Origin of the sequence: Pantoea sp. Tr-811, from assembly GCF_011752535.1 — a bacterium.
In the GTDB taxonomy this organism is placed as follows: Bacteria; Pseudomonadota; Gammaproteobacteria; order Pseudomonadales; family Pseudomonadaceae; genus Aquipseudomonas.
In genome coordinates this window covers 169,629-279,980 of sequence record NZ_VWXJ01000006.1, presented here as the reverse complement: position 1 = coordinate 279,980, position 110,352 = coordinate 169,629, and the positions used below count along the sequence as shown (strand labels likewise).

Below are 110,352 nucleotides of genomic sequence, written 5' to 3'. Positions count from 1 at the left end.
GGCCTTTGCGTTTGCCGCCACGGTCTTCGAACAGCACCTGCATGCCAAAGGCCCGCGCCAGGTGCGCCAGGCGCAGGGCGATCGGGCCGCCGCCGATGATCGCCAGTTGCTTGTCGCGCACATCGCGGATGCGGTGATTGAAGTAGATGTTCTGATGCGGCTTGTCGCCGGCATGCACCTGGCGCATCAGCCGGGTGAACGCGGCCGGGCGGCGGAACAGTTCGAGGATCATCGCCAGGCTGTGTTCGGCCACGGTATTGGCGGCGTAGCCCGGCACGCTCGCCACTTCGATGCCGTGGGCTTGGCAGTAGTCGACGTCGACAATGTCGCGGCCGGTGAGGGCCAGCGAGATCATCTTCAGCTTGGGCAACTGGCGCAGGTGCTCTTCGCGCAGTGGCACGCTGCAGGTCAGCGCCACGGTGGCGTCCTGCAGGTGCTCCAGCACTTGGTCGGGGTGGGTGTAGGCGAACTGCTGCCAGGTGTGCGCGCAGTCCGGGCGCTTGAGACGGGTCGAGGGCGCCAGGCCCTCGTCGTCGAGAAAGACGATACGTGCGCTCATGCTCGATCCTTATTTCTTCTGTGCCGGCACATAACCGGCCGGGGCCATGCCGACCAGCTGGCGGGTGATGAAGCCTGCATCCTGGTCGTGGTCTTCCAGCGACTCCTTGCGCACCAGGGCATCGCGCACCAGGTGCGCGCCAAAGAAGCGCAGAGGCTCTGGCGGCAGCAGCTTCATCTTCTGGTTGACCAGGCCACAATTGGCCCATTCGTCGTTGGCGTGGGTGGCCAGCGACTTGATGATGCGGCTGGCGAATACCGTGGTGGCCACACCATTGCCGGAGAAGCCGATGCCGTAGCTGACCGTCTGGTGCTGGTCGAGGTAGCCGAAGTTGGGCAGGCCTTTCATGGCCCGGTCGATCGGCCCGGTCCAGCTGCTGACCACCGGTACGTCCTGCAGTTGCGGGTACAGGCGGCGCAGTTCGGCGGCCACCTTGTCGGCAGCCGGCGAGGGTTTTTCATACAGGTTGCCGATGCGCCCGGCGTAGGCGAACTGGCCCAGCGGCTTGCCGAATACCACGCGCCCGTCCGGGGTGTTGCGCCAGTAGTTGAGCACGGTGCGTGAGTCGGTCATGCATTCGCCGCCGCTAAAGCCGATGGCGTCGAGCTTGGCCTTGGCCGGTGCGGTGGCGACCATGTCGCTGGACATGATGGCGATCATCCGGCGCAGCTCGGGAAACTGCGCGCCCCAGGCGTTCAGCGCCAGTACCACGTGGTTGGCCTTCACATGGCCCTTGGCGGTGTGTACGACCGGGTGTTTGCCGCGCTCCAGGTGGGTGAACGGCGACTTCTCGAAGATCTGCACACCCAGTTTCAGCGCTACCCGGCGCAGGCCGCGGGCGAGCATGGCAGGCTGCACGGTGGCGGCGTTGGGGTCGAAGATGCCGCCCAGCACCAGCGGTGAGCCGACGCGGCCGCGGATGGTCTGGCGGTCCAGTTCCTGGAACGGGTTGACGTCGAGCTTCTGCAGGCCGTCGGTGAGCACGCGCCAGGAGTTCATCTGCCGCTGGTTGGTGGCAGTCCACAGCCAGCCGTCCTTGCGGTACTGCGCGTCGATGCCGTGTTCCTGGCAGAAACTGCCGATCTCGTCGATGGCCGACTCGGCCGCCTCGCAGATGCGCCGTGCCTCGACGTCACCACAGATGGTGCGCACCGACAGGTACTTGCCCCACCAGTTGGTGGCCACGCCGCCGTTACGGCCGCTGGCGCCCGAGCCGCAGCGGTCGCGCTCGACGACGACGATGGTTTTTTCCGGGTGCGCCTGTTTCAGGCGGATGGCCGACCACAGGCCAAGGAAGCCACCGCCGACGATGCACACGTCGGCTTGAATCGAGTCCTGCAGGGCAGGGGCCAGGTCGCTGTCCAGGTCCAGCGCCTGGGCATACCAGAATCCACGGTACATGAGGGGTGCCTCTGAGCATGTTGATCTTGTGCATACATGATGCTCAGCGCAGCCAGGGGCACGATATTACAGCCATGACAATTGATAGAACGGCACCGCCTTTTGTCACGGGCTTACTATTTGTGGGGATGCATATGATATGACGGACGCCGGGCGCGGCTTAAAATGGCGCCATTACGGATGTCACGAGGCCAGCGTCCATGTTTGCCGAACAACAAGAAGAACCGGTACAAGCCGCCGTCATCACTGCGCAGGTCAAGCCTGAGTTGCGCGTCGGTTTCGTGCTGATGAACCACTTCACCCTGGTGCCAGTGGCAGGTTTGGTGGACTCGTTGCGCTTTGCGGCGGACAAGTCATTTCGCAGCCAGCAGGTGTTCTGCCAGTGGGACTGGATGACGCTGGATGACCAGCCGATTACAGCCAGTTGTGGCATGCCGATTTCGCCGACCAAGCCGTTGAACCTGTTCGCCCAGTACGACTACATCGTGCTGGCCGGTGGCCTGCTGGACGAAACCCGCCACCCCCCGGACTGGCTGCTGGATGCACTGCGTGAGGTGCATGCGGCAAGTATTCCGATCATCGCCTTGTGTTCAGGGTCATTCGTGCTGGGCAAAGCCGGGCTGCTCGATGGCAGGCGCTGTGCACTGCATTTCACCTTGCGTGATGAATTCAAGGCGCGCTTTCCACTGGCCACGGCGGTGATCGACAAGAGCTACGTGGACGACCGCGGCATCATCACCTGCCCGGGTGGTACGGCCATTGACCTGGCAGCCAACCTGATCCGCCAGCATTGCGGCGCGGTACGGGCGCAAAAGGGGCTGGAGTACCTGCTGGTGGATGAACGCACTGATGAGCAGCAGGACAAGGCCGCCACGCAGAGCGTGTACCTGAACGACCGCGTGCAGCGAGCGATCAGCTTCATGCGCGCCAACCTCGACGCATCGATGACCCTCAAGGCGGTGGCTGAAGCGGTGGGCACCCACCCCCGGCAGTTGCACCGCGAGTTCGTCGCCAATACCCAGGAACCACCGGCCAACTACTGGCGCAAGCTGCGCCTGGACCATGCCCGACGGTTGCTGGTGAATACCAGCCAGAACATCACCACCATTGCCTTGGCCTGCGGTTTTTCCGATGCCTCGCACTTTATCTTGTGGTTCCGCAAACAGTATGGCGAGACGCCTTACAACTTCCGCAAGCGCCGGCATGAAGTGGAGCGGTTTGACTGGCATGGCGACAAGGTGGGGCTGGACCCGGACCTGTAGGCGCGGCCTTGTGTCGCGATGGGCCGCACCTACAGGGACCATGTGGCGCTTAGAGCTGGCCGAAGGCCTGGATCTCGATGCGGTATTCAGAGGCTGCCAGTGTAGCCCCGACGCAGGCTCGCACCGGCGGCTGATCACCGACCCAGGCGTCATACACCTCGTTCATCGGCGCAAACTCACCCATGTCGGCCAGCCAGATCTGCATGCGGGTGAGGTTGCCCTTGCCCGCGCCGACCTGTGCCAGCCACTGCTCCAACTGCGCCAATACGCAGCGGGTTTGCGCAGCGATGTCGCCCGGTTGCAGGGCAACGATGCCAGAGGTTTCGATGCGCCCGTCCACCAGCACCATCTGGCTGGCCCGTTTGCCTGGGTTGATACGTTCGATCATCAACAGGGTCCTTAGAACAGCACGTAGGTTTTGCGCAGGGTTTCGCGGATATCCCACACCCCCTCGCAGTTTTCCGGGAACAGCACCGCATCGCCGGCGCGCAGTTCTACCGGCTCGCCGCCGTCGGGGGTGAAGGTGCACCAGCCGCTGACGATATGGCTGAACTCACGGTTTTTCAGGTGGCGGCGGAACACGCCCGGGCTGCTTTCCCAGACTCCGATGCTGGCGCCGATGGCCTCGTCGGTCTGGTCCTGGGCAGTGGCGGCCAGGGCGATGGGTTCGCCGAGAGGCAGGCGGGCCGGGACGGGAGTGCCCAGCGGCGCGGCGGGGGCATTGCGGACAACGGTAAGGACTTGGCTCATGAAATGGCACCTTCAGGCTTTGCGAGCGACAGGGTTGGAACTGGCGGCGCTGGCACCGGCCGCTCTACCCAGGGCAGCAGCCTGCTGCAGGTCGAGCTTGCCGGTCTCGGGCGCCAGCCACCAGGAAATCAGGGCGCCGAACAGCGAAACCAGTGCGGCGGCGAACATGGTGTTGGCGACACCGTAGGAGGCCAGGGAGATCGGTACCAAGTAAGTACCTATGGCCGCGCCGATGCGGGACAGCGATGTGGCCAGGCCAACGGCAGACGCACGAATTTCGGTGGGGAACAGCTCGTTGGGGTACACGTATTCCAGAACCTGGGCACCCCCGATCAGCACCGCGTACGCACCGAACAGCACCAGTACGGTAGTGGGCGAGGCGTCTGGGAATACCCCCAGCATCACCAGGGACAGGCCCGACCAGAGGAAGCTGTGGATCAACATCTTGCGCCGGCCCAAGCGGTTGATCAGCTTGGTCGCAAGCAGGCAGCCGAGGGTGAACAGCAGGGTGATGGCGATCGAGCCGTAGGCTGCCCAATCCCCGGTCAGTTGCAGCGCTTGCAAGACTTTGGGAGCAAACGAGTAGATCGCGAACAGTGGCAAAATGGCGCAGGTCCAGAACAGCGTGACGAAGGCCATGCGCTTGCCATAGCCGGAGTGGAACAGCGACCACACCGACACCGGTTTGTCGGCTGTTTGCTCTGGCAGGTCGGCAACGGAGTATTCAGGGCCATAGACTTTCTTGATCACCGCGTCGGCCTCGGCGCTGCGGCCTTTGCTCAGCAGCCAGCGTGGCGATTCCGGCGTGCCACTGCGGGCGACCAGGAACAGCGCACCCGGTATCAGGGCGCTGGCCAATACATAGCGCCAACCGTCTTCACCGCCCACGCGCAGCAGCAGTTCGCCAACCATGTAGGCCACGGCGGCACCGGCAAACCACATCAGTACCATGGCTGCCAACAACGGCCCACGTTGCTTGCGTGGCAGGAATTCGGCCAGCAGCGAAGTGGCAATCGGGTAGTCGGCACCGACCGCGATACCGATCAGCAACCGCCAGGCGAACAGTGCCCAGGCCGACTCGACCCAGAACTGTGCTACCGAGAAGCCGACGATAGCGATCAGGTCGACCAGGTATAAAACCTTGCGCCCGTACTTGTCGGTGAACCAGCCACCGAGAAAACCACCGAGGAATACCCCGATCAAAGCAGAGGCGGCAATCAACCCTTCCCAGAACGCGGACAGTTGCAAGGCGTTGGTGATCTGCAGCATGGCGACGCCAATGATGCTCAGCACATAGCCATCGAGGAATGGCCCGCCAGCGGAGTAAACGGTCAACTTACGGTGGAAGGCGTTAAGCGGGGCATCTTCGACAGAGCGTTTGGAAGTGGTCATTCACGTTACCTCTTGTTGTTATTGACGCATCAGCGCCGCGGCACTATCGCACCGCGGATGTGGGGCTCCATATAACGGCTGGGACGAGTCATGGGATGAGCTGGCAGGCTGTGCCGAGGCCTTACGCAAGTTGTCCGCAATGTTCTAGAGGGGAGGGTGCGGCTTTTCTATTGTGGCCTGGCATGAAGACCTCCCAGAACAATCACAAGAACCCGGAATCCGTTTATGACCCGTCCCTCCTTGCAATCTCTCGACGGCGACCACTTTGACGTGGTGGTCATCGGCGCAGGCGCAGTCGGTTGCGCCGCCGCCCGGCAACTGGCGGCGCGCAACTTCCGCACCCTTCTGGTCGACCGTGGCGACATCGGTGCCGGCACCTCCTCGCGCTCCAGCCGCATGCTCTATTCGGGGCTTGGCTACCTGGCTGCGCGCTACCCGTTGTGGCAAATCCCGTTCCGGCCTTTCGATATGTGGCAGCGCCTGCGCTACACCCGCCAGGTGATGCGCTGTCGCGCCGAACTGGTCAGGGACATGCCCGGCCACTTGACCAAGCACCGCTTCCACTATCCGTTTCGCAAGGGGGACCGTTATCCGCCATGGCTGGTAGACATGGGTTTTCGCCTGGTCGAGGCACTGGGTGGCTGGAAGGTGCCCCTGGCCTACCGGCGGCAAAGCGCGAAGCAGGCCGCGAGCGACAGCGCGATGGCCGCAGGCTTGGGTGGGCCCCTGCGCGGCGTGGGTGTATTCGAGGAATATATGTACGCCTGGCCCGAGCGCATTTGCGTCGACACCGCCCTGGATGCGCAATGGCGGGGTGCAACGGTGCGCACCTATACCCGCGTCAGCCAGCTGCAGCGCAGTGACGGCCAGTGGCGGCTAACCCTGGACGAGCAGGCGCCGGAAGCGCTGGGCCAGGTACAGGTGACCGCCAAGGTGGTGATCAATGCCGCCGGCCCCTGGGTCGACCGCGTGGCGGGTGCCGCTGACCGCGATCCGCGGGTATTGGGTATCAAGGGCGTCAATGTCATGGTGCGCTTACCCGAGGCCTATCGCGGCCAGGGGCTGGAGGCGTTCTCCAGCAAGGGCGAGCCGTACTACGTCTTCCCCTGGCGCGAATTTCACTTCATCGGCCCGACCGAGTCGCACTTTACTGATGATCCCGACACCGTACGTGTCGAGGATAGCGAGATCGACTATATCCTCGCCGAGGCCAACCTCCTGTTTCCCGACCTGCAACTGTCCCGCGCCGATGTGAAGCACTGCTGGTGTGGCGTGCGCCCGACCTCGACCTTGGATGGCCGCAGCACCTACCTGCCGGTGCGCCTGAGCGAGGCGGCCGGCAAGCCGGGCCTGCTGACCTTGACCGGCTCGACCATCATGCTCCATCGCCATGCGGCGCGGCTGATCGCCCGAGGCGTGGAGGCGCGGCTAGGCAAGCGAGGAAAGGCGCCCACGGGCATGATCGAGCGTGAGCGGATCGACCCGCAGGATATCGCCCGCATCGTTGCCCGCGAACACGTGGTGAGGCTGGTCGACCTGATGCGCCGGCGCGTCTCCTATGGGCTGGACCCGGACCTGGGGCGTGAGCGGGTGGAGCAGTACTCGCATCGAGCCGCAGCGGCGCTGGGCTGGTCGGAAGCAAGGCGGCAGGATGAGCTGAAGCATTTCGAGGAAGATACAGCGCGGGTCTATCGCCAGCTATAGCGATCTTTCGCAGGGGCGGGCCACTTCGCGGTTGACCTGCGAAGTGGCCGCAGCAGGGGCAGCCTATCGGCCAGCCAAGTCGGCGCGCGTTAACAGCGCATCCAGCACCACTTCGCACGCAGCCCCCCACGTGGCACTCACCGGCTGATGCATCAGTACCGCCAACCCGTCTGCAGTAAAGGTGCCCGGGGTAGCGATAGCCTGCCCCAGGGCCTTGAGCGTGTAGCCCGGCTGCTGTTCGGCACTGGTCACGCAGTCCTGCAGGTTGCCCAGCACCAGTGCGCGTGCCTCGGCGGCTGGCAGGCCTTTGTCCATCAGCCATTGCTGCAGATCGTGCAGCAGGAAGTAGAACCAGCCATTCATGCAGGCTGCCACCGTGGCCAGTTCGAACTCGGGCTCGCTTTGCAGTACCACCAGTTTGCCCAACGGCCCCAGCCTCTGGGTGGTGAGCGCATCCGGCGGGCACACCACCACTGTGGACTGGTTGTACTGGGCGGCATACGACAGCATCGCACGGATACAGAGGGCGCCGGGGAAAGCCGCGGCCAGCTGGGCAAGGCTGACCCCGGCGGCCAGCGACACCAGGCGCTGGCCCGGACGCAGGCGCACTTCATTGGCCAGTTCGCCCAGCGAGTGCGGGCGTACGCCGAGGATCACCAGCTCGGAGCGGTCGATCACCGCTTGGTTGCTGCCCAGTACCTGGCAGCCGTGCTCATGGGCCAGCAAGGCAGCCCGTTGCGCATTGCGCGGTGACAGCAGGATGGGGCCATCGAAACCGCTGCAGCGCAGGCCGATGACCACCTTTTCGCTCAGCTCGCCCACCCCGAGAATACCCAGGCTTTGCATGATGCCTCCTTGTCAGCTTTCCAGGCCGGCGCGGCGCTGGCCCCAGTGCAGGTTGAGGTTGACGCCGATGCTCAGCAGTGGCTCTGGCGGGTTGCGGTTGGGGCCGGCGGAGCCCAGCAGGAAGTCGATCAACTCGTCGCGCTCGCCCCTCAGCCAGTCGGCCAGCAAGGTGCCGGTGGCAGTGCCGCGGGTAATGCCCAGGCCGTTGCAGCACAGCGCTGCATGCACGTTGGGCGCGAGGCTGCCGAAGTGCGACAGGTGGTTGCGCGACAGGCACATCGAACCGCCCCAGGTGTAGTCGAACGGCAGGCCCGAGAGCATTGGAAAGCGCCGCTCGAAGGCGTCACGGTGCTGGCGCCCGGCGCGGGCAATGTGGCGTGGGTGGGCGCGGCCGTTGGCGTTGAAGCTGAAGCTGTTGCGCACCAGCAGGCGTTGGTCCGGGGTGCGGCGCAGGGTGCTGCCGAACGGGTCGGCGGGGATGATGCCCCAACTGGCCTTGCCGCCCAGCCGGGCCTGTTCTTCCTCGGTCAGCGGGCGGGTCATGCTGGCGTAGGTGAAGATGGGCAGCAGGCGGCCGGGCAGGAAGCCGAAGTGCGAGGCGAAGGCGTTGTTGGTCAGCAGCAACTGGTCGCCGATGATCTCGCCGTTGGCGTGCTTGAGGGTGATGCGCCGGCCCTGCTCGATATGGGTAATGGTAGTGCGTTCATGCAGTGTGACGTTGGCCGGCAGGCTTTCAGCGAGGCCCTTGGCCAGGGCGGCCGGTTGCAGCAGTTGCGTGCCTGGTGTGTACAGCGCCTTGCGGTAGAACGCGGTGCCGACGTGCTCGGGCAGGTCGCGGGCGTCGATCATCTGGTAGGGTTGGCCGAGCTTTTCCAGGCCGCTGCGGTAGGCTTCGAGCACGGCCAGCCCTTTGTCCTCGACGGCTGCTTGGTACTTGCCGTCCGAACGGATCTGGCAGTCGATGCCGTGCTGGTTGATCAGGCCACGCAAAATCGACTGCGCACGCAGGTTGAGCTTGAGGTTCATGCGTGCGGTGGGCAGGTCGCCGATGTAGTCGGCGGCACCGATGTCGTGGGGCAGGTCGATGGCAAAGCCGGAGTTGCGCCCCGAGGCGCCGAAGCCGACCTCTTGGGCCTCGACCAGGATCACTTCGTCGTCAGGGTGGTGCAGCGCCAGCTGCCGCGCGGCAGCCAGGCCGGTGAAGCCTGCGCCGAGCACCACCCAGCGCGCCTCGCTCCGCCCCCGGTGCGCGGCGCGTGGCTGGCGCTTAGGGCTGAGGTGGAACCAGCCGCAACCGTTGTCGTCCGCGGGGGTAGAGGTGTTTCTGTACATGGGATTTTATCCGTGTTGTTTTCTCCACTATGGCATTGGCGGTGGCGCGGGGACTATGACGGAAGGGACGGGGAATGGAAGGTTCCGGCGTGCGATGTGCGCCGAAGGCGGTGATAATGGGGGCAATGAACAGGGCCCTCTCATGCTGACCATCTCCAGTAACCTGCATCTGCCGGATGCCGATATCGAACTGACACACATCCGTGCGCAAGGCGCGGGTGGGCAGAATGTCAACAAGGTGTCCAGCGCCGTGCACCTGCGCTTCGACATCCCAGGCTCATCGTTGCCTGAGTTCTACAAGCAGCGGCTGCTGGCGCTGCGTGACAGCCGCATCACGGGTGATGGCGTGCTGATCATCAAGGGCCAGCAGTACCGCACCCAGGAACAGAACCGTGCCGATGTGCTGGCGCGGCTTGCCGAGTTGATCCTGGCGGCTGGCAAAACCGAGAAGAAACGCCGCCCTACCAAGCCGACCCTTGGCTCGAAAACCCGCCGTCTGGAAGGCAAGGCCAGGCGCAGTACTGTCAAGGCGGGGCGGGGCAAGGTTGAGTTCTAGTGTGGGTGGAGTTGGGATGTGTTCGCCTTGGGTCAATCAGCGCCTATGAGATCGAGCGCCGCCCGCGCGGCGCATCGCGAGCTGCGCTCGCTCCTACGTCTGTTTCGGGCCAATGTTCATGTGGTCATCGCGCGCGGCCCCTTGGTGCATACCGCTAGATGAGCGAGCGCAGCTCGCGATGCGCCGCGCGGGCGGCGCTCGATCTCAAAGCCACTAATTCTCCACCTTCTCAACCCGTCCCCCACACGCCTTGTACTTCTCGTCAAACCCCGACCGGCAATAGTTGGGCACCGTAGTAGGGCTGGGTGCTGGCGGGCAGGCATTGGGCATGTTGAGCGTATTGAAGTGCTCGCATTGCTGCGTGGAGCGCGCCTGGGTTTCGTGCAGCGAGTCGAAGTTATCCTGCTGCGCCTTGACCTTGGCTTCGCACGCACTCACTGTCTCATGGAGCTTGTGCAGGCATTCCAGGCCTTCCGGTGTGTCTGGATCAACGTAGCGGTAGTGGGTGCAGGCGGTCAGCAATACCGCCAGTGATAGGGTGGTCAATCTGATCGACAATGTCGGGGCTCCGTCCTGTTGAGCGTGACGGCTTCGACTTCGTGAGGGGGCGTCGGTTCAGTGGCTGGGGCTATTTTTAGCTTCGCGGCCTATTGCGGCGCGCTCTGGCAGAATACCCAACAGCCCATTCGTGTTTAAAGGAGTAAACCTATGCTCGTAGCTTTGGAGCTGAGGTCGTTGGCCCTGCGCGCGCACCTGAATCTGCAATCCTGGTCGCACTTCGTGGCTCAGGCTGAGTTCGCTTGGCAAAACCCTGCTGTGTTAGCCGATGCTGCCGAGTGGCAGAAGGTTTGGTTCGAGATGGAAATCATCAATGCCCTTGCATTGGCGCAGTGGGAAGAGCAAGGGTTTCCCCGTGGCGGGCTGCAATCGTGGTGTGACGAGTATCAACAGGATGCGCTGAGCCTGGTTGCCGAGCTGCTTGGCCTGATCGTCATGCCGGATGACCCAAGCTGACGCCTGGCTCTGCGTGGGCGTAATCATCTTGATACATTGTGTGATTTCTCATGCCGAACTTTCGTCAAGGAAGCGACCCCGAGCCGTCGTCTGGGGACTGATGAACAGAGCTTCCCATGCAAACACTGTTGAACGATATCCTCGAAGAAGTGCGGCCCTTGATTGGCAAGGGCAAAGTGGCTGACTACATCCCTGCGCTGGCCGATGTGCCGGCGCAGCAGTTGGGCATCGCCGTTTATGGCAACGACGGCAGCTATTACTGCGCAGGCGATGCGTTGGTACCGTTTTCGGTGCAGAGTATTTCCAAAGTGTTCAGCCTGGTTCAGGCCATCGGCCATTCCGGTGAAGCCATCTGGGAGCGGCTTGGCCATGAGCCCTCCGGCCAGCCGTTCAACTCCCTGGTGCAATTGGAGTTCGAACGCGGGCGCCCGCGTAACCCTTTTATCAATGCCGGGGCGCTGGTGATCTGTGATATCAACCAGTCGCGTTTTGCCGCGCCCACCTTGTCGATGCGTGATTTCGTGCGGCGCTTGTCGGGCAATGCCAACGTGTCGATGGATACCCGTGTCGCTGACTCGGAATACCAGTTCCGCGCACGCAATGCTGCCATGGCGTACCTGATGCAGGCGTTTGGTAACTTCCATAACGAGGTTGAAACGGTGCTGCGCAGTTATTTCAGTTATTGCGCGTTGCAAATGAACTGCTTGGACCTGGCCCGAGCCTTTGGTTTTCTGGCCAACGATGGGTTCTGCAAGCACAGTGGCGAGCAGATACTGACCCGGCGCCAGACTCAGCAGGTTAACTCGATCATGGCCACCAGCGGGCTGTATGACGAGGCGGGGAACTTTGCCTATCGGGTGGGGCTGCCTGGTAAAAGCGGGGTAGGGGGCGGGATCGTGGCCATCGTGCCGGGGCAGTTCACCGTTTGCGTGTGGTCGCCGGAGTTGAATGCGGCGGGGAACTCGTACGCGGGAATGGCGGCGCTTGAGATGTTGAGTTCGCGGATTGGGTGGTCGGTGTTCTGATGTGGGCCTTGGGGTAGGGCGCCGCTGCGCGGCGCATCGCGAGCTTTGCTCGCTCCTACGGAGCATCTGATTTAACTGGGAAACCTGTAGGAGCGGGCTTGCCCCGCGAAGCAGGCAACGCGGTGCGTGGCACCGGCTTCGCCGGTGTTCGCGGGGCAAGCCCGCTCCTACAGGGGATCACGGCGTGCCTGCTGGCACTGTTCCCTGCGCGACAGCGCAGCCTGCAGGGCTGGGTTATCTCCCATGGAACAAATCGTAACTATCTAATTTAACAGAGGCACTGTGGGAGCGGGCTTGCCCGCGAACACCGGCAAAGCCGGTGCCATCCACCGCGTTGCCTGCTTCGCGGGCAAGCCCGCTCCCACAAAGGCACTGTTCCCTGCACTACACCCTCAACGCATCATGCCCAACTCAGCATCATCCATCAGCGCCTTGGCCAAACCGCTGAGGTAATGCGAGGCCCAGATCAATTCGGGCTTTTCATCCACCAGGCCACTGATGGTCATGTCCCGCACATATCCCATCAGCTCCGAGGCCTGCTCCCGAGCATGCTGGCAGGAAATGCCGGGCTCGATGCAGAACAGCGGATGAGTCTGTTTTTCGCCCTGGTAGAACTTGGTTTTGCCAACGGTGGTTTTTACGTTCGATTCGTCGTCCATCACGCTTGCAACTCCTCGTCTGCCATTTGTATGAGTTTGAATACAAGCGTTGGGAAAGCATGGGGTGGATCGGGGACAAGTTTCAGCATTGTTCAATTCCTTGTTGGTGCCGCGACCCTAAGCCGTCAAGCAGAGGGTGGCAGCTGCACGTGGGTTGACGGACCGGCGGAATTGATAAGCTCCGGCGCACGCAAGCGTGCCCGCACGTACAGCCACCATAAAGGTATGCCGATACTCAAAACCGTCGCGGCCCGTCAAAGCCGTGTCACTGATCAATCAGCGACAGGCCGAGACTAGAGCCTTGGCAGAGCACCCGCAACGGAAAACAAGCGGCAACAGTATCTTTGGGAAATGGACTACAACAAAGGGAAGAGTTCTGATTTTTCGACACAAATATTAACAGGTTAGCCGCCTAGAACACCAAGGCGCCGCGCGCCTATGGCGCAGGAATAACTGGCCCGAAACAGATGTAGGAGCAGGCTTGCCCCGCGAAGCAGGCAACGCGGTCCGTGGCACCGGCTTCGCCGGTGTTCGCGGGGCAAGCCCGCTCCTACAGGGGATCACGGCGTGCCTGCTGGCACTGTTCCCTGCACTACACCCTCAGCGCATCATGCCCAACTCAGCATCATCCATCAGCGCCTTGGCCAAACCGCTGCGGTAATGCGAGACCCAGATCAATTCGGGCTTTTCATCCATCAGGCCACTGATGGTCATGTCCCGCACATACCCCATCAGCTCCGAGGCCTGCTCCCGAGCATGCTGGCAGGAAATGCCGGGCTCGATGCAGAACAGCGGATGAGTCTGTTTTTCGCCCTGGTAGAACTTGGTTTTGCCAACGGTGGTTTTTACGTTCGATTTGTCGTCCATCACGAATCCAATTCCTCGGTTGTGCTGCGCCCCTTTGCTGTCAAACGAAAGGGTGGCAGCTGTACATGGGTTGACAGACCGGTGGAATTGGCAAGCTCCGGCGCACGCAAGCGTGCCCACACGTACAGCCGCCATATAGACGTGCCGTAAGCCAAATACCGTCGCGGCCTGTCAAAGCCGTATCGCTGATTTGCAGCGACAGGCCGAGACTAGAGCCTCAGCAGAGCACCCGCAACGGAAAACAAGCGGCAACAGTATCTTTGGGAAATGGACTACAACAAAGGGAAAAATTCTGATTTTTCGACACAAATTACAACCGGTGCGCCAAGGGCGCCGCGCGCCCTGGGTGTCAGACGTTAAGCCTGACGCGACCGCTGATACCGGCTAACCTCGATCTGAACAACGAACGCAACCACGCAAACCAGGCCGAACTTCACGTTCGTACTCAGCCCGAAGTGTTCGCACACTTTGCCCACAACGATCACACTCACAAAGATGGCGACAGGTAACAACAGCTTCTGCATCCAGCACTCCCGGGCTTTTGGCTCGATATTCATCACCATTGCACCATGGTAACGCCAAGGCGCCGTGAACACACTCAATGTGCAGGGAACAATCGCCGGGCCACGCTTTTGGCGGCAAACAGGCGGGCCTCATCGTGGCCGACCTGGCTCACCTGAAATTGCCGATGGTGAACGGCAATGCGCCACTGCTTTGCCAAAAAGGCTTCATAGCGCAGGTAACCCAGCTGTCGCTCCACCCGGTTGGCGCCCTGCAAGGCCGCGCCGCAGCTTCGGTCCATTACCCGGCTTTCGGGATTATTGTCGCGGGCGCCGACCATGTAGGTGACCTCACGCGCCGCATAGCGCTTGAACAGCTGCTTGGCGTCGAGGTTCTGCTGAACGAAGTAAGGCGGCGCCTGTTCCAGGCCATAGCGGTACTGGTTGTAGCCTGGGCACTGGCCCGCAGGCACCGGTTTGAAGGCACCGTTCTGCCAACGATTGCCGTCGACATACAGGTAGGACGAGGGGCTGGAGATCACATAGCGCAGCGCAATACCACGCCCAACCGAGCCCACGCCCAGCAGGGCGTAGCGCTGCAGCAGCTGGCCCCCGGCCGAATGGCCGATCAACACGATTTCCTTGAGCGCCGGAAAGTGCTCGCGGTTGCCAAGGTAGGCCAGCAGGTCATCGAGCACGGTAAAACCGGCGATCCCCACCCGGCCGTCCTGCGAGGCGGTGCCGTGCATCCACTTGTCCTTGGCCCACAGCGGCATGTCGTCGCCGGCGCGGCGATCCCGGGGCGTGAGAAAGTTCGGCGCCAGCAGCAAGGTGTCGTCAGCGCTCAACCCGGCGTTCTGCAGCAGCTGCTGGCCGCTGGCGAAGTAGTCGTCAGCGTTGCGCTGCACGCCGTGCAACAGCACCACCGCGCGCTGTACGGGCAGGCTGGCCTGTTGCAGGTCATGGTTGGCGAAGGCCAGGAAGTGGTAATGCGTGGCTTGCCCCAGGCGTAGCGTTTGCGGCGCGGCCAAGGCTGGCAGGGCCAGCAGGCTGGCGAGCAGCAGAAGCAGGGTACGGGCCAGCGAGCGCAAAGCGTGGTGCGGCATGAAATCCCCTCGTGAACGTGCGATAGCCAATCCTTGAAAACACAGCGTCGTTGCGGTTGCCCGTAAACTATGCCCAATGGTAGCGCCCCCAGTCTGCCAGCGCAGGCACCGGTTGCGAATAACGGCTAAGGTTCCAAGGCTACCGGCGAAACGTTGGTGGGGCAGTGTGGGCTGCTGGTTGCCCTGTCGCCATGTGATGGAGTTCCTATGCAACAACTACCACCGGACGAAACCATCCGGGCTGCGATGAAAAAGTCCCACGCCCGGCTGCACCGCCAGCATGAGCTGGTGGTCGAGTTTGGCGTGATGTCGCTCAAGGTCGATGACCTCGATGCACTGCTTTCGCAGGCATGCAGGGTGGTGGCCGAGGGCATGCAGACCCGTTTCTCCAAAGTGCTGCAGCCACTGGCAGACAGCGAAGCCTATGTGCTGACGCACGGTGTGGGCTGGGACGCCTCGGACATCGGCCATGCCACCGTGGGCGGTGACATTGCCAGCCCGGCGGGGTACGCGCTGTCCACCTTTCGCCCGGTGTTATCCAACCATTTGGGGATGGAAGAGCGCTTTCGCACCCCGGATCTGCTGAAAAAATACGGTATCGAGCGGGCCATCAACGTGCCTATTCGTGGCGCGCTTGGCCCCTTTGGCGTGCTGGAGGCCGACAGCAGTGACGGTGAGGATTTCGTCGAAAGCGACCTGGTGTTCCTGGAGGGCATCGCCAACGTCATCTCCCTGGCACTGGAACGCATTGCCGCCGGCAACGAGACGCCTCGCCCCGACCCGTATTCCGAAAGCATGCTGAACGCCAGCCCCGATTGCGTGAAAATCCTCGCGCTCAGCGGCGAAATCGAATTCATGAACGAAAAGGGGCTTGAGCTGATGCACCTGCCGGCCCTGGCCGAAGTCAAGGGCCAACGCTGGCCCGAACTCTGGCCGGATGAGTCCCGCTCGCTGGTGGCCCAGGCCATGGGCAAGGTAACCGGCGGTGAAACCGCCAGGTTCGAAGCGTACTTCCCCACAGCGCCCGATGAACCCAGGTGGTGGGATGTGACCGTCGCGCCGATTCTGGGCGCCAACGGCCAGATCGAACGGGTGATCGCAGTGTCCAGGGACATTACCGAGCGCCATCAATACGAAGCCCAGTTGCTGTCGCTGATCGAGGCGCAGAACTCCCGGCAAAGTGCCAGCGACCTGCACCTGGAAGAGATCCATCACCGGGTCAAGAACAGCCTGCACCTGGTCAATACCCTGTTGTTGCTGCAAGCGAACCTCAGCCCGGACGCGGCGGTGAAGTTGCAACTGGAAACGGCCGCGGGGCGCGTGGTCACCATCGCCAGCGTGCATGAGCGGCTGTATCACATTGCCGAGCACGACACGGTGTCGGCTGCGGACTATCTGAATGCCTTGCTGGGCGACCTCGGCAAGGCCCTGGCTGACCGCAAAATCCTGCTCGAAACCGACGACTTCGTGCTGCCGCCCGAGCGCATGGCACCCTTGGGGTTGGTGATCTCCGAGCTCATCACCAACGCGTTGAAGTACGGCAAGGGCACCGTGGAGGTGGCAGTCAAGCATGCACTGGACCATGTGCTGCTGACGGTGAAGGACGAGGGCGATGGGTTTCCCGACAGCTACCCCAAGCCCACCGGCACCGGCCTGGGCATGCGCCTGGTGAACAGCTATTCAGGTTATGGCAGCGCCGCGGTGACCATCGACCGGCTGGAGGGCAAAAGCTGCATTCACGTGCGCTTCAGGCTCTAGCCCGCCCGCATCGAAGCCAACTGCTCTTGCAGGTCGGCCATCAGGCGCCGGCCCGAGGCCTCCAGCAGGTCGCCATACAGGGCGATGGCGTTACACGTCCGGCAGGTAAGGATGGACTTGCGGTGCAGCCGCACGGGCTTGACCAGGTCCTGCCCGTCGCATTTCAGGCATCTCAAGGTAACGCTCATCACTTCCTGCTCCATGGAAGGTTCGCGGGATTCATTTCCCTCACCTGGGGCCTGGCTCGGCCCAGGTGCGGTACATGGAGTGCCTGACGCCCGAAACGTTCACTTCTACCCTGTGCGCAGCCCCGCAAGGCGTCACGGCGCACGGTGCAGCAGCACATAGTCGTCGTTGTCAAACCGCCCACCCAGGCGTGGCTCCAGCGCGCCCGGCGCCGAGCCCTGCAACGCCTGGAAGTCCTGCCGCGCCATGATGACCCAGGCCGGCCCCTGCAAGGCCTGCAACTGCCCGGGCGTTTCAGTGAACAGCGGTTGCAGGTCGTGGTCGACATTGACCATGAACTTGATGGCCTTGGCGTCCTGCCCCAGCCGGTGCAGCACCAGCGGCGCCGGCTGCTGGGCAACTTGCGCCATCACCGCCTGGGTGAATGCGCGCGTATCATACAACCGCCGCTGCACCGGCTCGAACACCGCCACGTACACCAGCCACACCGCCAGCACCGCGCAGCCGGCCAGCACCTCGGCCCGCCTGCGTGGCCACCACAGCCGGGACACGGCCAGCAACTGCAAGGCCGCCAGCACCGCGACCGGCACGCTGATCGAACCCAGTTGCTCGGCGTAACGGCGATGGGCAACCAGCAGGGCGATCATCAGCACGCCTGGCAACACCAGCCACAGTGCCTGAATCAGCCCGCGCAGCCAGGCGAACAACCGCCCCTGGGCCACCTGGAACGGGTAGGCTGCAACGATTGCCGCCATCGGCAGCATCGGCAGCACATAGCGCGCCTTCTTGGCCAACGGAATCGACAGCCCGAGCATCACCAGCAACCCCGCCGCCGCGCAGTACACCACCAGCCGCAACGCCGGCCCCTGCAGCCTTGCCTGGGCAAGCCCGGCGGCGATCAGCACCAGCAACGCCAGCGGGTAGGCAAGGGCATAGTTGCCCAGCGAACTGCTGAAGTAGAACAGCGCACTGCTGGCCCCCTCGCTGCCGTCCATGCGCCCCATGAACTGCATGCGAATTACATCGTCCAGAAACGCCTGCCCACCACTGGCCTTGGCCAGCCACAGCAACAGCCCTACACACAGCGCCAGCAGCACGCTGGCCAGCACCCCAAACACCAGCATGCGCCGCCATTGCCCGGCCAGCAGGTAGTAGCTGCACAGCATGCCCGTCGGCACCACCAGCCCGATCGGCCCGCGAATGCCAAAGCCCAGCAGCAGCAACGCGAACAGCAACGGCCAGCGCCGCCCGGCGCCGTGGTGGTCGTGGGCATAACCCAGGTAGAACACGGCGAACGCCACGGCCGCCAGCATCAGGTCCTGGGACACCGCCCGCACCTCGCTGACAAACGTGGCGGTCAGCACCAGCATCACGATACTGGCCCAAGCCCAGCGCAGCGAGAAGGGCGCCAGCAGCCGGTACATCAAGGTGACGATCACGGCGCCAGCGAAGGCGCTGGGCAGCCAGGCGCCAAGGCTGTCGACGGCGCCCATGGGCAGCGACAGCAGCCAGATGAACAGGGTCGAGAGCGCCGTGTAGTCGGCATACGGCTGCCCGTAGGTGGTAGGGAACACCGTTGGCCCATGGCGCAGCATCTCCTGGGCGAACAGCACGAAGCGCGAGTCGAAACCGATGGGCGCAAGCCCCTGGGCGCCGGCGCAGAACAGCAGCAGCGCCAGCAGCCCTGCAACCAGGGACTGCCGGCGCACGGTGAGGGGCAAGGGCATCAGGCTGCTTTAGACCGGCGGCGCGGCAGGTGCGGTGCCACTGGCAGCTGGCAAGAGTCGCCGCGGCCAATCGGGAAGTATTTGAAGCCTTTTCGCGCCAGGCGCTCGGCATCGTACAGGTTGCGCCCGTCGAAGATCACCGGGGCCTTCAGACGCTGCTGGATCAGCTCGAAGTCCGGGGCCTTGAACTGCTGCCACTCGGTGCAGATGATCAGCGCATCGGCACCGGACAGCACCGATTCTGGCGTGCCCATCAGCATCAGCTTTTCTTCGTTGGGGTACAGGTGCTGGGTTTCCTGCATGGCCTCCGGGTCGAACGCGCGCACGCTGGCGCCGGCAGCCCAGAGCGATTCGAGCAGCACGCGGCTTGGGGCATCGCGCATGTCGTCGGTGTTGGGCTTGAACGCCAGGCCCCAGACGGCGAAGGTCTTGCCGCGCAGGCTGCCTTTGTAGAACGCCTTGATCCGTTCGAACAGCTTGTGCTTCTGCCGCTCGTTGATGGCCTCGACCGCCTGCAGCAGGTCGCTGGAGCAATGGGCCTGCTCGGCGCTGTGGATCAGTGCACGCATGTCTTTGGGGAAGCACGAGCCGCCGTAGCCGCAGCCTGGGTAGATGAAGTGGTAGCCGATGCGAGTGTCGGCCCCGATGCCCTGGCGTACCGACTCGATATCGGCGCCCAGGTGTTCGGCAAGTTCGGCGATCTGGTTGATGAAGCTGATCTTGGTGGCAAGCATGCAGTTGGCGGCGTACTTGGTCAGCTCGGCGCTGCGCAGATCCATGAACATGATGCGGTCGTGGTTGCGGTTGAACGGCGCGTAAAGGTCGCGCATCACGTCGCGCACGTCTTCGCCGTCGCAGCCGATGACGATACGGTCGGGGCGGCGGCAGTCGGCCACGGCCGAGCCTTCCTTGAGAAATTCAGGGTTGGACACGATATCGATGCGCAGCGCGCGGCCTGCCAGGGCCGTATCGATGTGGGCGCGCAGCTTGTCGCCGGTGCCCACTGGCACGGTGGATTTTTCCACCAGGATCAGCGGTTGCTGGCGATGGCGGGCCACCGCATCGCCCACCGACATCACATACTTGAGGTCGGCCGAGCCATCCTCGCAGGACGGCGTGCCGACGGCGATGAAGGCCACCCGGCCGTGTTCCACGGCCAGCTGTTCATCGGTGGTGAAGTGCAGGCGGCCGCCATCCAGGCCTTCGCGCACCAGGCTCGACAGGCCCGGTTCGAAGATGCTGACATGGCCTTCGCGCAGCAAATCGACCTTCTTCTGGTCAACATCCATGCAGACGACATCGTGGCCGACCTCGGCCAATACCGCAGCTTGCACCAGGCCGACATATCCGCTGCCAAACACTGTGATTTTCATGGAGCACTCCTGAACGCGGGCGCACGGGCCGGACGGGAATTGATGGTGATGACGCCGAGCATGACCAAGGCCACACCGGCTGTTTTGCCAAGGCTGAAATGTTCGTCGAACAGCGGCAGGCTGGCCGCCAGCAGATAGACCAGGGCGTAGCTCAGGCTCAGCAGCGAATAGGCCCGGCCCAACGGCAGGTCACGCAGGGCCAGCAGCCAGCAGAGCATCGACAGGCCATAGGCGCCGATCGCCGCCAGCACCACCGCCAGCGGCAGGGCATCGACGCCGTTGCCCATCAGCGCTGAAAGCCACGCGGAAGGTTGCGGCAAGCGGGTCATGCTCCAGCGCATGGCCAGCTGCGCGCTGCTTACCAGCAGCACGCTGCCCAGGGCGTAGGTGATGCCCAGGCGCGGGTTCATGCCTGTTGCCCCAGCAAGGCCACGCCGGCAATCACCAGCGCCACGCCCAGCCAGTGGCGGCGGTCCACCGGCTCATGGAAGGCGAAGCGGGCAATCAGGGTGACCAGCACGAAATTCAGGCTGAGCATCGGGTAGGCGATGCCGACCTCCATGCGCTGCAGCACCAGCAGCCACACCAGCAGGCCGCTGCCAAGCGCGGCGAGGGCCAGCCACAGCCATGGCGAGCGCAGTTTGCCGGCCCAGCCGCTGGGCTGGGCGCGCCAGCTTTCCACGGCGAATTTCTGCGCCACCTGGCCCAGGCAAGTCAGCAGGCAGGCACTGAGCAGCAACAGCCAACTCATGGCGCAGCTCCTGGAAGTATCACGATCACCAAGTTGCCTTGCTGATAGCGCGTGCCATCGTCTGGCAGCAAGTCGAGATCATGGCGATCATCTTTGTCCTTCACACGCATGAGCACTGCGACCAAACCGCTTCGGCGGGCATCGGCCACCCATTGCCGCAGCTGTTCGCTGGCGACGTGGCGTGCGGCTGCCTCAGGATAGGCCAGGCCATATTTCAGTTCGCCGATGGTGTTGATCAGCGTCACGTCGTTGCGCTTGAGGCGCCAGGCCAGTGCCGACGCCGCGCCCAGGTCGTTGCTCATCAGGTAGGTGGCGCCGGCCAGCTCGCCCTGGTGTTGCAGCACGAACTGGTCGGGGGTTTTGCTGGCCTCCACCGCCTTGGGCAGTGCCGCCGGCAGCAGGCCGACCAAAAGCAGGCTGCCCAGCGCCGGCGCGGCCCAGCAGCGCAGCGGCGACAGCGCCTGGGCCAGGCTGCTGACCAGCCAGCCGGCCAGGCCCACGCACAGCCACAACAGGCTGGGCAGTTCGTGCTCGTACACCGGTTTTTTCAGCTGCAGCCAGGCCAGGGCGACCAGGGCAACCGCCCCCAGCGCGACATTGAGCCAACCGTTGAGGCCCAAGGCACGGCCTTGCTGCGCGTGCAAACGCTCGCCCAGGGCGTGGCCCAGCAGCAGGGCCAGGGGCAGCAGGCAGGGCAGGATGTAGGTCGGCAGCTTGCCTTTGCTCAGGCTGAAGAACAGCAGCGGCATCAGCAGCCACAGCAGCAGGAAGCCGATGCTGGCCTGGGCGCGGCTGTGCCAGGCCTGTTTCAGCGCCGTGGGCAGTAGCCCGGCCCAGGGCAGGCTGAATGCCACCAGCAGTGGCAAGTAGAACCACCAAGGCGCAGCATGCTGGGCATCTTCCCCGGCAAAGCGGCGGATGTGCTCATGCCAGAAGAAGAACCGCCAGTAGTCCGGTTCCTGGGCGTGCACGGCCAGCACCCAGGGCAGGCTGACCAGCACCGCCACGGCGATGGCCAGCGGGCCGTATACCAGCAGCTCGCGCCAGCGTTTCTGCCACAGCATCCACGGCAGGGCGATCAGCACCGGCAAGGCCCAGGCGAGAAAACCCTTGGTCATGAAGCCCATGCCACAGGCCAGCCCCAGCACGGCCCAGGCGGCCAGGCGCTGGCCGCCGCCGTGGCTGGTCAGGGCGAACCACAGGGCCACCAGGCTGAGGTTGACCCACAAGGTGAACTGCGGGTCGAGGTTGGCGTAGCCGGCTTGGCCTGCAACCATCACGAAGCTCATGTACAGCAGGGCGCTGGCCAGGCTCTTGCGTGGGTCGTTCCACAGCCGCCGTGCCACCACGTAGCACAGCAGCACGCTCAAGCCTGTGGCCAGCGCCGAGGCGAAGCGCGCACCGAACAGGTTCTGGCCGAACACGCCTTGGCCAAGGGCAATCATCCAGTAGCCGGCGATGGGTTTTTCGAAGTAGCGCAGGCCCATGAAGTGCGGCGAGATCCAGTCGCCGGTCAGCAGCATTTCCTGGCTGATTTGCGCATAGCGGGTTTCATCGGGAATCCACAAGCCATGGCTGCCCAACGGCAGCAGGTAGGCAAGCACGAACAGGCCCAGCAGCAACGGTAGCGTCCAGCGTTTGCTCATGCCCCTTGCACTCCCAGCCAGCCTTCACGGCCGCCGAGGGTGCCGCGTTGCACGCAGGCAACGGGCAAGCTGTCGAGCGAGGCGGGCAACAGCTCGCCCAGCGGTTTGAACGTGATGCCTTGCTGGCGTGCAGTGGCCAGCAACTGGCGAAAATCCTCGGCCATCAGAATCCCTTCTACCTCTGCGTGAATGGTGTAGACGTTGAGTGCCTGGGGCAGGAACTGCCTCAGGATGAAGGCGTTGAAGTCGGCGGCGGCCACCTGCGGGCCTACCACCTCATCGAAGGTGGGCAAGTCCACCGGTATTTGCGGCGCCCCCGGCGAGCCGTCGGCCAGGCGCGGGCGGAACAGGCTGGCGCCGCGGCAGTCGCTGTTGTAGCGAAAACCGAACGCCTGCTTGGCCTCGATCACCCGCTCGTCGGCACGCCAGCCGGCGGCGGCCGAGCAGTCCACCTTGGCCCCCAGGATGTCGCTGAGGGTGTCGACCCCACGGCGGATCTGCTCGCCCAGCTGCGCCGCCGTCCAGCGCCCGGCATTGGCCTGCCAGCCGTGGTGGTCCCAGGCGTGCAGGCCCACCTCGTGGCCGGCCTCGCGGGCGTGGCGCATCAGGTGGCCGAGGTCGCGGCCAATCGGCTTGCCGGGCCAGGCGGTGCCGGCCAGCAGAATGTCCCAGCCGTACAGCCCGGCCGCATTGGAGCGCAGCATCTTCCACAGGAACTGTGGCCGCACCAAGCGCCACAGGTGGCGGCCCATGTTGTCCGGGCCGACACTGAAGAAGAACGTTGCCTTCACCTGCGCTTCGTCCAGCAGCTCCAGCAAGCGCGGCACACCTTCACGGGTGCCGCGGTAGGTGTCGACATCGATGCGTAGCCCGGCCTGCATCAGCGTGCATCTTCTGCCGGGCGGGCTTCGACCTCGCGCAGGGCTTCGCGCAGGAAGAAGTCCAGCGTGTTGCCGATGGTTTCACGCATCTCTACGGTCGGTTCCCAGTTCAGCAGGCGCTTGGCATTGGCAATGCTTGGCTTGCGGTGGGACACGTCCTGGTAGCCGCCGCCGTAGAACGCCTTGCTCTCGACGTCGCGGAAGCCTGCGAACGGCGGGAAGTGGCTGCGCAGCGGGTGGGCTTCGAACTGGCGCAGCAGTTCTTCGCCCAGCTGGCGAATGCTGGCTTCGTTGTCCGGGTTGCCGATGTTGATGATCTGGCCGTTGCAGGCATCGCCGTCGTTGTCGATGATCCGTGCCAGGGCCTCGACGCCATCGGCGATGTCGGTGAAGCAGCGCTTCTGCGCGCCGCCGTCGAACAGGCGGATCGGCGTGCCTTCCACCAGGTTGAGGATCAACTGGGTGATGGCCCGGGAGCTGCCGATGCGCGCCGAGTCCAGGCGGTCCAGGCGCGGGCCCATCCAGTTGAAGGGGCGGAACAGGGTGAAGTTCAGGCCCTTCTGGCCATAGGCCCAGATCACCCGGTCGAGCAGCTGCTTGGACACCGAGTAGATCCAGCGCTGCTTGTTGATCGGCCCGACCACCAGGTTGGAGGTGTCTTCATCGAAGTTCGGGTCCTGGCACATGCCATAGACTTCCGAGGTGGACGGGAAGATCACGCGCTTGTTGTACTTCACGCAGTAGCGCACCAGGCGCAGGTTTTCCTCGAAGTCCAGCTCGAACACGCGCAGCGGGTTGCGGGTGTATTCGATGGGCGTGGCGATGGCCACCAGCGGCAGCACCACGTCGCACTTCTTGATGTGGTATTCGATCCACTCGGAATGGATGCTGATATCGCCTTCGACGAAGTGGAAGCGCGGGTGATTGCGCAGGCGTTCGATGGCGTCGCAGCCGATGTCCAGGCCGTACACCTCATAGCGCTCGTCGCTGAGCAGGCGTTCGGACAGGTGGTTGCCGATAAAGCCGTTCACGCCCAGGATCAGCACCCGGGTGCGGCGAACGGCGCGGCGTGAGTCGGCGGCGCGCAGCAGCGAGCCCTCGACCAGGCCCAATTCACCGGCCAGTTGCGGGCCGCTCAGGTACAGGCCGTTGTCGTTGCGCTGGCCGGCGTGGATCACCAGCGAATCCTCGCCACAGGCAACGCGCAGCGGGTCGGTGCTGATTACCCGGCCAGGGGCCAGGCCCTCGTTGCCCTTGGCGACATCCGCCTGCCACACGATCAGTTTGTGCTCGCCCACCGGGCAGAACGCGCCGGGGTAGGGCTGGGTGACGGCGCGCACCAGGTTGAACAGGGTTTCGGCAGGTTGGTGCCAGTCCAGGCGGCCATCGGCGGCGGTACGGCGGCCGAACACGGTGGCCTTGGCCTCGTCCTGCGGGGTTTCGCTGAGCTTGCCCTGGCGCAGCGCTGGCAAGGTGTCGCGCAGCAGGTCGGCGGCGGCGGCGCGCAGCTTGCCGTGCAGGCTCAGCGCCGTGTCGCTGCGCTCGATGGCCACCGGCAGCTGGGCGACGATGGCGCCGGCATCGGCACGCTTGACCATGCGGTGCAGGGTAACGCCGGTTTCGCTTTCGCCGTTGACCAGCACCCAATTGGCCGGCGCCCGGCCACGGTAGCGCGGCAGCAGTGAGCCATGCAGGTTGAATGCGCCCTTGCGCCCGGCGGCCAGCAAGGGTTCGCCCAGCAGGTTGCGGTAGTAGAAGGAGAACAGGTAGTCCGGCGCGAGGGTGTTGATGCGCTCCACCCACAGCGGGTGGTTGACGTCCTCGGGGGCGTGCACCGCAATGCCCTTGCGGGCGCACAACTGGGCTACCGAGCCGTAGAAGGTGTTTTCCTTGGGGTCGTCGGCATGAGTGAACACCGCTGCAATGTCATAGCCGCAGGCAAGCAGGGCTTCAATGCCGGCGCAGCCGATATCGTGGTAGGCGAAGACAACTGTTTTTGCACTCATGAATGAACCTGACCAGAAGTGGAGGAAGTGAAACCGTCAACGGTGACTGGGGTTGCAGGGGTGGGCGCAGGGCCGCTGCGCAGCACTTTTTCGATGAAGAACCGTGGGCGGGCGCGCACATCGCTGTACATGCGCCCCAGGTACTCGCCCAGCAGGCCCATGCCGATGAACTGGCCACCGGTGAACACGAACAACACGGCGAACAGCACGAACAGGCCGTTGCCCGCCCAGCCCGGGCCGAAGGCCAGGCGCAGCACGATCAGCGCCACGGCGAACAGCACGCCGAGCGCGGCCATGCTGAAACCGACGATGCTCAGCAGGCGCAGGGGCGTGGTGGTCATGCAGGTGATCAGGTCGAACATCAGGCTGATCAGGCGCATGGGGCTGTACTTGGAGTCGCCGTGTTCGCGCTCGGCGTGGTGCACGGTGATTTCGGTGGTGTGGCGGGCGAAACTGTTGGCCAGGATGGGGATGAACGTGCTGCGCTCGCGGCAGGCGAGCATGGCGTCGATCACCGTGCGCCGGTAGGCCCGCAGCATGCAGCCGTAGTCGCTCATGGCAACGCCGGTGGAGCGCTTGACCGCGTAGTTGATGACCTTCGACGGCCAGCGGCGCAGGGCCGAGTCCTGGCGGTTGCTGCGCACCGTGCCGACCACGTCGAAACCGCGCTCGGCCTCGGCGACCAGCCGCGGGATCTCCTCCGGCGGGTTCTGCAGGTCGGCGTCGAGGGTAATCACCACATCGCCCTGGCACTGCTCGAAGCCGGCCATGATTGCCGCGTGCTGGCCGTAGTTGCGGTTGAGGATCACCGCCACGAACGGGCTGTTCTCGGCCTTGGCGGCGTCTTCCAGGATGCTGGCGGATTCGTCGCGGCTGCCGTCGTCGACCAGCACGATTTCATAGGGGTGATGCAGTTGCTGGCAGGCGGCTGCGGTGCGGCGCAGCAGCTCCGGCAGGCTCTGTTCCTCGTTGTACACCGGGATGACGATGGACACGCGGTGGATCGGGTAAGGTCTCACGGGCGATTTCCCACAAGCTGTTCAATGGCGGTGACGACCCGGTCGAGGTCGTGGTCGGTCATGTCCGGGAACAATGGAATCGAGCACAGCCGCGCCGAGTTCCATTCGGTGTTGGGCAGCGACAGCTGCGGGTCGCGCTGGCGGTACCAGGTGTGCAGGTGGGTGGCGATGAAATGAATGCCGCTGCCGATGCCACGTTCCTGCAGGCCTTTCATGAAGGCTTCGCGGTCCAGGCCACAGCGTTCGCTGTCGATGCGCAGGATATACAGGTGCCAGGCGTGCTGCTGCGGGTAGGCCGGCAGCGCCAGCGGTTGCACCGGCAGGCCTTCAAGGCGCTGCTGGTAGCGCGCGGCCAGCTCGCTGCGGCGGGCGTTGATCGCATCCAGGCGCTTGAGCTGCACCAGGGCGATGGCGGCATTGATGTCGGCCAGGTTGTACTTGAAGCCAGGCTCGATGACCTGGGCCTGGGGCTTGCGGCCGTGGGTCAGGCGGTCGTAGGCATCAACGCCCAGGCCATGGAACTTGAGCATGCGCACGCGGCTGGCCAGGGCTTCGTCGTCGCTGACGAACATCGCGCCTTCGGCGCAGGTCATGTTCTTGATCGCGTGGAACGAGAAGATCGCCGTGCCACGGGCACCGACATGGCGGCCTTTGTAGCGGGTGCCGGCGGCATGGGCGGCGTCTTCGATCACGGCGATACCGTGCTTGTCGGCCAGGGCGTACAGCGGGTCGAGGTCGAATGCGGCGCCGGCGTAGTGCACCGGGATGATGGCCTTGGTCCGTGGGGTGATGGCCGCTTCGATACGGGCGGCGTCGGTCATCAGGGTGTCGCGGTCGATGTCGACGAACACCGGCGTGGCGCCGATCAGCGAAATCATGTTGGCGGTCGAAACCCAGGTTTGCGACGGGGTGATGACTTCGTCCCCTGGGCCGATGCCCAGGGCCAGCAGGGCGATGTGCATGCCGCCGGTGGCCGAGGACAGGGCCACGGCATGGCGACAACCGACGTATTGGGCAAACTGTTCTTCCAATGCCTGGTTCTGTGGCCCGGTGGTGATCCAGCCCGAGCGCAGAACGTTGCCGACAGCTGCAATTTCTTCTTCGCCCATGCTAGGGCGAGAGAAGGGGAGAAACGCCTCACTCATGAACACCTCGGTCATGCAATAAATAACAGAACCCATTGATTTCATTGAATCCATTCCCAGCGTAGACGCAATAAACGCTTTTGCATCAAGGGCACTGGCAAAATGATTAATGCCTTGCGCGAAGTCAGTCTTTCGGTGTTTGCCGCCGCGCCTAATACCGGGGCTTATCCAATAAAGGTTATGCCTGAATTTGTGAAAGAAACATCAAAAAACAGTCGCGCCAGCGTGACATCTTGCAGTTGGACAGCTCAGGTTCAGGTTGCCATTCAAATGGATGGATAACGAATAGTTAGAATCGCCGTAATGCATTGTTTTATTAAATATTTATTAATGTTCGGCGTTGGCGGCACGGTGCGCTTAGTTGCACGTTCGGGCGTTAAACATCACGCCTTGGGTATATAAGCCACGCTGTGCTCAGCGCTCGAGTGCAACAGCCGTTCCCCTCGGCTTGGCTGGGTGGTGATGACCTGGTGATCGTGGCTCAGGTAGTCGAGCGGTGGCGGTTGGCCGGGCCGGTAATGGGCCACGATGATGGTGCGCTGCGGGTCCCAGTGCTGGCCGCTGTCGCGCTCCAGCCAGGCCATTAGCGTGGCGGTGTCGCCGCTGCGCGGGTAGTCCTCGGTGTCGGCGACATAGCGGAAGGGGGCGCCACCGGTTTGCAGGTACATCGGCACTTTGTTGTCTACCTCGACCATCACCAGGTGCCACTGCGCCAGCGGTGCCTGTGCGCTGGCCAGCTCGCGTACGGCCTTGCCAAAGCCGATCACGCCGCCGCCACCGTTGCTCCATGGCACCAGGATGCCCAGCACCGCCACCAGCAGGGCCGCCGTTGCCGCAAAGCCCAGGTGCAAGCCGCGGCCTTGGCTGTTGCGTACGGCCAGCCAGCGGGTGACCCACCAGGCCCCGAGCAGTTGGGCGAACGGCACCAGTGGCAATACGTAATAGCTGCGCCGGCTGCCGCTGGCGGTGAAGAACAGCATCAGCAGGGCGAGCCCCTGGACCAGCCAGCGGGTGTTCGGCTCGATGTGCCGCCATTGGCGCAGGGCAACCCACAGGGCGATCACCCAGCAAGGGGCCCAGGGCAGGGTGTATACCGGCAGGTACAGCAGGTAGGTGTAGAGCGGGCCGAGGTTGTCGAAGGGCTGGAAGAACCGCACCAGGTTTTCCCGCACCACCAGGCCAAGGCCACTCTCGGCATAGTTCGCCGCGCCATACAGGTGCGACAGCAGGAACGGCGTGATGTACAGCGCCCCGCCCAGCAGCAGCGCCGCTGCCAGCCTGAGGTTCAGGTGGCGCTTCCAGCGGCCTTGGCCCAGCAGGTGGGGCAACAGCAGCAACCCTGGCAGGATGAAGCCGATCAGGCCCTTGCACAGTGAAGTCAGTGCCAGCAGCCCGAAGAACACGCTGTAGCGCCAGAACCCTGTGTCGTCCGGCCCGCGCCAGTACCACCAGAGCGCCGCCAGCACACCGCATACGGTGAGGATGTCGGCGGTGGCCACCCGTGCCCAGAACACGAAATAGAAGGTGGTGGCCAGCATCCAGCCGGCGATCAGGCCAGTGCCCCGTTGCAGCAGGCGCTCGCCCAACAGGTACACCAGCCACACGCTCAACCACGCCGCCAGCACCGAAGACAGCCGCAGCGACCAGGCGCCCAGGCTACCGGTCAGCCAGGCGCTGGCGGTGATCAGCCAGTACGACAGCAGCGGCTTGTCATAGTAGGCGCCGCCCTTGAGGTAGGGGTCGAAGTAGTCGCCGCTCTGCAGCATTTGCAGGCTGATATTGGCCCAGCGGGTTTCTGCGCCCCACAGCTCGCGGTTGCCCAGGCCAACCAGCAGTATCAGTGCCGTGGTGGCCAGCAACAGCAGCAGGGCGCGTCGGTCGTTACGGAGCAACCTCATGGCTGGCGCTGGGGAATGATGAAGATTTCCAGGTTGCCGCGGCGGAAGTGCTCGCCCTCCTTGGGCATGGCCTGGGCTTCCTGCACTTCGTCCTGGCTGTTGATGCGCAGCACCACGCCCACCGAGCCCTTGCTGCGCGCTTCGGCCATCCAGGGGCCGAGGTCGTCGAGGCTAACCTTGCGCGCGGCCATGGCGGGGTCGCTGAGGCCATACTTGAGTTCGCCAACGGTGTTGAACAGCACCACTTCAGGCCGGCGCAGGCGCCAGGCCAGCGCGGACGCGGCGCCCAGGTCGTTGCTCAGCAGGGTGTGGGTCTGGCCCAGGGCCTGCTGGTGCTCGGCAATGAAGGTGTCGGGCATCTTGCTGTTGACGATGCTCGCCGGCATGGCCGCTGGCAGCAGCGCCACCAGCATGCCGATGCCCAGCGCTGGCATCGCCCATAGGGCCAGTGGGCGCATGGCCTGCAGCGCATTGGCGATCAGCCAGCTTGTGAGCACGACGCACACCAGCAGCAGGCTGTACATTTCGACGTGCTGGTAAAGCTGGCGAGTGGCCTGCAGGTACACCAGCGCCACCAGGGCGACCGCTGCCAGCAGGGTGTTGACCGCGCCGTTCAGGCGCAGCACGCGCGTGTCCTGGTTGTGCAGCCAGCCGTTGATACTGCAGGCCATCAGCAAGGCCAGTGGCAGCAGGCACGGCATGATGTAGGTCGGCAGCTTGCCGCTGCTGGCGCTGAAGAAGGCCAGGGGCAGCAGGAACCACAGCCCCAGGAAGGCCATTTTCGGCACCCGCCGCTCGCGCCAGGCGCGCAGCAGGGCGCTCGGCAGCAGCACGGCCCAAGGCAGGCTGGCGGCGAACAGCAGCGGCAGGTAGAACCACCATGGCCGTGCGTGCTGGGCATCGGCACCGGCGGCAAAGCGGCGGATGTGCTCGTGCCAGAAGAAGAACCGCCAGAAGTCCGGTTCACGCACCTGCACCGCCAGCACCCAGGGTAGGCTGACGGCCACCGCCACCAGGATGGCGACCGGGCCGTAGCGCAGCAGCTCGCCGAAGCGCCGCTGCCAGAGCATGAACGGCAGGGTAACCAGCACCGGCAGCAGCAGGGCGAGAAAGCCCTTGGTCATCAGGCCCATGGCGCAGGCCACGCCCAGCAATGCCCAGCTGAGCAGGCGGGCGCGGGTGCTGTGGCTGTCGATGGCGAACCATACCGCCACCAGGCTTAGGTTGACCCACAGGGTGAACTGCGGGTCGAGGTTGGCGTAGCCGGCTTGGCCTGCGATCAGGCCGAAGCTCATGTACAGCAGGGCGGCGCTGGCGCTGATCCGTGGGTTGTTCCACAGCCTGCGGGCGATCAGGTAGGCCAGGCAGATGCTGATGCCGGTGCTCAAGGCCGAGGCGATGCGCACGCCGAACAAGTTCTCACCGAAAATCGCCTGGCCCAGGGCGAGCAGCCAGTAGCCGCCGATTGGCTTTTCGAAGTAGCGGATGCCCATGAAGTGCGGGCCAACCCAGTTGTCGCTCAGCAGGATCTCCTGGCCGATCTGGGCATAGCGGGTTTCATCGGGTATCCACAAGCCGTGGTTCATCAGTGGAAGCAGGTAGAACAGCACGAACGCCAGCACAAGGCCGGGGATGGCCATGCGTTGGGCCAGCGAGGGGGTGGCCAGGGTAGGCAGTGAGCGGGTAGACGGGCGCAGCGGGCGGATGTCGGACGTCATGGGTAGGCCTTGGTGCCAGACGGTTTTCGGTTTCAACGGTGCGCCCGGGGCAATCCGGTGCGAGCGCGGCGTTGGGTGGCGTGAGTACAACGAACGGGGGCGTGCTTCCAGCACGGTGTTCTGCGTGCAAGCCAAGCGTGAATGGGAAAAATGTCCAGCACAGGTAACAAAATGTTTGTGTCTGGGTGTTTAGCGGGGGCAATCGTAGGGGGGGTGTTGTTTGGGGGCGGTGAAGGGGATGTGAAAAAGTTGCTGGGGGGGTGTTTGGCTGGAGGGCCGCGTTGTGGCTGAGATCGCGCGCCGCGCTTGCGGGTTGCGTCTTGTAGCGCCTGTGAGATCGAGCGCCGCCCGCGCGGCGCTTCGCGAGCTACGCTCGCTCCTACGTTTGTTTCGGGCCAATGTTCATGTTAGCTGCGCGCGCCCCCCTTGGCGTACGACGCGACATCGAAGGGAACCAACAAGGCGGTCGCGCGCGACGGCACAGGCATAACTGGCCCGAAACAAACGTAGGAGCGAGCGCAGCTCGCGAAGCGCCGCGCGGGCGGCGCTCGATCTCACCGGCGACAAACAACCCAAGCTATACCCCTTTCACTCCCTAAGGCGCAACCGAGCCAGCATCCCCTCGATCCGCTTGATCTCACGATTCAGCAACCGCGCCGCCCCCACCTTCCCCTCAGCCAGCAACTTGTCCCGATCCCGACGCAAATTCAGCAGGCTCTGCTGCAACCCCAGGCCCGAACTAGTGAACTCGTCCATCACTCCCTCATGCGCTAAAGCATCCGTGCTGTTGTAAGAAAAAATGACCGTAACAGGTCAAATTCCGCAATTAGCACTGGGATTTTATACAGTAAAAGAGCACTTTGTAGATTCTACCTACCATCACCGGTAAAACTTCCTACAAATCACCGCACTGGATGTTTCCATTCATGTACCGCAAAAAACCGCCAGAGGCCTGTACCCGCTGGGTTTCTGGCCGGGAAAATTCGACCAGCCGGCGAATCCCCCCCAACCGCCGGCTTTTGCACGAACCGAAATGTTAAGTAGCAATTCCCCAGCCCCCCACACACATCTGATCCGCTTTTTTCTCACCAACCTGCATCTGTATCCGTATCAGTCGAGCGCCGACAATGGGTGTGTCCCGATATCACTGTGAAGAGGTTCCGATGGGCAAGCTCGCGCTGTTTCTGGGTGGCTTTCTGCTGTTGACCCTACTGGTAGGCCTGCTCGGCACCATCCCGCCGGGCTGATCTGCTCCTGCCCCCTGCGGCCCGTCTATCTCGCGGACGGGCCCACCGCCTGCCCGTTCGCGGCAGCGCTGTCTACCCGTACCGCTGGACTAGCGGTCGTTGTCAGTCATTCTCAAGTGCAAAGTGCTCGTGTAGTCTCGGCCGCGTCATAATGAGTCGTGAAGCGCGGCCTGGTCTTTTGCCTTGGAGTCAGTGAACAGATGGAATGCAAGAAGGGCACTTCAGCCATGCTGGAGTGGCGCAGCCGTTTTCTCAGCGCGGGTATTCTCGAAGAAGAGGACTATGACCAGGCGCTGCGCAGCGCAGAGGCGCTGGAGCAAGCGGGGGTGATCAGTGCATTGGAATGGATCGAGCTGGTCAAGGCCGCCAATGCCGCATTGCTAGGCCTGCGATAAGTCCTTCTTTGCACGGGGAAATCTGTCCACAAAAATCGTGGGTAGGTCTGTGGATAACATTCTGCAAGCCAAGCGGGTGGCGGCCTCTGTTAAATTGAGCAGAAATTGAACAGCATTTAACGCTGCGCCTGAATGGCCTTTTCGCCGGCCTGGCGCAGTGCCAGCAGCAGTTCGCGTACCCGTGCCGGCAGCTCGCCGGTGGGGTACACCGCGTGCATCTGCGGGTCGTGGCCGGTGCTGGAGGTCAGGCGGTAGTCCGCGCACACTCGCACCAGGCGCCCGGCCTTCACTTGCGCTTGCGCCGCCCAATCGGCCAGGCGGGCGATGCCGGCACCGGCCAGGGCGCTGTGGTACACCGCATCACCCGAACCCAGGCGCAGGCGCGGGTGCGGCCGCAGGCTGGTGATTTGCCCGTCGCGGCAGAAATGCCAGGCCTTGAGGATGCGCGGGGCGGTGTGCAGGATCAGCGCATGCTGTTCCAACTGCTCGGGGCGCTCAGGGGTGCCGGCCCGGGCCAGGTAGGCTGGGCTGGCGTACAGGTGCCGGCGGTAGCGCCACAGCGGGTAGCCGATCAGCTCGCTGGACTGGGGGAAAGCGCCGCGCACCACAAAATCGAATTTGCCCAGCAACGGGTCCAGTGCTTCGTCGCTGTACTGCACATCCAGGGTCACTTGCGGGTGGCGTTGGCTGAAGGCTGCCAGCACGCCGGGCAATACATGCTCGCCCAGCAGTTGCGGCACGGCAAAACGCACCCAGCCCTGTGCGCTGCCGCTGAGGGCTGCCAGTTCGTCGGCGGCGTCACGTTGCACATCCAGCAAGCGCTCGGCGTGGGGCAGCAGGCGCTCGCCAGCCTCGGTCAGGGTCACCGCATTGGCGTTGCGGTACAGCAACTTGCACCCGCTGTTGTCTTCCAGGGTTTGCACCGCACGGGTGACGGCGCTGGGCGAGCGCCCCAAGGCGCGGGCGGCGGCAACGAAGCTGCGCTTGTGGGCGACGCTGACGAAGGCCTGGATTTCACGCAGCATGTCCAATGCCATGGAAACACTCCTGATTGCAGTTTTCGCAATATGGCATTTCAACACAAGTGCGTCACTTTGATTAGCCTTGCAGTCTGCTTCTACTGCCAGGACCTGCCCCATGATGGATATCGCCGTACTTTCCCTGTTCGCCTTCGCTGCTGGCCTGATCGATGCCGCCGTGGGAGGCGGCGGGCTGATTCAGATCCCGGCGCTGTTCAACGTGCTGCCCAGCGCACAGCCGGCGGCCCTGCTGGGCAGCAACAAGCTGGCGTCGGTGTGTGGCACGGCGTTTGCGGCGCGTTCGTTCATTCGCAAGGTCACCCTGGACTGGGGCCTGATCGTGCCAGCGGCGCTCAGCGCCTTCGTCATGTCGTTCGCCGGGGCGGCCACGGTGTCGCTGGTGCCGCCCAGCGTGATGCGCCCGGCGGTGCTGGTGCTGATCGTGTTGATGGCCATCTACACCTTCTGCAAGAAGGACTTCGGCACCCTGCACAAACCGGCGAAGATCGGCCGCAAGGAGCAATGCCTGGCGGTGCTGATCGGCGGCGCCATCGGCTTCTACGACGGCCTGTTCGGCCCAGGCACCGGCAGCTTCCTGATCTTCCTGTTCATCCGCTTCTTCGCCCTGGACTTCCTGCACGCCTCGGCCTCGGCCAAGGTGGTGAACATCGCCACCAACCTGGCGGCGCTGGTGTTCTTCGTGCCATCGGGCAATGTGCTGTATGCCATCGCCCTGCCCATGGCCGCGTGCAACATCCTCGGCGCACTGACCGGCACCTGGCTGGCGGTGCGCAAGGGTGCAGGCTTCGTGCGCGGGCTGTTCCTGGTGTTGCTCTGCGTGCTGATCGCCAAGCTGTCGTGGGACTTGCTGGGCGGCTGAGTCAGACCGTTTGGCGCTGCCGCTCGGCCTGCTCCACCCGGTTGCGCCCGCGCGCCTTGGCGCGATACAGCGCCTGGTCGGCGCGGGCCAGCAGTTCGTCCAGCTCAGGCGCCTGCTCGTCGCCCGCGCAGCCATCCAGGCCGATGCTCACGGTGATCTGCACCCGGGTATCGCCCTGCATCACCTGCAAGTCCTGCACGGCGCGGCGCAAGCGTTCGGCATTGAACGCCGCCCGCTCCGGGGCCAGGCCTGGCAGGATCACCACGAACTCCTCGCCACCCAGGCGCGCCAGCAGTTCGCCGTCGTGCAGCTGGTCTTGCAAGGTGCGGGCGAATTGGCGCAGCACTTGGTCGCCCACGGCATGGCCGTGCTGGTCGTTGATCGACTTGAAGTGGTCGATGTCCAGCATCATCAGGGTCAGCGGCAATGCCTGGGCGTGTTGCTGGCGGCTGTCGAGCAGGGCGTTGGCACGGCGGGTGAAGGCGCTGCGGGTCAACACGCCGGTCAGGTGGTCGACGGTGGCCTGGTGCGCCAGGCGTGCCAACAGGCTGCGGTTGGCCTGGCTGACGCAGGCCACCACCAGCGGGCCGAGCACCAGCATGGCGATGCCCAGGCGCGCCGACATCAACGTGGTGACCCCAGGCTCGCTCTGCGGCACGCTGAAATGCATCAGGTTTTGCGCCACGGCAACGATCAGCGTGCTGCCGGCGCTGAGGGTCAGCAGCGAAACCAGGAACGGCGAGTAGGTCCAGGCGCACCACAGCAGCGCGGCGATCGGGAAGGCAATGGCCCCCGGCCCACCGAACACGATGCTGAACACCAGCGACAACAGCAGCACCAGCAGCGGCGCCAGGCGAATGGCCTGGGCAGAGCTGCGCACCAGGGCGCGGGTCGAGGGCGCGGTGAGCAATACCGGCAGCACCAGCACGCTGGTGGAGAACTGTTCGCTGAACCAGGCCAGCCAGGTGGCCTGCAATGACTGCTGGAACCACGGCGTGGCCATCACGCAGGCCAGGCTGGCGGCAACCATGGCGCCGGCTGCGCAGGCGCCGAACACGCTGAGCACGCCGTGCGGGGTGCGCATGCGCCGGTGGATGCGCGGCAGGCGCGACAACAGCAGCCACACCGTCACCACCACGCCCAGGTTGCACAAGTTGAACCACAGGGCCGGCGCCCAGGCGCTGCCGCAGGCAAGGTCCGCGGCCACCATCGCCAGCCACACCAGGCTGAAACCGGTGAGGCTGGCCTGACGTGGGTAGCGCAGCAGGACCCCGGCCAGCACCGCATTGACCGGCCAGAACAGCGACAGCGATTCGATCGGCCGGGCCAGAATACCGCCCAACGTCAAGGTGAACGTCAGGATGAACAACAGCAGGTAGGGCAACAGGCGCGACTGTGCTGGAAAAACCATAGGCTCGACCGACAAGCGGAAACGAAATCCAGGACAACGGCTATAGGCACCTGGGGCAATTGCCCTTAAGTGTGTTTCCACTGGCTAGTTGATGTCAATTCGCCGCGATCGCCCAGGATAATGCCAGCGGCCGGCCAGCTTCTTGTTGGCCCCCCTCACAGGCCGAAGAACCACGGCACCATGACCACCGTGACCAGCATCACCAGCACCGTGAACGGCACGCCGACCTTGACGAAGTCAGCGAAGCGGTACTGGCCAGGGCCCAGCACCAGGGTATTGACCGGCGATGACACCGGCGTCATGAATGCCGCCGACGCCGCCAACGCCACGGTCATGGCGAATGGGTAGGGCGACAGGCCCAGCTGCGTGGCGGTACTGATCGCCACCGGTGCCATCAGCACCGCCGTGGCGGTGTTGGAAATGAACAGGCCGATCACCGCGGTGACCGCGAACAGGCAGGCCAGCATGGCCATCGGCCCGGCCCCGCCCAGCAGGCCGACCAACCCGCCTACTGCCAGGTCGATGCCGCCGGTTTGTTGCAGGGCCTGGGCGAACGGCAGCATGCCGACGATCAGCACCAGGCTCTGCCAGTGGATGGCGCGGTAGGCGCTGTTCATGTCGATGCAGCGCCCGGCGCCCATCAGCAGGCAGCCGATCAGCGCGGCAATCACATTGGGCACCGCACCGCTGACCATCAGCCCGACCATGACCGCCAGGCTCACCAAGGCCTGGGGCGCACGGTTGCGGGCCGGGGCAACCTGGTCGATTTCGGCGGGCAGGCTCAGCACCAGGAAGTCCCTGGGCTGGCTCTGCAACTGGCGCACCGCCTTCCACGGGCCAACCACCAGCAGGGTATCGCCCAGGCGCAGCTTTTCTTCCAGCAGCTGTTCCTCGATGGCGGCCTGGTCGCGGCGCAGGCCGACCACGTTGAGGTCGTAGCGGCTGCGAAAGGTCAGCTCCAGCACGCTTTTACCGATCAGTTGCGAGCCCGGTGGCAGCGACACTTCGGCCATGCCCAGCTCCTGGGATTGGTCGATGAAGTAGGCGGCCTTGAAGTGCAGGGGCTCCAGCTGCATGGCCTGGCACAGGCTGCGCAGGTCGTCGCGCTTGGCGAACAGGTCGAGCAGCAGCACATCGCCGGCGTGCAGCACGGTGTTGGAGTCGGCGGTGATCACCCGGGTGGTGAACTTGTGCTGGCGCTCGATGCCGATGACGTTGGCGCCATGCCGGGTGCGCAGTTCCAGCTCGCCCAGGGTATGGCCAATCAGCGGCGACTGTGGGCGAATGCGCAGGCGCCGCTCACGGCCGTTGAGCTTGTAGTCGAGCACCAGGTCCAGCAGGGTGCGGCGGGTTTCCATTCGGCCGTCCTTGCGCACCTCGCCATTGAGCCAGTGCCGGGTCAGCAGCATGTAGCCGATGCCCAGCACCAACACCACCAGGCCGAACGGGGTAAAGCTGAAGAACTGGAAACCGGCCTCGCCGTGGCGCACCAGTTCGCTGTGTACCACCACGTTGGGCGGGGTGGCCACCAGGCTGAGCATGCCGCTGATCAGCCCGGCGAAGCTCAGCGGCATCATCAGCCGGCTGGGCGAAAGCTTCAGGCGCGCGGCGATGCTCAGCACCACCGGGATGAAGATCGCCACCACGCCGGTGGAACTCATCACCGAACCCAGCCCGGCCACCGACACCATCAGCAGTACCAGCAGGCGGGCTTCGCTGTTGCCAGCCTTTTCGCTCATCCACTCGCCGATGCGGTAGGCGATGCCGGTACGCACCAGGCCCTCGCCGATCACGAACAAGGCGGCAATCAGCACCACGTTGGGGTCGCTGAAGCCGGCCAGGGCCTGCTCCACGGTGAGGATGCCCAGCAGCGGCAGGGCAAGGATCACCAGCAGGGCGACCACATCCATGCGCGGGCGGTTGATGACGAAGAGCACGACGACGACAGCCAGCAGGCCGAGGACCCAGAGCAGTTCCTGGTTCATGGGGCGGGTATGTTCCTTCACGCAAAGGGGCACGGATGACAGTAGCAGTCAGTGTGGCAGTTTGGGCGCGAAGGGGTGTTGATGAAGGTCAGGGCGCCGTGCCAGGCTGCGGGTCAATACACCCACACTTCGACCCGGCGGTTGCGCAGGCGGCCTTGTTCCAGGTCATTGCCGGCCACCGGCAGTTCATCGCCCATGCCGGTCACTTCCAGCACCTCGACGCCGTCGCGGGCCAGTTCGCGGCGCACCGCCTGGGCCCGCAAGCGCGACAGCAAGGCGGCCCGGCCCGGGGTTTCCTTGGGGTCGCCAAAGCCCACCAGTACCGCCTTGCTCTGCAACTTGCCGGCCTGGCGCAGGTATTCGGCCACCCGCTGCACATCGCGCAGGGCCTTGTTGTCGAGGCTGGCGCTGCCTTCCTGGAAGCGGAAGTTGACGCTCAGGCGCTGCGCCTGCTGGGCCAGGCTGCGGTAGCGCGGCGGCATGCCGGCCTGGGCCGGTACCGGCTGGGCCTGGACTTGCTGGGAAACGAACCCTTGCGCGGCGACGATGGCCTGGCCCGCCGGGCTTTGGGCGAAGTCGGCCAGGGCGCGGGCCTGGGGCTTGGCGTTGGCGGGCAGGTAGAAGTACAGGCGCCGTGACAGCGGGTAGTCCTCGCTGGCCACCAGCGGACGGTCCGGCAGCATCGCCGGCCCTTCGCCTTCGGCCACGGCCAGTACCTTGGCCCCATGCACCGCCGCCAGGCTGCTGAAGCCAATGGCCTGGCGGTCGCTGCTGACCTGCGCGGCCAGCGCCTCGCTGGACTCGAAGCGCTGTGCGTGGGCATCCAGCGTGGCCTGGTGGGGGTCGAGCACCAGCGCCTTGAAGGTTTCGAAGGTGCCGGAGCGGTCATCGCGGGCGTAAAGGTGGATGGCGCCTGCAGCCACGCCGAGCTGTTCCCAGCGCTGTACCTGGCCCGAGAAAATCTGCGCCAGCTGCGTGGTGGTGAGCTGCGGCAGTGGGTTGTCGGGGTGAACGATCACCGCCACCCCATCCAGGCCGATGACCTGTTCGGCACTGGCTACGCGCAGGTCGCCCAGGGCCTTGAGGCGCACCGCTTCGGCCTCGGTAATGGGCCGGGAGGCCGCTGCCAGGTCGGCCTCGCCTCGGCCCAGGGCGGTAAAGCCGGTGCTGGAGCCGTGCGCGGCGACGTCGATGCGCAGCGCCTGGCCCTGGGCATCGCGCGCGGTGATGACGGTTTCGTTGGCCACCGCGCCGGGCACCTGCTGGATGTCGGTCGCCTGCTGCGCCCACAACTGCCCTTGCACCAGTGCCGGCAACAGGGCAGCACCGATGGTATTGGAGCCCTGGATGCGCAGGTGCGCAGGCTCGGCCTGGGCGCTCAGGGTCAGCAGCAGGAGTAACGAAAGCAGCGGGCGCAGCATGCCGGGCAACCTTTGGCATAGAGTTGCCCGGCAGATTACGACGGTTGCGTGACCGAAATGTGACGATCAGGCGCCGCCCAGGGCTTCGACGATGGCCTGGCCAACGGCCTCGGTCGAATGCTTGCCGCCCATGTCCGGCGTGGTGGTGCCACGGGCGATCACCTGCTCGATGGCCTGCAGGATGTCATCGTGTGCGGCCTGGTAGCGGCCATCCGGCGCCTGCTTGCCAAGGAACTCCAGCATCATCGCCCCCGACCAGATCATGCCGATCGGGTTGGCGATGTTTTGCCCGTAGATGTCCGGTGCCGAACCGTGCACCGGCTCGAACAAGGAGGGGAACTTGCGCTCCGGGTTGAGGTTGGCCGATGGCGCGATGCCAATGGTGCCCGTGCAGGCCGGGCCCAGGTCGGACAGGATGTCGCCGAACAGGTTGGACGCCACCACCACGTCGAAGCGTTCAGGTTGCAACACGAAACGCGCACACAGGATGTCGATGTGCTGTTTGTCCCAGCTGATTTCCGGGTAGTGCTCGGCCACGGCGGCGGTGCGTTCGTCCCAGTACGGCATGCTGACGGCCATGCCGTTGGACTTGGTCGCCGAGGTGACGTGCCGGCGTGGGCGGTTTTGCGCCAGTTCGAAGGCATATTCGAGGATGCGGTCGACACCTCGGCGGGTGAACACCGATTCCTGCACGACGATTTCATGGGCCGTGCCTTCGAACATGCGCCCGCCCAGCGACGAGTATTCGCCTTCGGTGTTTTCCCGCACCACCACGAAGTCGATGTCGCCAGGCTGCTTGCCGGCCAGTGGGCAGGGCACGCCGGGGAACAGGCGCACCGGGCGCAGGTTCACGTACTGGTCGAAGTCGCGGCGGAACTTGAGCAGCGAGCCCCACAGCGAGACATGGTCAGGCACCTTGGCGGGCCAGCCGACGGCGCCGAAGTACAGGGCATCGAAGCCCTTGAGCCGGTCGAACCAGTCGTCTGGCATCATCTTGCCGTGGGCCAGGTAATAGTCGCAGTTGGCCCATTCGAAAAATTCGAAGTCCAGGGCCAGGCCGTGTTTGCGCGCAGCCGCTTCGAGCACGCGGATGCCTTGCGGGAGCACTTCATTGCCGATGCCGTCTCCGGGGATGGCGGCAATTCTGAATGTCTGGGTCATGGGCACACCTTGGGGCAGGGGGAACAGGTGTGGGCCATGCTATAAGAGGCGTTATTGAAGATAATCTGCCATTCCATGCATTCTTAGTGTACGAAACGTGAATAAACTGCCCAGCCTCGACGACCTCGACATTTTTCTCCAGGTGGCCCGCCGCGCCAGTTTCGCGGCAGCGGCCGAAGCCCGCGGCATGTCGGCGGCCTTTGTCAGCAAGCGCATTCGCCTGCTGGAGGCCGACCTTGGCGTGCGCCTGCTGCACCGTACCACCCGGCGGGTGACGGTGAGCGAGGAGGGCGAGCGGGTTTACCAATGGGCCCAGCAGATGTTCGAGGCCCTGCAGCGCATGGGCGAGGACCTGGAAGCCGGCCAGCGCGAGCCGGCCGGGCAGCTGCGCATCGCCAGCAGCCTGGGGCTGGGCCGGCGCATGCTGGCGCCGGCACTGTCGGCGCTGGCGGCGCGCTACCCACGGCTGGACATCCGCCTGGATGTGCATGACCGCCTGGTGGACCTGGTGGCGGAGGGCATCGACCTGGATATCCGCGTGGGCAACAGCATTGCGCCCAACCTGATCGCCAAGCGCCTTGCCCGCAACTGGCGGGTGCTGTGTGCCGCGCCGGATTACCTGGCTCGGCGTGGCACGCCAAAGCACCTGGCCGACTTGGCCGGGCATGATTGCCTGGCGATCAAGGAGCGTGACCACCCCTTCGGCGTGTGGCACCTGGAAGGGCCGGAGGGCGAGCAGAGCGTGCGGGTGACCGGGGCGCTGTCGAGCAACCATGGCGAAGTGGTGCACCAGTGGTGCCTGGATGGGCGGGGTATCGTGCTGCGGTCGTGGTGGGATGTGCACGACAGCCTGGCGGATGGGCGGCTGGTGCAGGTGTTGCAGGGGTATCGGCAAAGTGCCGATATCTGGGCTGTCTACACCGCGCCGTTGGCCGGGTCGGCCAAGGTGCGCGTGGCCGTTGAGTTTTTTCGGGCGTTCTTCGCTGACAGGTTTCAGGTTTGTGATTGACCTTGGCGGCCTCTTCGCGGGGCAAGCCCGCTCCTACAAATCGTTGTAGGAAATAACCCAGCCCTGGGGGCTGCGCTGTTGCGCAGGGAACCGTGCCAGCAGTCGCGCCGCAATGCGTGGGTGCCCAAAAATGCGATACGCGAACACCGGCGCTTGACCTACACCACAACCCTGGGCTGCCGATCAAGCGCCCATCTCCAGGCCAGCGCCGCCCCGGTAGGAGCGAGCGCAGCTCGCGATGGGGCGCGCAGCGGCCCCAGGGTTTCAGCCTCGCGGCTCATAGTGCTGGGGCTGCTTTGCAGCCCATCGCGAGCTGCGCTCGCTCCTACAGGATTCACCGTTAAATCAGATGGTTACGATTTGTTCCATAGGAGCGGGCTTGCCCCGCGAAAGGGCCGGTAGGGTCAGTGCGCCCCAGCCGACTTGCTCAAGTCGCTTTCGGCCCATTCGGTGTAGATACAGGCATCCGCCACCGCCCAGCGTACCTTCACACTGTCCCCCGGTTGCATCGGCATACCCGCGGCAGACAGCGCCTTCACGGTAAGCTCGGTACCGCCTGCGGTCACCACGTGGCAGGTCTGGCTTTCACCCAGGAACAGCACTTCACCGACCTTGGCGCTGACTTCGTTCCAGCCCGCCGGCAGCGGCTCGCGCGCGGCCTGCTCGGCGGTCAGGGCCAGGGCTTTCTCCGGGCGCACCATGATCAACGCCTGTTGGTCGGCGCTGATGCCTGGGGTCAGGCGGATCGCCACCGGCTGCCCTTCGAAGCTGCCGGCGCCGTTGCTGTTGGCCTTGATACGCAGGAAGTTGGAGTTGCCCAGGAACGAGGCCACGAAGGCATTCGGCGGGTTCTGGTAGAGGTCGTAACCGGTGCCCAGGCCGACGATCTTGCCGTGGCTGAAGATGGCGATGCGCTGGGACAGGCGCATGGCTTCTTCCTGGTCGTGGGTGACGTAGACGATGGTGATGCCCAGCCGGCGGTGCAGCTGGCGCAGTTCGTCCTGCAGGTCTTCACGCAGCTTCTTGTCCAGCGCGCCCAGCGGCTCGTCCATCAGCAGGATGCGTGGTTCATACACCAGCGCCCGGGCAATGGCCACCCGTTGCTGCTGGCCACCGGACATCTGCGATGGCTTGCGGTGGGCGAACTTCTCCAGTTGCACCAGCTTGAGCATGGCATCCACGCGCTTGCTGGTTTCGCTGGCGCTGAGCTTGCGAATGGCCAGCGGGAAGGCGATGTTGTCGCGCACGTTCAGGTGCGGGAACAGGGAGTAGCGCTGGAACACCATGCCGATGTCGCGCTTGTGCGGCGGCACGTTGACCAGCGACTGGCCGTCGACCAGGATCTCGCCGCTGCTGGGGGTTTCGAAGCCCGCCAGCATCGACAGGGTGGTGGATTTGCCCGAGCCGCTGGAGCCGAGGAAGGTCAGGAATTCGCCGTCCTGGATTTCCAGGTCGAGGTTGTCCACGGCGGTGAAGTCGCCGTAGTGCTTGTTCAGGCCACGCAGGCTGACCAGGGTCTTGCCGGGCGCGTTGTCTTTGATCACTGCACTCATTGTTGTTTTCTCCGCGCGCTCAGGCGTTGACTTCGGTGCGCCGGCGCAAGGCGGCGGCAATGAACATGACGAGAAGCGACAGGCCGATCAGCAAGGTCGAGGCCACGGCAATGACCGGGCTCAGGTCCTGGCGCAGGGTGGTCCACATTTTCACCGGCAGGGTTTGCAGGTCGGGGCTGGCCATCATCACGCTCAGCACCACCTCGTCCCACGACACCAGGAAGGCGAACAGGCCGCCGGCGATCATGCCTGGGCGAATGGCCGGGAAGGTCACCTTGAAGATCGCCTGCAGGCGCGAGGCACCGCAGATCACCGCGGCATCCTCGATCGACTGGTCGAACAGCTTCAGCGAGTTGATGATCGAGATGATGGTGAACGGCAGGGCGACGATCACATGGCTGACCACGAAGGCGAACAGCGTGCCGGTGTAGCCAAGCTTGAGGAACAGTGCGTACACGGCCACGGCGATGATCACCAGTGGCACGATCATCGGCATGGTGAACAGGCCATAAAGCATTTCACGCCCGGGGAAGCGGCCGCGCACCAGGGCGAATGCGGTGGGCAAGCCCAGCAGCACGGCGGCGATGGTGGTCAGCACGGCGACCTTCAGGCTGGCCAGGGCGGCGTCCATCCACTCCGGGTTGGAGAAGAACTGGCCGTACCACTTGAAGGTCCAGCCCGGCGGCGGGAACACCAGCCACTGGGACGAGCCAAACGACAGCAGCACGATGAACACCACCGGCAGCAACAGGAAGGCGGCGATCACCCCGGTGGTCAGGTACAGCCCGGTGCGCAGCGGGCGCCCCATGGCATTGGGAGACAGAAGCATGGTGAATTACCTCGCGTTGCCAACCGGGGATTCCGGCTGCAGCTTCAGGTACAGGTAGAAGAGCACCAGGGTGATCACCACCAGCAGTGCGGCGGCGGCGCTGGCCAGGCCCCAGTTGAGGAACGACTGCACCTGCTGGATGATGAACTCGGGCAGCATCATGTTCTGCGCCCCGCCCAGCAGGGCCGGGGTGACGTAGTAACCGAGCGACATCACGAACACCATCAGCGCGCCGGAGAACAGCCCCGAGCGGCACAGCGGCAGGAACACCTTCCAGAAGTTGGTCCAGGGGCTGGCGCCGCAGATCGACCCTGCCTGCAGCACCATCGGGTCGATGGCATGCATGGTCGCCTGCAGCGGCAGCACGATGAACGGGATCATGATGTAGCTCATGCCGATCACCACGCCCGTGAGGTTGTGCACCATTTCCAGCGGGGCATCGATGATGCCCATGGCCATCAACGCCTTGTTGATCACCCCCGAGCTTTGCAGCAGCACCAGCCACGAGTAGGTGCGTGCCAGCAGGCTGGTCCACATCGACAGCAGCACGATGTTCAGCAGCCAGCGGCCCCAGCCCTTGGGCACCAGGGTGATCGCCCAGGCCAGCGGGAAGCCCAGCAGCACGCTGATCAGGGTGACCACGCCGGCCACCGAGAAGGTGTTGAACAACACCCGTGCGTAAGCCGAGTTGGCGAACAGCTGCTCGTAGTTACCCAGGCCCGGCGTGGGTTCCAGCACCCCGCGCAGCAACAGGCCGACCAGCGGCGCGAAGAAGAACAGGCCGAGGAACAGCAGGGCCGGCAGCAGGTTGCGGCTGCCTTTCCAGCGCTGGCTCAGGCTCACGCGGCGGGGGACCGTTCCCGGGGCGCCGGTGCCCGTGGGGGCACCTTGCGCATTGTGCAGGGCGTTGATGGCGACTTTCATTTGACCAGCCACTCATTCCAGCGCGCGGCGATGGCCTGGCCGTTCTTCGCCCAGTAGGCGAAGTCCAGGGTGACCTGGTCCTGGGCGTAGGCGGTGGGCAGGTTCGGCGCGAGGTTCTTGTCCAGCTTGGCGACGCTGTCGAGGTTCACCGGGGCGTAGGCGGTCTTGTTGGCGAACTCGGCCTGGCCTTCGGCGCTGCTGGCGTTGGCCAGGAACTTCATGGCCGCGTCCTTGTTCTTCGAGCCTTTGGGGATGACCAGGAAGTCGGCCATGACCAGGTTCTGCTTCCAGCTCACGCCCACCGGTGCACCGTCTTGCTGCAGGGCATAGACGCGGCCGTTCCAGAACTGGCCCAGGGACGCTTCACCGGAGGCCAGCAGTTGCTGGGACTGGGCGCCACCGCCCCACCAGACGATGTCTTTCTTGATGGTGTCGAGTTTCTTGAAGGCGCGGTCCAGGTCCAGCGGGTAGAGCTTGTCGGGGGCGACGCCGTCGGCCAGCAGGGCCAGCTCCAGCACGCCGGGGCTTGGCCATTTGTACAGGGCGCGCTTGCCGGGGTAGGTCTTGGTGTCGAACAGCGCGGTCCAGTCGACGGGCTTGTTGGCACCGAGTTTGCCTTCGTTGTAGCCGAGCACGAAGGAGAAGAAGAACGAACCTACGCCATGGTCGGAGACGAAACGGGGGTCGATCTTGTCGCGTTTGATCTGGTTGAAATCGAGGGGTTCGAGCAGGCCTTCGTTGGCGGCGCGCAGGGCGAAGTCGGCTTCGACGTCCACCACGTCCCACTGCACATTGCCGCTTTCGACCATGGCCTTGAGCTTGCCGTAGTCGGTGGGGCCGTCTTGCACGACCTTGATGTCGGTGGCCTTGGTGAAGGGAACTGCCCAAGCTTCTTTCTGGGCGTCCTGGGTGGTACCGCCCCAGCTGACGAAATTGAGGCTGTCGGCGGCCTGGGCGGCCTGACATGCCAGGGTCAGCAGGCTGGCGGACAGCACTGCGGTTACACGTTTGCTCAACAGCATGGTTACGCCCTCGTTGCTTTTGTTATTCGAGGCGGGGCTTTTTGGTGCGCCCGCCAACAGTGTTCGGGGAGCAGCTAAAACAAAGTGTCTTGTGGCCGTTTGTGATTGTAGGTGCCGGCCTGAAATTTTAAGGTCTACGGGATATCATATTATGGTATTCCAAACTTTTGGCAAGAGGCAGGAGGCGACCGGCCATCACTCCGTCCTTGCCGAGCCTGTGCAAGCCCTGTGGGGGCGGGTAAACCCGCTGCCACAGGGCCCTGCAAGACCTGCTGCTTACGTAGGCTCAGCTCACCAGGCCCGGCTCGAAGGGAATGCTCTGCACCACCTCCAGCTCGTAGCCGGCCAAACCTGCATATTTCAGCGGTGGCCCCAGGTGACGCAGCTTGCCCACGCCCAGGTCCTGCAGAATCTGCGCGCCGGTGCCCACTTCCGAGTACACCTTCGACTGCCCCCGTTGGTACGGCCTTACCGGCTGGGTCAGCTGCGGTACGCGCTCAAGCAGCGCCTGGGACGACTCGTGGTTGGCCAGGATCACCACCACCCCGGCGCCTTCGTCGGCCACTTTCTGCAGCGCCGCCCACAGCGTCCAGTTGGCCGGGCCGGCATATTCGGCGCCCACCAGGTCGCGCAGCGGGTCGATCACGTGCACGCGCACCAGGGTCGGTTGCTCGCGGCGGATATCGCCCATGACCATGGCCATGTGCACGCCACCTTCGATGCGGTCTTCATAGGTCACCAGGCGGAACGTACCGTGCACGGTCGGCAGCTCGCGCTCGCCGATGCGCTTGATGGTCTGTTCGGTGCTCAGGCGGTAGTGGATCAGGTCGGCGATGGTGCCGATCTTGATGCCATGCTGTGCGGCGAACACTTCCAGGTCGGGGCGCCGGGCCATGGTGCCATCGTCGTTGAGCACTTCGACGATCACCGAGGCCGGGGTGAAACCGGCCAGGCGGGCCAGGTCGCAGCCAGCTTCAGTGTGGCCGGCACGGGTCAGCACGCCGCCTTCGCGGGCGCGCAGGGGGAAGATGTGGCCGGGCTGCACCAGGTCTTCGGGGCGGGCGTTGGGCGCCATGGCAGCGGCCACGGTGCGCGCCCGGTCGGCGGCGGAGATGCCGGTGGTGACGCCGCTGGCGGCTTCGATCGACACGGTGAAGGCGGTGCTGAACACGCTGCCGTTGGCCGGCACCATTTGTTCCAGGCCCAGGCGTTGGCAGTGCTCGTCGGTCAGGGTCAGGCAGATCAGGCCGCGCGCCTGGCGGGCCATGAAGTTGATGGCCTGGGCGTCACAGCGCTCGGCGGCGATCAGCAAGTCGCCTTCGTTTTCCCGGTCTTCGTCGTCCACCAGCAGGACCATCTTGCCTTGCCTGTAGTCCTCGAGGAGTTCTTCGATGCTGTTGAAAGCCATGCTGCACGCTCACTGTGGTGGGGTGATTTTTATGGTATACCATCATACACAAATATTTTTGTAACTGGAGAGCAGCGGATGAAGGCCTATTGGATCGCCCATGTCGATGTGACCGACCCTGAGCAGTACCAGCAATACACCCAGCGTGCCCCTGCTGCCTTCAAGGCATTCGGCGGCCGCTTCCTGGCCCGTGGCGGGCGCAGCGAGGCGATGGAAGGGCGGCCCACCCCACAGCGTAGCGTGGTGATCGAGTTCGACTCGTATGAGCAGGCGCTGGCGTGTTATCGGTCTGCGCTGTACCAGGAGGCATGCAGCCACCGCCAGGGGGTGGCGAAGGCTGAGGTGATTATTGTCGAAGGGTTCGAGCCTTAATCGTGTGCGCCTTGTCGCGAGCTGCGGGTCCTGTGCTCCCCCACCGGTAGGCGCGCAGCTCGCGATAAGGCCGGCCCTGCTTACGGCATACCCGGCAACTCATGTGGCCGCAGGTCGAACACCAACACCTCGGCATCCACGCCATTGCCCAGTTCCAGCACCTGCTCCTGCCGCACGCGCACCCCATCTCCTTCATTCAGCACTTGCCCATTGAGCTCGATGCTGCCACGGGCCACATGCACATAGGCATGGCGGTTCTGCGCCAAGGTCAAGGTGGCGCGTTCTGCACCGTCGAACAACCCGGCGTACACCCGCGCATTCTGCCGCACCTGCAGCGACCCCTCGGCGCCATCGGGGGAAATGATCAGGCGCAACTTGCCGCGTTTTTCCTCGGCGCTGAAGTGCTGTTGCTGATACCGCGGCGTCGCCCCCCGGACGTTGGGCACGATCCAGATCTGCAGGAAATGCACCGGCTGCGCCTTGCTGTGGTTGAACTCGCTGTGCGCCACGCCGTGCCCGGCACTCATCAGTTGCACGTCACCTGGGCGAATCACCGAGCCAGTGCCCAGGGTGTCCTTGTGCTCCAGCGCGCCTTCGAGCACGTAGGAGAAGATTTCCATGTCCCGGTGCGGGTGCTCGCCAAAGCCCTTGCCGGCAATGACCCGGTCGTCATTGATTACCAGCAGGTCGGAGAAACCCTGCTCGTCGGGGTTGCGGTAATGGCCGAACGAGAAGGTGTGGAAGGATTTCAGCCAGCCATGGAAAGCCAGGCCGCGGTCTTGGGCGTTACGGATGGTGAGCATGGGGATTCTCCTTGAAAAGCCGGGGCCGGGAGGGCTGCCGGGCTGTTGATGGGAGAATCTTACTGTCAGCCTGGCGTGTTAAAAATAGGGTTTAACAAGTATAACTGTCTCGTTTTAGGCGACTAATGCAGGAGGCTTCCTACAGATATTTTTCCTTCGGCTGTAGACCCTGTCTTGATTTCTTCGGGGGTGGTTTTGAAGGGCCGTTCTGCTGCTAGCTTCCCGGTTCTCCACATCAGGAAGGGAAACCATGCGAACGGTGATGAAACATGCACTTGGCTGTGCGTGGCTTATAGTCGGTTCGGCATTGATAGAGATAAGCAGGCCGTGAAATGGAGCGCGCCGCTGTCGCGGCGCATCGCGAGCTGCGCTCGCTCCTACCGAATTGGCAATTCCTCACAGCGCGCGATAGGGCCGACCCTGATTACGTTCTAACTAGTAATTCATGCGGCCGTATGCATTTTTGGCGTTTTTTCCGAACGACCGATATCTCCATCGCTGCGGATGGCACTATCGACAGCCGGACTGACGGCAGCAAGATTGAAGCGTGTGGGCCGTTGCCTCAATAGAGAAACACTGCAACGTGCTGGTTAGGTTTGTTTGCTGGCCACTTAAGCAATCGGGGCCGCTTTGCGGCCCATCGCAGGCAAGCCAGCTCCTACAGGCGTAGCGTTGGCCTGTAGGAGCTGGCTTGCCTGCGATGGGCTGCGAAGCAGCCCCAGGTTCGCTTATTGCAGATGTACCTTCAATTCCCCAGCCGCCTGCCTCATCGCAGCCTTCACCGCCGGCACCTGGCTCAATGGGTTCAACAGCCCGTAGTCGTGGATCATCCCGTTGTAGCGCACCGAGGTCACGGTCACGCCGGCGGCATTCAGCTTGCGGGCATAGGCCTCACCCTCATCGCGCAGCACATCGAACTCGGCGGTCTGCACCAGCGCTGGCGGCAGGCCCTTGAGTTGTTCAGGCGTGGCGCGCAGCGGCGAAGCGTAGATCTGTTCCCGGGCCTTGGCGTCGGTGGTGTAGCTGTCCCAGAACCACTTCATCATCCCAGTGGTCAGGAAGTGCCCCTCGGCGAACTGCTTGTACGAGCCGGTTTCGAAGCTGGCATCGGTCACCGGCCACAGCAACAGCTGGAAGCGCAGGGCCGGGGTGCCGGCCTCCTTGGCCTTGAGTGCGACCACCGCCGCCATGTTGCCGCCGACACTGTTACCTGCAACGGCCAGGCGCTTGCCGTCCACGCCGATTTCCTTGCCATGCTCGGCCACCCACTGGGTCGCGGCATAGGCCTGGTTGATCGCCGTTGGGTAGTGCGACTCAGGCGATGGGGTGTAGTCCACGTACACCGCCACCGCACCGGAACCCACCACCAAGTCGCGGATCAGCCGCTGGTGAGTCGGGAAGTCGCCCAGCACCCAGCCACCGCCATGGAAGAACATGAACACCGGCAGGTCACCTTTGACATTGGCCGGGCGCACCACCTGCAGCGTGATCGACTGGCCGTTGGCCTGGATGCTGCGCTGCTTCACCTCGATACCGGACAGGTCGACCTTCACCGATGCCTGGGCACCGGTCAGTACGGCGCGGGCGTCTTTCGGGCTGAGCTGTTCAAGCGGCTTGCCGCCACCTTGCTCCAGTGCTTGCAGGAACGCCTGGGTGTGCTGTTCGACGCCTGGGCTGCCAGCGGCGAATGCGCTGGACACCGACAGGGCGAGGAGGGAAGCGGTGAGGGTTTTTTGGACAATGCTCATGGTCGAATCCTTTTCTGTTCAAGTGTTGGGAGTGGGCGTCTTGCCTGGCCTACAGGGCCATCGCTGCAACCTGTGTGTAGATTAAGCAGATGCAGCTTCGGGAAAAAGCCGCTATAAAGCGTTTGACTGTCACCAAGAGCGAGACAATGAACCCCTACGAAGACATGCGCATCTTTGCCCAGGTCATGGAAGCCGGCAGCTTCACCGCCGCCGCCGACCGCCTGGGCATGTCCAAGCAATCGGTTAGTCGGCGCCTGATGCAGCTCGAAGAGCGCCTTGGCGTGCGCCTGCTCAACCGCTCCACGCGGCGCCTGGATGCCACCCCCCTGGGCCAGCACTACTACCAGTCGGCGTTGCGCCTGCTGGGTGAGGTGCAGCAGGTGGAGCACGACATCAGCGGCCAGGCCCAGGCCCTGCGCGGCACCCTGCGTCTGAGTGCGCCGTTGTCGTTCGCCATGGCCCACCTGGGCTGCCTGCTGACCGAGTTCCTGCAACTGCACCCGCAGGTGGACGTGGAAGTGGACCTTAGCGACCGCGCCGTGGACCTGATCGGCGAAGGCTATGACCTGGCGCTGCGCATTGGCGCGCTGGAGGACTCCAGCCTGATCGCTCGGCGTATTGCCGATGTCGAGCGGGTGTATTGCGCCAGCCCCGCGTACCTGCAAGCCCGTGGCGTGCCCACCCGGCCCGAGCAGTTGGCCGGGCATGATTGCCTGCCTTACGGGCACTCGCGGCAGGTGCAGTGGCAGTTCCGCCAGGGCGGCAAGGCCCAGGCGATCCAGGTGGCTGGGCGCATGCGTGCGAACAACGGCGAGATGCTGAGGGACGCGGCGATTGCCGGGATGGGCGTGACGTACCTGCCCACCTTCATCGTTGGCCAGGCGCTGGCGGATGGGCGCCTGGTCACCGTGCTGGATGAGTGGGTGACGCCGGCGTTGCAGTTGTCGGCGGTGTACCCGCAGCACCGGCAGGTGGCGCGGCCGGTGCAGGGGTTCGTGAGTTTCCTGCGCGAGCGGTTGCTGCAGCTTTAAAGCTGGGGCAGCCTACCCGGGAGACGCGATTTCCTGGGTAGGAGCGACCGCAGGTCGCGATAGCGCCATCAGCCCCTCAACACATCCCCCCGCCAAACTCGGCCATGGCATCGAGCACCGCGTCACGAAAATACGCAAGCGACGCCCGGTCGAAAAGCAACTGCAGCGCCTCGTTCCCCACATTCACCACGATCACATTGATCCGCGCCGCCGACGTCTGCGCCACGGCGCCAACCGGGAACGCCGGCAGGCGCAGGTCAACGCCGCACAGCTTGGCCATCACCGCGCTGCAGTGGCTGCCGGACAACTGCAACCAGGCATGGCTGTCCTGGCGCGGCAGCAGGTAATTGCGCCGGGCATCCTGCACCCATTCACCTTCATCGGTGGCCACCCGCGCGCCGTGGTCGGCTAGGCTCCCCAGCACCAGGTACTCGCTGGCCGACAGGCGCGCCACCCAGCTCCCGTCGTCCTGGCGCTGGGCCTGGTTGGGTAGCGCTGGCAGGCGATAGCCACGTGCTTGCAGGTACGCTGCGCTGTCTGCGCCGCGAAACCCCACCCGCGCCAGTTCAGTCAGGTCAGTCAGGCCGCAGGCCTGTTGCAGCCCGGCCTGGGGGCTGCGTGGAATGAAGGCTTCGGCTTTCAGGCTGGTCATGGCTCAGAGCTCCTGGCGCAGGTTGTCGGGATCATGGAAGGGCAAGGGCACCACCTTGGCATTGACCATCACACCGCCCTCCACGCGGATCGGGATGTGCATGCCAGGGGTCGCCTGGTGGGCGCCGGCATAGGCCAGGCCGATGATTTGCCCCAGGGTCTGGGAGTATTCGCAGGAGGTGACGTTGCCGCTGATATCGGCGCCGTCCAGCACCAGATGGCCCTCCAGCGGCTGCGGGCTGCCTTTGGGCAAGGTGAAGCCAACCAGCTTGCGCTTGAGCGGCTGTGCTTCGAGGATCTCGATGGAGCGCTTGCCGACGAAGAACGGCTTCTTGCGGCCAATGGCCCACTGCATGTCGATTTCTGCCGGGTGGGTCATGCCATCGGTGTCCTGGCTGATGATCACATGGCCTTTTTCCAGGCGCAGCAAGCGCTGGGTTTCGACCCCGAACGGGCGAATGCCCAGGCCAGTGCCGGCCTGCATCAGCGCATCCCACAGGCGCTCGGCGTGGCGCGCCGGCACGTGCACCTCATAGCCCAGCTCACCGACGAAACCCACCCGCAGGATGCGCGCCGGGATGCCGGCCACCTTGCCCAGGCGCACTCCCAGGTAGGGAAAGGCCTCGGCGCAAAGGTCAACATCGTCACACACCTTGGCCAGCACCTGGCGAGACAGCGGCCCGGCCAGGTTCACCGCCGCCAGGGCCGCCGTGACGTTGGTGATGTCCACGTCCAGGCGCCATTGGGCGTTCCACTTGAGCATCTGCTGGTAGATGCGGTCGACCCCGCTGGTGGTGGCGGTGACATAGAAGTGCTGCTCGGCCAGGCGGGCGCACACGCCATCGTCAATCACCACGCCGTGCTCGTTGGTCATCAGCGCATAGCGGGTGCGGCCGATGGCCAGCTTGGCGAAGCCGAAGGTGTACAGGCGCTCCAGCAGCTCGGCCGCGTCCGGGCCGCGCACATCCAGGCCGCCCAGGGTGGAGACGTCGATCAGGCCCACCTTCTCGCGCACATGCCGGGCTTCTTCCTGCATGCAGCGCTCGCGTTCCTCGGGCTTGCCGTAGTAGGCCGGGCGCTGCCAGATACCGGCGGGCATCATCTTCGCCCCGGCTTGCAGGTGGCGCCGGTGCATCGGCGTTTGCCGGTACGGGTCGAAGGCGCGCCCGGCGACATGCGCCAGTTTCTCTGCCTGGAACGGTGGCCGGGCGGTGGTCACCCCGGTTTCGCTGATGCTACGCCCCGTGGCCTGGGCCACCAGGCGCGCGGTGGGCAGCGCTGAATGGCGGCCCTGGGACGGGCCCATGCCGACCGTGGAGAAGCGCTTTACCAACTGCACGTCGCGGTAACCACTGCGAGTGGCGTTGACGATATCGCGCACTTGCAAGTCCTCGTCGAAGTCGACGAAATCCTTTCCCTTGGGGTGGGGGAAAATCGGCCAGGGGAAGTTCACCTTGGCCTCGGCTACGAAGGTTGGCGCTGCCTGGGCCTGCAGGCCCAGCGCAGCCAGCGCTTGCGCAGCTGCGCGGGTGGCATCGGCCAGGACGTTGGCCAGCGCATGGCGGCCGTTCACCGAGCCTGCGATATCCAGCCCCACGGGCAGGTTGCTGATGGCGAACTCATCGCGATTCACGTCATAGGCCAGCTTGCCGCCGGCCTGGCACAGCAGCTGGTACACCGGCATGTAGCCCGCCGACATGCACAACAGGTCGCAGCTTACGCGCAGGCCCTGTTCGCCCACCTTGCCCTGGCCTGTGATCGGGCGAATAGCAGCGCCGGTGACATGGCGCATGCCCGCCTCGTGCAGCGCTTCGTACACCGTGCTGCCCAGGTGCAGGGGAATGTCGCGGCGTTTGAGTTCAGCCGCCAGCGCGGCATCGCCGGGCGCGGCGCGCATGTCGACCACAGCGGCGATGGCCACGCCTTGCTCCTGCAGGTCGAGGGCGGCCAGGTAGCCGTCATCGTGGCCGGTGAGTACAACCGCTCGCTGCCCAGGCTTCACCGCATAGAGCTTCATCAGCCGTTGCGCGGCGCTGGTCAGCATTACCCCGGGCAGGTCGTTGTTGCGAAATACCACCGGTTGGTCGAACGAGCCGGCCGCCACCACGCAGCGGGTGGCGCGCACCTTGTACAGGCGCTTGTGCTGGATCACCGGCAGGTAGTTGTCGGTGAACCAGCCATTGCAGGTGGCCTCGCACAGCACCTGGATGTTCGGGTGGCCCTGAACGGCGGCCAGCAACTCCTGGCGCAGGCTGGCGGCGCGGGTGCCGGCGATGTCGAAGCGGGCGTAGGTCAGCGAGCCGCCGAGCACCGGCTGCTGCTCGACCAGCAGCACCTGGGCACCGGCGTTGGCCGCATCCAGCGCTGCGTGCAGACCGGCCGGGCCGCCACCAATGACCGCCACGTCAACAAAAAGGTAGGCCTTGTCGTAATACTGCGGCTTGAAATCGAGGTTCAGCACGCCCAGGCCGGCCTTTTTGCGAATCAGCGGCTCCCACACTTTCCACATGCCCTTGGGCTTGTAGAACGAGCGGTAGTAGAAACCCACCGGCATGAAGCGCGAGAACTTGCCCAGGTAGGCGTCGCGGTCGTGCTCCAGGCTGCCGTTGAAGTTCTGCCCTTCGACCACCAGGCCGTCGCGGGCAGCTTCCATGTCGGCCAGCACGTTGGGCTCGTCGGGCAGTTGCACCAGGCTGTTGGCGTCTTGCCCGGCCATGCTCAGTGGGCCCCGTGGGCGGTGGTACTTGAACGAGCGCGACAGCAGCCAGCGGCCGTTGCCAAGCAGGGCGCTGGCGATGCTGTCACCGGCAAAGCCTGCGCAGGCCTGGCCGTCGAACTGGAAATGCACGGGCCGCTCGCGGTCGATCAGCAGGCCCATGGGCGCGGGGAGGCGAGTGTGGCTGTTCATCCGGCGATCTCCGGTGTGGCGGTTGGGGCGAAGTCGACGCGGCGGTCGAACAGTTCCTTGGGGTCGAAGGTGCGCAGCACCTGGTCGCTGACGGTGTGGCGCTCGGCCAGGAACCAGTAGCTGGAGGCGTTGTGCAGCCACCACTCGATGACCACGCCAGCCAGGTTGTCGCTGTTGAACACGTAGTCGGCCCATTCGGCGTCGCTGCAGGTGGCCGGGTCGGGCATGTACTTGAATTCGCCGCCGTAGGTGAACTCGCTGATGTTGCGCGGGCCGTTCAAGGGGCAGGTGAGGATTTTCATCAGGGTGCTCCTAGTGGCTGGCCGCGGTGGCGCCCATTTCGTTGACTTGCTGGAAGCGGCTGAAGCGCTCCAGGGCGAACGGCGCGATCATGCCCGGCACCTTGCCGCCGCTGGCGACCAGCTCGGCCATGGTCTTGCCGCAGATGGGCGTTGCCTTGAAGCCCCAGGTGCCCCAGCCGGCATCCAGGTAGTAGTTCTCGACTGGCGACAGGCCCATGATCGGGCTGTAGTCCGGCGTCATGTCGGTGATCCCGGCCCACTGTCGCATCAGCTTGGCATTGGCCATGAACGGGAACATCTCGATGGCGTGGGCCAGCAGGCTTTCCTTGAGGTCGAGGGTGGAGCGGGTGTTGTACAGCGGGTAGGGGTCCGAGCCACCACCGAAAACGATTTCGCCGCGGCTGGTCTGCTGCACGTAGCAGTGCAGCGCCGACGAACTCACCAGTGGGTCGAGGAACGGCTTGAACGGCTGGGTGACCATGGCCTGCAGCGGGTAGGTGTGAATGGGGGCGCGGATGCCGGCCTTGGCCAACAGCTGCGAGCTGGCCCCGGCCACCGCCTGCACCACGCACCCGCACTGTACGGTGCCGCGGTTGGTTTTCACCGCTTCGATGCGGCCATTGCGGATCAACAGGTCTTGCACTTCAGTCAGTTGGTGGATCTCCACGCCACGCTTGGCGGCCTGCTTGGCATAACCCCAGGCGACCGCATCGTGGCGCGCGGTGGCGCCGTCGATGTGCCAGAGGCCTGCGAGCACCGGCAGGTGGCCAGGGTCCAGGTTCAGGCTGGGCACCAGCTCGCGGATCTGCTGGCGGTCGATCATCTCGGTGCGCCCGCCAAAGTGCTTGTTGACCTCGGCGCGCTGGCGGAAGGCGCGCACGGTGGCGTCGGTGTGCGCCAGGGTGAGTTGGCCGCGCTCGGAGTACATGATGTTGAAGTCGAACTCGTTGGACAGGTTCTGGAACATGCGCACCGATTCTGCGTAGAAACGCACGCCTTCGGAGGTGAGGTAGTTGGAGCGGATCACCGCCGTGTTGCGCGCCGTGTTGCCGCCGCCCAGGTAGGCCTTTTCCAGCACCGCGACATTGGTGACGCCGTGGTACTTGGCCAGGTAATAGGCGATGGCCAGGCCGTGGCCGCCGCCGCCGATGATTACCACGTCATAGCGCGGCTTCAGTTCACAGGGTGGTGGCAGGTCGACTTCCACCGGGTAGTCGGCGCTCAGGCCGTATTTCAGCAGGGCGAAAGGCATGGGGTGCGCTCCGGGTGGGCGGCCTGTTGCTGCAGGTCGAGGGCGAGCAGGGTGTTTTTCATCAGGTAAGCGATGGTCATCGGGCCGACGCCGCCGGGCACCGGGGTGATGGCGGCGACCTGGGGCAGGGCGGCGGCGAAGTCGACATCGCCCACCAGGCGGCTGTGGCCGCCTTCCTCGATACGGTTGATGCCCACATCGATCACCACCGCGCCCGGCTTGAGCCAGCTGGCGCCGATCAAGCGTGGCTTGCCCACCGCCGCGACGACGATGTCGGCCTGGCGGCACAGCGCCGGCAGGTCGTGGCTGCGCGAATGCACCACGGTCACCGTGCAGTCGGCCTGCAGCAGCAGGGCGGCCATGGGCTTGCCGACGATGTTCGAACGGCCGACCACCACCGCGTGCTTGCCGCGCAAATCACCGCAGGCATCGCGCAGCAGGCGCATGCAGCCGCTGGGTGTGCAGGGGGTGAGCACGTCACGGCCCTGGGCCAGGCCGCCGACGTTCTGGCTGTGGAAGCCGTCCACGTCCTTCAACGGGCTGATCGCCTGGAGAATGCGGTGTTCATCGACCTGCGCGGGCAAGGGCAGTTGCACGAGGATGCCGTTGACCTCGGGGTCGCGGTTGAGGCGGTCGATCAGGGCCAGCAACTGGGCCTGGGTGGTGTCGGCCGGCAGGCGATGCTCCAGCGAGCGGATGCCCACCTCCTCGGCGCGCAGCACCTTGTTGCGCACATACACCTGGCTGGCGGGGTCGGCACCCACCAGCACCACGGCCAGCCCCGGTTGCAGGCCGCCCTGGCGCAGGGCCTGAACTTGCTCGCGAACTTCGGCCAGCACCCGCGCCGCGGTGGCCTTGCCGTCGATCAGCTTGATGCTGGGAATGGCATTCATTTGAAGATCACCGTGCGGTCGTGGTTGAGGAACACCCGGTGTTCGAGGTGGTACTTCACCGCGCGGGACAGGGCGATGGTTTCGGTGTCCCGGCCAATCGCCACCAGGTCGTCCGGGGCGTAGGCGTGGTCAACGCGCTGCACTTCCTGCTCGATGATCGGCCCTTCGTCGAGGTCGCTGGTGACGTAGTGGGCGGTGGCACCGATCAACTTGACCCCACGCTGGTAGGCCTGGTGGTAGGGCTTGGCGCCTTTGAAGCCGGGCAGGAACGAGTGGTGGATGTTGATTGCCCGGCCCGACAGCTGGCGGCACAGGTCGTCGGACAGAATCTGCATGTAGCGCGCCAGCACCACCAGTTCGGTGCCGGTGTCCTCGACGATGCGCATCAACGCCGCTTCCTGGTCGGCTTTGGTGTCCTTGGTCACTGGCAGGTAGACGAAGCGAATGCCCTGGCGCTCGGCCATTGGGCGCAGGTCCAGGTGGTTGGACACCACCGCGGTGATCTGCATGTCCAGCTCGCCCTTGGCGTGGCGGTACAGCAGGTCGGCCAGGCAGTGGTCGAACTTGCTCACCATCAGCAGCACGCGCAGCGGCCGGGCGCTGCTGTGCAGGCTCCAGTCCATGTCGAAGCGCCGGGCTACATCGGCGAAACCGGCTTCCAGTTGTGGGGTGTCACCGCTGACCCCGGTGTTGTAGCGGAATACAGCACGCATGAAGAAGCGGCCATTGTCCTCGTCGTCGAACTGCGCCATCTCGCTGATGTAGCAACCGTGCTCGGCCAGGTAGGTGGTCACCGCGGCGACGATGCCGGACACCGCCGGGCAGCTGACGCGCAGGATGAAGTGATCGGGAGCGGGGTGCATGTCGGATAGGCCTCGTGATGGAGTGGGGCAGGTCGGCACAAGGGCAAAAGAGGTTTCGCGAGCAGCGAAGGGTGTTTCTTGGTAGGAATATAAATTTCCTTTTGGCGATTTATAGGCGAATTGAGGGGTGGTGGTCCAGCGGTTTGTGAAATTTTTTATCCTGGCAGGAAAGTTTTTCGGTGTGCGGAGAGTGGCTTGGCCGCGGCCGGGCGAGTGGGGCTATGCTTAGGGCCATGACCACCGCCCCTGCGCTTCGCCAACCCTGCCCCCCTGGCGCCTGTGATTGCGGCCGGGAGCAACTGGCCGAGCACCCGCCTGCAGCCCAGCGCATCCTTCTGCTCACGCGCCAGGAGGAAAAGCGCCTGCTCGAGCGCCTGGAAAACCTCAAGGACCTTGAAGACCTGCAACGCCTGCAGGTGCGGTTGTATGAAAATCTGGGCATCCGCGTGCATATCGTGCCGGGCTTCAACGAGGTGCGCACCATGCGCGGGATCGTGATCGAGCTCGATGCCCAGCCTGGGTTGTGCCGCAGGACCCGGCAGTCGATCCCGGCGGCGATTCGCCGGGGGTTGGAGCGTAATCCGCAGGTGGCGTTTCGGTTGCTTGATGCCCACGATTTGCTTCGGGATGCTTGAGGTGGTTGGCGTTGGGTGGGTGGCGGCTGTGAGATCGAGCGCCGCCCGCGCGGCGCATCGCGAGCTTTGCTCGCTCCTACGTTGTTTGTTTCGGGCCAGTGAGGCCTGGGGGATTGAGCGCGAATGCTTTGGCGCATGGCGCAATATGGCGTCGTAACTAATTTTTCCAAACCTTCCCACGTCTACTTGAAAGCCCCCCTACGCCATCCCCCGTAGCGGCACCATTCATTCAAGGAGACCGGCAATGACTTCCGTATTCGACCGCGACGATATCCAGTTCCAGGTAGTGGTCAACCACGAAGAGCAGTATTCCATCTGGCCCGACTACAAGGCGATCCCCAACGGCTGGCGCGCCGTGGGCAAGAGCGGCTTGAAGAAGGAATGCCTGGCCTACATCGACGAAGTCTGGACCGACATGCGCCCGCTGAGCCTGCGCCAGAAAATGGCCGAAGCTGCTGCCCAGTGACCACCGTCAACCTGCTGTGCCTGCCGTATTCGGGGGCCAGTGCGATGGTCTACAGCCGCTGGCGGCGCAAGCTGCCAGCCTGGCTGCAGGTGCGCCCGGTCGAACTGCCCGGGCGAGGCGCGCGCATGGGCGAACCCCTGCAAACCGACATGCAGGCGCTGGCCCGTCAACTGGCGGCCGAGCAGCGCCTGTGCACCCACGCGCCCTATGCCTTGCTCGGCCACAGCCTGGGGGCGTTGCTGGCCTTCGAGCTGGCGCACGAACTGCTGGCACTCGGCTGCCCGGCACCGTTGGCGCTGTTTGCCTGCGGCACGGCGGCGCCCACCCGGCGCGAAGACTACGACGGCAAGAACTGGCGCGACCCCAAGAGCGACGATGAGTTGAAGCACGAGCTGCGTGAACTCAACGGCACGCCCGAGGAAGTGCTGGCCAATGCCGAGTTGATGAGCCTGACCCTGCCGATCCTGCGTGCCGACTTCCAGCTCTGCGGCCGTTATGCCTACCGCGAGCGCCCCACGCTGTCGTGCCCCGTGCAGGTGCTGGGCGGCGCAGACGACCGTGCCAACCCGGAGCAACTGCAGGCCTGGGGCAAGGAAACCCATGGCGCGTTCGACGTGCAGATGTACCCCGGTGGGCACTTCTTCATCCACGAGCACGAAGACCAGGTGCTGGCCACGCTTGCGGCCTCCCTGGAGCCGTTGAGGCTGTCGGCCTGATTGACGCCACCGCGTGCCTGGGGGAGGCTAGTGCTTTTCCCAGGTTAAGGGCAGACAATGCTGATCGATCCTCGCAAGGCCACGCTGTTGGTGGTCGACATCCAGGAAAAACTCATCAACGCCATGGGCGACCCTGAGGGCACTCGCGCCCGGGCCCGCTGGTTGCTGGCCGCCAGCACCGAGCTGGAGCTGCCGGTGGTGATCTCCGAGCAATACCCCAAAGGCCTTGGCCACACCTTGCCTGAGCTGCTGGCTGCCGCGCCTGGCGCCCAGGTGGTGGAAAAGACCCATTTCTCCTGTGTGGCTGCCCAGTGCCTGCCCGCCAGCCTGATGGGCCGCGAACAGGTCATCGTGTGCGGCATGGAAACCCACGTGTGCGTATTGCAGACCGTGCTCGGCCTGCTGGCGCTGGGCAAGCAGGTGTTCGTGGTCGAGGATGCCTGCGATAGCCGCACCGCCGCCAGCAAGGCTGCCGGGATTGCGCGCATGCGCGACGCCGGGGCGCAGGTGGTGACCCGCGAGATGGTGCTGTTCGAACTGATGGGCAGCGCCAGCCACCCGCAGTTCCGCCACATCAGCAAGGCTTACCTGGTCGGTGAGCAGCCCTGAACGGCCGGCGGCTGGCGGCAGGGCTGTTGGCCCTGGCGCTGCTGCAGGGGTGTGCCGGGCGCCATGGGGAAGAAACGCCCGAGGCAAGCCCGGCCACGGTGCGCGCGCAGCTGCTGCGCTTGCTGCCGGCCCAGGCCAAGGACCGCGAAGGCTGGGCCACGGACATCCAGACGGCGTTCGAGGCCCAGGGCATTACCCCGAGCAAGAGCAACCTGTGCGCCGTGCTGGCGGTGACCGAGCAGGAATCGACCTTCAACGCCGACCCGCAGGTGCCCAACCTGGGGCGCATCGCCCGCAGCGAGATCGACCGCCGCGCGGCGCGCCTGCATATTCCCACGCTGTTGGTGGACGCTGCGTTGAAGACGCCCTCCGGCAATGGCCAGAGCTACCAGCAGCGGCTGCTGGCGGTGCGCAGCGAGAAACAACTGAGCGCGCTGTACGACGAGTTCATCGCCCGCCTGCCGATGGGCAACACCTTGCTGGGCGGGTTGAACCCGGTGCACACCGGCGGGCCGATGCAGGTCAGTGTCGAGTTTGCCCAGCAGCATGCCAAGGATTACCCCTACACCTATGACGGCACTATTCGCCAGGAGGTGTTCAGCCGCCGGGGTGGCATGTACTTCGGCATCGCCCACCTGCTCGGCTACCCAGCGCACTACGAGCGCCCGTTGTACCGTTTTGCCGACTTCAATGCCGGTTGGTACGCCAGCCGCAACGCGGCGTTCCAGGCAGCCTTGAGCCGGGTGACGGGGGCCTCGCTGGCGCTCGATGGCGACCTGATTGCGCCGGGAGCGATCATGCCGGGCAGCACCGAGCAGGCGGCGCGCAAGCTGGGGGTGAAGCTGGGGCTGCGCAACCCGCAGATCCGCAGCCAGTTGGCGTTGGGGGACCGCCTGGCGTTCGAGGACAGCACGCTGTACCACGGGGTGTTCGCCCTGGCTGACGCGGCGGCGGGCAAGGCCGTGCCGCGGGCGGTGCTGCCGGGAATCCAGCTGAAAAGCCCGAAGATCACCCGCAAGCTGACCACGGCGTGGTTTGCCGGGCGGGTGGATGAGCGCTATCAGCGGTGCCTGAAACGGTAGCATTAGCCTGTGGCGGCCCTTTCGCGAGCTGCGCTCGTTTCTACCGGGTTTTGCGACCCCTGGTAGGAGCGAGCGCAGCTCGCGAAAGGGCCATCACAGGCAACATCACCCCTCGCTCAACGCACCGACCACGTCCTCGACACTGGCCTTGAGTCCCGCCACGGTATCCTCGGCATCGCTCTCCACTACCAGCACCTTGGCCCCGGCCGCCTCGATCACCTGAACCACTGCCGCCTCCGGCTGCCGGTGATCCAGCACCAAGGCCACGTCCTGCGCCTTCAGGTTCTCCCCCAGCGCCTTCAACGCGGCGGCATCCCATTTGCCATCCGGCGGCAAGGGCTGCTCCACCACATCCAGGTTCAACCCGCTGGCCAGGTACCCCAGCCGCTCCGACAGGCTGACCACGCTCAAATTGTCCACCTCGGCCAGCTTCACCTGGCTGGCCGCCGCCACTTCCAGCAACTGGCGCTTGAGCGCGGCCAGGTTGCCCTGGATTTTCGCTTTGTCCGCCGGTGCCAGGCGTTCCAGGTCATTGGCCAGTACATCGGCCATGCGCCCAAGGTTGGTCGGGTGCAGCCAGGGGTAGCCGGCATAGGCGTCATCGCCGCTGACCGCGATGCCCGGCAGCGCGCCGTCCACCGGCCGCGCCGCGTCGATCTCGACAATGCGAATGTTGCTGCGCCGGGCCATCGGGTACAGCGGGTCGTCACGCCAGATCGAGCGCACGCCGATCACCGCGTCAGCCTTCTGCGCGGCCTTGGCCAGGCCGGCAGCACCGCGGCTGGTGAAGTACGAGGGCTGGCGGCTGGCCGGCAGGTTGGCCGGGGCGGCGCGGGTAAGCTGCACGCTGGTGCCGGCCAGCAGGGCGCTGGCCAGGCTGTGGGTAACGGGCAGGGTGGTCAGCACTTCGGTGGCGCTGGCCAGGCTGGCCGCGCCGCTCAAGGCGAAGGCCAGCGTCAGCTGTTTCAGGGTCATGCCGGGTTTCCTTGCAGGCGGGGAACGAGGGCGCGGGCCAGGGCAGCGAGGGCAAAGCAGATGCCCGCCACCAGGATGATCGCGGCGCCCGAGGGCACCGGCAGGTCGAGGGTGATCGGCAGCAGGATGCCCAGCAGCGTGCTCAGGGTGGCGATCAGCACCGAGATGAAGAAGAAGCCCTTCAGCGACTGGCTGACCAGGCGTGCGGCAGCCGCCGGAATCACCAGCAATGCACCGACCAGAATGGCCCCGATGACTTTCACCGACGCCACCGTCACCAGGGTCACCAGCACCACGAACAGGTAGTCCAGGGTTTTCACTGCCACCCCGCGCACCGCCGCCAGTTGCGGGTTGAAGCTGGCCAGCATGATGCGGTTGTACAGCGGCAGGGCCAATGCCAACACCAGTACCGCGACGATGCCCAGCACCACCAGGTCCTGGGCGCTGACGGTCAGCACCGAGCCAAACAGTACGTTTTCGAGGATGTGCACGTTGATCTTGCCGGCCAGCATCAGCAGCAGGCTGGCGCCGAGGGCCAGCGACACCGAAAGGAACACGCCGATCAGCGTGTCCGGGGCCAGCCCGGTGCGGTTGCGCAGGAAGTTGAGCAGGATGCCGAACAGCAGGCAGTAGCCGAACAGGCTGCCGTAGGGCCCGGTGTAGGGCTCGCCGAGCAGGATGCCGATGGCCACGCCGGTGAGCGCGGCGTGGCCCACTGCTTCGCTGAAGAAGGCAAAGCGCTTGACCACGACCAAGGTGCCCAGGCCCCCCAGTACCGGGCCGATCATCAGCCCGGCAAGCAAGGCGTTGACCACGAAACCGTAGGCCAGCGCCTCCGGCAGCACGCCTGCATCGGCCCAACCCTGGACCCATTGGCGGAAGGCTTCAAAACTCATCAGGCAAGGCTCTCGCTACGTGGGTGAACGGAGAACAGGCCGAGCAGGCGCTCGGGGGTCAGGGCTTCGGCGGGCGGTGCGTCGAACAGCACCCGGCGGCTCAGCCCGGTGACCCGGTCGGCCAGGCGCAGCAAAGCTTGCAGGTCGTGCTCGATCCACAACACGGTGGTGCCGGCCTGGCGCCAGCCCTGCAGCAACTGCTCGAACACCTGGATACCGGCTTCATCGAGTGCCGACATCGGCTCGTCGAGCACCAGCAGTTGCGGCTCGGGAATCAGCCCCTGGGCCAACAGCACGCGCTGGCGCTCACCCCCGGACAGCGCGCCCATGCGCCGTTTGCGCTTGTCGAGCATGCCGACCCGCGCCAGCGCTGCTTCCACCGCCGGTTGCACGCGCCGTGAAAGGCCAAGAAAAGCCGGTCGCCGTTGGCACATGGCAGCCATGAAGTCATCGACGGTCATGGGCAGGCCCCGGTCGAACTCCAGCGCCTGGGGGATGTAGCCGATCACCTGCTGCTCCCCCGACCAATGCAGGGTCAGTTCCCCCTGGTGCGGCATTTGCCCGAGCAGGGTCTTGATCAGCGAGCTCTTGCCGCCGCCGTTGGGGCCGACGATGGCGTGCACGCTGCCGGCGGCGACGCCGAAGCGCACCTGGTCGAGGATGCGGGTGCGGCCCAGGGTCAGGTCGATGCCGGCGAACTCGATGCGCGGCCCGCGAGGCACGGCGAGGGTGGCGGCCGCGGTCATGCGCGGTTCTCCTGAATGGCACGAACCACTGTGTCGAGGTTGCGCTTCATCTCCACCTCGTACTTGTCCTTGGTGTATTCGCCGTAGGAAATATGCGTCAACGGGTACAGGCGAACGCCAGACTCACGCTGGATGGTTTCGACATAGGCAGATGGAAAATCCATTTCCGAGAAAATCACCTTCACATCCAGTGCCTTGAGCTGGTCGATGGTTTTTTTCAGCTGCGCCGGGCTCGGCTCGATGCCATGGGCAGGCTCCACCACGGCGGTCACTTCCAGGCCGAAGTCACGTACCAGGTAGTCGTAGGCCGCGTGGATGGTGGCCACGCGGAAGGTTGCGGCGGGGGCCTCGGTGACCTTGGCCAGGGCTTCGGCGCGCAGCGCACGCAGGCGCTTGGCGTAGGCGCGGGCATTCTGGGTGTAGAACTTGGCGTTGTCCGGGTCGAGCTTGCCCAGTTCCCGGGCGATGTTGTTGACCTGGGCAATGGTGGTGCTGATCGACAGGAACGTGTGTGGGTTAACCACCTTGCCAGCGCCGCGGGCCGCGATGCCGGTGGCGGCCAGCAACGGCACGTTCTGGTTCGCCTCGATGGTGGGCACGCCAGGCTTTTCGCTGGCGGCGATCATGCGGTCGGCAAAGTCGTCATGGCCTACGCCGTTGAGCACCACCACATCCAGGGTGCCGATGCGCTTGATGTCTTCGGCACGCGGCTCGTAGGCATGCGGGTTGAAGCCTGCCGGAATCAGCGGCACCACTTCGGCCTTGTCACCGACGATATTGCTGACATAACTGTAGTACGGGTGCAGGGTAATACCGATGCGCAGGGGCTTGCCGCTGTCGGCCTGGGCCAGGGCGGGCAAGGCGCAGGCCAGGAGCAGGGCGAGGGCTTTGCGGAGCATGGGAGAGTCCTTGGGTTCAGTGACGGTGTTCGCGGGTAACCCCGGCGTCGTAGTGGCTGACCACCTGTTGCCAGCCGGCGGCAATCAGCGCGGCCTGGCCGAGGTCGTCCGGGGCCAGGGCGGCGCTGTCGCGGCGCAGCCAGACATCGGCCTGGCCTGTGCTGTCGCCGGGCAGAATCAGCAGGAAACTGCCGGCCACCTGCGGGGCCTGGCTGTGGCCCAGGTAGGCGCCGCTGGGCAGCCATTGCCACTGGTGGTTGCCACGGCTCTGGCTGCCGGCATCGACCACGAACGGTGGCAGGCCTTCATCGGCCAGCGCCTGCACGTCGGGGGTGCTGGCCGACTCCTCGCGCAGCAGCAGGATTTCGTCGAAGGCCACCCGCAGGTCGGTGTAGATGCCCTGTTCGGCGGCGCTGAGGTCGCGGCGCGCGTCGATCTGGTGGCTGGCGATGGCCTGTTCGTCTTCGCGCTCACCGCGCAGCCAGACCACGCCGGCGGCCAGCAGCATGATCAGCAGGCTGGCCAGCAGCACGTAGAGGGTTTCGTGCCCGGCACCGGCGGGGCGCACCCGCTGGGTGCGGCCCTGGGTTGGGCTGCTCAAGGTTGGGCTACTCATGGCTGGGCGATATCGGCGTGGTCCACTTCCACCACATGGCCGGGGCCTGCGTCGAACAGCACGTAGAACTCCCCGTCCGGGCGCTTGAAGGTCAAGGTCGAGTCATCGCCGAGCTTGCCGCCGACCAGCACCTGTTCGTCGTAGCCGATCACATCGAGGGTGACCCCCGGGGCGCCGCTGCCATCGGAGAAACCACCCGTGCACTTGACCTGGCCACCGGCGATGTCCTCGCACTCGCACATCGGGTTGTGCGCCAGGGCAGGGCCTGCGCTTAGCACCAGCAGGGGCAGGGCAAGCCTGCGGATCAGGGTGTTCATCATTTGCCTCCTTGTTTTTCGAGCCAGGCCACGGTCGCCGGCGAAGCCTTGGCCAGCGCCACGGCGGCCTGGTGCATGCTGCCGTCCCAGCCTTCGACGGTAATCCACACCTGGGCGTCGGCCTTGGTGCGTGGCGGAATCGGCAGGTTGGTGCCCATGCGGTAGGGCGCGCCGAAGAAGATGGTGCCGGCGGCGCGCAGGCTGCGCGGCTTGCCGATGCGCAGGTAAACGGCCTTGACCTCCTGGATGCAGGCCTTGCACAGCGCTGCATTGAAGGATTTGAAGTGGCCCGCCGGGCCGTCGGCGCGTGGCGCTTCATCGCGCAGTTCGGCCAGGTCCAGGTGGTAGGGGCCAACCTGGATGTCGCGAATCACGTTCACGCCCAGCCCGGCATCGCCGCGAAACAGCTTGGCATCGGCGAAGTACTTGGGCATGAAGCCCAGCGGAATCAGGATCAGCAGGATGTTCAGGTGAAAGCGCCACTTCAGCCACCATTGCTTGAGTGCGCTGCCTGGGCGGGCGTTGCTGTGGGCCGGGGCCTGGCTCATGGCTGGGTCTCCAGGGTGGTTTCACGGTGGCGGGGGCGTGGTGCACGTTCGCTGCGCTTGAGCGCGGCAGCGGTGGCCTGGGCGGTGCGCTTGGTCCAGATCAGCAGGCCGCTGAGCACCAGCAGGGTGAGGACCAGGCCAAAGAAGAACCACACCAGCTTGATGGGCAGGCCGCCGAAGTCGCCGGTGTGCAGGGGGCGCATGGACTCGGTGACGAACTCCAGGGCCGAGCGGTCGCCGAGCAGGAACTGGCTGTCGACATTGCGGGTGTACGGGTTGACCGTGGCGCTCTGGAACATCAAGGGGTACCAGCCTGGGCCGCTCAGGGTGATGTGGCTGTAGGCGGTGGCGGGCAAGCTGATGAAGCTGATTTCCAGCCCCGGCACCGCCAGCCCGGCGATACGCGCCGCTTCGTCCAGGTCGATGCGTGGGGCGGGGCTGCCATCGGGCGTCTGTGGTACGTCCTCGCGGGCAATCACCGGTACGATCGGGCGGCTGGAAATGGTGATGTGGTTGTCGAACAGAATGGCCTGGATCAGGAACCAGGTGCCGGTGATGGAAATCACCGCAATGAACCAGATCGACCACACCCCTGCCAGGCGGTGCAGATCACCCCAGAAAATGCGCGAGCCGTGGCCGGTGCGCACTGGCTTGAAGAAGCCTTTCCAGAACTTCTTGTAGACCACCAGCCCCGTTACCAGCGAGGCCAGCATCGGCAAGCCCAGCAGCGATACCAGATACCAGCCCCAGCTGAAACCGCTGGTGAAGGGCACCAGCCACCAGCCATGCAGCGCGCGGGTGAAACCTTCGAAGTTGAAGTCCGGCACCTTGCCTTGGATTGCCCCGGTGTAGGGGTTGATGTAGAGGGTAGGGCTGGTGCCATCGGGGTAGGTGACCCCGGCATTGAGGGCGAAATGCGAGCCGTCGGGCTGGCGCAACGAACGCACCACCAAGTCCGGTTCAGCCTTGTGCAGGGCATCGAGCACCTGCTGGTAGCTCAGCCGTTCGGTGGCGTCGTCCGGCGGGTTGGCGCGCACGTCGGGGTTGGCCAGCCAGACGATCTCCTGGCTGACCACGGCAAGCATGCCGGTGAAGCACACGATCAGGACAAAGAACCAGATCGGCAGGGCGAGCCAGCTGTGCACCAGGAACCACAGCTTGGATTTGGATTTTTTCGGAGGTTTGGCCATCGGTCCGTCTTCTGCAAATGAGCGGTCGAGCCTACGCCCAACCTGATTGGCTGCATTGATAAGGACGAATGAGAATGGAAATCCTGCCAGTTTAAGTGCAAGCAAATGTTTCAGATGGCACACAGCCGGCAGCGTGCGGGGCACGTTGCCGGCTGTGTGAGGGGGGGCGGGTCAGGCGCTGGTCAGCGCTACGCTGGGCTGGGGTTTGCCGTGCAGGTGGGCCAGGTCCTGGTACAACGCCTGGCCGATTTCGGCGGCCCGGGCCGGCAGTACCGACAGCAGGGTGTCGCTCAGGCCGTGGCTGTTCTCGCAGAAGCCTTGCAGGTAAACCGAGGCCTGCAGTTGCGGGCTGGCCAGCACGCGGTAGTTGCGGTCGACCTTGAAGTCTTCCAGGTACTCGGCCAGGGGGGCCAGCAGGTCACGGTGGGAGCTGCGCTCGTAGCCGGTGGCGAGGATGATGGCATCGTAGCGGTGGGTTTGCTGCTGGCCGGTGGCGAGGTCGCGCAGGGTCAGTTCGATGCCGTCGCGGGTGGCGACCACGGCTTCCACCTGGCGACGGCACAGCACGTTGTGACGGAACTGGTGGGCAACCTTCTGCCGGTAGAGGATGCCGTAGATGCGCTCGATCAGGTCAAGGTCGACCACCGAGTAGTTGGTGTTGTGGTATTCGCCCACCAGCTTGGCGCGCTGGTCGGCCGGCTCGTTGTAGACCAGGTCGGTGTAGTCGGGCGAGAAGATTTCGTTGACGAATGGGCTATCGTCAGCTGGCTTGAGTGCCGAGCCGCGCAGCACCATGTCGACCTTCACCGACGGGTAGCTGTCGTTGAGGTCGATGAATGCCTCGGCGGCGCTCTGGCCGGAGCCGATCACGGCAATGCGCATCGGCTTGCCGGCGCTGCAAGGCAGCTTGTTCAGGCTGCTCAGGTACTGGGAGTGGTGGAATACCCGCGGATCGTCCTTGAACGCGCCGAATTTCTCCGGGATTTTCGGCGTGCCGCCGCTGCCCACCACCACCGAGCGAGTGCGGCGGGTGTATTCGCGGCCCTGGCTGTCGCGCGACACCAGGCGCAGGTGCTCGACGCGGCCGGCTTTCACTTCCGGCTCGATGCGCAGCACCTGCTCGCCGTACACGGCCTGGGTGGCAAAGTGCTCGGCGGCCCAGCGCAGGTAGTCGTTGTACTCCAGGCGGCAGGGGTAGAAGGTGCCCAGGTTGATGAAGTCGGCCAGGCGCTGCTTCTGGTGCAGGTAATTGACGAAGCTGTAGGGGCTGGTGGGGTTGCGCAGCGAAACCAGGTCCTTGAGGAAGGAAATCTGCAGTTCGCTCTGGGTGGCCAGGGTTTCACCGTGCCAGCGGTAGTCCTGCTGTTTGTCGATGAACAGTGCGTCGAGCGCGTGGCCCTGGGTTTGCGCAAGCTCTTCCAGGGCGATGGCCAGGGCCAGGTTGGAGGGGCCGAAGCCCACGCCGATCAGGTCCTTGATACTTTCCGGGTGTGCAGACTGGCTCATGGCTGCGGTTCCATAGTGGGCAAATGTTGGCGCACGCCGGGGCTCCGGCGCCTGCGTGGGTTCATTGGGTGGAACGAGCCAAGGGAGGGGGAATTTACTGAACGCTGGTCAGCCGGGGTGAATGCCGGGCTAAAGGTTTGCGCGGTTCAGCCGATACGCAAGTCAACTCAAGGACCCCATCGCAACACAGGGAGAACGACATGGTAGGTATCGCGGCAATCAGTATCAGCAACCCATCGGCCCAGGCCACAACCGCCACCACGGCCACCCAGGCGGCCGACACCGAGGAGTCGGGCAGCGGTTCGCTGCAGGTCGACACCTCGTCCCTGCGCAGCAACGGCCAGGCCCAGGGCGCCGGTGGCGCAGGCGGCGCCAAGGACAGCAGCGACAGCGATGAGCCGTCGCACATCAAGCAACTGCGCGAGATGATCAAGAAGCTGCAGAAGCAGTTGGCCGACGAGCAGAAGCAACTGGCCGAGTTGATGGCGAAGAAGAGCGACGATGTCGCCAAGGTTGCGCAGATCAGCGCCAAGCAGGCCAACGTCGCCACGCTCAACGGCGAGATCCTGGCCGCTACCGCGCAGCTGCTGACGGCGCTGCAGGAAAGTGGTGGCAGCAGTGCCGGCAGCGTGGTCGATACCCAGGCTTGAGGCAAGCCGGTAAGCGCGGCCTTGCTGTCAGGCAGCAAGGCCGCTTGGGGCGGTTTACTCCGAGGCCAGGCGGCCCTTGTTCTGGCGGTCCGACTTGTACTGCAGGGCCACTGCCGGGGCCGGTTTGGTCGCACCGGTTTCCAACCACTGGCGCAGGCGGCTGGCATCGGCGAAGTGGGTGTACTTGCCGAACGCGTCGAGAATCACCATGGCCACCGGGCGGTTGTCCATGCGCGTCAGCAGCACCAGGCAGTGCCCGGCTTCGTTGGTGAAGCCGGTCTTGGTCAGCTTGATGTCCCAGTTGCTCTTGTTCACCAGGTGGTCGGTGTTACGGAAGCCCAGGGTGTAGTTGGGCTTGCGGAAGGCCACGGTTTTCTCGCGGGTGGTCGACAGCTCGCTGAGCATCGGGTACTTGCGCGCAGCCATCAGCAACTTGCCCAGGTCGCGGGCAGTGGACACGTTCTGCGTCGACAGGCCGGTCGGCTCCACGTAGCGGGTGTGGCTCATGCCCAGGGCGCGGGCCTTGGCGTTCATCGCCTTGATGAAGGCCGGGTAGCCGCCCGGGTAGTGATTGGCCAGCGTGGTGGCGGCGCGGTTTTCCGAGGACATCAAGGTAATCAGCAGGGTTTCGCGGCGGTTCAGCTCGCTGCCCAGGCGCACGCGCGAATACACGCCTTTCATGTCTGGGTTGTTGGCGATGGTCATGGTGAGCATCTCATCCATGGGCAGCTTGGCGTCCAGCACCACCATCGCCGTCATCAGTTTGCTCACCGACGCGATGGGCAGCACGCGGTCGGCGTGGCTCGAATACAGTTCCTGGTTGGTGTTGAGGTCGATCAGCAGGGCGCTGCCGGAGGCCAGGTGCAGCTTGGATGGGTCGCGTTGAACCTGGGCCGGGGGTTGTGCAGCAGCGGTCGACGGTAGAGTCGCGGTACCTGTGAGCAACAGCAGCAGGCTGAGGATGGACAGGGATGTTTTCACGTTGAGGCTCACTAAAAGTTGGTATGTCGTTGGCTGTGCAAGGGTTTTCCCCCAGGAAACCGCTGCATTGTGGAGTATGGTCGAAGTGCTGTCGATTGCTCGTTGATTCACCCTATCGAAATGAAAAAAGCTTCATGCTGTAACGGTTTTTCGGTGCCTGGGCGGGGGGTTGGCAGGTAGGCGCGAGCAGGCAAAAAAAGACCCGCCAGGGAGCGGGTCAGAGAGGTGGAGAGAGCAACGCACAACAAATTCGGTCAGGCGATCAGGCAGTCGGCCTGCAATTGGGCGGCCAGGGCCTGGGCAGACGCACGGCTGGCCATCGGGCCACTGACCGCTTCGCCATTGCGCACCAGGTACCAGCAGGCCAGCAGGCCTTGTTTACGCAAGGTGGCGGGTACCGCGCTGCCGATGACGGACATGATCTGGATAGTGGCCATGGGGACCTCCTGTGAAACATGGCACTACCTTACCCAGCCGCCGCGGCGCTTTGAAATCGACCCGCTCAATAGTGTTCATTGATTCCATCAACGGTTACCAGCGAGGCGGACCGTAGTACACCGGTGGTGGGCCGTAGGTGCGGTACACCGGAGGTGGCGGCGCCGGCACGTAGTACGGCTGGTAATAGACGGGCTGTGGCGGCGCCTGGACATACACCGGGGGCGGCCCGTAGTAGGCAGGCTGACGCTCTACATAGACGGTCCGGTCGTGGCCGCCGCTGACTGTCGCTCCAACCACGGCACCGACCACGGCTGCGCCAAGCAGCGGGCCAGGGCCATACCAGCCACCGCCGTGGGCGGAGGCCTGCCCGCTGATGGCCAGGGCGCCTACCAGCAGGGCGATTCCGGGGATGAAACGGTTCATGGGACTTCCTCGTAGAAAACCCCTCGCTTGGGGCCTTGTTACTATGACCGCAGTTATCGTCAACTGAGCACAGGGGAAGGGTAAAGGTTGTGTAAGGGACGACCAGCGGTTGGCTCTGGTACGCTGCACAAACGTTTCAGTCATGAAGAAGGACCGGTTTATGGCGACAACTCCTAGCAGAAACACCGTGTTGTGCATTTCCCTGGCCGGGCGGCCGGGCACCTTCGGTGTGCGCTTTCATAACCACCTCTACCAGCAGCTGGGCCTGGGCTACTACTACAAGGCCATGACCACCGACGACCTGCCGGCCGCCGTGGCCGGTATCCGCGCCCTGGGCATCCGTGGTTGCGGGGTGTCGATGCCCTACAAGGAAGCGTGCATGGCCCTGGTGGATGAAATCGACCCGTCGGCAGCGGCCATCGAATCGGTCAATACCTTGGTCAATACTGGCGGCCACCTGAAGGCATACAACACCGATTACCTGGCGGTGCGCCAGTTGCTGGAGCAGCACCGAGTCGACCCGGCCACTGCCTTTGCCTTGCGTGGCAGCGGCGGCATGGCCAAGGCCGTGGCCAGCGCCCTGCGTGATGCGGGGTTTGCCGAAGGCATCATCGTCGCGCGCAACGAGCAGGCCGGCCGGCAACTGGCGGATGTGTGCGGCTACCGTTGGGTGCGTGAACTGGGCGACCTGTGCCCGCCGATGCTGGTGAACGTGACGCCGATTGGCATGGCCGGTGGCCCCGAGGCTGATGAACTGGCGTTCCCCGAGCAGGCCATTGCCGCTGCCGAGCGGGTGTTCGACGTGGTGGCGATGCCTTCGCGCACGCCCTTGATCCAGCGTGCCGAGGCGTTGGGCAAGCCGGTGATCACTGGGCTTGAGGTGATCGCGCTGCAGGCCCTTGAGCAGTTCGTGCTGTACACCGGGGTGCGGCCTACGCTGGAACAAGTCAAGGCTGCCGTGGCCTTTGCACGGCAGCAATAAGCCAACCCGCGTTGTTGGCGCAGGGCCCGGTAGGAGCGAGCGTAGCTCGCGATGGGCTGCAGCGCAGCCCCGGCACTCTGAGCCGCGAAGCTGAAAACCTCGGGCCGCTGCGCGCCCCATCGCGAGCTACGCTCGCTCCTACCACGTCCGCGCAACGGGGTGCGGCCTACGCTGGAACAAGTCAAGGCTGCCGTGGCCTTTGCACGGCAGCAATAAGCCAACCCGCGTTGTTGGCGCAGGGCCTGTTAGGCGCGAGCGTAGCTCGCGATGGGCTGCAGAGCAGCCCCGGCACTCTGAGCCGCGAAGCTGAAAACCTCGGGCCGCTGCGCGCCCCATCGCGAGCTACGCTCGCTCCTACCGCGTCCGCGCAACGGGGTGCGGCCTACGCTGGAACAAGTCAAGGCTGCCGTGGCCTTTGCACGGCAGCAATAAGCAAACCCGCGTTGTTGGCGCAGGGCCCGGTAGGAGCGAGCGTAGCTCGCGATGGGCTGCAGAGCAGCCCCGGCACTCTGAGCCGCGAAGCTGAAAACCTCGGGCCGCTGCGCGCCCCATCGCGAGCTACGCTCGCTCCTACCGCATCCGCGCAAACCCTGTAGGTTCGAAACTCAGAACGCCTTGTGGCCCTTGTCCAGCTGTTCGTCCACCAGCGACCGGCCATGGGCCAGCGACACATGCTGGGCATTGTCCAGGTCGGCGAAGAACTTCAGCGGCATCGAAATGCGCCTGCTGGTGTGCCCGTGCGGGTCGGTGATCAGGCAGCCGGCGGCATAGGGCAGGGGGGAGTCGGGGTGGGGCATCACGCTGGCGGTGATGGTGTGCTCGCGGTATTCACAGTGAAGAGATTGCATCGTCCTTACCTCGCTGTGGCATGTGAAGCAGTTACCTTCATATACCACAGCAAGGGGCCGGGAGTTCCCGGCCCGACGAGCGCGAGCCGGTGGTCAGCCCTTGAGTTCGCCCGGCTGGATCACTTCCACCCAGTAACCGTCCGGGTCCTTGACGAAAGCCAGGTGGTTCATGCGGCCGTCTTGCAGGCGCTTCTGGAACGGCACGTCCAGGGCCTCGAAGCGGGCGCAGGCCTCGCGCACGTCCGGCACCGAGATGCAGATGTGGCCGAAGCCGCGCGGGTCGGTGTTGCCGTTGTGGTAGGCGAAGTCCGCGTCGTTTTCGGTGCCGTGGTTGTGGGTCAGTTCCAGCACGCCCGGAATCGACTTCATCCACTGGTGGCGCTCGGCGTCGTCAGCCGGGATTTGCGCGGGGTCGACCAGGGCCAGGAAGTACAGGCTGAAGGCGGCCTCAGGGAAGTCGCGTTTGTCGACCAGGCGGAAACCCAGCACGCGGGTGTAGAAGTCCAGCGATTTCTCGATGTCCTTGACCCGCAGCATGGTGTGGTTGAAGACGAACTGGGCGGTGGCGGTGTCCGGTTGCGCGGTGACACCCGGCAGGGTTTGCAGATCGTGCAGGCTCATGGGTACTCCAGAGGCGGGGCTGGCACCTGCGTGCCAGCGAAACAAACAGGCGGCCATGATACGGCAGTGAAGCGATTGCGCAAATGAAAGCGCCCTGCACGAGTGCAGGGCGCTGGAATTAGAGGCCCGCATGTGCGGGCGCGTGATGGGGTCGCTAGTCCTTTAGCTGTTTCGATACTGACCCTGCGCTTGTGAAAAAAGTGTGAAGTGGGCGTTGAAGTTTCATCAGCGCACCCAACTTTCCACCGTGCCGGCGCCGTACTGTTCTTTCCACGCCTTCAGGCCGCGGTGGTTGCCGCCCTTGGTTTCGATCAGCTCGCCGGTGTGCGGGTTTTCATACACTTTGACCACGCGCGGACGGCGTTGCTGTTTCGGCGCCGGGGCTGCGCCTCGGGTGACTGCCTTGGGGTCGAGAATGGCGATGATGTCGCGCAGGCTCTTGTCGTAGCTTTTCATCAGGCCGACTAGTTTCTGCTCGAATTCGATTTCGCGTTTGAGGCCGTCATCCTTTTTCAGCGCCTCCAGTTGTGCCATTTGTTCCTGGAGCGCTTTTTCGGCAGCACGAAACTCTGCAAGTCTGGACACTGTAATCACTCCTATCCGTCTTTCGTGGCAGGGCGTGACGAACATTGAAGGGCAATAAACGCCGGCCACGTGGGGGGTTGCTACTGTTCGCTGATAACGAGTGTAGACACTTGCAGCAGTTGGGTAAACCGCAAACTTTTTATAAGTAACGGGGGAACTTAAGCGGTTTGTTGTGCGGTAATTTCGATACCCCAAGGCACGTTTTCCAAGCGCCCTAGACCATGGTCCTATGGTGCAGGCCAGAGCGCTTGGGCGATGATTTCCGATGATGGCTGGGCGTTCTTTCGCCGGGCCCCTTGTTGTGCCGCCACCGCGCTGTGCTTCGTTTTTCTGCCTTTCTTGTGGACGTTCCCTCGCATGTTTGCCCCCCTTGCTCTCGCCCCCGGGCGCCGTGTTGCCGGCCTGTTGCTGTTGTGTGCCGGAGCCCAGGCCCAGGCCGGCGGTTTTCTTGAAGACAGCCGTGCCAAGCTCGAAGCGCGCACGGTATATTTCAACCGCGATTTTCGTGACGGCCACAGCAGTTCCAGCCAGGGCGCATCCAAGCGCGAAGAGTCCGCGCAGGGTTTTATTCTCAATGTACAGTCTGGATATACTCAGGGCCCGGTCGGCATTGGCGTAGATGCGTTGGGTTTGTTCGGCCTCAAGCTCGATTCCAGTGCCGCTGACAGTAACAGTGGTTTGCTGCCGTCTTCCGGGCATGACCCGCGGCATTCGGCAGACCAGTACGCCAAGCTTGGCGTGGCGGCCAAGGTGAAGGTTTCCAACACCGTGCTCAAGTACGGTTCGATGATGCCGGACCTGCCCTTGATCAAGTACAACGATGGCCGCCTGCTGCCCACCTTGTTCCATGGCGCGATGCTCACGTCCGAACAGGTGCAAGGCCTGACGTTCACCCTGGCGCGCCTGAACCAATACACCGCGCGCGATTCCACCGACCGCCAGGATATTCGCGTGCATTGCAAGAACAAGCGCTATGCCTGCGATATCACGGCGGACCATTTCGACCTGGCCGGCGTGGACTACCGTTTCAACGACAAGGTCAGCGCCCAGTACCAGGTAGCGAAACTGGAAAACATCTACCGCCAGCACTTTCTCGGCCTGGTCGCCAGCCAGCCGCTGGCGGTGGGCAGCCTGTCGGCCGACCTGCGCCTGATCAAGAGCGATGACATCGGCAACGCACGTGCCGGCGAGATCGGCCACCGTGCGTTCAGCGGCATGCTCGGCTACAGCCTTGGCGGGCACAAGATCAGTGCCGGCTGGCAGCGCATGTATGGCCAGAGCGCCATGCCGTACCTCGACGGTAGCAACCCGTACCTGGTCAACTATGCCCAGGTGAACGACTTCGCCGCCGCCCAGGAGCGTTCCTGGCAACTGCGCTACGACTACGACTTCAAGGCCCTTGGCGTACCGGGCCTGAGTTTCCTCACCCGCTACATCAACGGTGACCATGTCAAGGTGCCGGGCAGTAATGCCCAGGGCAAGGAATGGGAACGCGACACCGAATTGAAGTACCAGGTGCAAAGTGGCACCTTCAAGGATGTCAGCGTGCGCCTGCGCAATTCCACGTTCCGCAGCAACTATGAGAAGTGGGCGCGTGACATGGACGAGACGCGGGTCATTGTCAGCTATAACTTCTCTATCTTCTAAGGGGCCAGGTAGCGGGCGGAGCCATGAAAACATTGTTGTTGATCGGCATTGGCCCGGGCGACCCACGGCAGGTCACGGTCGAGGCAGTCGAGGCCTTGCGCCGTGCCACGCTGTTCTTCGTGCTCGACAAGGGTGCTGGCAAGGACGAGCTGGTGCACCTGCGCAAAGCCATTCTCGAACGTTACCGGCCAGAGGGCGGCTACCGCCTGGTGCAAGTGGCAGACCCCAAGCGCGATGCCCAGGCGCCCGACTACCTGGGCGCGGTGCACGACTGGCACCGCCAGCGGGCGGCGCTGTATGCGCAATTGCTCGAAACGGAAATGGGCGCCGAGGATATTGGCGCCTTTTTGCTATGGGGGGAGCCTGGCCTGTATGACAGCACCTTGCGCATCCTCGACCTGGTCCGCGAACGTGGGGTGGCGCTGCGCTTGCAGGTGATACCGGGCATCAGCAGCGTGCAGGCCCTGGCGGCGCGGCACCAGGTACCGCTGAACCGCATCGGTGAGCCGTTGCTGGTGCTGCCTGGGCGGCGCTTGGCCGAGTTGCAGCAGGTGGACAACGTGGTGGTGATGCTGGACGGGCAGGGGGCATTTGCCGCCCTGCAGGACCCTGGGCTGATGATTTACTGGGGGGCCTACCTGGGTACCGAGGATGAAGTGCTGATTGCCGGGCCCCTGCAGGCGGTGAAGGCGCAGATTCTGGAGGTTCGCGAGCGTGAGCGGGCGCGCAAGGGGTGGATCATGGACACCTACCTGTTGCGCCGGGAAGTGTAGAGCAAGGGCCGCTTGCGCGGCCCATCGCGAGCGGTGCTCGCTCCTACCCGGCCTGCGTCAACCCTCGTAGGAGCGAGCGCAGCTCGCGATAGGCCCCCCACCTCAAGGCGTACCCAGAATCTCCAACACCTTGTTGCGCAACTGCTCGATGCTGAACGGCTTGCCAATCAGGTGCATGCCTTCGGGCACCTCGAAGCTCTCGGCGTAGCCGCTGGCAAACAGCACCGGCAGCAACGGCCTGACGGCGCGCGCCCTGGCCGCCAGCGCTTCGCCGCGCATGTCCGGCAGGCCAACGTCGGTCATCAGCAGCGCCAGGTGCTGGTCGGCATCTTCGATGACCTTCAGGGCCGCCGCCGCATTTTCCGCCTCAAGGGTGCTGTAGCCCAATTCGTCGAGCACTTCGACCATCAGCATACGGACGATGTCGTCATCTTCGACTACCAAAAGGTGCATGTTGGCTTCCTGTTGAAAAAAAGGCGTGTCCTACTCTGTGCGCCAGGCACTGGCAGAAGTTCCCGAGGATACCGGCCTATGCAAATAGATGGAACGATTCGCGCATGCCACCTTCAAATACTGGCTAAATGCCCTGCCGAACCGGCGAAAGCTGGTTAGACTCGCTGTGTACCGGTGAGCGCAGCGGCAGGCAAATGACAGGCGCCGGCCGCCACACTTTTTCATGGACTCTTACGCGCGGGCGTTTCCAGATGATTCAAGCAGCCACGATGGACCAGCAAAGTTTCCGCAAGCTGTTGAGCCGCAACATTGGTTTGCCCCTTGGGGTAGGCCTGCTCGGCGCAGTGGCCTTTGTTGCGGTGATCAACTACCTGCTCACCGCCATGCAGTGGGTCGAGCACACCGACCGGGTGATCGGCAACGCCAACGAGACGGTCAAGCTGTCGATCGACATGGAAACCGGCATGCGCGGCTTCCTGCTGACCGGCGACGAGCGTTTCCTCGACCCCTACGAGGTCGCCAAACCCCGCGTCCTGGGCAGCCTGGAAAGCCTCAAGGAGCTGGTTAAGGACAACCCCCAGCAGGTCGACCGGATCGACCGGCTGATTGCCCTGCAAAATGCCTGGAACAGCTTCGCCAGCGAAATGATCACCCAGCGCCGCAGCGGCGGTGACTTCCGGGCTTCGATCGGCAATGGCCGCGGCAAGCGCATCACCGACGAAATTCGCAAGGAATTCGATGCCCTGGTCGGCACCGAGCAACAGCTGCGCATGACGCGCACCGAGTCGGTCAGCTCGGTGACGGTGACATCCATTACCGTATTCGTGGTGCTGCTGGTTGGCCTGAGCGGGTTGCTGGCCTATTTCGGCCGTCGCGACCTGATGACCTTGTCCGGCACCTACAACGATAACCTGCAAGCCCAGGAACGTGCCGCCCAGCGCCTGGAACAGCAGGCCTGGCTGCGCGCTGGCCAGACGCAACTGGCCGAGCAAGTGCTGGGCCAACTGACCCTGCCGATGCTGGGCGAGAATATCCTGCGCTTTTTCGCCAGTTACCTGGGCAGCGTGGTCGGCGCCGTGTACGTACGCGACGAGCATGGCCGCCTGGTGCGTGTGGCCACCTATGGCCTGGCGGCCGAGGAGCAGGCCCGCGAGCAAGTGCTGGGCGACCATGCCGGGCTGCTGGCCCAGGCGGTGCGCGAAGGGCGCCTGCTGCGCCTGGACGACCTGCCGCAAGATTACTACCACCTGAGCTCTGGCCTTGGCAGCGGTTTGCCGCGCAGCGCACTGCTGATGCCGGCCAGCGACGACGGGCAGATCAATGGCGTGCTCGAACTCGGTTTCCTGCGCCCGCTGGTGGAGCGTGATGAAGAGTTGCTGCAGCGGGTGGGCGGCAACCTGGGCATTTCCATCGAAAGCGCCCGTTACCGCCAGCGCCTGCAGGAAGTGCTGGCTGAAACCCAGCAGCTCAACGAAGAGCTGCAAGTGCAGCAGGAAGAACTCAAAACCGCCAACGAAGAGCTTGAAGAACAGTCGCGGGTGCTCAAGGAGTCCCAGGCCCACCTGGAAACCCAGCAGGCCGAGCTTGAGCAAACCAATGAACAGCTGTCCGAGCGTACCGAGTCGCTGGACCGCAAGAACGACGAGCTGAGCCTGGCCCAGGAAGAGTTGCAGGCCCGTGCCGACGACCTGCAGCGTTCGAGCAAGTACAAGTCTGAATTCCTCGCCAACATGTCCCACGAGCTGCGCACGCCGCTCAACAGCTCGCTGATCCTGGCCAAGTTGCTGGCCGAGAACGGCGAGGGCAACCTCAGCGCCGAGCAGATCAAGTTCGCCGAGTCCATCTATTCGGCGGGCAACGACCTGCTCAACCTGATCAACGACATCCTCGACATCGCCAAGGTCGAGGCCGGCAAGCTGGAAGTGCGCCCGGAAAACACCCAGCTTGAGCGCCTGGTCGAGGGCCTGCGCGGCATGTTCCTGCCCATGGCCGAGCACAAGGGCCTGGCCTTCGAGGTCAGCGTCGAACCGCAGGTGCCGGCGACCCTGTTCACCGACCGCCAGCGCCTGGAGCAGGTGCTCAAGAACCTGCTGTCCAACGCCCTCAAGTTCACCGAACGCGGCCAGGTCAGCCTGAGCATCAGCCACCAGCCGGGCGCTGGCATCACCTTCTCGGTGCGCGACAGCGGCATCGGCATTGCTTCCGACCAGCTGGAGGCGATTTTCGGCGCCTTCCACCAGGTCGATGGCACCAGCAACCGCCGCTACGGCGGCACGGGCCTGGGCCTGTCGATTTCCCGTGACCTGGCGCACCTGCTGGGTGGGCAGATCAGCGTCGACAGCAGCCCCGGCAAGGGCAGCGTGTTCAACCTGACCCTGCCGGAGCACTTCGAGGCGCAAGGCAAGCCCATCGAAGCGCTGAGCCTGCGCCCGGCGGTCGATAGCCTGCCGCCGGCGCCCAAGGCCGCCGCACCGGCAGTGGTCAAGCGCCAGGCGCCTGCGTTCGCCGACGACCGCGACCGTGCACCGTTCAACAACCGCTGCATCCTGGTGATCGAGGACGAGCCCAACTTCGCCCGTATTCTGTTCGACCTGGCCCACGAGCTGGGCTACAGCTGCCTGGTGGCCCAGGCCGCAGACGAGGGCTACGAGCTGGCCGCGCAGTATGTGCCCGACGCCATCCTGCTGGACATGCGCTTGCCCGACCATTCCGGCCTCACCGTGCTGCAACGCTTGAAGGAGCAGGCCAGCACCCGGCACATCCCGGTGCACATCATTTCCGTGGAGGACCGCGTCGAGGCGGCCATGCACATGGGGGCGGTGGGCTATGCGGTCAAGCCCACCAGCCGCGAGGAACTCAAGGAAGTGTTTGCCCGCCTGGAAGCCAAGCTCACCCAGAAGCTCAAGCACATCCTGCTGGTGGAGGACGACGACCTGCAGCGTGAGAGCATCGCCCGCCTGATCGGTGACGATGACGTCGAGATCACCGCCGTGGCCATGGCCCAGGACGCCTTGGAGCTGCTGCGCGACAACATCTACGACTGCATGATCATCGACCTCAAGCTACCCGACATGCTCGGCAACGAGCTGCTCAAGCGCATGACCGCCGAGGACATCCGCGCCTTCCCGCCGGTGATCGTCTACACCGGGCGCAACCTCACCCGCGAGGAGGAGGCCGACCTGCTCAAGTATTCGCGCTCGATCATCATCAAGGGCGCGCGTTCGCCAGAGCGCCTGCTGGACGAAGTGACGTTGTTCCTGCACAAAGTCGAATCGCAGCTGTCCAACGAACGTCAGCGCATGCTCAAGACCGCGCGCAGCCGCGACAAGGTGTTCGAGGGGCGCAAGGTGCTGCTGGTGGACGACGATGTGCGTAACATCTTCGCCCTGACCAGCGCGCTGGAGCACAAGGGCGCCATCGTCGAAATCGGCCGCAACGGGCGCGAGGCCATCGAGCAACTGGAGCGCAACGACGACATCGACCTGGTGCTGATGGACGTGATGATGCCGGAGATGGACGGCTTCGAGGCCACTCGCCTGATTCGCCAGCAGCCGCGCTGGCGCAAGCTGCCGATCATCGCCGTCACCGCCAAGGCGATGAAGGACGACCAGCAACGTTGCCTGCAGGCGGGCGCCAATGATTACCTCGCCAAGCCGATCGACCTGGACCGCTTGTTCTCGTTGATCCGCGTGTGGCTGCCGCAACTGGAGCGAATTTGACTAGCGAACGTAACACCGATATCGAGATCCGGCTGCTGATCGAGGCGATCTACCTCAAGTACAGCTACGACTTTCGCAATTACTCCGGCGCCTCGATCAAGCGCCGGATCCTGCACGCACTGCGCCAGTTCAGCTGCCTGACGGTGTCGGCGTTGCAGGAGCGGGTGCTGCACGACCCGGGCATGTTCATGCAGTTGCTGCAGTACCTGACGATTCCGGTCAGCGAAATGTTCCGCGACCCCTGCCACTTCCTGGCCTTGCGCCAGGAGGTGGTGCCGCTGCTGCGCACCTGGCCGTCGATCAAGGTGTGGATCGCTGGCTGCAGCACGGGCGAGGAGGTGTACTCCATGGCCATCCTGCTGCGCGAGGAAGGGCTGCTGGAGCGCACCATCATCTATGCCACCGACATCAACCCGCACTCGCTGGATCGCGCCAAGCAGGGTATCTACTCGGTGCAGAGCATGAAGGAATACGAGGAAAACTACCGCCTGGCCGGTGGCCGCCGGGACTTCTCCGAGTACTACACAGCGGCCTATGGCAACGCCATCATGGACAGCAGCCTGCGCGAGAACGTGACCTTCGCCGACCACAGCCTGGCCACCGACAGTGTGTTTTCCGAAACCCAGCTGGTGTCGTGCCGCAACGTGCTCATTTATTTCAACAAGGACCTGCAAGACCGCGCCCTGGGCCTGTTCCACGAGTCCCTGTGCCACCGTGGCTTCCTGGTGCTGGGCAGCAAGGAATCGGTGGACTTTTCCGCCTACAGCGACCGCTTCGAGCCGTTGGTCAAGCCTGAACGGATTTTCCGCAAATCATGAAGGGCGTGCGCGCGGTGGTGATCGGCGCCTCGGCGGGCGGCGTCACGGCACTGTTCACCGTGCTGGGCAGCCTGCCGGAGCACTTCGCCATCCCGGTGCTGTGCGTGTTGCACCTGCCCGATGACCGCCACAGCCAGCTGGCCGAAGTGCTGGAGCGGCGCCTGCACCGGCCGGTGCGCCAGGCCGCGGACAAGCAAGTGATCAGCGCGGGGCAAGTCTACGTGGCCGGGCCGGGCTATCACCTGTCGGTGGAAACCGACTTCAGCCTGTCACTGAGCCAGGAAGAACCGGTGCACTTCTCGCGCCCGGCCATTGACTACCTGTTCACCTCGGCAGCCGATGCCTATGGCGCCGGGCTGCTCGGCATCCTGCTCACCGGGGCCAACGAGGATGGCGCCGAAGGCCTTGCCTACATCAAGAACAGCGGCGGCCGGACCGTGGTCCAGGACCCCCGCGATGCACAGGTGGCGCTGATGCCCGAGGCCGCCCTGGCCTTGCACCAGCCCGACCTAATCCTTTCTCTGAGCGGTATCGGGCAGTTGCTCGCCACCCTGGAACCCTGCGCATGCTAAGCCTCACCCCTGCCAAACTGCTGATCGTCGACGACCTGCCGGAAAACCTGCTGGCCCTCGATGCCCTGATCCAGGGCGAGGACCGCGAGGTGCACCAGGCACAGTCGGCAGAGGCGGCCTTGTCGCTGTTGCTCGAACACGAGTTTGCCCTGGCCATCCTCGATGTGCAGATGCCGGGCATGAACGGCTTCGAGCTGGCCGAGCTGATGCGGGGTACGGAAAAGACCCGCAATATCCCGATCGTCTTCGTTACCGCGGCCGGGCGCGAGATGAACTACGCCTTCAAAGGTTATGAAAGCGGCGCAGTGGACTTTCTGCACAAGCCTCTGGACACCCTGGCGGTGAAAAGCAAGGTGTCGGTGTTCGTCGACCTGTACCGCCAGCGCAAGGTCCTCGACCGCCAGTTGCAGGCCCTGGAGCGCAGCCGCCAGGAGCAGGAGATACTGCTGGGGCAGTTGCAGACGGCGCGTTGCGAACTGGAGCACGCCGTGCGCATGCGCGACGACTTCATGTCGATCGTCTCCCACGAAGTGCGCACGCCGCTCAATGGCCTGATCCTGGAAACCCAACTGCGCAAGATGCACCTGGCCCGTGGCAACCTTGGCGCCTTCAGCGCCGACAAGCTGCAGGCGATGGTCGAGCGTGACGAGCGGCAGATCAACAGCCTGATCCGCCTGATCGAGGACATGCTGGACGTGTCGCGCATCCGCACCGGCAAACTGTCGCTGCGCCCACGCCCATTCGACCTGGGGCAACTGGTGCAAGGCCTGGTGGAGAACTTCGCCGCCCAGGCCACGGCCCAGGGCACGCAGATCGTGTTGCAGCGTTGCCAGGCGCTGGTGGGCGAGTGGGATGAATTTCGGATTGAACAAGTACTGGCCAACCTGTTGTCCAATGCCTTGCGTTACGGCGAGCGGCAACCGGTGGAGGTGCGGGTGTTCGAGCAGGAGGGCATGGCCTGGGTACAGGTGCAGGACCACGGCATCGGCATCAGCGCCGCCAACCAGCAGCGGATTTTCCAGCAGTTCGAGCGGGTGGCCACCCAGCATGCCAGCGGCGGGCTGGGCCTGGGGCTGTACATCTCGGAGCAGATCGTGCATGCCCATGGCGGCCGCATCCAGGTGCACAGCGAAGTCGGCGAGGGCGCCACGTTCAGCCTGCTGCTGCCGCTGGCGGGTGTGACCGAACAAAATGACCAGGTGCGGGCAACCTCTGCCTAGGCCTGGGGTCTGATGGCCAACTGTATGAATTTCAAGGCGTTATCATGAGCGAAGATGCACAAGATGTGGTGTTGGTCGTTGAGGATGAGCCGGCGATCCGGATGATCCTGCGCGATTACCTGGCAGGTGAGGGCTACCACGTGCTGGTGGCCGAGGATGGCGAGCAGGCATTCGCCATTCTGGCGAGCAAGCCGCACCTGGACCTGATGGTGACGGACTTCCGCTTGCCAGGTGGTATTTCCGGGGTGGAGATTGCCGAGCCTGCGGTGAAGCTGCGCCCGGACCTGAAGGTGATCTTCATCAGCGGTTACCCGGCGGAAATCCTCGAGTCCGGCAGCCCGATCGCGCGCAAGGCGCCGATTCTGGCCAAGCCGTTCGACCTCGATACCCTGCACGAGCAGATTCAGGCCCTGTTGCGCTAGCCTGTGCCGGCCTCTTCGCGGGGCGAGCCCGCTCCTACGGATACAGCGCAGCGCCCAGGGGTGTGTGCGACCCCTGTAGGAGCGGGCTTGCCCCGCGAAGAGGCCGGCACAGCCTAGCGCAAAATCCGCTCAACCCCACCCACCAGCAGGCGCTCCATCAACCCAAGCCCCTGTTCCTCAGGCAGCCCCTTGAGCATCCCAGGCAACTGGTTGAGCAAGGTCGCCAGCACATGCGCCGTGGCCACCCACTCCTCTTTTTGCAGCATGGAACGCGGCGCAATGAGCCGCAGCAACCCTGCCTCATAGCCCTTCCTCAGCACCGCCAAGCGCGCTTGCTGCGCCTCACTCAAACAGCACAAGTCCCGCTCGGCCAGGCGAAACTGCAACGGCCGTTCGGCATGCAATTGCCAATGCGCGGCAATCAGGCAACCCATGGCCGAGGCCCCGCGTGCCATGGCCCGGCGGCCTTGCTCCAGGGTGGCTTGCAGTTCCTCGTACAGCTCCTCGATCAGGTCGTACAGCAGGTCTTGCTTGCTGGGGAAATGGTGATACAGGGAGCCTGCGGTCAAGCCCACATGCGCCGCCAGCTCGCGCATGCTGACCTGGCCGAAGCCCTTTTCGGCGAACAGCGCCATGGCCCGGTCGCGTCGCTCCTCGAAGTTGGCACAGCGCATCGCGGCATTGACCGGGGGCATGGCCTGCGCTCCTAGTAGGTGAAGAAACCGCGGCCGCTCTTGCGCCCCAGCCAGCCGGCCGCGACCATTTCCTTGAGCAGCGGGGCAGGGCGGTACTTGCTGTCGTTGAAGCCTTCGTGGAAGGCCTGCATGATCGCCAGCAAGGTATCCAGGCCGATCAGGTCGGCCAGGGCCAGCGGGCCGATCGGCTGGTTGCAGCCAAGGCGCATGCCGGTGTCGATGTCCTCGGCGCTGGCCAGGCCTTCCTGGCGCACGAAGATCGCTTCGTTGATCATTGGCACCAGGATGCGGTTGACCACGAAGCCTGGGCGGTTACCGGCGGTGATTGGCGTCTTGCCGAGCTTTTCGGTCACCAGCAGGGCCTGGGCATAGGTGCTGTCGCAGGTCTGCAGGCCACGGATGATTTCCACCAGGGCCATCATCGGCACGGGGTTGAAGAAGTGCACGCCGATAAAGCGCTGCGGCTGTTCGATGCTGGCCGCAAGCTCGGTCACCGACAGCGACGAGGTGTTGGTGGCGATCAGGCAGTCTGCGCCTACGTTGGCCGCCACCTGCTGCAGAATGCGCTGCTTAAGCGCCAGGTTTTCGGTGGCCGCCTCGATCACCAACTGCGCAGTGGCCAGCTCGGCGTAGTCGGTGCTGGTGCGAATGCGGGTTTTCGCCGCCGCCGCGCGTTCGGCATCGAGGGTGCCTTTGCTCACCTGGCGCTCCAGGTTCTTGCCCAGGGTCGCCACGCCGCGCTCCAGCGCCGCCTGCGACACGTCCACCAGCAGCACCTGGTAGCCGGCCACCGCGCACACCTGGGCGATGCCGTTGCCCATGGTGCCCGCGCCGATCACTGCAATCTGTTCAATGCTCATGCTGGTGCCCCCCTCAAACTCGCTCGAAGACCACGGCGATGCCCTGGCCACCGCCGATGCACATGGTCGCCAGGGCGTAGCGGCCCTGGATCCGCTGCAGCTCATGGATGGCCTTGGTGGCGATGATCGCCCCGGTAGCGCCGACCGGGTGGCCGAGGGAAATGCCCGAGCCGTTGGGGTTGACCTTTTCCGGGTCGAAGCCCAGTTCGCGGGCTACTGCGCAGGCCTGGGCGGCGAAGGCTTCGTTGGACTCGATCACGTCCAGGTCGGCCACCGTGAGGCCCGCTTTTTCCAGCACCTTGCGCGTGGCCGGGATCGGCCCCAGGCCCATCAGCTCCGGCTCCACGCCAGCGTGGGCGTAGGCCACCAGGCGCGCCAAGGGCTTGAGGCCAAGGCGGCGCACGGCATCAGCGGTGGCCAGCACCAGGCCGGCGGCGCCGTCGTTGATGCCGCTGGCGTTACCGGCGGTGACGGTGCCGTCTTTCTTGAACACGGTCTTCATGGCGGCCAGTTGCTCGGCGCTGACGTCGGCACGCACGTGCTCGTCGATGGCGAATTGCACGCTGCCTTTGCGGGTTTTCAGTTCCAGCGGCACGATCTGGCTGTCGAAACGGCCCTCGGCCTGGGCGCGGGCGGCGCGGCGCTGGCTGGTCAGGGCCAGCTCATCCTGCATTTCGCGGCTGATGCCCAGCTTGGCGGCGACGTTTTCGGCGGTGATGCCCATGTGGAAGTGTTCGAAGGGGTCTTGCAGCACGCCGACGGTGTAGTCGATGCCCTGCAGGTCGCCCATGCGTGCACCCCAACGGGCTTGCGGCAGCAGGTACGGGCCGCGGCTCATGGACTCGGCGCCGGCGGCCAGGGCCACCTCGGCATCGCCCAGGGCCAGGCACTGGGCCGCCGACACGATGGCCTGCAGGCCCGAGCCGCACAGGCGGTTGACGTTGAAGGCCGGGGTTTCCTTGGGAATGCCGGCGTTCATGGCGGCCACCCGCGACAGGTAGGCATCACGCGGCTCGGTCGGGATGACGTTGGCCATCACCACATGGCCGATCTGCTCGGCAGGCACCCCTGAGCGCTCGATGGCGGCGCGGGTCACGGCGGTGGCGAGGTCTGCCAGGGGCAGGTCCTTGAGGGCGCCTCCGAAGCCACCGATGGCGGTACGGACGGCACTGACGACATAGATTTCTGCGTTGCTCATGGCGGCTCCATTGCGTGGGCATGGCGGGAGCGGGCCAGGCTCTGCGAGAATGGCCGGCGATCCCGGATGGGGTCCGAGTCTAGGCAAAGGCTTTAGCGCAGCCTATGCCGGATCTGTTCAGTCAACCTGGCACTTTTTGCCACTCAGCATAGACAGCGAATTCCCATGCGCGATACCGATACGGTCGCGGTGTACTTTCTCAACGCCATGCTCCACGCCCTGCGCGAGCAGCCCGAGGCCCGTGATGCGCGGCTGCGCGGGGTGGGCATCGATCCGGCGCTGCTCGGCCAGCCCCAGGCGCGGGTGCCGGCCAAGGCCTTTGCCCAGCTATGGCTGGAAATGATCGCGCTGCTGGGCGATGAGTTCTTCCAGCTCGACAGCCATGGCATGCCGCTGGGCAGCTTCGCCTTGATCTGCCGGGGGTTGATCCAGGAGCCGAACCTGGAAAAGGCCTTGCGCCAGTGCCTGGGCAATTTCGGCCTGTTCCTGCGCGACCTGCAGGGCAGCCTGACGGTGCGCGGCGTGCGTGCGGTGATTGTTGTGCGCTCGGCCATCGCCGACCCGCTGACTCGGGTTTACGCCGAGGAAACCTACTTGGTGCTGGTCGTCGGGCTGCTGTGCTGGCTGGCCGGGCGGCGCATCGCCATCGACCGCACGGAGTTGGCCGTGGCCCGCCCGGCCCAGGATGATGACCCGCTGCTGTGGGGGCCAGACTTGCGCCTGGGCAGCGGGCGTACCGAGGTTGAGTTCGACAGCGCCTGGCTGCGCTTGCCGGTGGTGCAGGACTTGGCGGGGTTGAAGACTTTCCTGCGCAGTGCACCCCAGGGGCTGGTGATTCGTTTTCGCAACCACAACGGTTTGGTGGCCCAGGTGTACCGGCACCTGCGCACCCGCCATTACGGGCAGTGGCCGACCTTGGCGGCATTGGCCGAGCGCCAGGGCATCAGTGCCAGCACCTTTCGCCGGCAATTGGAGCGTGAGGGGCGTTCGTACCAGCAGATCAAGGACGAGGTGCGCCGAGCCATGGCCTTCGAGCGCTTGCGCGAGGGGGTGTTGAGCATTGCCGAAATTGCCGAACAGGCCGGGTTCCAGGAGCCCAGTGCGTTTCACCGGGCGTTCAAGAAGTGGACGGGGCAGAGCCCGGGCAGTTACCGCGCGAGGTTGGCGATTCCGTAGGGGATGTCAGCCCTATGGAAACATCTGATTTAACAAAGAACCCTGTAGGAGCGGGCTTGCCCCGCGAACACCGGCGAAGCCGGTGCCACGCACCGCGTCGCCTGCTTCGCGGGGCAAGCCCGCTCCTACAACAGAGGATGGGCGCGCGCCTGGGCGGTCAATCTTCCAGCTGCGCCGCCAGCGCCTTGACCCGCTGCAGCTCGCCCTTGGCCACTTTGGCCACCTTCGCCCCATACTCGGCATCGGCCTTGTACAGGAACGACAGCATGATGTGCTTGCTCTCGTCATCGGCCACCGCCAGCGACTGGCCGAAACTGTTCACCAGGTCGCGCTGCTCGCTGGCCGAATACGACCGGTACAGCTCACCGGCCTGGCGGAAGTTCTGCTCCCGGGCGATGCCTTGCTGCTGGCTGGTGCCGCTCAAGGCCAGCTGGCTGGCGCGGGCCGTCGGGCTGACCATGCTCGGCTGCAGGCGGCTCGGCTCGTAGTTGACCATGCTGCGGCTACGGTTGGGGTTCAGTGCGCCGTCCTGGTTGCCATTGTTGACCGCCGCCCGGGGCTGGTTGATCGGCAGGCTGCCGGCATTGGCGCCCACCCGGTACATCTGCGTGTCGGCGTAGGAGAACAGGCGACCTTGCAGCAGGCGGTCCTCGGAAGGCTCGATGCCGGTGATCAGGTTGGAAGGGGCCAGGGCGACCTGTTCGGTTTCCTGGAAGTGGTTGCCGACATTGCGGTTGAGTACCATCTGCCCAACTCGGCGCTCAGGCACGTCGGGCCAGATCTTGGTGGCGTCCAGCGGGTCGAAGTCGAAGCTTGCCAGTTGCTCGGGGCGCAGGGTCTGGATGTACAGGTCCCATTTGGGGAAGTCGCCCCGGTTAATGGCGTGGACCAAATCCTCGGTCATGTGGCTGAAGTGCTTGGCCTGGATTTTTTCCACCGCCCTGGGGTCGAGGTTTTCCTGCCCCTGCAGGCTTTTCCAGCGGAACTTCACGTAGGTGGCCTGCCCCCGGGCGTTGACGAATTTATAGGCATGCACGCTGTTGCCGTCCATGTGCCGGTAGCTTTTCGGCGTGCCTTGGTTGGAGTACAGCAGCGTCAGGGTGCGCGTGGCTTCGGGCATGTGCGAGAACAGGTCGAAGCGCCGGGCATCGTTGCCCAGGTTGGTGCGCGGGTCTGGCTTGAAGGCGTGGACCATGTCCGGGAACTTGATGGCATCGCGGATGAAGAAGGTCGGGAAGTTGTTGCCCAACAAGTCCCAGTTGCCGCTGCTGGTATAAAACCGGGTGGCGAAGCCGCGGGGGTCGCGCAGGGTTTCCGGTGAATGCAGGCCGTGCACCACCGAGGAGAAACGCACGAACACCGGGGTTTTCTTACCGGGGGTGAACAACGCAGCCTGGGTGAGTGCAGAGAGGTCTTCGAAGGCGGTGAATTCACCATGGGCACCGGTGCCGCGGGCGTGTACCACGCGCTCCGGTACGCGCTCACGGTCGAAGCGTTGCAGCTTCTGGATCAGCTGCACATCCTGCAGCAGGGTCGGGCCTGCGTTGCCTGCAGTTTGCGAATGCTGGTTGTCGCCCACCGCCGCGCCGTTGTCGCGGGTCAGGGGGGCGGCCAGCAGCGTGGGGCTGACGATCACGGTGGCACACAGGATGGCCAATGCAGCACGGCGGTGGCGGGTGGCTCGCATGGAAGGGCGCTCGCTTGATGAAGGAAGCGCCGATGCTAGTAAGACCGTAGGTTGCGCACAGTAGGTGGCTTCTACCTGTAGCGTAGGAAAGGGCGGTGCAGCTACACCCGATTGACGGGGATCAAGCGGGCACCATGGCAAAGCCCACGCCGAACCGGTTCCAGGCGTTGATGGTGGCGATGGCCAGGGTCAGGTTGACCACTTCGGCCGGTTCGAAATGCGCCTGCAGTGCCTCGTACTCCGGCTGCGGTGCGCCGCGCTCGGGCAGGCGGGTCAGGCATTCCACCCAGGCCAGCGCAGCGCGCTCCCGGGGGCTGAAGTAGCGGGTTTCCTGCCAGACGCTCAGGGTTTGCAGGCGGGCCTCGGTTTCCCCGGCCTGGCGCGCATCGTTGGCGTGCAGGTTCACGCAGTAGGCGCAGCCGTTGATCTGCGAGGCGCGCAGGCGAACCAGTTCGAGCAGCGAGTTTTCCAGGCCGGTTTTGGCCAGGGCCTGTTCCAGGCCGACCATGGCCTTATAGGCCTCGGGTGCGTGCTTGGCCCATTCGATACGGTTGTGCATGGTGTGCTCCAGAGCATGTGGGGTGGACAAGGCGCTACCTTAACGGCCACGGAGGCGCTGCCCGATAGCCAATTGGCCGCTTTGCCAGGAGGCCAATCGCGAGCATTCAGGAGGCCACTGACCTGCATCCAATCTCTTCATTTCTGCCTTGACCGATCAGCCAGGATAATGCCCGGATTGTGTATCTGGAGTGGCGATTCGTGATGAGAGGGGCATTGAACCTGTTGCTGGTGGTGTTGCTGGCACTGAACCTGCGGCCGATCCTGACTAGCATTGGCCCGTTGCTGGAGCCAATGCGTGCCAGCACCGGGCTGGGTTACCAGCAGGCGGCGCTGCTGACCGCGCTGCCGGTGCTGTGCATGGGCCTGGTGCCGCTGCTGCAGCCCTGGCTGCGGCGCTGGATCAGCGAGCATGGCGGCATGCTCGGCGGCCTTGCGGCCATTGGCCTGGCCTGCCTGTGGCGGCTGCAACTGGACAGCGCCTGGGCGCTGATTGCCAGCGCCGTGCTGGCCGGCCTGGGCGTGGCGGTGGTGCAGGGGATGATGCCGGGCCTGGTCAACCGCTGGTTCCCCACGCGCCTGGCGGCGGCGATGGGCCTGTACTCGGCCGCGTTGATGAGCGGCGGCGGCCTGGCAGCCGTACTTGGCCCGCATGTCAGCGGGCATTTCGGGCACTGGCAGGCCGGCCTTGGCCTGTGGGCGATACCGGCGCTGCTGGCGGTGCTGGCCTGGGCCACCCTGCGCCCGCGCCAGGGCGCGGCGAAACTGGCCGGCGCCGCCGAGGGGCACTGGTTCGGCACGCGCCGGGCATGGTTGCTGGCGCTGTACTTCGGCCTGATCAATGGCGGCTACACCAGCATGGTCGCCTGGTTGCCGGCCTACCACCTGGAGCACGGCGGCACGGCCCAGGGGGGCGGCGACCTGGTGGGGCTGATGACCGTCTTCCAGGTGTGTGGCGCCCTGGGCCTGCCGCTGCTGCTGCGCCGTTTCAGCGACCGGCGCCCGGGCCTGTGGCTGGCGTTGTCGATCCAGCTGCTGGGCTTTCTCGGCCTGCTGCTGGCGCCGGGCCTGATGATGGGCGTGTGGGTGGCGATGATTGGCTTTGGCCTCGGGGCGTGCTTCAGCCTGAGCCTGACCTTGACCCTGGAACATCTGAAAACCCCGGGTGAAGCCGGCAGCCTGGCGGCGTTCGTGCAGGGCATCGGCTTTATCGTGACCGGCATCATTCCCTACATCACCGGCTGGTTGCGCGATGTCAGCGGCGATTTCCAGGCATCTTGGACGCTGCTGACGGTTACCGTGCTGGCCATGCTGCTGGTCACCGCCTGCTTCGCCCCGCGTGGCTATGCCGCCGCCATTGCCCGGCCAGGGCAGGGGGCGCGCAGCGCTGCGCTCAGCTAAGGCGCTGCAGGGTATCGCGCACCCGGTCCAGGGCCGGGTCGATGTCCAGCAGTTCGATGGCGCCGAAGCCCAGCAACAGGCCCGGGCGCACCGGTGCTTCGCTGAAGAACGGCGCCAGCGAATACAGGCCCACTTCGACCCGGCGCGCCAGGCTGGCGAGCAGCTCCACATCCACCCCCGGCCGCGCCAGGGCGCTGAGGTGAAACCCGGCATTGGCCGGCACGGCGCTCAGCCAGGGGGCCAGGTCGCCGTCCAGGCGCGCCAGGATGCGTTCGCGGCGGGCACTGTAGATGTCGTGGCAGCGGCGGATGTGCTTGTTCAGGTGGCCTTCGCCAATGAACCGTGCCAGGGCCCACTGCAGCAGCGTTGGGCTGTGCCAGTCGCTCAGGTGCTTGGCCACGCAGGCGGCCTGCAGCACGGCTGGCGGCAGCACGGCGTAGCCCAGGCGCAGTTCGGGCAGTAGGGTTTTGGAGAAGGTGCCCACATACGCCACCAGGCCCTGCCGGTCGAGGCGCTGCAAGGCGTCGCAGGCGCGGCCCTGGTAGCGGAATTCGCAGTCGTAGTCGTCCTCGATGATCAAGGCACCCAGCTCGGCAGCCTTGGCCAGCAAGGCGTGGCGGCGCCGTTCGCTCATCGGCATGCCCAGCGGGAATTGGTGCGAGGGCGTGACGTAGATCAGCCGGGTGCCACCTGCGATTTGCTCGACACACAGCCCCTCGTCGTCCACCGGCACCGACTGCAGCCGGGCGCCCAAGGCCAGGAACAGCTGGCGTGCCGGTGGGTAGCCGGGGTCTTCCATTGCCACCGGGCAGCCCGGTTCGACCAGTACCCGGGCGATCAGGTCCAGCGCCTGCTGGGCACCGTTGCACACCAGCACATCGGCGCTGCTGCAATGCACGCCGCGGGCGTAGGCGATGTGGTGGGCAATGGCCTCGCGCAATTCGGGCAGGCCCTGGGCGGAAAACTGCCGTTCGGGGTGCCGCTGGCTGCGGCGCAAGGCGTAGTTCAGGCAACTGCGCCACTGGTCGAAGGGAAACTGCGCCTTGCTCGAAGCCCCGCCAACGAAGTCGTAGCGCGACGGCGTTTCCTGGGCGCGCCGGCCCAGCACGGTGGCGCGTTGCTGCCAGCGCTCCAGCGAGGCCGCAGCTGCCAGCGACACGGCCTGGGCCTGGGCTGCGCGCTGGGGCTGGCGTGGGGTGATGAACGTGCCGCGGCCGACCACGCCGCTGAGCAGGTTGTCGTAGGTCAGGCGCGAGTAAGCCTCGGCCACGGTCTTGCGCGACACCCCGAGTTGTTCGGCCAGCAGGCGGGTAGGGGGTAGCTGGGAGCCGGCGGCGAGGTGGCCGCTGTCGATGCCAGCACGCAGCTGCTGGTACAGCTGCTCGGCCAGGCCTTTGCGCCCTTCGAGGCGGATGTGCAGTTCCATGGGGAGGGTCCGTAGCGCGCAAGTGCAGAGGATAGCGGATTGAATGAAGAAGGCCATGCCCAGGTGAAATCGGCGGGCCGCTGCGTCCTGATTTGGTGCGCGCCTGCCTCAAGTTAAGTCATAATGCACAGCTCAGTCGATTATCACGGGTAAAACTGTGCATTAAGCACATGTTTTGCTATGACGCATGCCCGCATTTTCCGCGCATGCCCCGGTACCCCGAAGCGGCCCGCATCTTGCTGTCTGAGCGCCATCTATCACCCTCGGAGCCCCACCCATGACTGCCCCCAGCGAATTCCCGCTGTCCGAAGCCCCGCCGTCCGCACGCAAGGGCCTGTTGCCCATCGCCATGGTGCTGTTCAGCTTTACCTTTTTCACCGGCACCATGTTCGCCGGCGGCAAACTCGGCATGGCCTTCAATTTCGCCGACATGCTATGGATCGCCGCCATCGGCAACAGCTTGCTGGCGCTGTATGCCGCCGCGCTGGCGTTCATCGCCTCGCGCAGCGGCCTGAATACCGTGCTGATGGGGCGCTTCTGCTTCGGCGAGGCGGGCAGCCGGCTGTCGGACTTCTTGCTGGGCTTCGCGGAACTGGGCTGGTACGCCTGGGGCACCGCCACCGTGGCCATCGTGCTGGTGAAGATGCTCGGCCTGGGCGAAGGTTTCAGCACCCCGCTGATGGTGCTGTTCGGCCTGGGCTTCAGCTTGACCGCGATCATCGGCTTCAAGGGCCTGGACCTGTTGTCGCGGGTGTCGGTGCCGCTGATGTTCGTGCTGCTGGTGATCTCGATGGTGTTGGCCACCCGCCATGTGGGCGGCCTGGCGCAACTGGCAGCGCTGGTGCCCCACGAGGCGATGACCTTCTCGGCGGCGGTGACCATGGTCTTTGGCACCTTCGCCAGTGGCGCCACCCAGGCCACCAACTGGACCCGCCTGTCACGCAGCGGGCGGGTGGCGGTAACGGCCAGTGTGGTTGCCTTCCTGCTCGGCAACGGCCTGATGGTGGTGGCCGGAGCCTGGTGCGCAATGGTTTACCAGCAGGCCGATATCGTCGAGGTGATGATCCTGCAGGGCCTGTCGTTCGCTGCAGTGGTGATGCTCTGCCTGAACCTGTGGACCATCCAGGGCCCGACCATCTACAACGTGTCGGCCGCGGCCTGCCACCTGCTGCGCAGCGAGCGCCGGCGCACCATGACCCTGGCCGCTGCCGGCGTGGGGATCGTGCTGGCGGTGGGCGGCATGTATGAAATGCTGATTCCGTTCCTGGTGCTGCTGGGCTCGATCATTCCGCCGGTGGGCGGGGTGATCATGGCCGACTTCTGGTACCGCCACCGTGGCAAGTACCCGGCGCTGGCGGCGGTGAACCTGCCGCGCTACAACCTGACCGGCCTGGTGGCCTATGCCGTGGGCGCGGTCCTGGCCTATAGCTCGCCGTGGGTTGCACCGCTGGTGGGGATTGGCGCTTCGGCACTGTGCTACATCGCACTGCTGGAGCTGGGCGGCAAGGGCAAGCCGGTCGTAACGGAGCAGGTCGAGCCGTGAGCCTGGCCCTGGAAGAACTGCTGCGCCTGCCGGGCCTGGAAGTGATGGCCGTGCGTGCGGGCGCGCGCAACCTGCAGCGCACGGTGCGCTGGCTATACGTGGCGGAGAACGAAGGCATCGCCGAATGGGTGATCGGCGGTGAGCTGGTGTTCGTCACCGGCATCAACCACCCTCGCGAGCAAGCCAACCTGCTGCGCCTGGTGGAGGATGGGGATGCCGTGGGCATCGCCGGGCTGGTGATTCTCACCGGTGGTGGCTATATCCAGGCCATTCCACAGGCGGTGGTCGAGCGTGCCGAACAACTGGGCCTGCCCCTGATCGAGCAGCCTTATGCGCTGAAGATGGTACTGGTCACCCACCTGATCGGCACCGCGCTGGTGCAGATGGGCCAGGTGCGGCGATCGCGCCACGACCTGCTGGGGCAATTGCTGACCGGCGACTACCCGAGCCTGGCCATCGCCCGCCAGCGTGCCGCGCACCTGCAACTGCCTCTGGACCAGCCGCAGCGCCTGGTCGCCTTGCGCCTGTCGGCGGTCGAGGCGCTGTTTCAGCGCCACGGGGCCGAGCAGGGCGAGCGCCTGTGGCAACAGACCCGCCAGGCATTGGAAGACCAGCTCGACGCCTGGTGCCGGCGCCTGCCGGGGGCGATGCACGCCGTGCTACCGGGTGAGCTGTTCATCCTGCTGCTGCCCGAGCAGGCCGGCCTGCGCGAGGCACTGGCGCGGCTGCACAAGCAGCTGCTACAAGCGGCAGGCGAGCTTGAGCTGTTCATGGGCCTGTCGACTACCGTGCGTGACTGTGCGCATTACCGCCAGGCCCTTCACGAAGCGCGCCAGGCCCTGGATGTGGCGCACAACCTGCGCCCGGCCACGGGCCTTTGCGATTTCAGCGAGCTGGGCGTATTGCGCCTGCTGCAGGGCATTGGCGACCGTGCGGTGATCGACGCCTTCGTCGCCCAGACCCTCGGCCCGCTGATCGAAACCGGGCGCAAGCACCCCCATGCCTTGCTGCACACCCTCGATGCGCTGCTGGGCGAGAACGGCAACGGGCAACGCGCCGCCCAGCGCCTGGGCCTGCACCGCAACACCATCAACCAACGCATGCAACGTATCGAACAACTGAGCGGCCTGTCGCTCGACGACCCCCTGTTTCGCATGAACGCCTCGGTCGCACTGCTGATCTGGCGCATGTCCGAAGCCAATAACAAGGAGTAACGCCTGATGAATATCGTCAACGCCCGCTTGCGCGGCAAACCTGGCCTGCACCGAATCGAACTGGCAGGCGAGCGCATTGCCGCGATCCACGCCCAGCACGACGTGGTGGCTACCAACCCCGGTGACATCGACGCCCGGCAAAACCTGGTGACCGCGCCGTTCGTGGAACCGCACATCCACCTTGACGCCACCCTGACTGCGGGCGAGCCGGCCTGGAACATGAGCGGTACGCTGTTCGAGGGTATCGAGCGCTGGGCCGAGCGCAAGGCCATGACCACCCACGAGGACATCAAGACCCGCGCCATCAAGACCATCGGCATGCTGGTGGACCATGGCATCCAGCACGTGCGCACCCACGTCGATGTCACCGACCCGACCCTGGTCGCGCTCAAGGCCATGGTCGAGGTACGCGAGGAAGTGCGCCACCTGGTCGACCTGCAAATCGTCGCCTTCCCCCAGGAAGGTATCGAGAGCTACGACAACGGCCGCGCCTTGATGACCGAGGCGGTGGCCCTGGGCGCCGATGTGGTCGGTGGCATCCCGCATTTTGAAAACACCCGTGACCAGGGCGTGTCATCGATCAAGTTCCTCATGGACCTGGCCGAGCGCACCGGTTGCCTGGTGGATGTGCACTGCGATGAAACCGACGACCCGCAGTCGCGCTTCCTGGAAGTGCTGGCCGAAGAAGCGCGGGTGCGTGGCATGGGCGAGCGCGTGACGGCCAGCCACACCGTGGCCATGGGTTCCTACGACAATGCCTATTGCTCCAAGCTGTTCCGCCTGCTCAAGCGTTCGGGCATCAACTTTGTTTCCTGCCCAACCGAAAGCATCCACCTGCAGGGCCGTTTCGACACCTGGCCCAAGCGCCGTGGTGTGACCCGCGTGGGCGAACTGGACCGCGCCGGCATCAACGTCTGCTTCGGCCAGGATTCGATCGTCGACCCTTGGTATCCGCTGGGCAACGGTAATATCCTGCGGGTGCTGGAAGCGGGCCTGCACATCTGCCATATGCTGGGTTACGAGGACATCCAGCGCTCGTTGGACCTGATCACCGACAACAGCGCACGTACCCTGAACCTGGGCGAGCGCTACGGCATCGAAGTGGGCCGCCCGGCCAACCTGCTGGTGCTGTCGGCCCCGGATGACTACGAGATGATCCGCAGCCAGGGGCATGCGCTGGTGTCGATTCGTGCTGGCAAGGTGCTGATGCAGCGCACGCCGGCGCAGGTCGAGCGTTTCGCCTGACACCCCCGCCTAGGCCTGGTAGGAGCGAGCGCAGCTCGCGATGGGCTGCAAAGCAGCCCCGGCATTCTGTGCAGCGAAGCTTGAAACCCGGGGCCGCTGCGCGCCCTATCGCGAGCTACGCTCGCTCCTACCAGGCTGGCGTAGGTCCGGGCTGTGTGAAAGGACAAAGGCAGACATTCGCCCCCGGCTCTGGCATGGTAACCGCCTCTGTTAGCCAAACAGCCCTGTCATGGATGCCTTCTACCTCATCGCCCTCGGCGCCGTCGTTGCCGGTTTCGTCCAGGGCCTTTCCGGTTTTGCCTTCGGCATGGTCGCCATGTCGTTCTGGGCCTGGGGCCTGGAGCCCCGGCTGGCTGCCTCGCTCACCGTATTCGGCAGCCTCACCGGCCAACTGATCGCCGTGTTCAGCGTGCGCCGCGGCTTCAGCTGGCCGCTGCTGTGGCCCTTTGTGCTGGGCGGCTTGGCGGGCATTCCGCTGGGGGTGTGGGTGCTGCCGTACCTGGACATGCTGTGGTTCAAGGCCGTGTTCGGCACCTTGCTGGTGCTGTGGTGCCCATTGATGCTGCTGGCGCCGCGCCTGCCCCGGCTACCGGGCAACCGCCTGGCCGACGGCGCGGTAGGCGTGGTCGGCGGTGCCCTGGGCGGCATTGGCGGCTTCACCGGCACGGTGCCGACCCTGTGGTGCACCTTGCGCGGCTTCGAACGTGACACCCAGCGCGCCGTGATCCAGAACTTCAACCTGTCGATGCTGCTGGTGACCATGCTCACCTACCTGGGCACCGGCGTGGTCACCTGGGACATGCTGCCAGCCTTCGGCGTGGTGCTGCTGGCCATGACCGTGCCAGCGGTACTGGGCACGCGGGTTTACCTGGGCATCAGCGAACTGGCGTTTCGCCGGGTGGTGCTGGGCTTGCTGACCGCCTCTGGAGTGGCCATGCTGAGCGCCTCGCTACCGGCGTTGTTGAGCCGCTGAACACTTGCCTGGCGGCAATGAACTTGGCACCCTTTGGGCCGCATCGATGTCAATGGCACTTTAGAAGGAAGCTACCCTTGAGTTGGGAAAAAGTCGGCAAACTCCTGGCCGCTGTGCTGCTCGGCGTGGTGGCCTTGCTGGTGGGGTACGCGGTGCTCAAGGACCAACCCCGGCTCACGGCCACCCTGACCTATGCCTACCTGACCTACCCCAGCCAGTTCAGCGAGCGCATCAGCCGCGCCAACGACCAACTCAAGTACGAGCGCTTGCAGCCACGCATCAACAGCATCGGCGAGGGCGCATTGAGCCAGTACCAGGTCGACAAGCTGGTCGAGCTGGCCCAGGAACCCTACGCGCAGCTGTTCGCCAAGCCTTTCGAGGCAGGCCTGGTGGACCACCGCACCGGCCTGCTGATCGACCTGCACAACACTGGCAGCAGCGAAGTGCGTCAGGTGAAGGTGCGCCTGCCGGTCAAGGGCCTGGTGCAGGTGCGCGATGCGGCAGGCAACGACAGCATCTTCGAATCAGCGACCTCGGGGGTGCAGATACCCGCCATCGAGCCGGGTGGGTCGAGCAGGGTATGGGTGTACTTCGACGCCGACTACTCGCAAATCCGCCAGGGTGGCCTGGGCATCAGTTTCGATGGCGGCGAGGCGCAGGTGCGCGTCTACCATGAATACACCGGTTTCCCCGCGCTGGTGGCGCGCTACAGCCACGAGCTGGTTGCAGTGTTGGGGCTGGCGCTGCTTGCGGTGCTGGCGATGGGCTACGCCTGCCTGACCCGGCGCCCCCGTACTCACCAGTGAAACAGCTGCCGCCGCGCGCCTTCGGTGATGGCCACGATCCCGGGGTGCTTGACCTTGCGCTCCACTGAAATGGCATAGAACGACTCCAGCACCGCGTCGGTTTGCCCGATCAGCGTCACCCCGTACTGGCGGCAGACCTCTTCGGCGATCACGCTGGGGGCGACGAAAATGCCGCTGCCTGACTGGCCGAACGCCTGCATCAAGGCGCTGTCATCGAATTCCCCCACGATCCGTGGCTGCACCTGCTGCTCGCCCAGCCAGCGCAGCAAGCGGCTGCGCATCACGGTTTCGGCGCCCGGAATCAGCAGCGGCGCATCCTGCAGGCAGGTGGGGAAGGGCGCGGCATGGCGTTTGGCCAAGGCCGGGGTGGCGAAGAAGCTCAAGCCGCACTCGCCAAGCTTCTGGCTGTAGCCCTTGATGTCCAGGTGGCTGGGCATCGGGCTGTCCGAGATCACTAGGTCCAGGCGTTGGATCGCCAGGTCTGCGAGCAGGCGTTCGAGTTTGTCTTCGCGGCAATTGATGCGCAGCGTGTCGTCCATTTCCATGGTCGGTGCCAGCAGGCGATAGACGATCGACTTGGGCACCACGTCGGCCACCCCTACGCGAAACAGAATCTGCTCCTGCGGGCCTGCGCGCAGCATGGCCTCCAGTTCGCCGCCGAGCTGGAACATCTGCTCGGCGTACACCAGCGCCTGGCGGCCGGTTTCGGTCAGTTCCAGTTGCCGGCCTACCCGCTGGAACAGCGCCAGGCCATAGGTTTCCTCGAGCAAGGTGATCTGCCCGCTGATGGTTTGCGGGGTGAGGTTAAGTTGCTCGCTGGCGCGGGCTACGCTGCCGGTCTTGGCCACGGCCCAGAAGTAGTGCAACTGCCGGTAGTTGAGCACGTCGGAAATTTCCGATTCGAAAAAACCGAAGTATACCGCTTGGAAATACGAATTTTCCGGATGTTTCGGCGTCTTTAGAATGCGAACCCATCAGGCGCAGTGCGCGCCGCCGGGATTTTCCAAGCGAGGACACCATGCTGCATCTCAAATCCATCGGCACCCCCCTGGTGCTGGCCTTGGCCCTGTTGGGCCTGGCCGGTTGCGACCAGGCCGAAAAATCTGCCCAGCAGATGCTCGACCAGGCCGCCCAGTCGGCCAAGCAGGCCATCGATGACACCAACAAGGCTGCCCAACAGGCCTTGAGCGATGCCATGGGCAAGCCGGAGCACGCGCAGAAGGGCGAGGGCCACCCGCCTGCCGACAAGAAAGCCCACACCCAGGAAATCTGACCCTTAACCGCCGCTGCAGGATCGACCGATGGAATACTTGCTGGAACTCGCCGCTAGCCCCACTGCCTGGGTTGCCCTGGCCACCCTGGTGGCCATGGAGATCGTGCTGGGCATCGACAACCTGATCTTCATCTCCATTCTGACCAACAAGCTGCCGGTGGAGTACCGTTCCAAGGCACGGCGCATCGGTATCAGCATGGCCTTGGTGATGCGCCTGGCGCTGCTGAGCACGGTCGCCTGGATCGTCCAGTTGACCGACCCGGTGTTCGAGGTGTTTGGCAATGCCTTCTCGTGGAAGGATGTGATCCTGATTGCCGGTGGCCTGTTCCTGCTGTGGAAAGCGACCAAGGAGATCCACGAGAACGTCGACCCGCACGGCGCCAAGGAAGAGGCCAAGGTGTCGTCCACGGTAACCCTGGGCTTTGCTGCGGCGATCTTCCAGATTCTGCTGTTGGACATCGTGTTCTCGGTGGACAGCATCATCACCGCCGTCGGCATGACCGAGCACCTGCCGATCATGATCATTGCCGTGATTGCGGCGGTGATCGTGATGATGGTAGCGGCCGACCCGCTGGCCAACTTCATCAATGACAACCCGACGGTGGTGATGCTGGCCCTGGGCTTCCTGATCATGATTGGCATGACGCTGATCGCCGAGGGCTTCGGTGCCCATGTGCCGAAAGGCTATGTGTATGCGGCAATGGCGTTCTCGACGGTGATCGAGATCCTCAACATCCTGGCCCGCCGGGCGCGGCTCAAGCGTGAAGCGGCTGAGGGGTGATGTAAAAAAGCGGGGCGCCTTGCGCCCCATTCGCGAAGATTCGGATGTCTCAATGCACCCCGGCATGCCGCCGCCCAGGCGGTGCCTTGGCCGGGGCTTGCGCTTGATGATGGGGCGAATGGCGCCGCACGATACGCAGAACGCCCCACAGCATGGCGGCCGCGACGCTCAGCCACATGCCCACCAGCATGAGAATAGCCATAGTCAGGCTCATGTGTGCCTCCTTCTCTTGGGCCGCCTTGGGTTGGCCCGCCAGACACTGCTTTAGTCTAGCTGCACGCCCATGACGTTCCATTGACCGAAGGTCTATTGCTTAAGCCGTTTGGTTTCATGCCTGCTGCGGGCTATACCCGCGCCGCGTGGCGCCCTATGATCGGTGGCCAGAGCCGGGCGCTGCCTGCCTGGCACCGAAATTAGCGAGTGTCCATGGAGCAACATTTCCTCACCACCGCCCGCCGCCGCCTGCTCGCCGCCTGCCTGCTGGCCGCCAGCCTCGCGGGCTGCGCCGGGGCGCCACCGGCCAACCTCAAGGGCTTGCCGCAGCGGGTCGAGATCAGCAGCGTGCCGTTCTACCGCGGCAATGCCAACCACAGCGGGGCCATGGCCCTGGCCGCGCTGCTGTCGCAGCAGGGCGCACCGATCACCCCGGGGCTGCTGGACAAGCCGCTGAACCTGCCCCAGGGCGCCGAGGCGCTGGAAACCGGCATCCCGCGCGTGGCGCGCGAGTACGGCATGGTGGTTTACCCGCTGGACAAGCAACTGGAGGCCTTGCTGACCCAGGTAGCGGCGGGGCATCCGGTGTTGCTGCGATACCAGGAAGGGTCGGCGTGGTGGAGCGAGCCGCGTTACGCGGTGCTGATCGGCTATGACCGCTACAAGAAGCGGGTACTGTTGCGCGCTGGGATGCACCGTCGGCAGATGATGGCCATCGACGACTTTGCCTCGGCGTGGGCGAAGGAGGGGAGCTGGGCGGTGCTGGTGCAGCCGCCGCGGCAGTTGCCGGCCGAGGTGAATCGCCAGCGCTGGTTGCAGGCGGCCGATGAGCTGGCCAGGGCGGGGCAGGAGATTGCGGCGAAGCAGGCGGTCAATAGCCTGAACAAGTAATGTTGCTGGCCCGGCCCGGCCCGGCCCGGCCCGGCCCGGCACCGGCATTGGCACCGGCCCGGTACTGGCACCGGCACTGGCATTGGCACCGGCACCGGCACCGGCACTGGCATCGGGTAGGAGCGAGCGTAGCTCGCGATGGGCCGGGCAACGGCCCCAGGTTTTCAGCTTTGCAGCTTAAACGGCGGGGCTGCGTTGCAGCCCATCGCGAGCTGCGCTCGCTCCTACCCCCCCCCTCCATCAGAAGCCGAGGCGGTCGCGCAGGCTGTAGTACCAGGCACCAATGGCGCTGAACGGTACGCGCAGCATCTGCCCGCCCGGGAACGGGTAGTGCGGCAGGCCGGCGAAGGCGTCGAAACGCTCGGCCTGGCCACGCAGCGCCTCGGCCAGCACCTTGCCCGCCAGGTGGGTGTAGGTCACGCCGTGGCCCGAGCAGCCCTGGGAGTAGTAGATGTTGTCGCCGATACGGCCAACCTGCGGCAGGCGCGACAGGGTCAGCAGGAAGTTGCCGGTCCAGGCAAAGTCGATCTTCACGTTCTTCAGCTGCGGGAAGGCCTTGAGCATCTTCGGGCGGATGATCGCTTCGATGTTGGCCGGGTCACGCGCGCCGTACACCACGCCACCGCCGAAGATCAGGCGCTTGTCGCCGGTCAGGCGGTAGTAGTCGAGCAGGTAGTTGCAGTCTTCCACGCAGTAATCCTGCGGCAGCAGGGTACGCGCCAGCTCTTCGCCCAACGGCTCGGTGGTGATGACCTGGGTGCCGCACGGCATCGACTTGGCGGCCAGCTCTGGTACCAGGTTGCCCAGGTAGGCGTTGCCGGCAACGATGATGAACTTGGCGCGGACCTTGCCCTGCGGCGTGTGCACCACCGGGTTGGCGCCGCGCTCGATGCGCACGGCCGGGGTTTGCTCATAGATGATGCCGCCCAGCGACTCGACCGCGGCGGCTTCGCCCAGGGCCAGGTTCAGCGGGTGGATGTGGCCACCGCTCATGTCCAGCATGCCGCCGACATAGCTGTCGCAGGCCACCACTTCACGGATGCGCTTCTGGTCCATCAGCTCCAGTTGGGTGTGGCCGAAGCGTTCCCACAGGCGCTTTTGCGATTCCAGGTGGCCCATTTGCTTGGACGTCAGCGCGGCGAATACACCGCCGTCCTTCAGGTCGCACTGGATGTTGTACTTGGCCACGCGCTCACGAATGATGCGCCCGCCTTCGAAGGCCATCTTGCCAAGCAGTTGCGCTTCTTTTGGGCCGACGGTGCGTTCGATCACGTCGATGTCGCGGCTGTAGCTGTTGACGATCTGGCCGCCGTTACGGCCCGATGCGCCGAAACCGACCTTGGCGGCTTCCACGATGCTCACCTTGAAGCCGTTCTCCAGCAGGAACAGGGCGCTGGAAAGGCCGGTGTAGCCGGCACCGATGATGCACACATCGGTTTCCACCTCACCCTGCAGCGCCGGACGTGGCGGCACCGGGTTAGCCGAGGCGGCGTAGTAGGACTGGGGGTAGGGGGTGTTAGCCATGCTGCAGGAACCTCGTGTTTTATATTTTTAACGAATGTACCGATGCTATCAATAATAATAAACACCCGCTAGTCGTCCGTTGAAAATCCTTTACTCGGGCCCGGCCGCTCCTTCTCTATAAACAGGTTAATATTCAGTGGGTTAGCGCGAAAAAAAGTGTTGACAGGGTTTTTGGATTGGGTAGAATGCGCACCACACGACAGGCACATAGCTCAGTTGGTTAGAGCACCACCTTGACATGGTGGGGGTCGTTGGTTCGAGTCCAATTGTGCCTACCAAACAAAGTCCCGGTTTCCGGGCAGCGAAAGGGCGATCCGAAAGGGTCGCCCTTTTTCGTTTGCGCTGAACATGCTGGCGCGAGCTGCGCTCGTTGCCAGGGTATCCGCATGCGGCCGGGTAGGCGCTCGCGATGGCGTCCCCCGATCCTGCCTCAACAACGAAAGTTTTTGATTTTTTTGAAAAAAACGCTTTACAGGTGTGCGTTCGGTCACTAATATGCGCACCACACGACAGGCACATAGCTCAGTTGGTTAGAGCACCACCTTGACATGGTGGGGGTCGTTGGTTCGAGTCCAATTGTGCCTACCAAACAAAGCCCCGGTTTCCGGGCAACGAAAAGGGCGATCCGAAAGGGTCGCCCTTTTTGCGTTCTACGGCTCCACGAAGCAGCGTGTAACCTTTAGTCGCGGGCGGCGGCCTGGGCGGCCATGCTAGAATCCGCCCCTTCGAATTTGGAGGTACACGCGTGCGCAAACTGGCAGTGGTAGTGGCAGTGCTGGCCCTGGCGGGCTGTGACAATGAGGTGGAAGGTGTGCACAAGCAGGTCGCCGAGCACCTGCACAACCCCAAGACCGCCAAATTCGGCAACGTGCGAATCGACACCAAAGGCACCATCTGCGGCCAGGTGCGTGGCAAGGACGACGCCGGGCAGTACGAAGCCTACCGTAGCTACGTGGCCATCAAGGGCAGCGATGGCCAGTACCAGATCATCGTCGACGATAACGGCAACGACCTGCGCATCCGCGAGCAGTGCGGCGGCGCCGACCTGCAGCGCCGTGCCGAGGCACTGGCCGACCAGCCGGCGCCCGAAGGCTGGGACGTCGAGGTGATTCAGGGCGCCAACATGGGTGCGCTGTCCGACATGACCGCCCGGCTGATCGAGAAAGGCATCCCTTCTTCGGTGGAATACCGCGACGGCAAACCGGTGGTGCTGATGGGGCCGTTCCCCAGCAAGGCCGAGGCTGACGCACGCAAAGCCGAGGTGATGGCCAAGCTTGGCACCGATTCGATCGTTATCCAGCACGGCGCCCAGCGCTGACCGGCAACCTGTTTTCTGTAGCCTTGTCCGTCTATGCTTGCCTTGACACAAGCCAGACGGGGAGGCCTCATGTCTACGCTGGAGCGGGCCATTGCCGTGGCCGCCAGGGCACATGAAGGGCAGTACGACAAGGGTGGGGCGGCTTACATCCTCCACCCGTTGCGGGTGATGCTACGGGTTAGCACGCCGGAGCAGCGCATTGTCGCGGTGCTGCACGACGTGATCGAAGACACACCACTGACGTTATCCGACCTGGCCCGCGAGGGCTTTCCGCTGAAGATTCTTGCAGCCCTGCTGGCGCTGAGCCGGAACAAGGGCGAAAGCTACCAGGACTTTGTCGTGCGCCTGGGGGTAGACCCGTTGGCGCGCACGGTGAAGCTCGCCGACCTTGCCGACAACAGCGACCTTTCCCGCATCCCATGCCCAGGCCCTGCCGACTTGGCACGGCTGGCCCGTTACCGCGAGGCCAGCGCCTACCTGCAGGCATTGCCCTGAGCCTTGGTCAATCTTCCTTGGGCACCGTCCAGAAAATCTGCACGCCGCCATCGTCGCGGTGGGCGAGGGTGACGTTGTCGTTCTCGGCAATTTCTTCCAGCAACGTTTCCCAGTCGTCTGGCGACTCGTGTTCCAGGCGGAAGATCAGCGCGGCGCGGCTGCGCTGGGCGAGCGGGTTGTTGATGATTTTCTGGATGCGCAGGCCCAGTTGCTGGTAGCTGCTTGGGGTTGCTTCGGCGGTGTTGGCCACGGAGGCGATTCCTTGTTGTGCTGTATGTGCGTACAGTATTTCACCGCGTGATTTTTCGCAACTGGGCTAACGCATTCCTTCAATGCCACCAGGGCGCGGGTGTGCGTGCCATTTGTTATGTGCACAAGTTTGGCTTCAAGTTTGTATGTTGTGCTGTACGCATGCGACAATTTGCCCTTCGTTAACCTAGGAAGGGCTGTAACGTGGTAGATGAAGTAAATCCAAGCCGGTTGGGGCGAGCATGGCTCGCGACCCTCGGCGCTATTATTCTGCTGGCCGGTGTGTACTTCATCGGCGGCGGTGGTTGGTTGGCCTGGCTGGGTGGCAGCTGGTACTTCCTGGTCGCAGGCCTGCTGCTGGTGGCCGCCGGTGGCCTGATCATGCGCCGGCGGATGCTGGGTGTGGGGCTGATCGCCTTGGTGGTGCTCTACACCGGCGCCTGGGCGTTGTGGGAGGTGGGCTTCACCTTCTGGCCACTGCTGTCGCGGTTGTTCGCGTTTGCCATCATTGGTGCTGCGGTTGCCTTCTCCATTCCCCTGTTCACCCGTGCACGCAATGCGCGCGTGGCCGGCGTGGCCTTGGGGGCGGTGGCTTCGGTCGGTGTCGTGGTCACGGCGGTAAGCGCCTTTACGCCCAAGAACATCATTCGTGATGCCGAGTCGGTAGCGGCGGCGCAAGACGTGGCCGTACAAGCCGGCGAGAAAGAACCCGGCGACTGGAAGGCATGGGCGGGCGATACCCACGGCTCGCGTTTCTCGCGGGTTGGCGACATCACCCCGGCAAACGTCAAGGACCTGAAAGTGGCCTGGACCGCGCACACCGGTGAGGCAGTGGTGCCTGGTGTGGGTGATGCCGAAGACCAGAACACCCCGCTGCAAATCGGTGACAGCTTGTATGTCTGCACCACCTACAGCACGGTGATTTCCTACGACATCGACACCGGCAAGGAAAACTGGCGCTACGCGGCGGGCAAAGGTAACTCCACCTACCAGCGCTGCCGTGGCATGGCCTACTTCGATGCCATGTCGGCAAAGAAAGTGGCTGACGTGCCAGGCGTTGCCGCCGATGCAACGCTGGACGCTTCGGTGAGCCCGCAGCGGCTGATCTTCCCGACCGGTGATGGTCGCCTGATGGCCATCGATGCGCACACCGGCAAGCCGGTGGCCAACTTTGGCGACAACGGCGCCGTCGACCTCAAGGCCGGCATGGGCGAGGTCAAGCCTGGCTACTATCAGCAATCGTCCACGCCGCTGTTGGCGGGTAACCTGGTGATCGTGGGTGGCCGCGTGATCGACAACTTCGAAACCGGTGAACCGCCAGGGGTGGTTCGCGCCTTCGACGCCGTTACCGGTACGCTGGTGTGGGCCTGGGATCCGGGCAACCCTGAGGTCACGCGCGAGCCGTTGTCGCCAGAAGGCTACACCCGTGGCACCCCGAACGTGTGGGTGGCAGCGTCCTACGATGCTGAGCTAGGCATGGTCTACCTGCCAACCGGCAACGCCACGCCTGACTTCTGGGCGGGCTTCCGTACCGAAGCGGACGACAAATACGGCTCTTCGATCGTTGCCGTCAACGTCGCCACTGGCCGCCCTGTGTGGTCGTTCCAGACCGTGCACCATGATATTTGGGACTTCGACGTTACCGGTCAACCGCTGATCTACGACATCCCCAACGATGACGGTTCGGTGTCCAAGGCGGTATCGGTGACCTCGAAAACCGGCATGATCTACCTGCTGGACCGCACCAACGGCAAGCCGCTGGCCAACATCGAAGAGCGCCCCGTGCCTCAGGGCAACCTGGCGGGCGAGCGCTATTCGCCCACCCAGCCGTACTCCGTGGGCATGCCGAACATCGGCAACGATGTGCTCAAGGAATCGGACATGTGGGGTGCCACGCCGTTCGACCAGCTGATGTGCCGGATCATCTTCAAGTCCAGCCGCTACGAGGGCGTGTTCACGCCACCGGGTGAGGACTGGGCGATCCAGTACCCAGGCTCGCTGGGCGGCATGAACTGGGGCGGTGTCTCGGTCGACCCAACCACTCACCTGATGTTCGTCAATGACCTGCGCCTGGGCCTGCACTACAACATGGTGCCAGCCAAGGACATCCCGCCGGGCACCGGCAGCAGTGAGGGCATGGGCATCATCGTGCAGAAGGGCACGCCATTCGGCACCTGGCGCGAACGCTTCATGTCGCCGTTGGGCGTACCCTGCCAGGCGCCGCCGTTCGGCACGCTGTCGGCGGTGAACCTGAAAACCCACAAGCTGGTCTGGCAAGTGCCGGTGGGCACCGTACAGGACACGGGCCCGCTGGGCATCGCCACCGGCCTGCAACTGCCGCTGGGCATGCCGACCCTGGGGCCGTCGCTGGCTACCAAGTCCGGGTTGCTGTTCTTTGCCGGCACCCAGGACTTCTACCTGCGTGCCTACAACAGCCGTACCGGGGAAGAGATCTGGAAGTCGCGCCTGCCAGTGGGCAGCCAGAGCGGGCCGATTACCTATCGCTCGGAGAAAACCGGCAAGCAGTACGTGGTGATTTTTGCGGGTGGATCGCCGCATTCTGACAAACGTGGTGACAGCGTGATCGCCTACGCGCTGCCGTAACGGGAAACAGCGCCGCTAGCGCGGCGCATCGCGAGCTACGCTCGCTCCTACGAGGGGCCGCGTAGCCGTACCCGCGGCGTGCCACAATTCCCTGTATACCTTCAACCCACCGACATGCGCGCCGTCAGGTTCTGCTGCATGTAGTCCAGGAAACGCCGCTGGAACAGCATGGTGTGCTCATGGGCCGCCGCTTCCGCTGCATCCGGGTCCCGCGCCGCGATCGCTTCGATGATTTCATCATGGTCGCGCCCCAGGCGGTGGGCGCTGGCAGAGCTGACCACGTGATCGAAATGCAGGTGCAGCAACCGTTGCCCCTCACCCAGCAAACGCTCGTAGTAGGTGATGAAGTAGGGGTTGCGCCCGGCATGGGCAATGGCCATGTGGAAGGCCTTGTTGCGCTCGGACATGGCCTGGAAGTCGCCGGTGGTCACGGCGTTCAGGTAGGCCGTGTCGGCATCGCGAATCGCCTGCAGGTCTTCAGCCCGATGCTGGGTGGCCGCCAGGCGCGTCACGGCGCGCTGGATCAGGTCAAGCGCCGACACGTAGTTGGGAAATTCCTCGATCTCGAAAGGCGTCACCAGCGTGGTGCGGTTCGGCAGGATGACCACCAGGCCTTCGGTAATCAGCCGGGCCAGGGCATCGCGCACAGGCGAGCGGGACAGCCCGAACTGGGCCGCCAGGGATACCTCATCCAGCTGGACCCCGGGCTTGAGTTTCAGGGTGAGGATCTGCTTGCGCAGCTCTTCATAGATGTAGCGCCCGCTGTGCCGACGAGGGCCGCTTTCGGTGTCGTTATCTTTTGCCATCATCAGGTCTCGGTTGGTCTGGGCCGTATCATACAGGCCAGGCCTGGTGAACATTCAGTCTTTGCTGATTGGGTGTGGCTCCAGCATGAGGGAAGGCGTGGCGCCTGGTCAAACGGGCGTCATCCAGGCGCCGGGAGCTTCTGGTTGCAAGGCAGGCAACTGCGCCCGGCATTCGCCGGGCGCAGCGGGGGGCGCGTCAGCGGTTCAGCCCACGCCCCAGGTGTCGCTGAGCATGAAGCCTGCCGCCAGTGGGTCGTGCGGGTCCACGCCCAGTTGCTGCAGGCCGTAAAGCCAGGCGCGCCCGGTCACCCGTGGCAGTACCGCCGGCTTGCCGGCGACCTCGGTGTGGCCCAGCAAGGCCACTTGGAACTGCCCGCCGATGGTCGAACGCGACACCAGCTGGTCACCGGCCTGCACCTTGCCACGTGCGGCCAAGGTGGCCAGGTTGGCCGAGCTGCCAGTGCCGCAGGGGGAGCGATCGACCCGCCCCGGTGGCAGGGTGGTGCAGGTTTGGTAGGTGCGATCGTCCAGACGGTTGCGGAACATCACATACGCCACTTCGTTGACCGAAGGCAGCAGCGGGTGCTGGATGTTCAACTGGCGATTGATCACATCCTTCAATGCAACGCCGGCATCGGCCAGGGCGCGGGCATTTTCCGGGGCGATCGACAGGCCCGTCTGTTCGACGTCAATCAAGGCATAGTAGACGCCGCCAAAGGCTACATCGATGTTGATCGTGCCGAACGCTTCGGTTTCGATGGCCAGGTCCAGGTGCTCGACGAAGGCGGGCACCATGTCCAGCGAAACGCTCAGGCAGCGCCCGTCGGCGCACTGGGCGCGCGCGGTGACCAGGCCGGCCGGAGTGTCCAGCACCACCCTGGTTTCAGGCTCCTGC

General features: G+C 64.6%; 110 protein-coding genes and 2 tRNA genes (2 of these 112 running past the window's edge). 41 read left to right on the top strand and 71 right to left on the bottom strand.

Annotated elements, in window-relative coordinates:
• Both F3J44_RS12160 and F3J44_RS12155 read right to left on the bottom strand, forming a co-directional pair.
• On the bottom strand, window positions 1-559 hold the 5' portion of the coding sequence (locus F3J44_RS12160) for an NAD(P)-dependent oxidoreductase (RefSeq protein ID WP_167272626.1). 410 nt of this gene lie to the left of the window's left edge; the window shows 559 of its 969 coding nt (coding positions 1-559); it begins with the start codon at window positions 557-559; its stop codon lies off the left edge, out of view.
• 9 nt (window positions 560-568) lie between these two features.
• Complete coding sequence (locus F3J44_RS12155; protein ID WP_167272623.1) at window positions 569-1,960, bottom strand: FAD-binding oxidoreductase; 1,392 nt, start codon at window positions 1,958-1,960, stop codon at window positions 569-571.
• Between the two features lie 200 nt (window positions 1,961-2,160).
• Between F3J44_RS12155 and F3J44_RS12150 the strand changes: the two genes are divergently transcribed.
• Window positions 2,161-3,222 (top strand): GlxA family transcriptional regulator, encoded by a 1,062-nt coding sequence (locus F3J44_RS12150; protein ID WP_167068695.1) that lies wholly within the window; start codon window positions 2,161-2,163, stop codon window positions 3,220-3,222.
• 49 nt (window positions 3,223-3,271) lie between these two features.
• Here F3J44_RS12150 and F3J44_RS12145 read toward each other — a convergent pair whose 3' ends face one another.
• The 3 genes from F3J44_RS12145 to F3J44_RS12135 are packed head-to-tail and all read right to left on the bottom strand — an operon-like array spanning window position 3,272 to window position 5,364.
• A complete protein-coding gene (locus tag F3J44_RS12145; RefSeq protein ID WP_167272620.1) occupies window positions 3,272-3,610 on the bottom strand; it encodes a RidA family protein in 339 nt (112 codons plus the stop codon).
• An 11-nt stretch (window positions 3,611-3,621) separates the two neighbouring features.
• Entirely contained in the window at window positions 3,622-3,972 is a 351-nt protein-coding gene (locus tag F3J44_RS12140; RefSeq protein ID WP_167272617.1) for a cupin domain-containing protein, read from the bottom strand.
• 12 nt (window positions 3,973-3,984) lie between these two features.
• A complete protein-coding gene (locus tag F3J44_RS12135; protein ID WP_167272614.1) occupies window positions 3,985-5,364 on the bottom strand; it encodes an MFS transporter in 1,380 nt (459 codons plus the stop codon).
• A 225-nt stretch (window positions 5,365-5,589) separates the two neighbouring features.
• Here F3J44_RS12135 and F3J44_RS12130 point away from each other — a divergent pair, with 225 nt between their 5' ends.
• Window positions 5,590-7,068, top strand: coding sequence for an FAD-dependent oxidoreductase (locus tag F3J44_RS12130; RefSeq protein WP_167272611.1), 1,479 nt, complete (start codon window positions 5,590-5,592; stop codon window positions 7,066-7,068).
• 63 nt (window positions 7,069-7,131) lie between these two features.
• On the opposite strand, the gene F3J44_RS12125 is transcribed toward F3J44_RS12130, so the two are convergent.
• Window positions 7,132-7,914 carry an NAD(P)-binding domain-containing protein gene (locus tag F3J44_RS12125; protein WP_167272608.1) on the bottom strand — a complete coding sequence of 261 codons (783 nt, stop codon included), beginning with the start codon at window positions 7,912-7,914 and terminating at the stop codon, window positions 7,132-7,134.
• A gap of 12 nt (window positions 7,915-7,926) precedes the next feature.
• Window positions 7,927-9,246, bottom strand: a complete 1,320-nt coding sequence (locus F3J44_RS12120) for an FAD-binding oxidoreductase (protein WP_167272605.1) — start codon at window positions 9,244-9,246, stop codon at window positions 7,927-7,929.
• A gap of 142 nt (window positions 9,247-9,388) precedes the next feature.
• Here F3J44_RS12120 and arfB point away from each other — a divergent pair, with 142 nt between their 5' ends.
• The gene (gene arfB / locus F3J44_RS12115) at window positions 9,389-9,802 is read left to right on the top strand and encodes an alternative ribosome rescue aminoacyl-tRNA hydrolase ArfB (protein ID WP_167272602.1); all 414 of its coding nucleotides are present in this window, start codon (window positions 9,389-9,391) and stop codon (window positions 9,800-9,802) included.
• 213 nt (window positions 9,803-10,015) lie between these two features.
• Here the strand turns inward: arfB and F3J44_RS12110 are convergent, their stop codons facing one another.
• Complete coding sequence (locus tag F3J44_RS12110) at window positions 10,016-10,360, bottom strand: hypothetical protein (RefSeq protein ID WP_167272599.1); 345 nt, start codon at window positions 10,358-10,360, stop codon at window positions 10,016-10,018.
• Between the two features lie 177 nt (window positions 10,361-10,537).
• Between F3J44_RS12110 and F3J44_RS12105 the strand changes: the two genes are divergently transcribed.
• Both F3J44_RS12105 and glsB read left to right on the top strand, forming a co-directional pair.
• A complete protein-coding gene (locus F3J44_RS12105; protein WP_205299838.1) occupies window positions 10,538-10,816 on the top strand; it encodes a hypothetical protein in 279 nt (92 codons plus the stop codon).
• 116 nt (window positions 10,817-10,932) lie between these two features.
• Window positions 10,933-11,841, top strand: a complete 909-nt coding sequence (glsB, locus tag F3J44_RS12100) for a glutaminase B (RefSeq protein ID WP_167272594.1) — start codon at window positions 10,933-10,935, stop codon at window positions 11,839-11,841.
• Window positions 11,842-12,233: 392 nt separating this feature from the next.
• On the opposite strand, the gene F3J44_RS12095 is transcribed toward glsB, so the two are convergent.
• From F3J44_RS12095 to F3J44_RS12080, 4 genes are all read right to left on the bottom strand, one after another.
• The gene (locus F3J44_RS12095; RefSeq protein ID WP_167272591.1) at window positions 12,234-12,500 is read right to left on the bottom strand and encodes a DUF3077 domain-containing protein; all 267 of its coding nucleotides are present in this window, start codon (window positions 12,498-12,500) and stop codon (window positions 12,234-12,236) included.
• A 600-nt stretch (window positions 12,501-13,100) separates the two neighbouring features.
• Window positions 13,101-13,367, bottom strand: coding sequence for a DUF3077 domain-containing protein (locus F3J44_RS12090; protein ID WP_167272588.1), 267 nt, complete (start codon window positions 13,365-13,367; stop codon window positions 13,101-13,103).
• A gap of 356 nt (window positions 13,368-13,723) precedes the next feature.
• Window positions 13,724-13,924 (bottom strand): hypothetical protein, encoded by a 201-nt coding sequence (locus tag F3J44_RS12085; protein WP_167272232.1) that lies wholly within the window; start codon window positions 13,922-13,924, stop codon window positions 13,724-13,726.
• Window positions 13,925-13,965: 41 nt separating this feature from the next.
• A complete protein-coding gene (locus F3J44_RS12080; protein WP_167272585.1) occupies window positions 13,966-14,973 on the bottom strand; it encodes a hypothetical protein in 1,008 nt (335 codons plus the stop codon).
• A gap of 207 nt (window positions 14,974-15,180) precedes the next feature.
• Here F3J44_RS12080 and F3J44_RS12075 point away from each other — a divergent pair, with 207 nt between their 5' ends.
• Window positions 15,181-16,731 carry a sensor histidine kinase gene (locus F3J44_RS12075; protein ID WP_167272583.1) on the top strand — a complete coding sequence of 517 codons (1,551 nt, stop codon included), beginning with the start codon at window positions 15,181-15,183 and terminating at the stop codon, window positions 16,729-16,731.
• Here the strand turns inward: F3J44_RS12075 and F3J44_RS12070 are convergent.
• From F3J44_RS12070 to arnB, 10 genes are all read right to left on the bottom strand, one after another.
• Window positions 16,728-16,919 carry a hypothetical protein gene (locus tag F3J44_RS12070; protein ID WP_205299837.1) on the bottom strand — a complete coding sequence of 64 codons (192 nt, stop codon included), beginning with the start codon at window positions 16,917-16,919 and terminating at the stop codon, window positions 16,728-16,730. The genes F3J44_RS12075 and F3J44_RS12070 overlap by 4 nt on opposite strands.
• 132 nt (window positions 16,920-17,051) lie before the next feature.
• Entirely contained in the window at window positions 17,052-18,644 is a 1,593-nt protein-coding gene (locus F3J44_RS12065) for a glycosyltransferase family 39 protein (protein WP_167272580.1), read from the bottom strand.
• Entirely contained in the window at window positions 18,644-20,017 is a 1,374-nt protein-coding gene (locus F3J44_RS12060) for a UDP-glucose/GDP-mannose dehydrogenase family protein (RefSeq protein WP_167068646.1), read from the bottom strand. Before F3J44_RS12060 ends, F3J44_RS12065 begins: the two co-directional genes overlap by 1 nt.
• Complete coding sequence (arnF, locus tag F3J44_RS12055; protein ID WP_167272577.1) at window positions 20,014-20,427, bottom strand: 4-amino-4-deoxy-L-arabinose-phosphoundecaprenol flippase subunit ArnF; 414 nt, start codon at window positions 20,425-20,427, stop codon at window positions 20,014-20,016. The genes F3J44_RS12060 and arnF overlap by 4 nt, the downstream gene beginning before the upstream one ends.
• Window positions 20,424-20,768, bottom strand: a complete 345-nt coding sequence (arnE, locus tag F3J44_RS12050; protein ID WP_167068640.1) for a 4-amino-4-deoxy-L-arabinose-phosphoundecaprenol flippase subunit ArnE — start codon at window positions 20,766-20,768, stop codon at window positions 20,424-20,426. The genes arnF and arnE overlap by 4 nt, the downstream gene beginning before the upstream one ends.
• Window positions 20,765-22,414, bottom strand: a complete 1,650-nt coding sequence (gene arnT, locus F3J44_RS12045; RefSeq protein WP_167272574.1) for a lipid IV(A) 4-amino-4-deoxy-L-arabinosyltransferase — start codon at window positions 22,412-22,414, stop codon at window positions 20,765-20,767. Before arnT (F3J44_RS12045) ends, arnE begins: the two co-directional genes overlap by 4 nt.
• Window positions 22,411-23,298: a 4-deoxy-4-formamido-L-arabinose-phosphoundecaprenol deformylase gene (arnD, locus tag F3J44_RS12040; protein ID WP_205299852.1), complete on the bottom strand. Its 888-nt coding sequence runs from the start codon at window positions 23,296-23,298 to the stop codon at window positions 22,411-22,413. Before arnD ends, arnT (F3J44_RS12045) begins: the two co-directional genes overlap by 4 nt.
• A complete protein-coding gene (gene arnA, locus F3J44_RS12035) occupies window positions 23,295-25,301 on the bottom strand; it encodes a bifunctional UDP-4-amino-4-deoxy-L-arabinose formyltransferase/UDP-glucuronic acid oxidase ArnA (RefSeq protein WP_167272568.1) in 2,007 nt (668 codons plus the stop codon). The genes arnD and arnA overlap by 4 nt, the downstream gene beginning before the upstream one ends.
• The gene (arnC, locus tag F3J44_RS12030; RefSeq protein WP_167068628.1) at window positions 25,298-26,320 is read right to left on the bottom strand and encodes an undecaprenyl-phosphate 4-deoxy-4-formamido-L-arabinose transferase; all 1,023 of its coding nucleotides are present in this window, start codon (window positions 26,318-26,320) and stop codon (window positions 25,298-25,300) included. Before arnC ends, arnA begins: the two co-directional genes overlap by 4 nt.
• Window positions 26,317-27,465, bottom strand: coding sequence for a UDP-4-amino-4-deoxy-L-arabinose aminotransferase (gene arnB, locus F3J44_RS12025; RefSeq protein WP_167272692.1), 1,149 nt, complete (start codon window positions 27,463-27,465; stop codon window positions 26,317-26,319). Before arnB ends, arnC begins: the two co-directional genes overlap by 4 nt.
• Window positions 27,466-27,567: 102 nt before the next feature.
• On the opposite strand from arnB, the gene F3J44_RS12020 reads away from it, so the two are divergent.
• The gene (locus F3J44_RS12020) at window positions 27,568-27,747 is read left to right on the top strand and encodes a hypothetical protein (protein ID WP_167272565.1); all 180 of its coding nucleotides are present in this window, start codon (window positions 27,568-27,570) and stop codon (window positions 27,745-27,747) included.
• 101 nt (window positions 27,748-27,848) lie between these two features.
• Here F3J44_RS12020 and F3J44_RS12015 read toward each other — a convergent pair whose 3' ends face one another.
• The 3 genes from F3J44_RS12015 to F3J44_RS12005 form a co-directional block, all read right to left on the bottom strand.
• Complete coding sequence (locus F3J44_RS12015) at window positions 27,849-29,363, bottom strand: glycosyltransferase family 39 protein (RefSeq protein WP_167272562.1); 1,515 nt, start codon at window positions 29,361-29,363, stop codon at window positions 27,849-27,851.
• Complete coding sequence (gene arnT, locus F3J44_RS12010) at window positions 29,360-31,081, bottom strand: lipid IV(A) 4-amino-4-deoxy-L-arabinosyltransferase (protein WP_167272559.1); 1,722 nt, start codon at window positions 31,079-31,081, stop codon at window positions 29,360-29,362. The genes F3J44_RS12015 and arnT (F3J44_RS12010) overlap by 4 nt, the downstream gene beginning before the upstream one ends.
• Before the next feature lie 588 nt (window positions 31,082-31,669).
• On the bottom strand, window positions 31,670-31,837 hold the full coding sequence (locus F3J44_RS12005; RefSeq protein WP_167068616.1) for a hypothetical protein: 168 nt from the start codon (window positions 31,835-31,837) through the stop codon (window positions 31,670-31,672).
• Between the two features lie 691 nt (window positions 31,838-32,528).
• Here F3J44_RS12005 and F3J44_RS12000 point away from each other — a divergent pair.
• On the top strand, window positions 32,529-32,723 hold the full coding sequence (locus F3J44_RS12000; protein WP_167068612.1) for a hypothetical protein: 195 nt from the start codon (window positions 32,529-32,531) through the stop codon (window positions 32,721-32,723).
• Window positions 32,724-32,839: 116 nt separating this feature from the next.
• Here the strand turns inward: F3J44_RS12000 and F3J44_RS11995 are convergent, their stop codons facing one another.
• Window positions 32,840-33,760 (bottom strand): LysR family transcriptional regulator, encoded by a 921-nt coding sequence (locus tag F3J44_RS11995; RefSeq protein WP_167272556.1) that lies wholly within the window; start codon window positions 33,758-33,760, stop codon window positions 32,840-32,842.
• A gap of 100 nt (window positions 33,761-33,860) precedes the next feature.
• On the opposite strand from F3J44_RS11995, the gene F3J44_RS11990 reads away from it, so the two are divergent.
• Window positions 33,861-34,622, top strand: coding sequence for a TSUP family transporter (locus F3J44_RS11990; RefSeq protein WP_167068606.1), 762 nt, complete (start codon window positions 33,861-33,863; stop codon window positions 34,620-34,622).
• 1 nt (window position 34,623) lies between these two features.
• Here F3J44_RS11990 and F3J44_RS11985 read toward each other — a convergent pair whose 3' ends face one another.
• From F3J44_RS11985 to F3J44_RS11970, 4 genes are all read right to left on the bottom strand, one after another.
• Window positions 34,624-36,033, bottom strand: coding sequence for a GGDEF domain-containing protein (locus tag F3J44_RS11985; protein ID WP_205299836.1), 1,410 nt, complete (start codon window positions 36,031-36,033; stop codon window positions 34,624-34,626).
• Window positions 36,034-36,188: 155 nt separating this feature from the next.
• Window positions 36,189-38,018 carry an SLC13 family permease gene (locus F3J44_RS11980; protein ID WP_167272550.1) on the bottom strand — a complete coding sequence of 610 codons (1,830 nt, stop codon included), beginning with the start codon at window positions 38,016-38,018 and terminating at the stop codon, window positions 36,189-36,191.
• Window positions 38,019-38,131: 113 nt separating this feature from the next.
• On the bottom strand, window positions 38,132-39,439 hold the full coding sequence (locus F3J44_RS11975) for a substrate-binding domain-containing protein (protein ID WP_167272547.1): 1,308 nt from the start codon (window positions 39,437-39,439) through the stop codon (window positions 38,132-38,134).
• Between the two features lie 66 nt (window positions 39,440-39,505).
• Entirely contained in the window at window positions 39,506-40,600 is a 1,095-nt protein-coding gene (locus tag F3J44_RS11970) for a tartrate dehydrogenase (protein WP_167068594.1), read from the bottom strand.
• A 97-nt stretch (window positions 40,601-40,697) separates the two neighbouring features.
• Here F3J44_RS11970 and F3J44_RS11965 point away from each other — a divergent pair, with 97 nt between their 5' ends.
• Window positions 40,698-41,609, top strand: a complete 912-nt coding sequence (locus tag F3J44_RS11965; RefSeq protein ID WP_167272544.1) for a LysR substrate-binding domain-containing protein — start codon at window positions 40,698-40,700, stop codon at window positions 41,607-41,609.
• A 404-nt stretch (window positions 41,610-42,013) separates the two neighbouring features.
• On the opposite strand, the gene F3J44_RS11960 is transcribed toward F3J44_RS11965, so the two are convergent.
• The 5 genes from F3J44_RS11960 to ribBA form a co-directional block, all read right to left on the bottom strand.
• Entirely contained in the window at window positions 42,014-43,162 is a 1,149-nt protein-coding gene (locus F3J44_RS11960; RefSeq protein ID WP_167068588.1) for an ABC transporter ATP-binding protein, read from the bottom strand.
• Between the two features lie 19 nt (window positions 43,163-43,181).
• Window positions 43,182-43,991: an ABC transporter permease gene (locus F3J44_RS11955; RefSeq protein WP_027919924.1), complete on the bottom strand. Its 810-nt coding sequence runs from the start codon at window positions 43,989-43,991 to the stop codon at window positions 43,182-43,184.
• A 6-nt stretch (window positions 43,992-43,997) separates the two neighbouring features.
• Window positions 43,998-44,915: an ABC transporter permease gene (locus tag F3J44_RS11950; RefSeq protein WP_167272541.1), complete on the bottom strand. Its 918-nt coding sequence runs from the start codon at window positions 44,913-44,915 to the stop codon at window positions 43,998-44,000.
• Window positions 44,912-45,937 (bottom strand): ABC transporter substrate-binding protein, encoded by a 1,026-nt coding sequence (locus tag F3J44_RS11945; protein WP_167068582.1) that lies wholly within the window; start codon window positions 45,935-45,937, stop codon window positions 44,912-44,914. Before F3J44_RS11945 ends, F3J44_RS11950 begins: the two co-directional genes overlap by 4 nt.
• Before the next feature lie 286 nt (window positions 45,938-46,223).
• Window positions 46,224-47,345 (bottom strand): bifunctional 3,4-dihydroxy-2-butanone-4-phosphate synthase/GTP cyclohydrolase II, encoded by a 1,122-nt coding sequence (ribBA, locus tag F3J44_RS11940; RefSeq protein WP_167068579.1) that lies wholly within the window; start codon window positions 47,343-47,345, stop codon window positions 46,224-46,226.
• A gap of 78 nt (window positions 47,346-47,423) precedes the next feature.
• Here ribBA and F3J44_RS11935 point away from each other — a divergent pair, with 78 nt between their 5' ends.
• Window positions 47,424-47,717, top strand: coding sequence for a DUF1330 domain-containing protein (locus tag F3J44_RS11935; RefSeq protein WP_060510889.1), 294 nt, complete (start codon window positions 47,424-47,426; stop codon window positions 47,715-47,717).
• Window positions 47,718-47,797: 80 nt separating this feature from the next.
• On the opposite strand, the gene F3J44_RS11930 is transcribed toward F3J44_RS11935, so the two are convergent.
• Together F3J44_RS11930 and F3J44_RS11925 are read right to left on the bottom strand one after the other, a co-directional pair.
• Entirely contained in the window at window positions 47,798-48,520 is a 723-nt protein-coding gene (locus tag F3J44_RS11930) for a pirin family protein (protein ID WP_167272538.1), read from the bottom strand.
• Between the two features lie 728 nt (window positions 48,521-49,248).
• Window positions 49,249-50,268 (bottom strand): alpha/beta hydrolase, encoded by a 1,020-nt coding sequence (locus tag F3J44_RS11925; RefSeq protein WP_167272535.1) that lies wholly within the window; start codon window positions 50,266-50,268, stop codon window positions 49,249-49,251.
• Between the two features lie 146 nt (window positions 50,269-50,414).
• On the opposite strand from F3J44_RS11925, the gene F3J44_RS11920 reads away from it, so the two are divergent.
• Window positions 50,415-51,299, top strand: coding sequence for a LysR family transcriptional regulator (locus tag F3J44_RS11920; RefSeq protein ID WP_167272532.1), 885 nt, complete (start codon window positions 50,415-50,417; stop codon window positions 51,297-51,299).
• A gap of 76 nt (window positions 51,300-51,375) precedes the next feature.
• Here the strand turns inward: F3J44_RS11920 and F3J44_RS11915 are convergent, their stop codons facing one another.
• The 6 genes from F3J44_RS11915 to purU are packed head-to-tail and all read right to left on the bottom strand — an operon-like array spanning window position 51,376 to window position 58,168.
• Window positions 51,376-51,951, bottom strand: coding sequence for a sarcosine oxidase subunit gamma (locus tag F3J44_RS11915; RefSeq protein ID WP_167272530.1), 576 nt, complete (start codon window positions 51,949-51,951; stop codon window positions 51,376-51,378).
• A gap of 3 nt (window positions 51,952-51,954) precedes the next feature.
• Window positions 51,955-54,858, bottom strand: a complete 2,904-nt coding sequence (locus tag F3J44_RS11910; protein WP_167272528.1) for an FAD-dependent oxidoreductase — start codon at window positions 54,856-54,858, stop codon at window positions 51,955-51,957.
• Window positions 54,855-55,160: a sarcosine oxidase subunit delta gene (locus F3J44_RS11905; protein ID WP_167068554.1), complete on the bottom strand. Its 306-nt coding sequence runs from the start codon at window positions 55,158-55,160 to the stop codon at window positions 54,855-54,857. The genes F3J44_RS11910 and F3J44_RS11905 overlap by 4 nt, the downstream gene beginning before the upstream one ends.
• A gap of 10 nt (window positions 55,161-55,170) precedes the next feature.
• Window positions 55,171-56,412: an FAD-dependent oxidoreductase gene (locus F3J44_RS11900; protein ID WP_167068551.1), complete on the bottom strand. Its 1,242-nt coding sequence runs from the start codon at window positions 56,410-56,412 to the stop codon at window positions 55,171-55,173.
• Window positions 56,394-57,305, bottom strand: coding sequence for a bifunctional methylenetetrahydrofolate dehydrogenase/methenyltetrahydrofolate cyclohydrolase FolD (gene folD, locus F3J44_RS11895; RefSeq protein ID WP_167272525.1), 912 nt, complete (start codon window positions 57,303-57,305; stop codon window positions 56,394-56,396). The genes F3J44_RS11900 and folD overlap by 19 nt, the downstream gene beginning before the upstream one ends.
• Window positions 57,302-58,168, bottom strand: a complete 867-nt coding sequence (gene purU / locus F3J44_RS11890; RefSeq protein ID WP_167068543.1) for a formyltetrahydrofolate deformylase — start codon at window positions 58,166-58,168, stop codon at window positions 57,302-57,304. The genes folD and purU overlap by 4 nt, the downstream gene beginning before the upstream one ends.
• A 233-nt stretch (window positions 58,169-58,401) precedes the next feature.
• Here purU and F3J44_RS11885 point away from each other — a divergent pair, with 233 nt between their 5' ends.
• From F3J44_RS11885 to F3J44_RS11865, 5 genes are all read left to right on the top strand, one after another.
• The gene (locus tag F3J44_RS11885) at window positions 58,402-58,803 is read left to right on the top strand and encodes a hypothetical protein (RefSeq protein ID WP_167068540.1); all 402 of its coding nucleotides are present in this window, start codon (window positions 58,402-58,404) and stop codon (window positions 58,801-58,803) included.
• A gap of 244 nt (window positions 58,804-59,047) precedes the next feature.
• Window positions 59,048-59,269 (top strand): MbtH family protein, encoded by a 222-nt coding sequence (locus tag F3J44_RS11880; RefSeq protein WP_016711157.1) that lies wholly within the window; start codon window positions 59,048-59,050, stop codon window positions 59,267-59,269.
• A complete protein-coding gene (locus F3J44_RS11875) occupies window positions 59,266-59,985 on the top strand; it encodes an alpha/beta fold hydrolase (protein ID WP_167272523.1) in 720 nt (239 codons plus the stop codon). Before F3J44_RS11880 ends, F3J44_RS11875 begins: the two co-directional genes overlap by 4 nt.
• Window positions 59,986-60,042: 57 nt before the next feature.
• The gene (locus F3J44_RS11870) at window positions 60,043-60,594 is read left to right on the top strand and encodes a hydrolase (protein ID WP_167272521.1); all 552 of its coding nucleotides are present in this window, start codon (window positions 60,043-60,045) and stop codon (window positions 60,592-60,594) included.
• 23 nt (window positions 60,595-60,617) lie between these two features.
• Window positions 60,618-61,676, top strand: coding sequence for a DUF1615 domain-containing protein (locus F3J44_RS11865; RefSeq protein ID WP_370526736.1), 1,059 nt, complete (start codon window positions 60,618-60,620; stop codon window positions 61,674-61,676).
• Between the two features lie 105 nt (window positions 61,677-61,781).
• Here the strand turns inward: F3J44_RS11865 and F3J44_RS11860 are convergent, their stop codons facing one another.
• The 9 genes from F3J44_RS11860 to F3J44_RS11820 all read right to left on the bottom strand — a co-directional run bounded on the left by F3J44_RS11860 (window position 61,782) and on the right by F3J44_RS11820 (window position 69,369).
• On the bottom strand, window positions 61,782-62,651 hold the full coding sequence (locus F3J44_RS11860; RefSeq protein ID WP_167272517.1) for a metal ABC transporter solute-binding protein, Zn/Mn family: 870 nt from the start codon (window positions 62,649-62,651) through the stop codon (window positions 61,782-61,784).
• On the bottom strand, window positions 62,648-63,547 hold the full coding sequence (locus F3J44_RS11855) for a metal ABC transporter permease (protein ID WP_167068528.1): 900 nt from the start codon (window positions 63,545-63,547) through the stop codon (window positions 62,648-62,650). The genes F3J44_RS11860 and F3J44_RS11855 overlap by 4 nt, the downstream gene beginning before the upstream one ends.
• A complete protein-coding gene (locus F3J44_RS11850; RefSeq protein ID WP_167272515.1) occupies window positions 63,547-64,293 on the bottom strand; it encodes a metal ABC transporter ATP-binding protein in 747 nt (248 codons plus the stop codon). Before F3J44_RS11850 ends, F3J44_RS11855 begins: the two co-directional genes overlap by 1 nt.
• A complete protein-coding gene (locus F3J44_RS11845; RefSeq protein ID WP_167068522.1) occupies window positions 64,290-65,192 on the bottom strand; it encodes a metal ABC transporter substrate-binding protein in 903 nt (300 codons plus the stop codon). Before F3J44_RS11845 ends, F3J44_RS11850 begins: the two co-directional genes overlap by 4 nt.
• Before the next feature lie 16 nt (window positions 65,193-65,208).
• Window positions 65,209-65,793 carry a DUF6162 family protein gene (locus F3J44_RS11840; protein WP_205299835.1) on the bottom strand — a complete coding sequence of 195 codons (585 nt, stop codon included), beginning with the start codon at window positions 65,791-65,793 and terminating at the stop codon, window positions 65,209-65,211.
• Window positions 65,794-65,804: 11 nt separating this feature from the next.
• Entirely contained in the window at window positions 65,805-66,125 is a 321-nt protein-coding gene (locus tag F3J44_RS11835) for a hypothetical protein (RefSeq protein WP_167272513.1), read from the bottom strand.
• On the bottom strand, window positions 66,125-66,673 hold the full coding sequence (locus F3J44_RS11830; RefSeq protein ID WP_167068513.1) for a thiamine pyrophosphate-binding protein: 549 nt from the start codon (window positions 66,671-66,673) through the stop codon (window positions 66,125-66,127). The genes F3J44_RS11835 and F3J44_RS11830 overlap by 1 nt, the downstream gene beginning before the upstream one ends.
• Window positions 66,670-67,863 (bottom strand): PepSY domain-containing protein, encoded by a 1,194-nt coding sequence (locus F3J44_RS11825; RefSeq protein WP_167272510.1) that lies wholly within the window; start codon window positions 67,861-67,863, stop codon window positions 66,670-66,672. Before F3J44_RS11825 ends, F3J44_RS11830 begins: the two co-directional genes overlap by 4 nt.
• A gap of 171 nt (window positions 67,864-68,034) precedes the next feature.
• Window positions 68,035-69,369 (bottom strand): lysine N(6)-hydroxylase/L-ornithine N(5)-oxygenase family protein, encoded by a 1,335-nt coding sequence (locus F3J44_RS11820; protein ID WP_167068507.1) that lies wholly within the window; start codon window positions 69,367-69,369, stop codon window positions 68,035-68,037.
• A gap of 200 nt (window positions 69,370-69,569) precedes the next feature.
• On the opposite strand from F3J44_RS11820, the gene F3J44_RS11815 reads away from it, so the two are divergent.
• Window positions 69,570-70,019, top strand: coding sequence for a hypothetical protein (locus F3J44_RS11815; RefSeq protein WP_167068504.1), 450 nt, complete (start codon window positions 69,570-69,572; stop codon window positions 70,017-70,019).
• 54 nt (window positions 70,020-70,073) lie between these two features.
• Here F3J44_RS11815 and pbpG read toward each other — a convergent pair whose 3' ends face one another.
• The 3 genes from pbpG to F3J44_RS11800 form a co-directional block, all read right to left on the bottom strand.
• Window positions 70,074-71,000 carry a D-alanyl-D-alanine endopeptidase gene (gene pbpG, locus F3J44_RS11810; protein WP_167068501.1) on the bottom strand — a complete coding sequence of 309 codons (927 nt, stop codon included), beginning with the start codon at window positions 70,998-71,000 and terminating at the stop codon, window positions 70,074-70,076.
• A 254-nt stretch (window positions 71,001-71,254) separates the two neighbouring features.
• Window positions 71,255-71,437 carry a hypothetical protein gene (locus F3J44_RS11805; protein WP_167068498.1) on the bottom strand — a complete coding sequence of 61 codons (183 nt, stop codon included), beginning with the start codon at window positions 71,435-71,437 and terminating at the stop codon, window positions 71,255-71,257.
• Between the two features lie 94 nt (window positions 71,438-71,531).
• On the bottom strand, window positions 71,532-71,861 hold the full coding sequence (locus tag F3J44_RS11800) for a hypothetical protein (RefSeq protein WP_167068494.1): 330 nt from the start codon (window positions 71,859-71,861) through the stop codon (window positions 71,532-71,534).
• A 160-nt stretch (window positions 71,862-72,021) separates the two neighbouring features.
• Here F3J44_RS11800 and F3J44_RS11795 point away from each other — a divergent pair, with 160 nt between their 5' ends.
• Complete coding sequence (locus F3J44_RS11795) at window positions 72,022-72,843, top strand: shikimate 5-dehydrogenase (protein ID WP_167272507.1); 822 nt, start codon at window positions 72,022-72,024, stop codon at window positions 72,841-72,843.
• Between the two features lie 605 nt (window positions 72,844-73,448).
• On the opposite strand, the gene F3J44_RS11790 is transcribed toward F3J44_RS11795, so the two are convergent.
• From F3J44_RS11790 to F3J44_RS11780, 3 genes are all read right to left on the bottom strand, one after another.
• Window positions 73,449-73,691 carry a hypothetical protein gene (locus F3J44_RS11790; protein ID WP_167065255.1) on the bottom strand — a complete coding sequence of 81 codons (243 nt, stop codon included), beginning with the start codon at window positions 73,689-73,691 and terminating at the stop codon, window positions 73,449-73,451.
• A 93-nt stretch (window positions 73,692-73,784) separates the two neighbouring features.
• The gene (gloA, locus tag F3J44_RS11785) at window positions 73,785-74,312 is read right to left on the bottom strand and encodes a lactoylglutathione lyase (protein ID WP_167272504.1); all 528 of its coding nucleotides are present in this window, start codon (window positions 74,310-74,312) and stop codon (window positions 73,785-73,787) included.
• 225 nt (window positions 74,313-74,537) lie between these two features.
• Window positions 74,538-74,906: a histone-like nucleoid-structuring protein, MvaT/MvaU family gene (locus F3J44_RS11780; protein ID WP_370526734.1), complete on the bottom strand. Its 369-nt coding sequence runs from the start codon at window positions 74,904-74,906 to the stop codon at window positions 74,538-74,540.
• 348 nt (window positions 74,907-75,254) lie between these two features.
• On the opposite strand from F3J44_RS11780, the gene F3J44_RS11775 reads away from it, so the two are divergent.
• Together F3J44_RS11775 and cobF are read left to right on the top strand one after the other, a co-directional pair.
• Window positions 75,255-76,544: an OprD family porin gene (locus F3J44_RS11775; RefSeq protein WP_167272501.1), complete on the top strand. Its 1,290-nt coding sequence runs from the start codon at window positions 75,255-75,257 to the stop codon at window positions 76,542-76,544.
• 23 nt (window positions 76,545-76,567) lie between these two features.
• Entirely contained in the window at window positions 76,568-77,317 is a 750-nt protein-coding gene (cobF, locus tag F3J44_RS11770; RefSeq protein WP_167272498.1) for a precorrin-6A synthase (deacetylating), read from the top strand.
• A 102-nt stretch (window positions 77,318-77,419) separates the two neighbouring features.
• On the opposite strand, the gene F3J44_RS11765 is transcribed toward cobF, so the two are convergent.
• Window positions 77,420-77,770: a response regulator gene (locus F3J44_RS11765; RefSeq protein WP_167065239.1), complete on the bottom strand. Its 351-nt coding sequence runs from the start codon at window positions 77,768-77,770 to the stop codon at window positions 77,420-77,422.
• Between the two features lie 269 nt (window positions 77,771-78,039).
• Between F3J44_RS11765 and F3J44_RS11760 the strand changes: the two genes are divergently transcribed.
• The 5 genes from F3J44_RS11760 to F3J44_RS11740 are packed head-to-tail and all read left to right on the top strand — an operon-like array spanning window position 78,040 to window position 84,521.
• Complete coding sequence (locus F3J44_RS11760; protein ID WP_205299833.1) at window positions 78,040-81,489, top strand: response regulator; 3,450 nt, start codon at window positions 78,040-78,042, stop codon at window positions 81,487-81,489.
• Complete coding sequence (locus tag F3J44_RS11755) at window positions 81,486-82,307, top strand: protein-glutamate O-methyltransferase CheR (RefSeq protein ID WP_167272492.1); 822 nt, start codon at window positions 81,486-81,488, stop codon at window positions 82,305-82,307. The genes F3J44_RS11760 and F3J44_RS11755 overlap by 4 nt, the downstream gene beginning before the upstream one ends.
• Window positions 82,304-82,879 (top strand): chemotaxis protein CheB, encoded by a 576-nt coding sequence (locus F3J44_RS11750; protein WP_167272489.1) that lies wholly within the window; start codon window positions 82,304-82,306, stop codon window positions 82,877-82,879. Before F3J44_RS11755 ends, F3J44_RS11750 begins: the two co-directional genes overlap by 4 nt.
• Window positions 82,873-84,099, top strand: a complete 1,227-nt coding sequence (locus F3J44_RS11745; RefSeq protein ID WP_167272485.1) for a hybrid sensor histidine kinase/response regulator — start codon at window positions 82,873-82,875, stop codon at window positions 84,097-84,099. The genes F3J44_RS11750 and F3J44_RS11745 overlap by 7 nt, the downstream gene beginning before the upstream one ends.
• Before the next feature lie 44 nt (window positions 84,100-84,143).
• Complete coding sequence (locus F3J44_RS11740; RefSeq protein ID WP_023629509.1) at window positions 84,144-84,521, top strand: response regulator; 378 nt, start codon at window positions 84,144-84,146, stop codon at window positions 84,519-84,521.
• Between the two features lie 113 nt (window positions 84,522-84,634).
• Here the strand turns inward: F3J44_RS11740 and F3J44_RS11735 are convergent, their stop codons facing one another.
• From F3J44_RS11735 to F3J44_RS11725, 3 genes are read right to left on the bottom strand one after another with little or no spacing between them, the layout of a single operon-like run.
• Complete coding sequence (locus F3J44_RS11735) at window positions 84,635-85,216, bottom strand: TetR/AcrR family transcriptional regulator (protein WP_167272482.1); 582 nt, start codon at window positions 85,214-85,216, stop codon at window positions 84,635-84,637.
• 11 nt (window positions 85,217-85,227) lie between these two features.
• Window positions 85,228-86,076: a 3-hydroxybutyryl-CoA dehydrogenase gene (locus F3J44_RS11730; RefSeq protein WP_167272480.1), complete on the bottom strand. Its 849-nt coding sequence runs from the start codon at window positions 86,074-86,076 to the stop codon at window positions 85,228-85,230.
• 13 nt (window positions 86,077-86,089) lie between these two features.
• Complete coding sequence (locus tag F3J44_RS11725; RefSeq protein WP_167272478.1) at window positions 86,090-87,274, bottom strand: acetyl-CoA C-acyltransferase family protein; 1,185 nt, start codon at window positions 87,272-87,274, stop codon at window positions 86,090-86,092.
• A 165-nt stretch (window positions 87,275-87,439) separates the two neighbouring features.
• On the opposite strand from F3J44_RS11725, the gene F3J44_RS11720 reads away from it, so the two are divergent.
• Window positions 87,440-88,450 carry an AraC family transcriptional regulator gene (locus F3J44_RS11720; protein ID WP_167272476.1) on the top strand — a complete coding sequence of 337 codons (1,011 nt, stop codon included), beginning with the start codon at window positions 87,440-87,442 and terminating at the stop codon, window positions 88,448-88,450.
• A gap of 157 nt (window positions 88,451-88,607) precedes the next feature.
• Here F3J44_RS11720 and F3J44_RS11715 read toward each other — a convergent pair whose 3' ends face one another.
• Window positions 88,608-90,137 carry a catalase gene (locus tag F3J44_RS11715; protein ID WP_167272473.1) on the bottom strand — a complete coding sequence of 510 codons (1,530 nt, stop codon included), beginning with the start codon at window positions 90,135-90,137 and terminating at the stop codon, window positions 88,608-88,610.
• Window positions 90,138-90,258: 121 nt separating this feature from the next.
• Window positions 90,259-90,696 (bottom strand): carboxymuconolactone decarboxylase family protein, encoded by a 438-nt coding sequence (locus F3J44_RS11710; RefSeq protein WP_167272471.1) that lies wholly within the window; start codon window positions 90,694-90,696, stop codon window positions 90,259-90,261.
• Between the two features lie 203 nt (window positions 90,697-90,899).
• Here F3J44_RS11710 and F3J44_RS11705 point away from each other — a divergent pair, with 203 nt between their 5' ends.
• Window positions 90,900-92,096 carry a CynX/NimT family MFS transporter gene (locus tag F3J44_RS11705; protein WP_167065206.1) on the top strand — a complete coding sequence of 399 codons (1,197 nt, stop codon included), beginning with the start codon at window positions 90,900-90,902 and terminating at the stop codon, window positions 92,094-92,096.
• Here the strand turns inward: F3J44_RS11705 and F3J44_RS11700 are convergent.
• Entirely contained in the window at window positions 92,089-93,522 is a 1,434-nt protein-coding gene (locus F3J44_RS11700; protein WP_167272469.1) for a PLP-dependent aminotransferase family protein, read from the bottom strand. The two genes, F3J44_RS11705 and F3J44_RS11700, sit on opposite strands and share 8 nt — an antisense overlap.
• Before the next feature lie 277 nt (window positions 93,523-93,799).
• Here F3J44_RS11700 and codB point away from each other — a divergent pair, with 277 nt between their 5' ends.
• The 5 genes from codB (at window position 93,800) to F3J44_RS11675 (ending at window position 99,303) form a co-directional block, all read left to right on the top strand.
• Window positions 93,800-95,065: a cytosine permease gene (gene codB, locus F3J44_RS11695; RefSeq protein ID WP_167065200.1), complete on the top strand. Its 1,266-nt coding sequence runs from the start codon at window positions 93,800-93,802 to the stop codon at window positions 95,063-95,065.
• Window positions 95,062-96,279 (top strand): PucR family transcriptional regulator ligand-binding domain-containing protein, encoded by a 1,218-nt coding sequence (locus tag F3J44_RS11690; RefSeq protein WP_167272467.1) that lies wholly within the window; start codon window positions 95,062-95,064, stop codon window positions 96,277-96,279. Before codB ends, F3J44_RS11690 begins: the two co-directional genes overlap by 4 nt.
• 6 nt (window positions 96,280-96,285) lie before the next feature.
• Window positions 96,286-97,524: a cytosine deaminase gene (codA, locus tag F3J44_RS11685; protein ID WP_167272464.1), complete on the top strand. Its 1,239-nt coding sequence runs from the start codon at window positions 96,286-96,288 to the stop codon at window positions 97,522-97,524.
• Window positions 97,525-97,753: 229 nt separating this feature from the next.
• Window positions 97,754-98,497 carry a sulfite exporter TauE/SafE family protein gene (locus tag F3J44_RS11680; protein ID WP_167065192.1) on the top strand — a complete coding sequence of 248 codons (744 nt, stop codon included), beginning with the start codon at window positions 97,754-97,756 and terminating at the stop codon, window positions 98,495-98,497.
• A 77-nt stretch (window positions 98,498-98,574) separates the two neighbouring features.
• On the top strand, window positions 98,575-99,303 hold the full coding sequence (locus tag F3J44_RS11675) for a hypothetical protein (RefSeq protein ID WP_167272462.1): 729 nt from the start codon (window positions 98,575-98,577) through the stop codon (window positions 99,301-99,303).
• Here the strand turns inward: F3J44_RS11675 and nhaR are convergent.
• The gene (nhaR, locus tag F3J44_RS11670; protein ID WP_167272460.1) at window positions 99,294-100,187 is read right to left on the bottom strand and encodes a transcriptional activator NhaR; all 894 of its coding nucleotides are present in this window, start codon (window positions 100,185-100,187) and stop codon (window positions 99,294-99,296) included. The genes F3J44_RS11675 and nhaR overlap by 10 nt on opposite strands.
• A gap of 134 nt (window positions 100,188-100,321) precedes the next feature.
• On the opposite strand from nhaR, the gene F3J44_RS11665 reads away from it, so the two are divergent.
• Both F3J44_RS11665 and F3J44_RS11660 read left to right on the top strand, forming a co-directional pair.
• The gene (locus tag F3J44_RS11665) at window positions 100,322-100,576 is read left to right on the top strand and encodes a hypothetical protein (RefSeq protein WP_167272457.1); all 255 of its coding nucleotides are present in this window, start codon (window positions 100,322-100,324) and stop codon (window positions 100,574-100,576) included.
• 28 nt (window positions 100,577-100,604) lie between these two features.
• A complete protein-coding gene (locus F3J44_RS11660; RefSeq protein WP_167065183.1) occupies window positions 100,605-101,357 on the top strand; it encodes a TerC family protein in 753 nt (250 codons plus the stop codon).
• Window positions 101,358-101,406: 49 nt separating this feature from the next.
• Here the strand turns inward: F3J44_RS11660 and F3J44_RS11655 are convergent, their stop codons facing one another.
• A complete protein-coding gene (locus F3J44_RS11655) occupies window positions 101,407-101,571 on the bottom strand; it encodes a hypothetical protein (RefSeq protein ID WP_167272454.1) in 165 nt (54 codons plus the stop codon).
• A gap of 212 nt (window positions 101,572-101,783) precedes the next feature.
• On the opposite strand from F3J44_RS11655, the gene F3J44_RS11650 reads away from it, so the two are divergent.
• A complete protein-coding gene (locus F3J44_RS11650) occupies window positions 101,784-102,461 on the top strand; it encodes a peptidase C39 family protein (protein ID WP_167272452.1) in 678 nt (225 codons plus the stop codon).
• A gap of 240 nt (window positions 102,462-102,701) precedes the next feature.
• On the opposite strand, the gene F3J44_RS11645 is transcribed toward F3J44_RS11650, so the two are convergent.
• Window positions 102,702-103,985: an FAD-binding oxidoreductase gene (locus tag F3J44_RS11645; protein ID WP_167065177.1), complete on the bottom strand. Its 1,284-nt coding sequence runs from the start codon at window positions 103,983-103,985 to the stop codon at window positions 102,702-102,704.
• 201 nt (window positions 103,986-104,186) lie between these two features.
• On the opposite strand from F3J44_RS11645, the gene F3J44_RS11640 reads away from it, so the two are divergent.
• From F3J44_RS11640 to F3J44_RS11625, 4 genes are all read left to right on the top strand, one after another.
• A tRNA-Val gene (locus F3J44_RS11640) sits at window positions 104,187-104,263 on the top strand.
• A gap of 233 nt (window positions 104,264-104,496) precedes the next feature.
• A tRNA-Val gene (locus F3J44_RS11635) sits at window positions 104,497-104,573 on the top strand.
• A gap of 157 nt (window positions 104,574-104,730) precedes the next feature.
• Window positions 104,731-105,303: an SPOR domain-containing protein gene (locus tag F3J44_RS11630; RefSeq protein WP_167065174.1), complete on the top strand. Its 573-nt coding sequence runs from the start codon at window positions 104,731-104,733 to the stop codon at window positions 105,301-105,303.
• Window positions 105,304-105,372: 69 nt separating this feature from the next.
• On the top strand, window positions 105,373-105,798 hold the full coding sequence (locus F3J44_RS11625; RefSeq protein WP_167065171.1) for a GTP pyrophosphokinase: 426 nt from the start codon (window positions 105,373-105,375) through the stop codon (window positions 105,796-105,798).
• A 7-nt stretch (window positions 105,799-105,805) separates the two neighbouring features.
• Here F3J44_RS11625 and F3J44_RS11620 read toward each other — a convergent pair whose 3' ends face one another.
• Window positions 105,806-106,048, bottom strand: a complete 243-nt coding sequence (locus F3J44_RS11620) for a DUF1654 domain-containing protein (RefSeq protein WP_167065168.1) — start codon at window positions 106,046-106,048, stop codon at window positions 105,806-105,808.
• A 203-nt stretch (window positions 106,049-106,251) separates the two neighbouring features.
• Here F3J44_RS11620 and F3J44_RS11615 point away from each other — a divergent pair, with 203 nt between their 5' ends.
• Window positions 106,252-108,651 carry a membrane-bound PQQ-dependent dehydrogenase, glucose/quinate/shikimate family gene (locus tag F3J44_RS11615; RefSeq protein WP_370526733.1) on the top strand — a complete coding sequence of 800 codons (2,400 nt, stop codon included), beginning with the start codon at window positions 106,252-106,254 and terminating at the stop codon, window positions 108,649-108,651.
• A gap of 101 nt (window positions 108,652-108,752) precedes the next feature.
• Here the strand turns inward: F3J44_RS11615 and F3J44_RS11610 are convergent, their stop codons facing one another.
• Complete coding sequence (locus tag F3J44_RS11610) at window positions 108,753-109,460, bottom strand: GntR family transcriptional regulator (protein WP_167065165.1); 708 nt, start codon at window positions 109,458-109,460, stop codon at window positions 108,753-108,755.
• A 201-nt stretch (window positions 109,461-109,661) separates the two neighbouring features.
• Window positions 109,662-110,352: the 3' portion of a proline racemase family protein gene (locus F3J44_RS11605; protein WP_167272449.1), read on the bottom strand. It continues 329 nt past the right edge of the window; the window shows 691 of its 1,020 coding nt (coding positions 330-1,020); its start codon lies off the right edge, out of view; it ends in the stop codon at window positions 109,662-109,664.

Bases quoted from the DNA above. Each gene is read 5' to 3' on its own strand.
- F3J44_RS12155 (WP_167272623.1), bottom strand. From the start codon at position 1,960: ATGTACCGTGGATTCTGGTATGCCCAGGCGCTGGACCTGGACAGCGAC.
- F3J44_RS12150 (WP_167068695.1), top strand. From the start codon at position 2,161: ATGTTTGCCGAACAACAAGAAGAACCGGTACAAGCCGCCGTCATCACT.
- F3J44_RS12145 (WP_167272620.1), bottom strand. From the start codon at position 3,610: ATGATCGAACGTATCAACCCAGGCAAACGGGCCAGCCAGATGGTGCTG.
- F3J44_RS12140 (WP_167272617.1), bottom strand. From the start codon at position 3,972: ATGAGCCAAGTCCTTACCGTTGTCCGCAATGCCCCCGCCGCGCCGCTG.
- F3J44_RS12135 (WP_167272614.1), bottom strand. From the start codon at position 5,364: ATGACCACTTCCAAACGCTCTGTCGAAGATGCCCCGCTTAACGCCTTC.
- F3J44_RS12130 (WP_167272611.1), top strand. From the start codon at position 5,590: ATGACCCGTCCCTCCTTGCAATCTCTCGACGGCGACCACTTTGACGTG.
- F3J44_RS12125 (WP_167272608.1), bottom strand. From the start codon at position 7,914: ATGCAAAGCCTGGGTATTCTCGGGGTGGGCGAGCTGAGCGAAAAGGTG.
- F3J44_RS12120 (WP_167272605.1), bottom strand. From the start codon at position 9,246: ATGTACAGAAACACCTCTACCCCCGCGGACGACAACGGTTGCGGCTGG.
- arfB (WP_167272602.1), top strand. From the start codon at position 9,389: ATGCTGACCATCTCCAGTAACCTGCATCTGCCGGATGCCGATATCGAA.
- glsB (WP_167272594.1), top strand. From the start codon at position 10,933: ATGCAAACACTGTTGAACGATATCCTCGAAGAAGTGCGGCCCTTGATT.
- F3J44_RS12095 (WP_167272591.1), bottom strand. From the start codon at position 12,500: ATGGACGACGAATCGAACGTAAAAACCACCGTTGGCAAAACCAAGTTC.
- F3J44_RS12090 (WP_167272588.1), bottom strand. From the start codon at position 13,367: ATGGACGACAAATCGAACGTAAAAACCACCGTTGGCAAAACCAAGTTC.
- F3J44_RS12085 (WP_167272232.1), bottom strand. From the start codon at position 13,924: ATGAATATCGAGCCAAAAGCCCGGGAGTGCTGGATGCAGAAGCTGTTG.
- F3J44_RS12080 (WP_167272585.1), bottom strand. From the start codon at position 14,973: ATGCCGCACCACGCTTTGCGCTCGCTGGCCCGTACCCTGCTTCTGCTG.
- F3J44_RS12075 (WP_167272583.1), top strand. From the start codon at position 15,181: ATGCAACAACTACCACCGGACGAAACCATCCGGGCTGCGATGAAAAAG.
- F3J44_RS12070 (WP_205299837.1), bottom strand. From the start codon at position 16,919: ATGAGCGTTACCTTGAGATGCCTGAAATGCGACGGGCAGGACCTGGTC.
- F3J44_RS12065 (WP_167272580.1), bottom strand. From the start codon at position 18,644: ATGCCCTTGCCCCTCACCGTGCGCCGGCAGTCCCTGGTTGCAGGGCTG.
- F3J44_RS12060 (WP_167068646.1), bottom strand. From the start codon at position 20,017: ATGAAAATCACAGTGTTTGGCAGCGGATATGTCGGCCTGGTGCAAGCT.
- arnF (WP_167272577.1), bottom strand. From the start codon at position 20,427: ATGAACCCGCGCCTGGGCATCACCTACGCCCTGGGCAGCGTGCTGCTG.
- arnE (WP_167068640.1), bottom strand. From the start codon at position 20,768: ATGAGTTGGCTGTTGCTGCTCAGTGCCTGCCTGCTGACTTGCCTGGGC.
- arnT (WP_167272574.1), bottom strand. From the start codon at position 22,414: ATGAGCAAACGCTGGACGCTACCGTTGCTGCTGGGCCTGTTCGTGCTT.
- arnA (WP_167272568.1), bottom strand. From the start codon at position 25,301: ATGAGTGCAAAAACAGTTGTCTTCGCCTACCACGATATCGGCTGCGCC.
- arnB (WP_167272692.1), bottom strand. From the start codon at position 27,465: ATGAGTGAGGCGTTTCTCCCCTTCTCTCGCCCTAGCATGGGCGAAGAA.
- F3J44_RS12020 (WP_167272565.1), top strand. From the start codon at position 27,568: ATGATTAATGCCTTGCGCGAAGTCAGTCTTTCGGTGTTTGCCGCCGCG.
- F3J44_RS12015 (WP_167272562.1), bottom strand. From the start codon at position 29,363: ATGAGGTTGCTCCGTAACGACCGACGCGCCCTGCTGCTGTTGCTGGCC.
- arnT (WP_167272559.1), bottom strand. From the start codon at position 31,081: ATGACGTCCGACATCCGCCCGCTGCGCCCGTCTACCCGCTCACTGCCT.
- F3J44_RS12005 (WP_167068616.1), bottom strand. From the start codon at position 31,837: ATGGACGAGTTCACTAGTTCGGGCCTGGGGTTGCAGCAGAGCCTGCTG.
- F3J44_RS12000 (WP_167068612.1), top strand. From the start codon at position 32,529: ATGGAATGCAAGAAGGGCACTTCAGCCATGCTGGAGTGGCGCAGCCGT.
- F3J44_RS11995 (WP_167272556.1), bottom strand. From the start codon at position 33,760: ATGGCATTGGACATGCTGCGTGAAATCCAGGCCTTCGTCAGCGTCGCC.
- F3J44_RS11990 (WP_167068606.1), top strand. From the start codon at position 33,861: ATGATGGATATCGCCGTACTTTCCCTGTTCGCCTTCGCTGCTGGCCTG.
- F3J44_RS11985 (WP_205299836.1), bottom strand. From the start codon at position 36,033: ATGGTTTTTCCAGCACAGTCGCGCCTGTTGCCCTACCTGCTGTTGTTC.
- F3J44_RS11980 (WP_167272550.1), bottom strand. From the start codon at position 38,018: ATGAACCAGGAACTGCTCTGGGTCCTCGGCCTGCTGGCTGTCGTCGTC.
- F3J44_RS11975 (WP_167272547.1), bottom strand. From the start codon at position 39,439: ATGCTGCGCCCGCTGCTTTCGTTACTCCTGCTGCTGACCCTGAGCGCC.
- F3J44_RS11970 (WP_167068594.1), bottom strand. From the start codon at position 40,600: ATGACCCAGACATTCAGAATTGCCGCCATCCCCGGAGACGGCATCGGC.
- F3J44_RS11960 (WP_167068588.1), bottom strand. From the start codon at position 43,162: ATGAGTGCAGTGATCAAAGACAACGCGCCCGGCAAGACCCTGGTCAGC.
- F3J44_RS11955 (WP_027919924.1), bottom strand. From the start codon at position 43,991: ATGCTTCTGTCTCCCAATGCCATGGGGCGCCCGCTGCGCACCGGGCTG.
- F3J44_RS11950 (WP_167272541.1), bottom strand. From the start codon at position 44,915: ATGAAAGTCGCCATCAACGCCCTGCACAATGCGCAAGGTGCCCCCACG.
- F3J44_RS11945 (WP_167068582.1), bottom strand. From the start codon at position 45,937: ATGCTGTTGAGCAAACGTGTAACCGCAGTGCTGTCCGCCAGCCTGCTG.
- ribBA (WP_167068579.1), bottom strand. From the start codon at position 47,345: ATGGCTTTCAACAGCATCGAAGAACTCCTCGAGGACTACAGGCAAGGC.
- F3J44_RS11935 (WP_060510889.1), top strand. From the start codon at position 47,424: ATGAAGGCCTATTGGATCGCCCATGTCGATGTGACCGACCCTGAGCAG.
- F3J44_RS11930 (WP_167272538.1), bottom strand. From the start codon at position 48,520: ATGCTCACCATCCGTAACGCCCAAGACCGCGGCCTGGCTTTCCATGGC.
- F3J44_RS11925 (WP_167272535.1), bottom strand. From the start codon at position 50,268: ATGAGCATTGTCCAAAAAACCCTCACCGCTTCCCTCCTCGCCCTGTCG.
- F3J44_RS11920 (WP_167272532.1), top strand. From the start codon at position 50,415: ATGAACCCCTACGAAGACATGCGCATCTTTGCCCAGGTCATGGAAGCC.
- F3J44_RS11915 (WP_167272530.1), bottom strand. From the start codon at position 51,951: ATGACCAGCCTGAAAGCCGAAGCCTTCATTCCACGCAGCCCCCAGGCC.
- F3J44_RS11910 (WP_167272528.1), bottom strand. From the start codon at position 54,858: ATGAACAGCCACACTCGCCTCCCCGCGCCCATGGGCCTGCTGATCGAC.
- F3J44_RS11905 (WP_167068554.1), bottom strand. From the start codon at position 55,160: ATGAAAATCCTCACCTGCCCCTTGAACGGCCCGCGCAACATCAGCGAG.
- F3J44_RS11900 (WP_167068551.1), bottom strand. From the start codon at position 56,412: ATGCCTTTCGCCCTGCTGAAATACGGCCTGAGCGCCGACTACCCGGTG.
- folD (WP_167272525.1), bottom strand. From the start codon at position 57,305: ATGAATGCCATTCCCAGCATCAAGCTGATCGACGGCAAGGCCACCGCG.
- purU (WP_167068543.1), bottom strand. From the start codon at position 58,168: ATGCACCCCGCTCCCGATCACTTCATCCTGCGCGTCAGCTGCCCGGCG.
- F3J44_RS11885 (WP_167068540.1), top strand. From the start codon at position 58,402: ATGACCACCGCCCCTGCGCTTCGCCAACCCTGCCCCCCTGGCGCCTGT.
- F3J44_RS11880 (WP_016711157.1), top strand. From the start codon at position 59,048: ATGACTTCCGTATTCGACCGCGACGATATCCAGTTCCAGGTAGTGGTC.
- F3J44_RS11870 (WP_167272521.1), top strand. From the start codon at position 60,043: ATGCTGATCGATCCTCGCAAGGCCACGCTGTTGGTGGTCGACATCCAG.
- F3J44_RS11860 (WP_167272517.1), bottom strand. From the start codon at position 62,651: ATGACCCTGAAACAGCTGACGCTGGCCTTCGCCTTGAGCGGCGCGGCC.
- F3J44_RS11855 (WP_167068528.1), bottom strand. From the start codon at position 63,547: ATGAGTTTTGAAGCCTTCCGCCAATGGGTCCAGGGTTGGGCCGATGCA.
- F3J44_RS11850 (WP_167272515.1), bottom strand. From the start codon at position 64,293: ATGACCGCGGCCGCCACCCTCGCCGTGCCTCGCGGGCCGCGCATCGAG.
- F3J44_RS11845 (WP_167068522.1), bottom strand. From the start codon at position 65,192: ATGCTCCGCAAAGCCCTCGCCCTGCTCCTGGCCTGCGCCTTGCCCGCC.
- F3J44_RS11835 (WP_167272513.1), bottom strand. From the start codon at position 66,125: ATGAACACCCTGATCCGCAGGCTTGCCCTGCCCCTGCTGGTGCTAAGC.
- F3J44_RS11830 (WP_167068513.1), bottom strand. From the start codon at position 66,673: ATGAGCCAGGCCCCGGCCCACAGCAACGCCCGCCCAGGCAGCGCACTC.
- F3J44_RS11825 (WP_167272510.1), bottom strand. From the start codon at position 67,863: ATGGCCAAACCTCCGAAAAAATCCAAATCCAAGCTGTGGTTCCTGGTG.
- F3J44_RS11820 (WP_167068507.1), bottom strand. From the start codon at position 69,369: ATGAGCCAGTCTGCACACCCGGAAAGTATCAAGGACCTGATCGGCGTG.
- F3J44_RS11815 (WP_167068504.1), top strand. From the start codon at position 69,570: ATGGTAGGTATCGCGGCAATCAGTATCAGCAACCCATCGGCCCAGGCC.
- F3J44_RS11805 (WP_167068498.1), bottom strand. From the start codon at position 71,437: ATGGCCACTATCCAGATCATGTCCGTCATCGGCAGCGCGGTACCCGCC.
- F3J44_RS11800 (WP_167068494.1), bottom strand. From the start codon at position 71,861: ATGAACCGTTTCATCCCCGGAATCGCCCTGCTGGTAGGCGCCCTGGCC.
- F3J44_RS11795 (WP_167272507.1), top strand. From the start codon at position 72,022: ATGGCGACAACTCCTAGCAGAAACACCGTGTTGTGCATTTCCCTGGCC.
- F3J44_RS11790 (WP_167065255.1), bottom strand. From the start codon at position 73,691: ATGCAATCTCTTCACTGTGAATACCGCGAGCACACCATCACCGCCAGC.
- gloA (WP_167272504.1), bottom strand. From the start codon at position 74,312: ATGAGCCTGCACGATCTGCAAACCCTGCCGGGTGTCACCGCGCAACCG.
- F3J44_RS11775 (WP_167272501.1), top strand. From the start codon at position 75,255: ATGTTTGCCCCCCTTGCTCTCGCCCCCGGGCGCCGTGTTGCCGGCCTG.
- cobF (WP_167272498.1), top strand. From the start codon at position 76,568: ATGAAAACATTGTTGTTGATCGGCATTGGCCCGGGCGACCCACGGCAG.
- F3J44_RS11765 (WP_167065239.1), bottom strand. From the start codon at position 77,770: ATGCACCTTTTGGTAGTCGAAGATGACGACATCGTCCGTATGCTGATG.
- F3J44_RS11760 (WP_205299833.1), top strand. From the start codon at position 78,040: ATGGACCAGCAAAGTTTCCGCAAGCTGTTGAGCCGCAACATTGGTTTG.
- F3J44_RS11750 (WP_167272489.1), top strand. From the start codon at position 82,304: ATGAAGGGCGTGCGCGCGGTGGTGATCGGCGCCTCGGCGGGCGGCGTC.
- F3J44_RS11745 (WP_167272485.1), top strand. From the start codon at position 82,873: ATGCTAAGCCTCACCCCTGCCAAACTGCTGATCGTCGACGACCTGCCG.
- F3J44_RS11740 (WP_023629509.1), top strand. From the start codon at position 84,144: ATGAGCGAAGATGCACAAGATGTGGTGTTGGTCGTTGAGGATGAGCCG.
- F3J44_RS11735 (WP_167272482.1), bottom strand. From the start codon at position 85,216: ATGCCCCCGGTCAATGCCGCGATGCGCTGTGCCAACTTCGAGGAGCGA.
- F3J44_RS11730 (WP_167272480.1), bottom strand. From the start codon at position 86,076: ATGAGCATTGAACAGATTGCAGTGATCGGCGCGGGCACCATGGGCAAC.
- F3J44_RS11725 (WP_167272478.1), bottom strand. From the start codon at position 87,274: ATGAGCAACGCAGAAATCTATGTCGTCAGTGCCGTCCGTACCGCCATC.
- F3J44_RS11720 (WP_167272476.1), top strand. From the start codon at position 87,440: ATGCGCGATACCGATACGGTCGCGGTGTACTTTCTCAACGCCATGCTC.
- F3J44_RS11715 (WP_167272473.1), bottom strand. From the start codon at position 90,137: ATGCGAGCCACCCGCCACCGCCGTGCTGCATTGGCCATCCTGTGTGCC.
- F3J44_RS11710 (WP_167272471.1), bottom strand. From the start codon at position 90,696: ATGCACAACCGTATCGAATGGGCCAAGCACGCACCCGAGGCCTATAAG.
- F3J44_RS11705 (WP_167065206.1), top strand. From the start codon at position 90,900: ATGAGAGGGGCATTGAACCTGTTGCTGGTGGTGTTGCTGGCACTGAAC.
- F3J44_RS11700 (WP_167272469.1), bottom strand. From the start codon at position 93,522: ATGGAACTGCACATCCGCCTCGAAGGGCGCAAAGGCCTGGCCGAGCAG.
- codB (WP_167065200.1), top strand. From the start codon at position 93,800: ATGACTGCCCCCAGCGAATTCCCGCTGTCCGAAGCCCCGCCGTCCGCA.
- codA (WP_167272464.1), top strand. From the start codon at position 96,286: ATGAATATCGTCAACGCCCGCTTGCGCGGCAAACCTGGCCTGCACCGA.
- F3J44_RS11680 (WP_167065192.1), top strand. From the start codon at position 97,754: ATGGATGCCTTCTACCTCATCGCCCTCGGCGCCGTCGTTGCCGGTTTC.
- F3J44_RS11665 (WP_167272457.1), top strand. From the start codon at position 100,322: ATGCTGCATCTCAAATCCATCGGCACCCCCCTGGTGCTGGCCTTGGCC.
- F3J44_RS11660 (WP_167065183.1), top strand. From the start codon at position 100,605: ATGGAATACTTGCTGGAACTCGCCGCTAGCCCCACTGCCTGGGTTGCC.
- F3J44_RS11655 (WP_167272454.1), bottom strand. From the start codon at position 101,571: ATGAGCCTGACTATGGCTATTCTCATGCTGGTGGGCATGTGGCTGAGC.
- F3J44_RS11650 (WP_167272452.1), top strand. From the start codon at position 101,784: ATGGAGCAACATTTCCTCACCACCGCCCGCCGCCGCCTGCTCGCCGCC.
- F3J44_RS11645 (WP_167065177.1), bottom strand. From the start codon at position 103,985: ATGGCTAACACCCCCTACCCCCAGTCCTACTACGCCGCCTCGGCTAAC.
- F3J44_RS11625 (WP_167065171.1), top strand. From the start codon at position 105,373: ATGTCTACGCTGGAGCGGGCCATTGCCGTGGCCGCCAGGGCACATGAA.
- F3J44_RS11610 (WP_167065165.1), bottom strand. From the start codon at position 109,460: ATGATGGCAAAAGATAACGACACCGAAAGCGGCCCTCGTCGGCACAGC.